We start from the raw sequence: 115,343 nt of genomic DNA on the forward strand, positions 1-115,343 counted from the left end.
ACCCCTGCCGAGGCGGCCGGAGAACGGAGAACCAGAGATGCGACTTGATCGCACAACACGCGTGCTCGCGGCGACGGGCATCGGCCTGGCCGTCGTCGCCGCGGTGAGCAGCCCTGTTTCCGCTCAGACGGCTTCGATCCAGAAGACCGCCGACCCTGTCGCGGGCAGCTACATCGTGGTGTTCAAGGACGGTGCCAGTGACGTTCCCACCACCAACGCCAAGGCGCTCGACCTCGCCCGCAAGCACGGCGGCAAGGTCAGCAACACCTACGTCGCGTCGGTGCGCGGCTTCGCGGTGAAGCTGGACGAGGCGGCGGCGCGCAGGCTCGCGGCCGACCCGGCGGTGGCCTACGTGCAGCAGGACGGCTGGGCGCGGATGTCCGACACCCAGACGAACCCGACGTGGGGCCTGGACCGGATCGACCAGGCGAACCTGCCCGTCGACGCGAAGTACACCTACCCGAACACCGCGCCGAACGTGACCGCGTACATCCTGGACACCGGGATCTACAAGGCGCACACCGAGTTCGAGGGCCGTGCCAAGGACGGTTACGACTTCATCGACAACGACGCGGACGCCTCGGACTGCCAGGGCCACGGCACGCACGTCGCCGGCACGGTCGGGTCGAAGACGTACGGCGTGGCCAAGAAGGTCGGCCTGGTCGCGGTCCGCGTGCTCGACTGCTCCGGCAACGGCCAGTACTCGCAGATCATCAAGGGCATCGACTGGGTGGCCCAGAACGCGACGAAGCCCGCGGTGGCGAACATGAGCCTCGGCGGCGGCGCGGACTCCACTGTGGACAACGCGGTGAAGCGCGCCATCGCGGCGGGCGTGACGTTCGGTCTGGCTGCGGGCAACAACAACGGCGACGCCTGCCAGACCTCCCCCGCCCGCGTGCCGGAGGCCATCACGGTGGCCGCCAGCGACTCGGCCGACAAGCGCTCGATCTACACCGGCGGGCAGGCGTCGAACTGGGGCTCCTGCGTCGACCTCTTCGGGCCCGGCTCGAACATCACGTCGACCAAGAACGGCGGCGGCACCACGTCGATGGGCGGCACCTCGATGGCCACCCCGCACGTCGTCGGCGCCGCCGCTCTGTACGCGTCCGCGAACCCGTCCGCAACCCCTGCCCAGGTTCGCGACGCACTGGTGAACAACGCCACCACCGGCAAGATCACCGACCTCCAGGGCTCGCCGAACAAGCTGCTCAACATCAGCTTCATCGGCGGCGGTGGCCCGGACCCCGAGCCGTGTGCCGCGGCCACCAACGGCGACGACGTGTCCATTCCGGACAACAACACGGCGGTGACGTCGTCGGTGAACGTGACCGGCTGCACCGGCAAGGCCTCGACCGCCACCAAGGTCAAGGTCGACATCAACCACCCCTACACCGCTGACCTGGCCATCGACCTGGTCGGTCCGTCGGGTGCGACCTACAGCCTCAAGAAGGCTCGCGGCGCGACCTCGTCCGCCGGTGTGCACGAGACCTTCACGGTCGACGCGTCCGCCGAGAACCGCAACGGCACGTGGAAGTTGCAGGTGACCGACGTCTGGACCTACGACGCCGGGAACATCGACACCTGGACCCTGACGTTCTGACGAGCACCGGAAGGACTTCCCATGCACCGCACCACCTGCGGGCTCGCCGTTCTCATCGTCGCCTCCGCCCTGCTGGCCACCCCGGCTCAGGCGGCTGAAGCGGACTTCGTCAAGGCCCGCAACCCCGCGGCCGGCGGCAGCTTCATCGTCTCGCTCAAGCCCGGCGCCGCCATCCAGTCGACGTCGAGCGCGCTCACCCAGAAGTACGGCGGCGACCTCGACGCCGTGTTCTCCCACGCCATGCGCGGCTTCCAGGTCAAGAACCTGACCGAGGCCGCCGCGCGGAAGCTGGCGGCCGACCCCGCCGTCAAGGCCGTCTACCAGGACGGCACCGCGAAGGCGTTGGACGTGCAGGACAACCCGACGTGGGGTCTGGACCGCGTGGACCAGGCCTCACTGCCGCTGGACAAGAAGTTCAACTACCCCAGCGGCGGCGCGTCGAACGTGACGGTCTACATCACCGACACCGGTGTGAAGACGTCGATCGCCGACTTCGAGGGCCGTGCGTCCGTGGGCGCCGACTTCATCGAGGACGGCCAGAACGGCCAGGACTGCTCCGGCCACGGCACGCACGTGGCCGGCACGGTCGGCTCGAAGACCTACGGCGTGGCGAAGAAGGCCAAGCTGGTCTCGGTCCGCATGCTCGGCACGAGCTGCACCGGCAACGGCCCCGACTCGGCCGGCGTCAAGGCCATCGAGTGGATCACGGCGAACGCCAAGAAACCCGCCGTGGTCAACGCTTCCTGGACCTTCGACACCGCCGACATCGGCAACGACGCCATCGCCGGTATGGTCGCCTCCGGCGTGCAGATGGCCGTCGCGTCGGGCAACAGCTCGACCGACGCCTGCTCCACCGGCCCCGCCAAGATCGCGTCGCTGATCACGGTGAACGCGACCTCGTCCAACGACGCGCGTGCCTCGTTCTCGAACTACGGCACCTGCACGGACATCTTCGCGCCGGGTGACAACATCACCTCGCTGGGACTGAACGGCGGCAGCACGAACATGTCCGGCACGTCCATGGCCACCCCGCACGTCGCGGGGGTCGCGGCCCTGTACCTGTCGGCCAACCCGTCCGCGAGCCCACAGGCCCTGCGCGACGCCCTGGTGAACAACGCCACCTCCGGCAAGGTCACCAACCCGGGTTCCGGTTCGCCGAACAAGCTGCTGTACAGCGGTTTCATCGGCGGCGGACCCGACCCGCAGTGCGGCCCCGGCACGAACGGCGACGACGTGTCCATTCCGGACACCGGCACCGCCGTCTCGTCGTCGGTCACGATCTCGGGCTGCACCGGCAACTCCACGGCCTCGGCAACCGTCAAGGTCGACATCAACCACACCTACACCGGCGACCTGGCCGTCGACCTGGTCAGCCCGTCCGGCAGGACCTACGTCCTCAAGAAGGCCGGCGGGGCTTCGTCGTCCGGCGGCATCCACGAGACCTACACCGTTGACCTGTCCTCCGAGGCGCGCAACGGCACGTGGAAGCTTCAGGTGAAGGACATCTACACCTACGACGTCGGCAACATCGACACCTGGACCCTAACGGTCTGACTCTCCCGCAACGGAAACGAGCCCCGGAGCCGATGTGGCTCCGGGGCTCTTCCCTGTTCCCCCAACGGGGTCTAGCGGGTGACGGTCAGCGTGAACGTCGTCGTGCCGGTCTTCCCGTCGGCCGAGGTGGCCTTGACGGTGATCGGGTAGGTGCCGGGCGGGGTGGAGAAGTTGGTGAAGATCCAGACGTTGCTGCTGCCGTTCTGACCGACCGTGGCCGGGTTGAACGACATCTGGGCGCCGGTGGGCACACCGGACGCGGTCAGCGTCAGGTTTCCGGTGCCACCACTGGCCTTCACCACGGTCTGGGCCAGCAGGCCCTGCTTGACGACGGCCGACGACGGCGACGCGGTCACCGTGACCTCACCGGTGGGCGGCTCGGTGCCCTCGACCGTCAGCGACACCGTTGTGGTGGCGGTCTTTCCGCCCGCGTCGGTGCCGGTCACCGTGATGCTGGAGGTACCGGCGGTCGCGGTGCCGGAGACGTCCAGCGTCAGCTTGGACGAGCTGCCCGCGCCGACCGAGGCCGGCTGGAACGTGGCCTTCACCCCGCTGGGCACACCGCTCGCCGACAGGGTGATCGTCTGACCGTCGCCGTTCGACGAGATCGTGGTGGAGACGTACTTCCCCTTGGCCGCCTTCACACTGCTCGGCGAGGCTCCCAGCGTGAAGTCACCCGGCTGCGGGTCGCCGCCACCGGTGACGGTCAGCGAGTACCTGCCGGACGCCGTCTTGCCGCTCGACGTCGTACCCGTGATCGAGACCTCGTAGGTGCCGTTCGGTGCCGAGGTGGCGGCGTCGAACGTGACCTTGGCCGAGTTGCCGGTGGTCACCGACGTCGGCTGGAAGACCGCCTTGACGCCGCTGGGCAGGCCGGACGCGGACAACGTGGCGTTCTCCGCACCGCCCGAACCGGCAGTGGTGGTGATGCCGGCCGAGATCGTCTTGCCGGCCGCGACCGAACCGCTGCCCGGCGCGACGGTCAGCCCGAAGTCACCGACCGGGGGCTGCTCGCCGACCTCGGTCTTCACCCAGTCGCCCATCTCGTTGTCGAGGCGGCCGTAGACCGAGTACCACTTGAAGTCCGACCGGCTCCACGACGCGACGCCGTAGATCTTGTCGTCGAAGATCAGCGGGCCGCCGCTGTCACCGGGCAGGATCGAGATCCGGCCGTCGGAGTACCCGGCACAGATCATGGTCGCCGACTTGAAGCCCGCGCCGACGCCCTGGCACACGCTGTCGCCGTTGACGACCGGCAGGCTCGCCTTGTCGAGCGTGACGTCCTGCGAGTTGTCGTTGAAGTCCTTCTTGCCGTAGCCGAAACCGAGGCCCGTCTTGCCCGGCGCGGCACCGCCGGAGTCGGCGGAGGTGGCGAACTTCGGGTACGCGGCGCCGCCCTTCAGGGCGATGTCGCGGTCCACGGTCACGACGGCGACGTCGTAGCCCTGGTCGAAGTTGACGTACTTCGGGTGCTTCTTGTAGCTGACGACGTTCACGGCGAAACCGGTGCCGGCGCCGCCCTTGTAGTCCTTGAGGTCGTCGAGCCCGTAGACGAACTTCTTCTCCCCCTGGGCATCCGCGCAGTGCGCCGCGATCAGGATCTTGCGCGGCGCCACGACCGTGCCGGAGCAGGTCTGTCCCTCCGGCCGGGTGCCACCGGCGCGGATGCCCGCGACGATGCCGGGGAACTCGCTCACGGTGGCGTTCTGCCCGCCGACGAACATGGGCGAGGCGTCACCGAGGTTCGCGGGGACGGTGTCCCCCAGGTAGTTGGCCGCAGGGGCGTTCGGTGGCGCGGCGTTCGCGATGCTGACGGGTGCCAGCACCGTGGCCGCGACCAGGGCCAGCAGGCCCCAGGACCGTGGTGTTCTCGTCACGTTGGTTCCTCTCGGATCAGGAACGCCCACCTCAGGGCAGGGGCGGCGGTCGTTCGCTGCGATCACTGTCGGAGGCGCGCACGTGCGGAACAATCAGGGTCCGCATCCGTAGGGGTACGGAACTTTCTCCCTATGCCCTGCGGAAGATCGTGATGGAGTGGCCCACGACGTCGATGGGCGCGCTCGTGTCGATCAACGCCCGGAGAAGGTCGTCGGCCTTCGCGATGGCCGTGTTGGACACGACCAGCAGCCCGTGCACCTGGTCCTCCGGCACCTTGCGCGGGTCGTCCGCGCGGATCCCGTAGTACTCGGGCACTCCCGCACCCTTGTAGACGAGCCACAGGCGTTCGCCGGGATAGCGCTTCAGGCGCTCGGCCAGCCGCCCCAGGTCCTGGCCCCAGTCGACGTTCGAGTCGTGCAGGTGCAGGTGGGTCTTCGACGGGCCGCCGAACACCTCGTTGGAGTACGGCAGGTAGTACGGGAACGTCCACAGTGAACTCGCGGCGACCAGTGCGACCGCGATCCTGGCCCAGCGCCGGTGTGCGACCACCGCGGCGGCGACCGCGAGGAACATCGGCACGAAGATCGCGTACCGGACGCCGAGGTCACGGCTGCCGGTCATGGCCACGGCCAGCAGCACGGCCGCGGGTGCCAGAACGTACGCCGCCGCAGGCCGTTTGATCAGGGCGACGACCGCGGCGGCCCAGAGGAGCAGTGCGCCCAGCGGTGTCTTCACCAGCAACGCGGCCGGCAGGTAGTACCAGTGCGAACCCTCGTAGTGCGTGCCGAAGAGATAGCCGCCCCACACCCGGTTCTCGAAGCCGGCCTGGACGCGCATCCCGTCGAGGTAGGGCTCGGGGAACGGCAGCCAGCCGACCGGCGCGGACGGCAGGTCCGGCGGGGACTCCCAGTGCAGCAACGGATCCACGGCGAGGTAGGACACCCACACGACCGCGAGCGCGAGCAGCGCTACGGCGAGCGCGGCTTTGGCGCGGGCCTGCCAGAACACCAGGAACAGCACCACCGGGACGGCGGCCAGGGTGTTCATCTTCGTCGCCAGTGCCGCGCCGAGGGCCAGTCCGGCGAGCGGCAGGTAGAGCGCGGGGTTGGCGCGCGCCCGCCACACCAGCCAGACCGACGTGAGCACGAACCCGGCGGCCGGAACGTCCAGCGTGGCCAGCGATCCGTGCGCGATGAGGTCGGGCGAGAACGCGTAGAGGGCCAGTGCGACGAGCCCGCCTGATCTGTTCGTGATGTCCGTGGCGAACAGGAACACGACCACGCCGAACAGCAGCGTGAGCACGATCATCGGCAGTCTGGCCGACAGCACCAGCTTCGCCGGGTCGTTGCCCGACTCGTAGAGCAGGTGCCGGCCGAGCTCCGTCTGATCGCCCTGGAAGTCCGGGTCCAGACGCACGTCGGCGAACGCCAGCCCGGTCGCCATGATCAGCTTGCCCAGCGGCGGGTGCTCCGGGTTGTACCGAAGGCTGTGCTGTTCCAGGTAGACGACCGCCGTGCCGATGTAGACCGGCTCGTCGATGGTCGGTGTCTGCCGGACCGCCGTGGTGATCATCGCGATGGCCATCTGGGCCAGGAGCACGGCCGCGGCGAGCCCGAACAGCCACCGCCGAGGTGCTCTCACCCGTGCGGGCGGCAGGGACACCTCGGTGGGGCGCTGGATCGTGGCGAGCGACAAGGCCGCGCGGTCCTTTCAGATGGGTGAACAACCCGACACTCTCCGAAACGGGATGCCCGCCGTTTAGGTTGCTCCACACTTACGCAACAGATTGTTGCGAAAGACCCTGTCGCATTTCAGCTACACCTTGTAGCTTTACTGGCCCCCGGACGAGGGAGACCAGCCGTGACCACGCTCAGATCGACCCGACCCGCGATGGCCGTCCTGGCGGCGTTGGCCGTCACGATCGGCGCCCTGGAAAGCATCCCGTTCCCCGCGCTCCCGCTGCTGCAACGCGAGCTCGGCCTCGACCCCGCCCAGGCCGGCCTGCTGTCCACGACGTTGATCATCACGTCGGCGATCACCATGCCGATCGTCGCGAAGATCGCGGACGACCGCGGCGGGCGCCGGACCCTGCTCGTGCTCACCTGGTGCATCGTGGCCGGGGCCGTGCTGTCGGCGTTCGCGACGACGTTCCCGGTGATCCTGCTCGGGCAGTTCCTGCAGGGCCTGGGCGGCGGAGTGCTGCCGGTGTCGTTCGTGCTGGCACGGCAGCTCTTCAAGGACACGCCAGTCGCGATCGGCGTGCTCACGGGCCTGTTCACGGTCGGCAGCGGACTGGGCGTGCTCGCCGCCGGGCCGCTCGCCGACGCGTTCTCGCGGCAGTGGATGTTCCTGCTGCCGGCTCTCGTCGTGGCCGCCGTGGCGATCGTCGCGCCGGTCGCGTTGCCGGGGCCCTGGCAGGTGAGACGAACCCGGCTGGACTGGCCGGGCGGAGTGTTGCTGGCACTCGCCCTCGCCACGCTCATGCTGGCGCTTTTCCTGGCCCCGCAAGAACCTCTCACCGCTCTGATGCTGCTCGCGCTGACCGTCGCGTTCGGACTCGGCTGGGTCGCGGTCGAGCGCCGCGCCGAACATCCGCTGGTCGATCTCGGTGTCCTGCGGTCGGTGTGGAGGGCGAGTCTCACGGCCGGGGCGCTCGGGGCGAGTTACTCGGCGACGTACTTCCTGGTGCCGCAACTGCTTTCCGGGTTCGGCGCGACGGCCAGCGAGATCAGCCTGTACCTCTTCCCCACCGTGCTGGTCGCCGTCGTGGTCGGGCCGTTGTCCGGGGTGTTCGCGCGGCGGGCGGGAACCAGGACCGCCATGGCCGCCGGTTTGACGCTCACCGCCGCGGGCACGTTGTTCGTCGCCGGATGGCACGAGGTGCCGTGGCAGATCGCGGTGGGAATGCTGGTGACGCTCGGGCTCGGCGTCGGGACCGCGTCCACGGCCACCTACACCGCCGCGATCTCCTCGGCCGGTGAGCGGGACACCGGCGTCGCGGCGGCCACGTGCGGGATCGCACGGGCGATCGGTGCGGCGCTGGGCGTCCAGGTCGCGGCGGCGTTGCTCACGGGAGGAGCGTCCTTCCGGCTCGGCTTCGTGCTGGCCGCGGTCGTGGCGGTGGCACCGCTGGCGTTGCTACGCGGGATCCGGTCACCGGAAAACCGTTTCGGCGCGACCTTGACGCAGGGCTAGCCTGCGCGAATGCCGTTGGGAGACATCGACAAGATCGCCGCGGACACCGGTTTCTCCGGCGTGGTGCAGATCGACCACGCCGGAGAGATCGAGTTCGCGAAGGCCTACGGGCTCGCCAACCGCGCGTACGGCGTGCCCAACACCGTGGACACCAGGTTCGGCATCGCCAGCGGCGGCAAGGGGTTCACCGCGCTGACCGTGCTCTCCCTGATCCGTGAAGGCGCGCTCACGCTCGACACCACCGCCCGCTCGTTGCTGGACGACGACCTTCCGCTGATCGCCGACGACGTGACGGTCGAACACCTGCTCACGCACACGTCCGGCATCGGCGACTACCTCGACGAGGAAGGCGACTGGGAGGCCAACGACTACGTGATCGGCGCCGTGCACCTGCTGACCTCGACCGAGGCGTTCCTGCCGTTGCTCGACGGGCATCCCACGAAGTTCAAGGCCGGTGAGCGGTTCGGTTACTGCAACGGCGGCTATGTCGTGCTCGCGCTGCTGGCCGAACGGGCCGGCGGGCAGGGTTACCACGACCTCGTCCGCGAACGCGTGCTCCGGCCCGCGGACATGACCAGGACGGGCTTCCTGCGTTCCGACGAACTGCCCGCCGACGCGGCCGTGGGCTATCTGGAGGGACTCGACCGCTCCAACGTCTTCCACCTGCCCGTGCTGGCGACCGGCGACGGCGGCATCCACACCACAGCAGGCGACATGTCGAAGTTCTGGAGGGCGTTGTTCGCCGGCGACCTCGCCGAGGAGGTGACGCGGCCCCGCCACGACGTTCCGGAGGAGTCCCTGCGCTACGGCCTCGGCTTCTGGCTGCACGAGACCAGCGACACCGTGATCCTCGCCGGGTACGACGCCGGCGAGTCCTTCAAGTCCACTCACGACCCGCACACCGGCACGACCATCACGGTGCTGTCGAACACCTCGCCCGGTGCCTGGCCGATCGCCCGTGCGCTCATGTCCTGACGACACTGTTCTGAACGGGTGACGGATGCGAACATGTGTTCGTGAGCACCCCGATCCTGCACGCCGACCTGGACGCCTTCTACGCGTCCGTCGAGCAACGGGACGATCCGAGCCTGCGCGGCCGCCCGGTGATCGTGGGCGGCGGGGTGGTGCTGGCCGCGAGTTACGAGGCCAGGGCGTTCGGCGTGCGCACGGCGATGGGCGGGGCAGCGGCGCGGAGACTGTGCCCGCACGCGATCGTCGTACCGCCGCGGATGTCGGCCTACTCCACCGCGAGCAAGGCGGTGTTCGAGGTGTTCCGCGACACGACACCGCTGGTCGAGGGCCTGTCGATCGACGAGGCGTTCCTCGACGTCGGTGGCCTGCACCGGATCGCCGGACCGCCCGAGGTGATCGCCGCACGACTGCGGGCGGTCGTGCTGGAGCAGGTCGGCCTGCCGATCACGGTCGGGGTGGCGCGCACGAAGTTCCTCGCCAAGGTCGCCAGCGGGGTCGCCAAGCCGGACGGGCTGCTGGTCGTACCCGCCGACCACGAACTGGAGTTCCTGCACCCGCTGCCGGTCGAACGACTCTGGGGCGTCGGCGAGGTGACGGCGGCCAAGTTGCACGGCCTGGGCCTGCGCACGGTCGGCGAGGTCGCCGCTCTGGGCGAGGTGGCACTGGTCTCGATGATCGGCCGGGCGGCGGGCAGGCACCTGTTCGCGCTGGCGCACAACCATGATCCCCGTCCGGTCCACACAGGACGACGCCGTCAGTCGATCGGCTCGCAGCGCGCGCTGGGCCGCCGCGAACGCACGCGTGACGACCTCGACGCCATCCTCGCCTCGCTGATCGACGGCATCTCGCGGCGGCTGCGCACGGCCCACCGCGCGTGCCGGACCGTGGTGCTGCGCCTGCGGTTCGCCGACTTCACCCGCGCGACCCGTTCCCACACGCTGAGGCATCCGACGACGGAGACCGAGGTGCTGCTGGCGTCGGCGAGGGAGTTGCTCGGCACCGCCATGCCGTTGATCGAAGGGCGTGGCATCACGTTGCTGGGCGTGTCCCTCACGAATCTCCAGAACGACGCGCCGATGCAGATGACGCTGCCGTTCGAGGAGCAGAAGCCAGCCGCCCTGGACGCCGCCCTGGACGACGTGCGCGACCGCTTCGGGTCCAGGTCGGTGACGCGGGCGGCGCTGCTGGGACGGGATCCGGGCATCTCCGTGCCGTTGCTGCCGGACTGATTACGCTCTGATCATGCGACTGCACGTTCACCGCTGGGGCCAGGGTCCGCGCGTGGTGCTGGTGCACGGCGGCGTGCTCGGCGGCCGGGAGTCCTGGCGGGCTCAGCGGCCGTTGACCGAACGATGGACGCTGCTCGCGCCGGACCGTCCTGGCCACGGCCAGTCACCGCCCGCGCGACAGGACTTCGAACCGGAGGCCGCGCTCGTCGCCGAGCAGCTGCTGGACGAGCCGAGCCACCTCGTCGGCCTCTCCTACGGCGGCATCGTCTCGATGTACGCGGCGGCGTCGCGACCGGAGAACGTGCGCTCGCTGACGGTCATCGAGCCACCGTGCAGCGGCGTGGCGCGCGGAGTTCCCGCCGTGGACGAGTACGCGGCCGCACTGCGCGACCTGATCGGCTCCCAGGTCGATCCGGCGACGGGGCTGCGGAGGTTCTTCCAGGTCACGGGCGTGCCGGTGGAGGTTCCCGACGAGCCGCACGAGACGTTGGTCAAGGGCATGCGGCAGTTGCTGGGCGCACGGCTGCCGGACGAGGCCGAGCCGCCGCTGAAAGCCCTGCGCGACGCCGGGTTCCCGATCCTGGTGGTCTCCGGCGGCCACAGCGAGGCGTACGAGGCCATCTGCGACACGATCGCGCAGGAGACCGGCGCCGAGCGGGCCGTGTGCGAGGGCCGAGGCCATCTCGTGCCGGAGGCGCCCGAGTTCAACGGGGTGCTGGAACGGTTCCTGAACAACACTGTGGAGTGAACGGCGACCGATCACTCCACAGTGGACTTGCCGAGCCCGGTCAGACGAGGCGCACGGAGCGGGCCTGCGGGCCCTTCTGGCCTTCGCCGACCTCGAACTCCACGGCCTGGTTGTCGGGAATGCCGTGGTGGTCGTAGCCCTGCACCTCGGACTGGTGCACGAACAGGTCCGGCCCGCCGCCCTCAGGCGCGATGAAGCCGAAACCCTTGCTGCCGTTGAACCACTTGACGGTTCCTCGAGTCACTTGCGTACCCCTTATGCGTGAAGTGCGGTGGAGGCCGGCAGGTTCGCCAGGCCGAGCATGGACAGCAGTTCACGGCAGTCGACCGCGTCGTGGGAACGTTCCGCCACTCGTTTGGCGGCCTGACGCTGGTGCAGGAGTTCGGTCGTCTCGGCGTGCAGACGCGCCTGCGCGAAGTCTTGAGCCGCGTGGCGGGTCGTGCCGATTCGAGGAGAAGAAGGGGAATGGCGTTCCGGCTGCAAGCCGGTGCTCCTGTCTCCGGCCGGAGAACGCCGGACCGGACGGGGATCGGGGACCGCAGTGGCTGGTTGCCGTCGGCTGGTACCCCAACGGGTCCCACACTAGCCCAATGACCTGGGGCGAGCACCACGCGCACCGCGTAGGGTCGCGCCATGCCCGAAGACGAAGGTGGCCCGGCACTGGCCCCCACGCTGGCCGAATGGCTCAAAGCCCGCGAGGAGACAGCCCGCCACCTGGCCGCCGGGGCCAAGCGAACGGTCGACGAGGCATGGGTGCAGCGGCTCGCCGACCTGCTCGCCACCGAGCGGTCGTGGCAGGACCAGTACACCGAACTGGTGGCGCTCGGGAGCCTCGACGGCCGGTTCCCGCCCTCGAACCGCTGACCTCGGATCAGGCGGATCGGCACGACGCCGCCTCCCGACACGACGCCGTCGTCGATGTCGCAGCACAGGAACGGTGAGGCGGAACCCGTTGTGGTGCGGCCGGTTCCGCCTCCCACGATGACCGAAAGACCGGTTCGTCAAATTCTTGCGTGATCCTGTCCACATCTTGCACTCTGGAGTCGAATCGCCGACAAAGGAGTTCGCGATGTCCCTGTCACGCCGAACACTGCTCAGCACTGCGCTCGCCACTCCGGCGCTGGGGCTCCTGCCCGCCCCCGCGCACGCGGCCAGCCCTCCCGGCGACGTCGTCGGGAAGATCACCGTCGGGTACCAGGGCTGGTTCGCCTGCCGGGGAGACGGCTCCCCCATCGACGGCTGGTGGCACTGGAACGACGACTGGAGCCAGCCGCCCGCGCCGCCCACCAGCTCGATCGTCGCGTGGCCGGACGTCCGCGACTACACGCGCACGTACCAGACCGCGTTCGCGAACCTCGGCGACGGACGGCCCGCCACGCTCTTCTCCCACTACGACCGGCAGACCGTCGACGTCCACTTCCAGTGGATGCGCGACAACAACATCGACACGGCGGCGTTGCAACGCTTCAACCCGACCGGCGGCGAGGGCCCGATCCGGGACGCCGTGACCGCGCACGTCCGGCCGGCGGCCGAGGCGACCGGGCGGAAGTTCTACATCATGTACGACGTCACGAACTGGACGAACATGCAGTCGGAGATCAAGACCGACTGGCTGGACAAGATGTCCGCGTACACCTCCTCCCCCGCCTACGCGCGGCAGAACGGCAAGCCCGTCGTCTGCGTCTGGGGTTTCGGTTTCAACGACCCCGGCCGTCCATTCGGGCCGGAGCCCTGCCAGGACGTGATCAACTGGTTCAAGGCCCGCGGCTGCTACGTGATCGGCGGCGTCCCGACCCACTGGCGGCTGGAGATCGAGGACTCGCGGCAGGGCTTCGCAGGCGTGTACCGGTCGTTCGACATGATCTCGCCGTGGATGGTCGGCCGGATCGGCACACCGGCGGACACGGATCGCTTCCACACCAACGTGAACAGCCCCGACCAGGCCGAGTGCGACGCGCGCGGGATCGACTACCAGCCGTGTGTGCTGCCGGGCGACGTGGGGTCGCGGCAACGGCTGCACGGCGACTTCATGTGGCGGCAGTTCTACAACATGGTCCGCCTTGGGGCACAGGGCATCTACATCTCGATGTTCGACGAGTTCAACGAGGGCAACCAGATCTGCAAGACCGCCGAGACGCTGGCCGACGTACCGGTCGACTCCGGCTACCTCGCACTGGACGAGGACGGCACCCGCTGCTCCGCCGACTACTACCTGAGGCTGACCGGCGACGGCGGCCGGATGCTCAAGGGCCAGATCGCGCTGACGGCCACCCGGCCCACCCAGCCGTGGATCGGCGGACCGCCCACCCCGGGCGTCGACCTGGCCGTCGGCCGCCCGACGGCCCAGAGCTCGCAGACCCAGCACTACGGCAGCGGGTTCGCGGTGGACAACGATCCGCACTCCTACTGGGAGAGCGCGAACAACGCCTTCCCGCAGTGGATCCAGGTCGACCTCGGCACGGCGGCGGCGCTGAGGCGCGCTGTGCTCGCGCTCCCACCGAACCCCGCCTGGGGAAGGCGAACCCAGACCGTGACGATCGAAGGCAGCACCAACGGCCAGACGTTCAGCCCGCTCGCCCAGTCGACCGGGTACGTGTTCGATCCCGCGACCGGGAACTCGGCCGCCGTGCCCTTGCCCGGCAACCAGGTCCGGCACGTCCGGCTCACGTTCACCGGAAACACGGGCTGGCCTGCGGGTCAGCTGTCCGGCCTGAAGCTCTACACCTGATCAAGGCGCACGTTTGTCGCCGGATGGGCACTGTACAACTAGAACGTGTTCTAGGTAATCTGCACCACATGATCGCCACAGTGGTGTGGGGTACGGGAAACGTCGGCCGTGCCGCCATTCGCGCCGTCGATGCCCATCCGGCGCTGAAACTGACGGCCGTGGTCGTCCACAACCCCGAGAAGGTCGGCCGCGACGCGGGCGATCTCGCCGGGCTGGACACCGAACTCGGGATCACGGCGACGAACGACATCGACGCGGTGCTCGCCGCGAGCCCGCGCGCCGTGGTGTACGCGGCGTCCGGTGACGTCCGCCCCGACGACGCGCTCGCCGACATCACCAAGGCGATCAGGGCGGGCGCCGTGGTCGTCACGCCGTCCCTCTACGCGCTCTACGACCCGCGCAGCGCACCTCCGGAGCTTCGAGAACCTGTTCTCAAAGCGATCGAGGAGGGCGGCGGTTCGCTGTTCGTCTCGGGCGTGGACCCTGGCTGGGGCAACGACGTGCTGCCGTTGATGATCAGCGGCCTGGGCAGCACCATCGACGCGGTCCGCTGCCAGGAGATCTTCGACTACTCCACCTACGACCAGCCCGACGCGGTGCGGTGGCTGATCGGGTTCGGGCAGCCGCTCGACTACCAGGCGCCGATGCTGATGCCGACGGTGCCGACCATGGTGTGGGGCGGGCAGATCCGGTTGCTGGCGCGGGCACTGGGCGTCGAGCTCGACGAGATCCGCGAGACCGTCGACCGGCGCGCGCTCGACGAGACCGTGACGACGCGGACCATGGGCGAGTTCGAGGCGGGCACGCAGGGCGCGATCCGGTTCGAGGTGCAGGGCATCGTCGGTGGTGAACCGTTGATCGTCATCGAGCACGTCACGCGCATCCACAACTCGTGCGCCACGGACTGGCCGATGCCGCCGTCCGGCGACGGCGCGCACAAGATGATCATCGAGGGCCGGCCGCGCATCGAGGTGTCGGTCGAGGCCGTCGACGAGGGCGAGAACCGGTCCGCGGGCGGCAACGCCACGGCGGTCGGCCGCATCGTCAACGCGATCGACTGGCTGGCCGGCGCGGATCCCGGTCTCTACGACGCGCTCGACGTCCCGCTGCGTCCCGTCGCCGGCAAGCTCGGAAGGAGCAGGCCATGAACATCGACATCCCGGAGGGCAAGGACCCCATCGGGTACGTGTGGGGCGAGCTGGTGCCCGGCATCGGCATCTCCGCCGCGAACCTCTCGCTCGCCGTGTACCAGCACACCACGCTGGGGCTGCGCGAGTTCGAGGCCGCGCGGCTGCGGATCGCCCAGATCAACGGCTGCATGTTCTGCCTCGACTGGCGGACCGAACGCGACGGCGTGAAGGTCGAGGACGACTTCATCGACGCGGTGACCCAGTGGCGCACCACCGACGCCTTCGACGACCGGGCGAGGCTGGCCGCGGAGTACGCCGAGCGGTACGCACTGGATCACCACGGTCTCGACGACGAGTTCTGGTCTCGCATGACCGCGCACTACAGCCAGGTCGAGATCGTGGAACTCACGATGAGCATCGGGGCCTGGCTCGTGTTCGGCAGGTTGAACCGGGTGTTCGGCCTCGACGCCCTGTGCGTGCTGCCGAAGTTCTGAGAAGTCCGAACAGGACTCCTCAGAGGTCGGTGGCGATGATCTTCTCGATGTTCCTCTCGGCCAGCGCCGTGATCGTGACGAACGGGTTCACCACGGTGCTGCCGGGAATCAACGACCCGTCGATGACGTACAGGCCCGGATAACCTTGCAGGCGACCGTAGTTGTCGGTGGCCTTGTTCAGGATCGCGCCGCCGAGCGGGTGGTACGTCAGGTGGTCGCCCCAGATCTTGTACACGCCGAAGAGGTCGGTCCGGTAGATCGTCCCCTCCTTTGAGTTGATCTTGTCGAAGATGGTCTTCGCGGCGTTGATCGAGACGCTCTTCCACGCGGTCTGCCAGTTCAGGTCGACCTTGCCCGCGGCGGCGTTCCAGGTGAACTGGGCGCGGTTGGGGGTCTTCGTGATCGACAGGTAGAACGACGCGTAGGTCTCGATGCCGGTCGGCAGTGGCGCCACCTCGGCGAACGCGCCGCCGGCCGCCCAGTTGTCGATGCCCAGGGTCGGGATGGACGACTGCAACGCGCCGGTCGGGTCCCACATGTGGTTGGCCCGGCCGCACATGACGTTGCCGTTGTCGCCCCAGCCCTTGCCGACCTCACCGTTCAGGTTCGGCAGCGCACCCGTGGCCTTGAGCTTGACCAGGAGCTTGCTCGTTCCGACGCTGCCCGCCGCGAAGAACACCTTCGCCGCGGTCACCTCCTTGACCGCGATCGGGTCGCCGTTGGTGTTGAGCTGCTCGATGGTGACCTTGTAGCCGCCCGTCGCGGGCACGACGTTGACGACCCGGTGCAGCGGCGAGATGGTGACGCGCCCGGTCGCCCTGACCTTGCTGAGATAGGTCTTCTGCAACGACTTCTTGCCGTAGTTGTTGCCGTAGAGGATCTCCCCCACCAACGCCGACTTCGGGACCGTCCCGGCAGCCTCCTGCTCCATGTAGTTCCAGTCGTACACGGTGGGCACGAACACGTACGGGAAGTTCGACCGCTGGGCGTGCTTCCGGCCGACCCGTGCGTACTGGTAGGCCTCGGTCGTGTCGAACCACGCCGGCCTGATCAGGTTGACCCCGAGCTCGGCGTTGGCGCGGGGGTAGTAGGTGTTGTACATCTCGTCGGGATTCACCATCGGCAGGACGTCACCGAAGTTCTCCCGTTTCGGCGTCACGGCCATGCCGCCGTTGACGAGCGAGCCACCACCGACGCCGCGTCCCTGGTAGACGGTGATGCCGGCGAACTCCTCGGCGTCGAGGACGCCGGTGTAGCGCGGGATCGCCTTGTCGATCGGGAAGCCCAGGAAGTTGCTCAGCGGTTGTTTCGTCCTGGTGCGCAACCAGAAGGACCGCTGATCCGGGGTCGTCGTGTTGGCGAAGATCTTCCCGTCCGCGCCGGGGGTGTCCCACGCCATGCCCATCTCGACCATGTGGACGTCGACACCGGCCTGGGCGAGACGCAGGGCCGCCACGCTTCCGCCGTAGCCGGTACCGATCACCAGGGCGGGTATGACGGCCGCGTCGGCGATCGACGCCGCCGCTCGTGCCACCGGAGTGACGCCCCCGAGAGCGACAGCTCCAAGAATAGAACCTGTTCCAGCTATGAACGAACGTCGTGAAGGACCCTCGAAACCGTTGTCACACGTCATTGTGTGGGTCATGTGATCTTCCTCACTGTGGGCGCATGAGAACAAGTTATACCGGCGGTTGTAGATCAAGTCACTACCTGGTAGTCCCGGTTCGCCCAGGTGCGCGCCGCAGGTGAGCGTCTTGACGACGAGATTCGAGGGCCACTCCCACAACCCGTACGGCCCAGTACGACCACACGATCCGGGAATGTTCGGCCACGCATGGCCGCCCGACAATCGAGCGATGCCCTCGGTATCTGAAGGTGGTGAGGACGCGAGAGCGAGCGTCCTGGTGGTGGGTGCGGGAGTGTCCGGTCTGGCCGCGGCGCGCGCGTTGCGCGACCTGGGCCATCCGGTCACCGTGCTGGAGGCGCGGGACCGGGTCGGCGGCCGGATCTGGACCGACGAGCACGGGGTCGACCTGGGCGCGCACTGGATCCACGGCACGGACGGCAACCCGATCACCGAACTGGTCGAGGACCTGGGGATCCCGTACAGCTACGTGGGCGGGGACAGCGCCTACACCGGCGGGTTCGACAGCCTCGACCTGTTCGGAGCGGACCGGCGGGCGGTGAACCACCGCTACAAGGTCCGCACCCTCGAACTCGCCGACGAGGTGCTGCACGAGCTGGAACACCGTGCCGCGGTGGCGCGCAAGGGAGATCATCCGGACGTCCCGCTGGGCGAGGCGATGCGGCAGATCCTCGCCGAACGCGGGCTGTCCCCTGAGGACGAGCAGGCTGTGCGGTACCACCTGAACGTGATCCTGCGCGAGGACGCGGCGGAGGATCCCGACAAGCTCTCGTTGAAGCACTGGGAAGACGGCTATCTCGTCTACGGCTACGGCGACAGCACGTTGCACCAGGGCTACCAGTCCGTTGTGGACGCTCTGGCCGACGGTCTCGACGTCCGACTGGGACACGTGGTCACGCGCGTCGAGGAAGGACGCGTGCTCACGACCCAGGGCGTGTTCGAGGCGGACAAGGTGCTCGTGACGTTGCCGCTGGGCGTGCTGAAGGCCGGCGCCGTGGAGTTCTGTCCGCCGTTGCCCGAGGCCAAGCGGTCCGCGATCGCCCGGCTCGGCTTCGGCACGCTGAACAAGATCGCGCTGCACTACTCCGAACCGTTCTGGCCCAGGGACCAGTACGTCTTCGGCTACCTGTGCCGGGACACCGATCGCTACCCCACGGTCGTCATCAGCATGTGGAAGTCCCACGGCAAAGCGATCCTGGTGATGCTGCTCGGTGCCTCGCTCGGCCGTGAGATGGAGACCTGGTCCTCGGAGGAGGTCTCGGCGTACGCGACCGAGGTCGTCCAGGACCTCTTCGGCACCGACGCGCCCGCTCCCGACCAGGTCTCGCGCACCACGTGGTCGTCAGATCCGTTCGCCCTCGGGTCCTACACCTGCATCGGTGTCGGATCGTCGTCCAAGGACATCGCGACGCTCGCCGAACCGGTCGGCGACAGGCTGTTCTTCGCCGGTGAGGGCACGAATCCCTACCACTGGGGCTGTGTGCACAGCGCCTACGAGTCCGGCCGCCGCGAGGCCGCGCGGATCAGCGGCAACTCGGACCTCTACACCCCGCCCAGCGCCGGGAAGTCCCGGGCCCAGTCGCGCAACACCGACCGGATGCTGCGGTTCGTGCGGATGCGGATGAACCACATCACCGCGTCCGAACTCACCGAGCGGGTGGCGTGCCTGCGCGACAGCGTCGACCCTCACGGCGTGCGGTTGTTCGCCGCGCTCGCGGACTCCGAACTGGAGACGCTCGGGTCGATGTTCGACGAGATCCCTTATACCGCAGGCGATGTGCTCTTCCACGAGGATGACGAGGCGCACGGCGTGTTCCTGGTCGCGGCCGGGCAGATCGAGATCGACTTCGGTGGCATCTACGAACGCGCGGTGCTCGGCTGTGGCGCGTTGCTCGGTCACTACGACATGTTCTTCAACGCCCGCACCACGTCGGTGACGGCGCTGACCGACGACGTCGTGGTGTTCTACCTCGATCACTACCGCTATCAGAGCTTCCTGTACGCCTTCCCCGACGTGATGATGCTGATGCTCTCGGACCTCGTGACGAGGTGGGAGCAGTTGGAGAGCGTGCTCGGCGCCGCGACCCTGCCGAAAATGAGTGGAGCGGTGCCGCTTCGGGTCGCTACCTTCCTGCCTGACTGAATCGTCGAGGCTGGGACGTGCCGTTGTACACCGTGTGAGACCTCCCCAAGCACTTGGTTTTCGTTGCGCGACGCGTTCTTGAGCGCCGCGCTCCTCTTGCTGCGGTCTTCTCACCGATCGGTGTACTGCTGTGCTCATCACCTGGGCTGTCGTGCCCACCTGTCTTCCCCTGGTCCGCCGTCGTTGTCACGTGTGCGCCGCCGATCGCTTCCGGGCGAGCGGCAAGTTCCGCGTCAACGCCAACCACAAGGTCCTCGACGCCTGGCTCCTCGTCCTCTGCACGGGGTGCGGGGACACGGCCAAGCTCACGATCTTCGAGCGGGCGCACGTCCGTTCCGTCCGGCCCGCGTTGCTGGATCGGCTGCACTCCAACGACCTGACTCTCGTGCCCGAACTGTTGCAGGATCCCGTTCTGCAGCACCGCAACCGCGTCTCCCTCGACTGGGAGGGGGCGTGGCGGCTCGACACCGGCGGGTCCGATCACCTCGAACAGGAGGTGATCGACGTGTCGGTGCGGTTCGCGGCACGGATTCCGCTGCGGCCGGTGCGGCTGATCGCGGACGCGTGCGGGCTGTCGCGGGCCGAGGTCGAGCGGCTGATCGTCGAGGGGAAGGTCGTGTCGGCGATCCGGTTGACCGGCAAGGTCTCCGGCGACTTCACCTTCACGCTCAAACGCTGAACGTCCGCGTCAGTGCGGCCAGTACGGCGGCCACGCCCGGAGGATCGGGCGGGTCGCCGTACGTCGCGGCGTGGATCTGGCGGTGGAAGCCTTTCAGCTCGGTGGCGTGCACGTCCGGCCGTCGATGAGCCTGCAAACCCAGTCCTGGCAGGATCGCGACGCCCGCTCCCGCTGCGACGAGGGCCTGGACGACCACCATGTCGTCGCTGTGCGACGAGACGCGGGGCGTGAAGCCCTCGCTGCGGCACACCGTTTCCAGCTCCTCCTGGCACGCGTCGCACCCACCGATCCACGCGGAGTGCCGGTGGTCCGCGAGGCTGTCGTCCGGCTGCCGGCTGATCAGGTGGATCGGGTCGTCACCGAGGTGCACGAACCGGAAGCCTTCCTCGACCGGGGTGTCCGCGTGCCGGAAGACGAGGGCGATCTCGATCTCGCCGTGCCGCAGCATCTGCAACGCCTCGACCGGATGCCGTTCGACCAGGCTGAGCTCGAGTCCGGGATGCTTCTCGGCCAGGGCGGCGGCGGCCTTCGGGACGATCGTCGCGGCGGCGGAGGCGTTGGCGGCCAGCCTGACCCGTCCCGACTGAAGGCCTACCTGCGCGGCCAGTTCGGTGGTGGCGGCATCGACGCGGCCCATGATCTCGGCCGCGCGGGCCGCCAGCAGTCGTCCTTCCGGCGTCAGGCGAATCCCGCGGCCGATCCGCTGCACGAGCTTCACGCCCGTCTCCGCCTCCAGCCTCGCCAGGTGATGGCTCACCGACGGCTGGGAGTAGTGCAGTTGCTTGGCCGCTTCGGTCACCGAGCCGTGCCGGGCCACCGCCGCCAGCACCTTGAGGTGCACCAGGCTGAGCATTCATCAAGGCTATCAATGAGAACGCCGGGCTTTTGGCATTGGACGTCATGGATAGGCCGGGCCACGCTGGGTTCATGACCAAGGTGACGTGTGATCTCTCGATCTCCCTCGACGGCTACGCGGCGGGACACGGCCAGACCGAGGACCGGCCGTTCGGCGAGGACGGCGGCGACGGCTGGGGCAGCGAGCTGCACGCGTGGATGGAGGATCCCGACGAGCGGACGTGGCAGATGGACCGTCTCGCCGAGACGAAGGCGTTCATCATGGGGCGCAACATGTTCGGCCCGGTCCGCGGTTCGTGGGACCGTGCGTGGAACGGCTGGTGGGGCGACAACCCGCCGTACCACGCGCCGGTCTTCGTGCTCACCCACCACGCGCGCGAGCCGCAGCCGATGGAGGGCGGCACGACGTTCCACTTCGTGACCGAGGGCATCGCGGCGGCGTTCAAGCTCGCCCGCGAGGTGGCGGGGAACGGCAACATCTCCATCCACGGCGGCGCCTCCACGATCAACCAGTACCTGACGGCGGGCCTGATCGACGAGCTGCGGCTGCGGATCGTGCCGATCACGCTCGGCGCCGGCACGCGGCTGTTCGACGGCGTTCCCGGGCTGAACCTGGAGCAGGTCGACTCCCGGGCGGGTGCCGCGTTCACGCATGTGACGTATCGGGTCGTGCGCTGATTGGCGTCTTGATCGCTCCACATCGCCAGGCCAAGGTGAGGAAGGTTCAGGTACCTGAACACCTCGGAAGCCGACGGCGTCAGACGAGGAGCACGAATGCGGAAACGCACGACGATCGTCCCTCTGCTTGCCCTGCTGAGCCTGGCCCTCCCCACTCCCGCGACCGCCCAGCCGAACGGCACGGTCACCTCGGGGCAGGCCAGGTTCCAGATCCTCTCCCCCACCCTGATCCGGTCCGAGTTCGCCGGGGACCGCCGCTTCGAAGACCAGGGCACTTACAACGTTGTAAATCGCACCTTCCCCCGCACGGCCTACTCCTCACGGGTCGCCGACGGCTGGCTCACCATCACCACCTCGGCCCTGACCGTGCGCTACCGCGTGGGCTCCGGGCCGTTCCGCGCGGACAACCTCGAGATCAAGACGGCCGGCACGACCGCGTCCCCGTGGCGGCGGGTGGTCTGTGCGACCGGGCAGCTGTGCGAGGCTGAGGACCAGCATCGCGAGGGCGTGCTGGTCGCGGCCGACCATCCCGGGTCCACCGGCGCCGGGTTCGCCGCCGGGTTCTCCTACACCAACAACGGGATCACGGCGACCGTCCGCGCTTCGAGTGCGGGCAGGCACCGGGTGGTCGTGAAGTACGCGAACGGGCGGGGTGGCGACGGCAAGCACGAGAACCGCACGCTCGGGCTCGGTGTCGACGGGCAGGCTCCCCGCCAGATCACGCTTCCGGCGACCGCGGACTGGAACGCCTGGCAGCAGGTCTCCACGGACGTCGACCTCTCGGCGGGCGAACACCGCATCTCGTTGACGCGAGGCGCCGCCGACTCGGGCAACGTCAACGTCGACAGCCTCGCGCTGCTCACCGCGGACCAGGCCTATCCCAGTGTGAGGGCCATCGACGACTGCCGGTTCGGCACGAGCTGCGAGGCCGAGAACGGCGTGGTGACCGGCGCGGCCAAGATCGCCGTCGAGCACGCCGGGTTCGCGGGTACCGGGTTCGTCGCCGAACTCGTCGGGGGCACGCGGCTGAGCCAGCGCGTCACCAGCGTGCCGGCGGCGGGCACGTATCCGGTGGTGCTGCGCTACGCCAACGGTGTCGGCGGCGACGGCAGGCACGAGCCGCGGACAGTGCTGCTCAACGGGCAGGCGATCACGTTGCCCGTCACGGCGAACTGGGCGACGTGGGCCACGGCGACGGCGCAGATCCCGTTGCCCGCGGGCACTTCCGACCTCACCGTCACGTGTCCCGACTCCGGCTGTCACGTCAACCTGGACACCATCGGGATCAACGCGTCGGCGCAGCACCTGGCGCTCGGCGGCTACCGGCGCTCGCTCGACGGGTACACCGGCACCAACGGCGATCCCCAGCTGACCCCGGGCCTGTTGTACCGCGACGGCTGGTACCTGCTGGACGACACGACCTCCGCCCTGCGCAACGGGACCCCGCGAGCGGATCGGGGTGCGCAGCCGTACCAGGACGGGTACGTGTTCGGTTACGGCCAGAACTACAAGACCGCGCTCGGTGATCTCACGGCGCTGACCGGTGGGCCGAAGTTGTTGCCGCGCTGGGCTTACGGCGTCTGGTACTCGGAGTACATCGACCGGACCGCCGCCGACTACCGCGACCGCATCCTGCCCGCGTTCCGGCAGCACGGGGTGCCGCTGGACGTCCTGGTGGTCGACACCGACTTCAAGGCCGGCAACACCTGGAACGGCTGGCAGATGGACCGGTCGAAGTTCCCCGACCCACAAGGGTTCCTGGACTGGGCACACGGCGAAGGCCTGCACAGCACGTTGAACATCCACCCGAGCATCCAGGGCAGCGATCCGGACTTCGCCCGCGCGCAGGCGACCGCGAAGGGCAAGCTGGCCAAGGGTTCCTGCACGGACTGCTACGTGTTCGACTGGGCCGACCCCGACCAGCTGCGTGCCTATCTCGAACTGCACCGGAGCATGCCGACCGACTTCTGGTGGCTCGACTGGTGCTGTGACGGATCGGGATCGTCGTTGCGCGGCGTCGCGCCGGACTCGTGGATCAACGAGCAGTACACGAAGATCGGCTCGTTCGCGTTCTCGCGCGGGTTCGGGTCGCTGCAGGCGGGCGGGTACAGCGGGTCCGGTCCGTTGCCGACCGGGCCGTGGGCGGAGAAGCGCACGACCCTGCACTTCACCGGCGACACCTCGTCGACGTGGGGCACGTTGAAGGGGACGATCGGCTACACGTCGGCCGAGGGTGTGTCGACCGGGATGTCGAACATCAGCCACGACATCGGCGGCCACAACGACACCACCGGCCTGCGCGGGTCGGAGACGTACCTGGACAACGGCCAGGTCCGTTACACCACCAAGATGCCGGACGACATGTATGCGCGGTGGGTGCAGCTGGGCGCGTTCCAGCCGATCACGCGACTGCACAGCAACCACGGCGACCGGTTGCCGTGGCAGTACGGTCCTGCCGCGCAGGCGTCGGCGACGAAGTTCCTGAACCTGCGCGAACGGCTCGTGCCGTACATCTACTCGGTGGCCGAGCAGGCTCAGCGAACGGGTGTTCCTCTGGTGCGTCCGGCCTACCTGGAGTATCCGGGCAGTCCGGAGGCGTACTCCACAGTGGACAGCCAGTTCCTGCTCGGGCCGGACGTGCTGGTCGCGCCGATCACCACGCCCGGTGACGTCGGCGAGACGCGGGTCTGGTTCCCGCCCGGCCAGTGGACCGACTACTTCACCGGAAAGGTCTATCAGGGCAACACCTGGGCCACTGTCAGCGCGGGCTGGGACATCATGCCGGTGTTCCTGCGCGCGGGCGGCATGCTGGTCGAACGCAGTGCTGACGTGGCGAACGACGTCCAGAACCCGTCCGGCCCGCTGACCGTGCACGTGACGGCCGGTGCGAAGGGCGAGTTCACGCTCTACGAAGACGGCGGACGCACGCGGATCATCCAGCACGGCGACACGATCGTCCTGCTGTCCGGCAAGGTGACCAAGCGGGACTGGAAGTTCGTCGTGCACAAGGCGGACGGGTCCAGCCACGTCGTGCAGGCGCGCAACTCGCCGGCCGTGGTCAGTCTTCGGGCACCCAGGTGAGCAGCCGGACCTTCGCGACGGTGCGCACGTGCTTGCGCATCGCCGCCGCGGCCTTCTTCGCGTCCCCCGCGGCGATGGCCTCGTAGATCGCCGTGTGCTGCGCCAGCGACCGGGACGGGCGCCCCGGCTGGCGCAGCGACTCGGTGCGGCTCTCGGTGATCTGCTCGGCGATGGTCTTCATGAACTCGGCGAGCAGCGAGCTGTGCGCGGCGGCGGTGACGGCGGCGTGGAAGCGGCGATCCCCTTCCACGCCGTTGTCGCCGTCAGCGATCTCGTCGCGCATGAAGTCCAGCGCCGCGCGGATGGTCTCCAGCTCGGCGTCGGTGCGGCGTTCGGCGGCGAGCTCTGCCAGCTTGGTCTCCAGCGCCTCGCGGGCCTCCAGCACCTCGGGGAGGCGCTTGCGGCGTTCGACGAGCTGCTCGACCGGCTCGACGTCGAGGGTGTCGCGCACCAGGTACGTGCCGCCGCCGTGCCGGGCCTCGACCAGGCCCTGGACCTCCAGGACCACGATCGCCTGCTTGACCGACGCGCGGCTCACGCCGAGGCTCGCGGCGAGGTCGCGTTCGGCGGGCAGCCTGTCCCCCGCGCTCAGCCCGGCCTCGATCACGTGCGCGCGCAGGCGTTCGAGCACCTGCTCGTACAGGCGGGACTTGACCATGGGCCGCAGTGCCTCGGACATCGGCCCAGGATAACCGGTCAAGTGGCTCATCCACTAGGCCACCTCTTGACAGCTGCTGGACAGTGGGCGGAAAGTGGCTGAACCACTCGGCCACTGAGCCAGCTCTGGCCGGCCACTCGGACAATCCCAACGACGGGAGCCCTGCATGTCCGCCGAACTGATCTCGATACTCGTGCTGGTCGTGGTGTTCGTCATCGCCACGACCAGGTCGATCAACATGGGTGCGCTCGCCTTCGCCGCGGCCTTCGGGGTCGGCACGCTGGTGGCGGACATGAAGACCGACGACATCTTCAAAGGCTTCCCCGGCTCGTTGTTCGTCGTGCTGGTCGGGGTGACGTTCCTGTTCGCCATCGCCCGCGCCAACGGCACCACGGACTGGCTGGTGCACATGGCGATCCGGCTGGTCGGCGGGCGGATCGCGTTGATGCCGTGGGTGATGTTCGCGATCACCGGCGTGCTGACGGCGATCGGCGCGGTGAGCCCGGCGGCGGTCGCGATCGTGGCGCCGATCGCGATGGGGTTCGCGGCCAAGTACCGGATCAGCCCACTCCTGATGGGCGTGATGGTGGTGCACGGCGCGCAGGCCGGCGGCTTCTCCCCCATCAGCATCTACGGCACGATCGTCAACGGCATCGTGGCCAAGGAAGGCCTGCCGGGCAACGAGATCGTGCTGTTCCTGGCCAGCCTCGTGGTGAACCTGCTGATCGCCGTCGTGGTGTTCGTGGTGCTGGGCGGCATGAAGCTGGCGCGGCACCCACTCGACGCGCCCGCGCTGGCCCGCGCCGGTGGTGGCGACGACAGTCTCGGCGGCGGAGTCGGCGACGACGGCGGCAGCGACGTGACCAGCGACGTGACCGATGAGGCCGCCGAGCGCGTCGCCCTGACCGCGCCCCGCATCGCCACCCTCGTCGGACTGGCCGCACTCGTCGTGGCGGCGCTGGTGTTCGACCTCGACGTCGGCCTCGCCGCGATCACGGTCGCCGTGCTGCTCAGCGTGGTGTGGCCGGAGACCTCGAAGCAGGCGATCACCCAGATCACGTGGCCGACCGTGCTGCTGATCTGCGGCATCCTCACCTACGTCGCCGTCCTGCAGACGATGGGCACGATCAAGTGGGCGGGCGACTCCGTCGCGAGCGTCGGCGCTCCCCTGCTCGCGGCCCTGCTGATCTGCTACATCGGCGCGATCGTGTCCGCGTTCGCGTCGTCGGTCGGCATCATGGGCGCGCTGATCCCGCTGGCCGTGCCGTTCCTGTTGCAGGGCGAGGTCAGCGCCATCGGCCTGATCGCGGCGCTGGCGGTGTCGGCGACCGTGGTCGACGTGAGTCCGTTCTCCACCAACGGTGCCCTGGTCCTCGCCGGCGCGCAGGACGTCGACCGCGACAAGTTCTTCAAGCAGCTGATGGTCTACGGCGGGATCATGGTCGCGGCAGCGCCGCCGCTGGTCTGGCTCGCCCTCGTCGTCCCGGGAATCTGGTGAGTCGATGTTCGCCTTGCAGTCAGACCGCGTCGCCCTCCGCTTCGGCGACCGCACCCTCACCCACACCGAACTGGCCGCCTGCGCCGGAGCGTTGGCGCGGCAACTGTCCGGCCTGCCTCGGGTGGCCGTGTGGGCGACGTCCTCGATGGAGACGTGCGTCGCGGTGGTCGCGGCTCTCCTCGCCGGGGTACCCGCCGTGCCGCTCAACCCGAAGGTCGGCGAACGCGAACTCGCCCACATCGTGGCGGACAGCGCGCCCGCTCAGGTGCTGGCGGCTCCCGGCACGCGGCTTCCCGCCGGACTGGACTCGGTGCCACGCCTCGACGTCACACTCGACGGCGGCTCCTCCGAGCCGTTCGCCGATCCCGGCGACGAGGCTCCGGCGCTGATCGTCTACACCTCGGGCACCACCGGCTCCCCCAAGGGCGTCGTGCTGCCGCGCCGGGCCATCGTGTCCACATTGGACGCGGTGGCGGAGGCCTGGGGGTGGTCGTCGGACGACGTGCTGGTGCACGCGCTGCCGTTGTTCCACGTGCACGGGCTGATCCTCGGCGTGCTGGGCCCGTTGCGGCGCGGCGGCACCCTGCACCACCTGGGCAAGTTCTCCACCGATGCCGTGGTGCGGGCGCTGGACGGCGACGGAACGATGATGTTCGGCGTTCCGACGATGTACCACCGCATCGCGGAGGAGGTCGGCGACGACCAGAAGCTCGCCGACGCGCTGGGCGGCGCCCGGCTGCTGGTGTCGGGCTCGGCGGCGTTGCCGGTGCGCGACCACGAGCGGATCGCCACCGCGACCGGGCAGCGGGTCGTCGAGCGGTACGGCATGACCGAGACGCTGATGAACACCAGCGTCCGCGCGGACGGCGACCGCAGGCCGGGCGCGGTCGGCGTGCCGTTGCCGGGCGTCGAGGTGCGGCTCGTGGACGACGCCGGACTGACGCTGGACGACGTCGGTGCGATCGGCGAGATCCAGGTGCGCGGCCCGAACCTGTTCGCCGAGTACCTGAACCGGCCCGACGCCACCGCCGAGGCGTTCGCGGACGGCTGGTTCCGCACCGGCGACGTGGGCACGCGCGACGAGGACGGCTACTTCCGCATCGTGGGCCGCAAGGCCACGGACATCATCAAGAGCGGCGGCTACAAGATCGGCGCGGGCGAGATCGAGAACGCCCTGCTGGAGCATCCCGGGGTGAAGGAGGTCGCGGTGACCGGCGAGCCCGACGACGACCTGGGCGAGCGGATCGTGGCCTGGGTCGTGTCCGCCGGGGCCGGTGCCTCGCCGGACGAGCTCGCCGACCACGTGGCGCGCCTGCTCACGCCGCACAAGCGGCCTCGGGTGGTGCGGTTCGTGGAGTCGTTGCCGCGCAACGACATGGGCAAGGTGATGAAACGTGCCCTGCGGACGTGAGTCTGCCCGTGCGGTGATCGGCCGGGTGGCGTCGTCGTTCGCCGAGCTGCCGGACGATCTCGGACTGTCCGGAGTGGACGATCCACGCTGGTGGCCCGGTGACGGCGATCAGGCGGACGGGCCGCTCCGGTGGCCCGGCTACGGCGACCAGCTCTCGCGGGCGGAAGCCTCCACCGGTGAGCGCGAGTCCGTCGTCTGCGGAGTCGCCGAGATCGGTGGCGTCACGACCGTGGTGGTGGCGTTCGAGTTCGGGTTCCTCGGCGGCTCGCTGGGCACGCGCACCGGCGCCCGCATCGAGCAGGCCTTCACGCACGCCCGCGAGCTCCGCCTTCCGGTGGTCTCGCTGGTCGCGACCGGGGGCAGCCGCATGCAGGAGGGCACGCTCGCGTTGACGCAGCTGCCCCGGATCGCCCGCCAGATCACGCTGACCCGCGAAGCAGGGCTGCCGCACGTCGCCGTCCTGCGCGATCCCACGACCGGTGGCGGCTGGGCCACGCTCGGGGCGGGCGCGGACGTCGTGCTGGGGCTGCGCGGGGCACAGGTCGGGTTCGCCGGGTCGCGGGTGCGTCCGCCGGGATACTCGGTGACGCAACAGTTCGCGGCCGGACTGGTCGACCAGCTCATACTGGCCGAGGAGTTGCGCGGGCGGCTGGAACGCTGGCTGCGGCTGCTCACCACGTCGGCGGACGGCCCCGCCCCTGTGCCGTCCGCGCTGGGCCAGGGGACGTTGCCGAAGACCGGTTGGGACGCGGTGGTGCGCGCTCGCACTCTGGGACGTCCACGTGCCAAGGCCTACCTCGCCGCGTACTTCGACTGGCACGAGCCGATCAACGGCGATCGCAGCGGCGGCGTCGATCCCGGTGTGCTGTGCGGGTTCGGGCACCGCGACGGCGAGACGATCGCGTACGCGGCGCAGTGCGGCACGGCGACACGGCCTGCCGGGTTTCGCACGGCGGCGCGTCTGGTGCGGCTGGCGGACCGGCTCGGCATCCCGGTGCTGACGCTCGTGGACACACCGGGTGCGGCCAACGACGCCGGCGCCGAGAAGGCCGGGGTGGGAGCGGCGATCGCCGACCTGTTCACCGCGATCGCGGCGGCGCGGGTGCCGGTGACGACACTGGTGATCGGCGAGGGCGGGTCCGGTGGCGCGCTGGCGTTCGCCGCACCGGACCGGATGTGGGTGACACCGGACAGCTACTTCGCGGTGATCTCACCCGAGCTGGCGACCGCGATCCTGAAGCGGGACCCAGGCCAGGCCCGGCAGACGGCGGACCAGCTGCGGTTGCGGCCACAGGACCTGGTCGAGCTGGGCGTGGCGCAGGGGATCGCCCAGCTCGACCAGACCACCGATCAGGCCACAGCCAGGTAGAGGAACGCCAGAAGCGAACTCGGGACGCAGATCGTCACGAGTCCGACCACGCCGTAGAACGGCTCTTTCTTCTGCACCATGGCGCCCAGCGCACCGACACCGATGAGCACGGACGCGACCAGCAACACCAACACGACATAAGACATGCGAGATCCTCAGGAGTCAGAGGTACGGAGAGTCGGGAGCCGCCGTACATGGCGGCGCCCGGCTCGACCACTGACCTGAGGTCGTTGCCTCAGCACTGGAAGCGCACCCGACAACCACTTGTGCTCTGACCGGCGGCGGGCACGGACCGGTCACCGCCCCGAGCAGTGCCCAGCAGGCGTCGGGGGACGCCGTCGTCTGCACCTGGACAGCCGAGACCGGAGCGTTCAGCCCCGATCCCGGCTGGTCGGAAGAGACCTCACGCGTGCTCGAGCCGACGAACGCCAGCAGCAGGGCCAGCAGGAGTGCCGGCCACCTCACTGAGCCGCTGCCCGCCTGCGGAGGAAGAACTCGCCGACCGGTTCCACGTACCGCGCCGCGATCGGGCCGATGATCGCCATCAGCAGCACGTACGCGGTGGCGAGCGCGGCGAGCTGGTCGCTCACGTGACCAGAGGCGACCGCCAGACCGGCGATGACGATGGAGAACTCGCCGCGCGCCACCAGAGCGGCGCCGGTTCGGGCGCGGCCCATCGGTCCGATGCCCTGGCGGCGAGCCGCCCACCAGCCCGTCGCGACCTTGGTCAGCGTGGTGATCACCGCCAGCAGCACCGCCATGCCCAGCACCGGCGGGATCGTGCGCGGGTCGGTGTTGAGGCCGAACACGACGAAGAACATCGCGGCGAACAGGTCCCGCAGGGGTTCCAGCAGACGGGTGGCGTTCTCGGCGGTGGAGCCGGAGATCGCGATGCCCAGCAGGAACGCGCCGACCGCGGCGGACACCTGGAGCTCCGAGGCGATGCCGGCGACGAGCAGCGCGGAGCCGAGGAGCTTGAGCAGGAACACCTCGTGGTCGGGACTGTCCACAACGGCCGAGATGACGCGGCCGTACTTCAACGCCACCACCAGGACCACGGTGATCGCGAGCAGCGAGATGCCGACCGACGTCAGTCCGCCGAGGAAGCTGACACCCGCGAGCACGGCGGTGAGCACCGGCAGGTAGACGGCCATCGCCAGGTCCTCGAACACCAGCACCGACAGGATCACCGGTGTCTCGCGGTTGCCGAGCCGGCCGAGGTCGCCGAGGACCTTGGCGATGATGCCGGACGACGAGATGTAGGTGACGCCCGCCATCGCCAGCGCGCCGACCGCGCCCCAGCCGAGCATCAGCGCGACGATCGCGCCGGGTGCGGCGTTGAGCACGATGTCGAGGACGCCGGCCATCCACGACTTCTTCAGGCCGGTGGTCAGCTCGGAGGCCGAGTACTCCAAGCCCAGTAACAACAACAGCAGCACCACGCCGATCTCGCTGGCGAGGTGCGTGAACTCCTCGATGCCGTGCAACGGGATCAGCCCGCCGGACCCGAACGCGAGACCGCCGACGAGGTAGAGCGGGATCGGCGAGATGCCGAATCTCCAGGCGAGGCGGCCGAGCAGGCCCAGTCCGAAGAAGACCGCACCCAGTTGGATCAGGGCGATCGTGGTGTCGTGCACTGGTTCAGCCGCCCGTCAGGATGTCCGCGGCGGTGCCGAGACCGTCCGCGGTGCCGACGACGACCGCGAGATCGCCGTTCTCGAACAGGAAGTCGGGTCCGGGCGACGGATGCGCGTTGCCCGCCCGCACCACGGCCACGATCGACGCGCCGGTGCGGGTGCGCAGCGCGGTGTCGCCGAGGGTGCGGGCGGCGAACGCGGTGACCGGCAGCTGACGGGTCGTGATCCCGGTGATGTCGGCGTGCTGCCTGGCCAGTTTCGAGACGAGCTGCGGCGCCCCGAGCAGCCCGGCGAGCGTGCCCGCCTCCTCCGGCGTGAGCGGGATCGAGGCGGCGGTCGTGTCTGGATCATCCTGTTTGGACATGATGAGCTCGAACTTGCCGTCGCGGTAGGAGATCACGCCGATCCGGCGGCCGGAGCGGATGGAGAAGTCCTGCCTGACCCCTATGCCGGGCAGGGGCGTCACTTCGACGTTCACTCGAGTTCCTAGGGTTCGATGAGCCCGGCGCGGATCGCGTACCGGGTGAGTTCGAGGCGGTCCCTGAGCCCGAGTTTCTGCAGGAGGTTGGCCCGGTGCCGCTCGACGGTCTTGACGCTGATCACGAGCATGTCCGCGATCTCCTTGGAGGAGTGGCCCTCCGCGACCAGCTTGAGGATCTCCTCCTCGCGGTCGGTGATCGCCTTGGCCGGGAAGCCGCCACCCTCCCTGGCGCGGTCCAGGTAGTTGCGGATCAGCGAGTTCACCGCGCCGGGATAGAGGAACGGCTCGCCGCGCATCGCGGAACGGCACGCCTCGACCAGGTCGCGGTCGGCGACGGACTTGAGCACGTACCCCGACGCGCCCGCCTTGAGCGCCTCGAAGAAGTACTGCTCGTTGTCGTACATCGTGAGGATCAGGATCCGCAGGTCCGGGAGGATTCTCGACAGCTCGCGCGCGGCTTGCAGCCCGGTGAGCCGCGGCATGGCGATGTCGAGGATCGCGAGATCCGGCTGGTCCTTGCGGGCCATGGCGATCGCCTCGGCACCATCACCCGCCTCGCCGACGACCTCAAGGTCCGGTTCGTTGTCCAGGATCAGCCGGACGCCGCGGCGGACGAGCGCGTGGTCGTCCGCGAGCAGGATGCGCACGGTCATTCGCTCTCCCCCTTCGCCTTGACGACCAGCCTGACCTCGGTGCCCTGGGATGTCGGTCCGACCGTGAGATCGGCGCCGACCAGCAGTGCGCGTTCCCGCATGCCCCGGATTCCGGCTCCTTCCTGACTGCTGCCGATCCCCCGGCCGTCGTCGCGCAGCCGTAGCTCCACTTCGGACGGACGGGCGGTCAGGCTGAGCTCGATCTCCTGGGCGTTCGCGTGGCGCACGGTGTTGGTGAGGCCTTCCTGCGCGACGCGGTAGACGACCAGCTCGGTCTCGGCGTCCAGCGCGGGCAGGTTCTTGTCGAACGACCGCCTGATCGTGAGCCCCGCCGGTTCGCCGATCTCCCGTGTGAGTGCTTTGAGCGCGCTGACCAGCCCCAGCTCCTCCAACACGCCCGGCCGCAACCGGCGGGCGATGCGGCGGATCTCGTCGAGCGTGCTGCGCGTGGTCTCCTGCACCTGAAGCAACTCCTCGCGGGTCTCCCGCGGCGACTGGTCCGCCACCCGCTTGAGGCCGAGCAGCACCGCCGTCAGCGACTGCCCGACCTCGTCGTGCAACTCCTGCGCCACCCGGCGGCGTTCCGACTCCTGCGCGGAGAGGGCGATCGCCGAGCTGTACCCGCGCTCGGCCTCCAGCCGGTCGATCATGCTGTTGAAGGTGGTGATCAGCTCGGCGATCTCGCCGTGCCCCCTCGCGTGCAGCCGCGGCCCAGGCTTGAGCAGGTCGATCGTGGTCATCGCGCGCGTGAGCCTGCCCAACGGCGCGAGCCCCACCCGGATGAGCACGGCGTTCGCGATCAGCATCACGACCAGCCCCGCCGCCAGCACCACCACCTCACGCAACGGCGCGGGCGTCGACACCGTCGCGGGCCCGAACACCAGCAAGGCCGCCGCCAGCACCAGAACCAGGGCGTTGAGCAGGAAGATCCGCCCGAACAACGACACGCGCGCCGCCTCTCCGTGATCACTTCCCGCCACGCCTGCGAGGCTGACGGGCGAGGGCGCCACGTGTCCATCCGTGGCAACACCCATGTTCACGGGGCGAGGGCAGGTGTGCCGGTCGGAGGGGTGGGGGCTGGGCGGAGGTGGGGATGGTCACGCCGGGTGGAGTGACGCGGGCCGCGCTCGGCGGGCGTGGGTCGCGCCGGGCGAAGTGACACGAGCCGCACCCGGCAGGCACGGGCAAGAGCCGTACTGAGCGAAGTGGCACGGGCCGCACTCGGCGGGCGAGGGTCGCACCGGACGAAGTCGCGCGAGCCGCACTCGGCGGGCATGGGCGAGGGCCGCGCCGAGCGAAGCCACACGAGCCGCACCCGGCAGGCACGGGCAAGAGCCGCGCGGGCCGCACCCGGCAGGCACGGGCGAAGGCCGCACCGAACCCGTGGCCGGGGCGGCGAAGATCGCGCCTGACGTGCAGACACCGCAGGCCAAGGGTCCGCACCGAACCCACCGCCAAAGGCGACCAAGGGTGGCGACACCCACGCCCGACGCCGATCCTCCGCCCAGCCCACAGCCAGCTTGAGTGCCGTGACGGATCGCCAGAACCCGCCTCACCAACGGATCGTGGGAACCCGACGCCCTCAACCCCCAGCTGGGAGGCGCCCGATGACCACTCGCCAGAAGACCTGGCCGGCGCACCTGATCGCGCTCGCGCTGGTCGCGGCAGGCCTGCTCGTGCCGCACGCGCTGCTCGTCGCAGCCGGACTCCTCCTGGCGGGCTCGGTCGCGCTCAGGCCAGGCGCGGAACGGTGAACACCCGCAGGAACGTGTCGAGCAGCTTGCGGCTGCCCTCCAGCTCCACCACGCCGTCGCGCAGCGCCGTGATGATCGCCCGGTAGGACGCCAGCTCGTCGTCGGCGAGCTTGGGCGTGATGATCAGGTCGGGCTTGACCGGCGACGGGCCGAGGCCGGCGGTGAGAACACCGTCGGTGATCACCGCGTGCGCCACTACGTCGCGGACGTGGATCTCCCAGGCCGCGGTCAGCCCTGCCGCTTGCGAGGGCTGGAACACGGCGCGGAGGTTCAGCACCACGCCCTCCGGTGAGACGACGTCTCCCGGCTGCGGATCGCCGAGCTGGGTCGCGCCCCAGCGGGCCAGCGACAGCAGGGCCGGCTCGAGCGACCTGCCGACCTCGGTGAGCGCGTAGACGACGCCTCGCGCGGGCGCGGGGGCGACCTGGCGTTCCACGATGCCGGTCTGTTCCAGCTCCTTGAGGCGGCTGGCCAGCACGTTCGTCGGGATTCCCGCCAGGCCCGTCTGCAGCTCCGAGTAGCGACGCGGCCGGACGATCAGGTTGCGCACGATCAGCAGCGCCCACCGCTCGCCCACCAACTCCAGCGCGCGGGCGAGGCCGCAGTACTGGCCGAAATCACGTCGCTTCACGCACTCACCGTAGCAAGCTTGCATCAGAGTAGCCAACTTCGTGATGCAAAGCGCACTTGCAAAAAGCAAGCGATCGGCCTTACTGTCGTCGGCACTACTCCCCGAACCTGAAGGAAGCGCGATGACCGCACTGCTCGATCGCACGGAAACGGCCTCGCGCCGGCCGTACCTGTCACGCGGCGTGGGCTTCGCGGGCATCTCGGCCGCGATGGTCGTGATCCTGGTGGCGGCCGGAGCGCCGACCCCGTTGCTGCCGGTCTACCAGCACCAATGGGGGTTCGCGCCGTGGGTGCTGACCCTCGCGTTCGGCGTCTACGCGTTCTCGCTGCTCGTCGCGATCCTGGTGATCGGGTCGCTGTCGGACCACATCGGACGGCGGCCGCTCATGATCGCCGCGCTGGGCATCGACCTCGTCGCGATGCTGATGTTCCTGGTCGCGCCGAGCATCGGCTGGGTCATCGCCGCACGGGTCGTGCAGGGTGTCGCGACCGGCGCGGCGTCGAGCGCGCTCAGCGCTGCCGTCGTCGAGCTCGCGCCTGAGCGGTTCAAGAAGCTGGGCGCCCAGATGACCAGCATGGCGCCGCTCGGCGGGCTCGCCATCGGCGCGCTCTTCGCGGGCGTGCTGGCCGAGTTCTCCTCGAACGCGGCCTTCGACGTGTGGTTCGTGCTCGCCGTGGTGATGGCGGCCGGGACGATCTTCGCGGTGTTCACGCCCGAGACCGCGACGCGCAAGCCGGGCGCCATCGCGTCGCTCAACCCCCGCATCTCACTGCCCGTCCAGGTGCGCAGGCTCTACTGGACGTCGATCCCCGGCATCGTCGGCGGGTTCATGACGATGACGGCGTTCATGGGACTCGTGCCCGCGCTGCTGGTCGCGGTGTTCGCGGTGAAGAGCCCCCTCATCGGTTCGCTGCTGGCCTTCGTGGCGCTCGGAGCGTCCACTGTGGCCTCGGCGTTCAGCAGTGGCATCCGGGCACCGAGGCTGCGGCTCGCCGGCATCAACGCGATGATCCTCGGCGCCGTCCTGTTCATCGCCAGCATCGGCACGACCTCGCTGCCCCTGCTCTGGGCGGCCGCGGTGGTGGGCGGCGCCGGGATCGGCGCCTCGTTCGCCGGTACGACCCGCGGGCTCGTGCCCGAGGTCGCGCCGCACGAGCGAGCCGGTCTGTTCACCGCGATCTTCTTCGTCGGCTACCTCGCGATGGGCAGTTCGGCGATCATCGCGGGCCTGTTCGTCGGCGTCGTCGGCGCGGCTTCCATGGCAATCGGATTCGGTGTGGTCGTCGCGATCGTGACGGTGATCGGCGCGGTCGCGACCGTCCGGCTCAACCGGAAGTGATCTTGTCGGCGTGCACGTGCGTGCGCACCCCCTGGGGGTCGAACAGGATCAGCAGTTCGACCGCGCCGCCGTCCGCGCTGCCCAGCCAGTGCGGCTTCGAGGTGTCGAACTCGGCGGCCTCACCGGGCGGCAGCGTCAGGTCGAGGTCGTCGAGCACCAGCCGCAACCGTCCATTCAGGACGTAGAGCCACTCGAACCCGTCGTGCGTCTGCAACGTGGGTTCGAGTGGTTCCGCAACGGCCGGGATGAGCATCTTGAACGACTGCACCCCACCGGGCCGTCGCGACAACGGCACGAACGTCATGCCGTACTTGTGGATCGGCTTGAGGTGGATGCGCGGGTCACCGGTGCGCGGGGCGCCGACGAGGTCGTCCAGCGGAACGTCGTAGGTGCGCGACAGCGGTAGCAGCAGTTCGAGGGTCGCCCGGCGCTGCCCGCTCTCCAGCCGCGACAGAGTGCTCTCCGAGATGCCGGTGGTCGTCGCGAGGTCGGCGAGGGTGATGCCGCGGTGCCGGCGCAGCGTCCGCAGTCGTGCGCCCACCCCGTCCAGAACGTCTTCGGTTTCGCGGTTCACGGGCGCCATCTTGCCATCATGGCAAGTTTTCGTGCCAGTTCCAGCAAAACCAGCCGAGGCTGGGCCCATGAAACGGCTCCTGCTCGCACTTCTGCTCACGATCACCGCCTGTTCCGCGCCGCCAGAAACACAGCCGCACGCTCAGGTCACCCAGAACGACCCGGCCTTCCAGAAGACCTTCCGGCACGAGTTCGCCGACGTCGACGGCCTCAAGATCCACTACGTGACGGGCGGCAGCGGCACCCCGGTCGTGCTGATCCACGGCTGGCCCCAGACCTGGTACGGCTGGTGGCCGATCATGCCCGCGCTCGCCGAACGCCACACCGTCTACGCGCTCGACCTGCCCGGCCTCGGCGACAGCACCGGCACGCCGAAGGGCTACGACAAGGCCACGCTCGCGCGGTACGTCCACGCGCTGACCAGCAAGCTCGGCCTCCGGAACGCCTCGATCGTCGGCCACGACCTCGGCGCCGCGGTCGCGTTCCAGTACGCCAGCCAGTTCCCCGACGACACCGCCCGCCTGGGCTACCTCGACCTGCCGCTACCGGGCCCGGCGATCGACGCGCGCACCTACCGGAGCTTGAGCTGGCACATCGCGTTCCACTCGCAGCGCGAGGTTCCCGAGGCCATCGTCCGGAACGACGTCCGCGACTACCTCAAGCTCTTCTACCCGCAGGTCGCCTACCAGGGCAGCGCTTTCGGTGGCACGTCGACGAAGTCCCCGTTCGCGGACGACGAGATCGACGAGTACGCGCGCACCTACGACAAGAGCCTGTCGAACGGCTTCGAGCTGTACCGCGCGCTGGACCAGGACGTCCGCGACACCGAAGCCGCCAAGCCGGCCCAGGCCCCGACCCTGGTCATGGCCGCCGAGGGCCAGGCCAAGGCGATCGCGGGCACGGCGGCCCCGCGGATGACGAACATCGTGCAGGCGCTCGAAGTCCCGCACGCGGGCCATTGGTTGGTCGAGGAGAACCCGGAGTTCGTCACCGCGGAACTGCTGCGGTTCCTCAGTTCATGACTGGAAAGCGATCGGCCCACGGCAACGCCTCTTCCAGCTGCGCCGCGAGCTTGATCAGCACCGACTCCCCCGCGAGCGGCGCGACGAACTGGACGCCGAGCGGCAGCCCGTCCGCCGTCCAGTGCAGCGGCAACGACAGCGCGGGCCTGCCGGTGATGTTCGCGAGCTGCGTGTAGGGCACCCACCCGAGGTTGTCCTTGATCATGTCGTCCACGATCGGCGTGTGCCGCAGGAACCGGGCGGTGCGGGTCTTGAGCAGCACGTCGGTGGCCCGTTGCAACGACACCGGCAGGTCGAACTGGCCGACCTTCGGCGGCGGGGTCGCCAGGGTCGGCGTCAGCAGGAGGTCGTAGGACTCGAAGTACGTGCTCAGGCGGCGGGTGTGCTCGTGCCGACGCTGCACGGCGTCCACGTAGTCGACGCTGCTCGTGGCCCGTCCCAGCGCGGCCATGAGCAGCGTGTCGCGTTCGAACGCGCTGTCCGGCGCCCCGGTCAGGCGCTTCGCGTCCGCGACCTTCCAGGCGAGGTTCACGAACCACGTCAGCAGGAAGTCCTTCGCGAGCGCGGCGTCGTCGAACGGCGCCTGCGGCAGTTCCTCGACGTGGTGGCCCAGCTCGGTGAGCACCCCGACGGCGGCCGCGACCGCCGCGACGGCCTCGGGGTGCGGATCCGGGTTGATCGCCGACGGCACGCGGACACCGATCCGCAACCTGCCAGGCGCCTGGCCGACGAACGAGGCGAACGACTCCGCGGGCAGCGCGGGCGAGTACGGGCCGGCGAGCTCGCCGCCGCAGATGACGTCGAGCATCGCGGCCGTGTCGCGGACCGTCCTCGACACCACGCCCTGCACCGCCGCGCCGTGCATCATCTCGGCGGTCTCCGGGCCGAACGGCGTGAGTCCGCGGCCCGGCTTCAGCCCGACCAGTCCGCAGCACGCCGCCGGGATCCGGGTCGAGCCGCCACCGTCGTTCGCGCCCGCGCACGGCACGATCCCGGCGGCGACCGCGGCTGCCGAACCGCCCGACGACCCGCCGGGAGTCCTTTCCAGATCCCACGGATTGCGCGCGGGACCCCAGACGGTCGACTCGCTGATCGCCTTCGCGCCGAACTCGGGCAGGTTGGTCTTGCCGAAGATCACCAGGCCGGCGTCGATCCAGCGCTGGACGACCGTCGAGTGCTCGGCGACCTTGTGCGCCGTCAGCGAGCGCGACCCGTTCGACGTGGGCAGGCCCGCGTAGTCCTGGCCGAGGTCCTTGATCAGGAACGGCACCCCGGCGAACGGACCGGTGAGGTCGTCCGAGGGTTCGGCGGGGACGTCCCGGACGATCGCGTTGAGCCGCGGGTTCACCTCGGCGGCGCGCTCCCGTGCCACCGCGAGGAGTTCTGCCGCGGAGACCTGCCTGTCCGCGACGAGCCGGGCCAGGCCGGTCGCGTCGTACTTCCGGTACTCGTCGAAGTCCACGCGCTCAAGGTAGCTGCTCGGCCACGCCGAAGATGGTTTCTCGCACGACCGCGGGAGATTCCTGCGGGATGAGGTGCCCCGCCTCCTCGACGACGATCATCTTGCCGCGCGGCGCGGCGTCCATCAGGCCGGCCGCGTGCTGGTTGAGCACCGGGCGCCACGTCGCCATCCCCCGCTCGACCAGTCCCGCCTGCAGGCAGACCGTCGGAACGTCCGGTGTGCCCGTTGCCTGCACCCGGCGCATGATCGGCAGGGCGGACCCGATCTGGGCCGCCTCCCGGCTGCCCGCCTTCATCGCCCGAGCGGTCGCGTAGTCGCGCGTCATGATCTCCACGTCGGCCGCGGAGATCTCCGGCGAGACGCCGTTGCGGAAGGTCTGCCGCTTGATCAGCCCCTTGCCGCCCAGGCGTGCCACGACCGCCATCATGCTGAAGAACCTCGCCGCGACCCTGGCGTTCCTCGTGGACATGATCTCGGCGAGCGTCGCGTCCACGAACACCATCCCGGCCACGCGTTCCGGATACCGGTCGGCGAACACCCGGATGATCGGACCGCCCCAGCTGTGCCCGACGAGCAGCACCGGCTCGGTCTCGGCGAGCGCGTCGAGCAGCGCGGTCAGGTCGTCCACGATCCGGTCGAGCGTGCGGTCGCGCGGGTCGACGTCGCTGCCGCCGTAGCCCGCGCGGTCGTAGGAAAGCGTGCGGTAGCGGGCGGTCACCTCGCGCTGGGTGTGGATCCACGACGAGCCGGGCGCGCTCATCCCGGCCTCGAAGACGATCAACGGTCCGGGGCCCGCGCCCGCCGTGACCGCGCGGAGCGCACGGCCGTCCGGCAGGGTGACGATCTTCTCCAGCATCGCGGGGCCTTTCACTCGTGCCAGCTCGGCGGGTGGAGTTCGTCCCACAGCGCCGCGCCTTCCAGCTGTGCGGCGAGGGCGAGCAGTTCGGAGTCACGGCGGTGGCGGCCCACGAGGTGCACGCCGTGCGGCAGTCCGTCATCGTCCACATGCGACGGAAGCGAGATCGCGGGAACTCCGGCGAGGTTGGCCCACGGCGTGTGGCAGGACCACTTCAGCATCAGGTCGGCCTCGTCGCCGGTGTAGTAGCCGATCGGGACCGGCGGGCCGTTCGTCGTGGGCGTCAGCACGACGTCGTGGTCGTCGACCGCGGCCAGGAACGTGCCGGCATAGCGGGCGAGCAGTGCCTGTGCCGTGACGATGTCGTTGGCGGACAACGTGTCGTTGATGGCGAGCAGGTGCCGGGTGTACGGCCGCAGCAGCGGGATTCGGTCCGGCGGCACCATCAGCTGGGTCACGGCCCCCACCTGATAGGCGAACCAGGCCAGGATCGCGCGGCCCACGCGCTCGTCCCAGCGGGCGGGCAGCGGGATCTCCTGGACGTCGTGACCGAGCTCCTTCAGCACGTCAGCGGTGCGCCGCACGGCCAGTTCCGCCTGCGGGTGGCCGTCCTCGCCCGTGCCGGTGTCCGTCCACAGGGCGATTTTGAGGCGATGCCGGAGCTTCAGGGCCGAGGCGAAGCTGCCCTCGTTGCGCCATCCGTACAGGTCGCCGGGTGCCGGTGACGCCATCACGTCCAGCAGCAGCGCGGCGTCCTCGACGGTGCGCGCCATCGGTCCCTCGGTGCTCGCGACGAGGAACGAGGCGGCCGGCGCCGGGCTCACCAGGCCTCGGCTCGGCTTCATCCCGACGAGGTGGCAGGTCGCCGCGGGCGTACGGATCGAACCGGCGCCGTCGCTGGCGTGCGCCACCGGCAGCAGTCCCGCCGCTACGGCCGTGGCCGCACCACCGCTGGAGCCGCTCGAGTAACGCGTTGGCGCGTAAGGGGTCACGGCCGGATTCGGCGTGATGTCGTTCTCCGTGTAGCAGGTCGCGCCGAACTCCGACGTGTTCGTCTTACCCAGCACGACCGCGCCTGCCTGGCGCAGCAGCCCGACCGTCCAGGAGTCCTCCGGCGGCACGAACTCGGCCAGCGCCGCCGATCCGAACGTCGTGCGGATACCGGCCGTCGCCGCGAGGTCCTTGATGCCGAGCGGCAGTCCGAGCAGTGGCGGGTGATCTCCCCTCGCCAGGCGCTCGTCCGCACGTGCGGCCTCGTCGAGCGCGCTCTCGTTGACCGTCACGAACGCGCCGAGTGCGGCACGCCGTTCGATGCGTCCCAGGTAGTGCTCGGTCAGCTCGCGGGAGCTGATCTCCTTCGCGCGCAAGGCCTTCAGCTGTTGCGCCGCCGTGAGTTCGTGCAGGCTCATGGCTTTACCGACGCTCCGGTGAGCAGGCGGTGCACCGACGACGTCACCACGTCGAGTTCCTCGGACGTCATCGGGTCTCCACCGAACATCCGCCGGTGCATCAGCGGGCCTTCGAGCAGGTTGCCGACGAACGGCAGCTCTGGCACCTCGGCGATCTCACCGCGCCGCACCGCCCGTGCGATCGCGTCGACGAGCGGCTGCGACCGGCGCACGACCAGCGCGCGGAACGTCCGCTCGGCCTCGGCGTCCCCGCGCAGGTCCGCCAGGAAGCCGACCAGGCCGTCGTTCCACGGCTCGTTCCAGGCCCCGGCCAGGTCCTCGGCGAACGCCCTGAGGTCGCCGTGCAACGTGCCGGTGTCGGGATCCGGCACCGGCGGCAGATAGGTGTCGAGCACGTCCGCCACCAGCCTCACCTTGCTGCGCCAGCGCCGGTAGACGTCGGTCCTGTGCGCCCCGGACTGGGCCGCGACCTGCGTCAACGTCAGCGCGTCGTAGCCGTTCGAGGTCAGCAGCGACCACGCCGTCGCCAGCAACCGCTGTTCGAGATCGGGATCCCGCGGACGCCCAGCCACCGGCAGCCCTCCAATTCGCAACAAGTTGTAGCGATACCGTAGGGCTCCCGGCTCCGAGTCACAAGTGGCCGTTGCCCAGGTGGCTCATCGCGGCCGCAACTCCGACGTCGAGGGCGTCCTGCATGACGCGCGGGCGTCGCTCGGTGCGGCCGATTGCCGCGCTGCCCACCGGCGGACGGATCTGGAGACAGTCCGGATGGGACGCGAGCAGGTCCTCGTCCTGCGCCCTGATCTCCTCGCGGCGCAACCAGCCCGCGACAACTCCCGGCGCGTGCCGGGCGAACCAGCGCGACAGCACGAGGCGTTCGCCACGCGACGGCGGTGTCCCCGCGAACTCGTCCTCGCGGCGGGTGCGCAGGGCGACGACGTGCGTGGCGCCCTGCGAGATCGCCGTCCTGACGGGGATCGTCTCGCTCAGTCCCGCGTCGACGTACGGGCGGCCGTCGATCATCACCGGATCCCCGGCGAGGAACGGCATGGCGGCCGACGCCCGCAGCGCGGTCTGCAGGCTCAGCGTGTCCCGTACGTACCCGTGCAGGTCGGCCGCCTCGCCGGTGAGCCCGTCCGTGGTCATCGGGTGGAACTCCACGGGGTTGTCGAGGATCTCCGCGAAACCCATCGGCACGACCTGCGTGTAGATCGTGTGGACGAGGTGATGGGTGTCCACGACCGGCCGCCGGGTGAACGCCCGCCTCGGGTTGATCGTCGTGCGCATGACGGCCGGATCCCACCACGCGTGCTTGCTCTGGTCCGCCCGGCCGCAGAGCAACCAGGCCGCGTTCAGCGACCCCGCCGAACTGCCGTAGACGGCGTCGAACAGCGGCAGCAGCCCGAGCCGTTCGATCGCGACGGTCATCCCGCTCGAGTAGACGCCGCGTGAGCTTCCGCCTTCGACCAGCAACACCAGCCGCGCGTCGTCCTTTCGTTGTCCTGGAAGGCTTTGCTGCCGCCTGCGCTCGTGCAGCAACTCGAGAACCGTCATGCCCGAAACCCTATCTGCGGGCCTTCCGCCACGCTGCTAATGTGGAAGTGAGATCAACCGCCCTCGATGAGGAGCTCGACGTGCTGGTGGGTGAAGACGACATCTCAGGGTGAGCCCTGGATGTGACAGGCCATCGACGACCGATGGCCGTTCAGTCGTCCCCTTTCCACACGCGCGGCCGTTCCGCGCGCAGCACAGTCCTGAGGTCTCACACCCATGTCCGACGCATTCATCGTCGTGTCGTCCCTGTCCTTCTCCTGGCCGGACGACACCCCCGTGTTCGACGGTCTGTCCGTCTCGGTGCCCGGCGGGCGCACCGGTCTCGTCGCCCCCAACGGCGCCGGGAAGTCGACGTTGCTCAAGCTCGTCGTGGGCGCGCTGACGCCGTCCGAGGGCAGCGTGTCCGTCGAGGGCGTGCTCGGCTACCTGCCGCAGGACCTGCCGCTCACCGCCGGGCTGACCGTGGCCGAGGTGCTCGGTGTCGCGGACGTGTTGCGCGCGATCGCGGCCGTCGAGTCCGGTGACGTCGGCGAGGAGCACTTCACCACCATCGGCACCGACTGGGACGTTGAGGAACGCACGCGCGCGCAGCTCGACCGGCTCGGGCTCGGTGACCTGGCGCTCGACCGGGTGCTCGGCACGCTGAGCGGCGGGCAGGTCATCTCGCTCGGGCTCGCGGCGCAGTTGCTGAAGCAGCCGGACGTGCTGCTGCTCGACGAACCCACCAACAACCTCGACCTGGACGCCCGGCACCGGCTCTACGACGTGCTGGACGACTGGCGCGGGTGTCTGCTCGTGGTGAGCCACGACCGGGCGTTGCTCGACCGGATGGACCGGATCGCGGAGCTCGACGGCGGCGAGGTCCGGTTCTACGGCGGGAACTTCAGCGCCTACGAGGAGGCGGTCACCGCCGAGCGCGAGGTGGCCGAGAAGAACATCCGCAGTGCCGAGCAGGAGGTCAAGCGCGAGAAGCGGGAGATGCAGCAGGCCCGCGAACGTGCCGCGCGTCGTGCGTCCAACGCGCAGCGCAACCTCGGCAACGCGGGGCTGCCGAGGATCTTCGCGGGCAACATGAAGCGCAACGCGGAGGTGTCGGCGGCCGAGGCGGACGGCACGCACGCCGCCCGCCTCGGTGCCGCCCGTTCCAAGCTCGACCAGGCCGAGCGAGCGGTGAAGGACGAGCAGAAGATCAGCCTGGAGCTGCCGCAGACCGCGGTTCCCGCCGGGCGCACGCTCTTCCTCGGCTCGGACATCCGGGTGCGGAACCTGTTCTCCGGCCTGGACTTCGCCATCCGGGGGCCAGAACGGATCGCGCTCGCCGCACCGAACGGGGCCGGCAAGTCGACGTTGCTGCGGGTGGTCCATGGTTCGCTCACGCCGGACAGCGGTGAGGTGAAGCGGGCCGACGGCCGGGTCGCGTACCTGTCGCAGCGGCTGGACCTGCTCGACGACTCCCGCACGGTGGCGGAGAACCTGGCCGCGTTCGCCCCGGCCATGCCGCCGGCGGAGCGGATGAACCTGTTGGCGCGCTTCCTGTTCCGCGGCACCCGTGCGCACCTCCCGGTCGGCGTGCTGTCCGGCGGCGAACGGCTGCGCGCCACGCTGGCGTGCGTCCTGTTCGCCGAGCCGGCGCCGCAGCTGCTGTTGCTCGACGAACCGACGAACAACCTCGATCTGGTCAGCGCCGGGCAGCTGGAGAGCGCGCTGAACGCGTACCGGGGCGCGTTCGTCGTCGTCAGCCACGACGAGCGGTTCCTGAGCGAGGTGAAGATCGACCGCCGGCTGCGCCTGGACGGCGGCAGGCTGCTGGAGGCCGCTCATGGCTGAGGCACTGGTCGCCACCGAACTGGTGCGCGGGTTCGGTGGCAGGCGGGTGCTCGACGGGGTGTCGCTGACCGCGGCACCCGGCCGGCGCATCGGGCTGATCGGCGAGAACGGCGCGGGCAAGTCGACGTTGCTGCGGTTGCTCGCGGGCGTCGACCAGCCCGACGGCGGTGTCGTGCGACGGCCGCCGGACCTGGGTCTCCTGCACCAGGAGATGTCGTTCCCGGACTCCGCCACCCTCGCCCAGGTCCTGGACGACGCGCTGGCCGCGGCTCGGGAGGACCTGGCCGAACTGGAGCGGCTGGGTGCGCTGCTCGCCACCTCGGACGTCGAGGCGGAGTACGCGGAACGGCTGGAACTGGCGCAGCGGCACGAAGCCTGGGACGCGGACCGTCGCGCCGGCATCGTCCTCAACGGACTCGGGCTCGGTGACGTGGGGCGTGACCGCACGCTCGGATCGTTGTCCGGCGGGCAGCGCCGCCGGCTGGATCTGGCCGCGCTGGTGATCCGGCGGCCGACCGCGTTGCTGCTGGACGAGCCGACGAACCACCTCGACGACGACGCGGCGGCGTTCCTGGAGGAGCAACTGCGAGCGCTCCCCGGCGTCGTCGTGCTGGCGAGCCACGACAGGGCGTTCCTCGACGCGGTGTGCACGGACCTGGTCGACCTCGACCCTGCGGTGGACGGGCCCGTCCGGTTCGGCGGCACCTACACCGAGTACCTGCACCAGAAACGCGCCGAACGCGAACGCTGGGAACGCCGTCATGCCGAGGAACAAGAGGAACTGGCAGCGGTGCGCGACTCGCTCGGCCTGATCGCCGGACGCGTTGCGTCGAACCGGGCCATGCGCGACAGCGACAAGATGGGCTACGGCGTGCGGGCGAACCGCGTGCAGAGCCAGATCTCCCGCCGCGTCCGCAACGCCACCCGGCGCCTCGAAGAACTCGAACGCGCTGCCGTGCCCGCTCCCCCGCGCCCACTGCGGTTCGAGCCCGACGCGGTGGCGTCGCAGGCCGAGGATCTGGTGTCGCTGCGGGAGATCCGGGTTCCCGGGCGACTCACGCTCGACTTCCTCGACGTGCGCGACGGCGAACGGCTGCTCGTGACCGGCCCGAACGGCGCGGGCAAGTCGACGCTGCTGCTCGTGCTGGCCGGGAAGCTCGACGTCCAGGGTGTCCGACGGCATCCCGATGTCCGCGTCGGGCTGCTCGACCAGGACACGTCGTTCGCCAACCCGCGCCTCACCGCACGGGGCACCTACGGCCGCGCGCTCGGTGCCGAACGGGTCGCGCAGACGCCACTGGAGTCGTTGGGACTGCTGCACAAGTGGGACCTCGGCAAGCCCGTCGGCACGTTGTCGGTGGGCCAGCAACGCCGCCTCGCGCTCGCACTGCTCGTCGCGCATCCGCCGCACCTGCTGCTGCTCGACGAGCCGACCAACCACCTGTCGCCGACGTTGTGCGACGAGTTGGAGGACGCGCTGGGTCCCGGTCCGGGTGCGATCGTGCTCGCGAGCCACGACCGCTGGTTGCGCAACCGTTGGCAGGGAGCCGAAATCGGGCTGTGAGAATTCGGTGGACGACCCCCGGATGATGGTTCGGGGGTGTTCCGATGGTGGTGTTCGAGTGCGTAGCGTGCGGTGCGGCGCTGACCGTTCCGCTCAGACAGGTCGACCGGCCCGACCACGGGGACCGTCAGGTCGGCAACGGCATCAGGAACATGCCGGCCCTGATGGAGCCAGGCACCTACGCCGCCGGCTCCGGACAGATCCTCCTCGCGCCCGGCGACGTCCGCGGCATGGTGTGGATCCCCGAGCAGTTCGACGGCTACTGCTGCGGGCTCGACGCCCACGCGGTTCCCAACCTGGCGTGCGAGTGCGGGCAGCAGGTCGCGACGCGCGTCGACGACTGCTCGCTGTGGCAGGTGGTGATGCTGCGGGCCGGAGCAGTACGACCGGCTGGCGATCCAGAGCCGGTGGCCGATTGGGAGGCGTTCGACTGGAGCCAGGCTCTGCGGGACGACACGGACCTGTGGTGGCACCATCGTCTGGCGGCCTCGGCCGAGGTGGCGCTCGCCCAGGTCGTCGCCGCGGCGGGCATGCCGCTCACAATGCCGGACGGACCCCTCGCGGACGTGTTCCGGCAGCCGCTCGGCGAACTGCTGCCTGATGGTCCGCGGGCCATGACCCTCGCGCTCGCGGGTCCCGGTCTCGCGGCCGGCGCGGACGTCCTGCTGGTGCCGAGACATCCCCAGACCGGTGAGGCGTGGGAGGTGGAGGGGACGGTCGTGCCGATCTCGGCCGAGCTGTGGCGCTGGCTGGCCTGTACGGACGAGCAGCCTGTCATCCCCGCGACGGGTGGCAGGTGGCCTTACCTCGATGAGGACCCACTACCGAGACGCCCGGAACGCCTCCTGCTCAACTCGTGGCTCCAGTGATGTCGAGACGGCGGGATCAGCTTCGACGTGGTTGTGCAAGGACACCCGCACAACCCACGGAGGACTGATCATGACCGGACTCCCGCCCGTCACCGACCTCGCCACCTGGCAGCAGGCCCGCGACGAGCTCCTGGTCCGCGAGAAGGCCCACACCCGCGAGGGCGACGCGATCGCGGCCGAACGCCGGAAGCTGCCGATGGTGGAGTTCGACGGCAAGGTCGAGGTCGTCGGTGCCGACGGACCCGTGCCGTTCGTGGAGCTGTTCCAAGGCCGCGACGAGCTCGTGGTCTACAAGCACATGTGGTGGGACGGCGCGCCGCACCAGGGGCAGTGCGAGGGCTGCACGCACATTCCGTGGCACTTCGGCGACGCCGCCTACCTCAACGCTCGCGGGGTCTCGTTCGCGATGCTGACCACGGGTGCGTGGGACGAGGTGGCCGCGTTCGTGCAGTTCATGGGCTACTCGCAGCCGTGGTACTCGGTGCGCGGTGTGGACGAACCCGTCGGCGGTGAGATGGGCTACCTGACCAGCTACTTGCGCGATGCCGACCGCACGTTCCTCACGTACTCCACGACAGGGCGCGGCACCGAGCGGGTCAACGGGTCGCTGGGGCTGCTCGACATGACCGTGCACGGCCGCGGCGAGTCGTGGGAGCGGCACCCGGACGGCTGGCCCGAGACCCAGCAGGCGGGCTGGTTCTGGCGCACGAACGCGGACGGAGACTCCAGCCGGGGCGAGGACAGCAGGCCTGTGCCGCAGTGGACCCGGCCGGGCGCGACGCCGGTGACGACCCTGGGGCGGCAGAGCCACTGCCACTGATCAGCGCGGTTTCGCCGCGGTGGCGAGGACGCGGCGCTTCCGGTCGAAGCCCGACAGGACGTGCCGCGCCTCCTGCTGCATCGAGACCATCGCGGCGTCGGGCTCCTCGACGTCGAGTGACTCCTCCCACATCCGCCTTTCGGCCGTCCTCCACTCCGGCCTGTCGACGACCTCGACGTCGGTGAACCCGGCCTCGGGCAGCTGGGTGGCCAGGTCGAGCTCGCGGATCCGCCGCCAGACGCGGTCGTCCCCGGGATCGACGGCCTGCCAGCAGGTGACGGCCAGCCGTCCGCCGGGGCGGAGCACGCGCAGGCACTCCCGCAGCGCGTCCGGCTTGGACTCCGCGAACTGCAGGGCGTCGATGACGATCACCGCGTCGACCGACGCCGTCCACAGTCCGGTGGCGGTCAGCGTTCCGACCCGGAAGTCACCGCCGCTGCGCTCCCTGGCCTGCTCGATCGCGACGGCCGAGAAGTCCACGCCGACCAGGCGACACCCGGTGCGGCGCGCGATCTCCAGGCCGTAGCCGCCACGACCGCACGCCAGGTCCAGCAGCACCCGGCCGGTCCCCAGCCCGAGGGCGGACGCGACCTCGTCGAGGCCCGCCCCGCCCAGCATGCTCGTCGACTCCAGGCCCGGTGGGAGGGCGAGCGTGCGCCGCACCAGCTCGTCGGCCAGCGGGGACGCGGCCCGGTCGGCGTACCAGCGGTCGAAGTCCTCAGCGCTCGTCACTCGCCCGACACTGCCAGAAACGCGGTGGTGCCCGGTGACCTGCACGCGCCGTGTGATCGGTCACGAAAGCTGACGCTCTGTTCCACTCCGAACGCCCTCCGCACTCGTCCGCACCGGTTGTGATCAATGTCTGGACCAAAGTATGACGGCGAGTTAGGCCCAGGTATGACGCACGCGAGCGGCTGCGTCGATATTGTCCGTTCCGACGGACATCATCAGCTCGTAACCCCCTTTCCGCCGAAGGGACAGCCGCGTCATGTGGGAAGTTCTTCAGTCAGCGACCGACGTCCGGTCGCGCGTGACCGAGTGGATGGGGAAGCGGTTCCTCGCGCACCTCAGCAAGACCGGGTTCGACCTCGAGTCGTCCTGGTTCGTGCCCTCGCGCGTGCTCGCACCGCTGCGGCGCAACGGGTTGGACCCGGTGCCGGAGCTGGCGCGGATGCAGGCCCACGGACCGATCACGCGACTGCCCCTCCCGGTGACGGTGTGGCTGGTGACGGGCTACGAGGCGTCCAAGCAGGTGCTCGTGGACTCCGAGGCGTTCAGCAACGACTTCGGCCACCTGCGGGAGCTCGGGCTCTTCTCGGACGAGGCGCCGGGCGGGCTCGGGTTCAGCGACCCGCCTGAGCACACGCGGCTGCGCAAGGCGCTGACGCCGGAGTTCACCATGCGGCGGCTCTCCCGGCTCGTGCCGCGGATCGAGCAGATCGTCGCGGACCAGCTCGACCTGATGTCCATGAAGGACGGTCCCGTCGACCTCGTCGAGCACTTCGCGATGACGGTGCCCGCGCTCACGATCTGCGAGCTGCTGGGCGTGCCCGCGAGTGAGCGCGAGGAGTTCCAGCGGCGCAGCGTCTCGCGGTTCGACCTCGGCGGCGCGGCCACGACGTCGTTGTCGGCCGTGTCCGAGTCGATCGTCTACTTCCGGGAACTGGTGCGCGCCCAGCGGCTGGCACCGACCGACGGGCTGCTCGGCGAGCTCGTCCGCAAGCACGGCGACGAACTGGAGGACGACGAGCTGGCCGGCCTCGCGGACGGGCTGCTCACCGGCGGGTTCGAGACGACGGCGAGCATGATCTCGCTCGGCACGCTCGCGATGCTGCGCGACCCCGCCCTGTGCGAGCAGGCGCTCGGCGACGACAAGGCGGTGAACGGGCTGGTCGACGAGCTGCTGCGGCACCTCAGCGTCGTCTCGGTGGCGTTCCTGCGGATCGCCCGCCACGACATCGAGATCGCCGGCACGAAGATCAAGGCGGGCGACATCGTGGCGTGCTCGCTGTCCCAGGCGAACCGCGACCCGAGCGTGTACGCCGGGCCGGACGAGATCTGCCCGGAACGTCCCGCGAGCCAGCACCTCGCGTTCGGCTACGGCGCGCACCGCTGCATCGGCGCCGAGCTCGCGAAGATGGAACTGCGGATCGCCTACCCGGCGCTCGTCCGGCGGTTCCCGGAGATGCGCCTCGCGATCGAGCCGAGCGAGCTGTCGTTCCGCAAGCTCTCGATCGTCTACGGGCTGCACTCGCTGCCGATCCACCTCGGCGCGCAGCCCAGCCCGATCCAGCAGGTCCTTTGACGGAGGGGAAGGCCACCTGAGTGGCCTTCCCCCGTTTCACTCGCGAGTGCCGATGGCGTCGATGGGTTTCGCACGCAACGACAACCGCGTGGACACCGCGATCGACACCACTCCGAGCAGCGCGGCCCCGGCGAGCGCGCCCAGGTAGACCCCGATCGGACCGGCGGGCAGCGGGCTGCCGATCAGGCCGATCGCGAGCACGCCCAACGGCACCGCCGCCACCAGCGACCCCAGCACCGCGGCCAGTCCGACCGTCAGCAACGCCTCGGTCCGCATCATCCGCACGATCTGGCGGCGTCCGGTGCCGACCAGGCGCAGCAGGGCGAACTCGCGGCGCCGTGCGGCCGTGGACATCACGAGCGTGTTCGACACGGAGATCGCGACGTAGCCGAGGATGACGCCGACCGCGACCAGGTTGAGCAGGAACTGGGTCCGCTCCTGGCTGCGGTCCTGCGCCGCCACCCGTTCGGTCACCCGCAGGCCTGGATAGCGCCCGGCCAGGGCGTCGAGGGCGGTGGTGTCCGCGGCCTTCACGAGCACAGCGCTGTCCATGCCGGCATTGGTGTGGGCGCGGGCGTCGGCGGCGGACAGCACGTAGTCGCCGAACGCGAGGTCGTGCCGGTAGGTCGCGACCACCTTCAGCTTCGCCCGCTGACCGTCCGCGTACCAGAACTCGACCTCGTCCCCGACCTTCTTGTCCTCCCAGGACGCGTGCGCGTCGCCCAGCGCCACCGTGCCCGGCTGGAGGTCCCCGATGCTGCCGGAGACGACGTCGAGGTCGACCATGCCGCCCGCGGTGGAGTCGAGGCCGTTCGCCGGACGGCTCTGCACCTCGACGGTGTCGCCGGTCTTGCTGGCGGTGATCACCTGAGTGCGCACCAGCGACGTGGCCGTGACGCCGGCGATCCCCTTCGCCGTGGTGGAAACCTCGGCGGGCACGCCGGCGATGCCGGTGATCACGTGGTCGGCGGTGATCGATTGCTCGGTCTGCTGCTGCACGGCGGCGGTGAGCGTCGTCTGGCTGTAGAAGTTCACCACCGCGAACCCGATGGCCAGCATCAACGGCGTCACCGCGGCCGCGAGCCGCCGCGAGTTCTTCAGCACGTTCGCCGCAGCCAGATACCCGCTCACCCCGGACGACCTGGCCAGCACGGGCGCGATGACCCGGACCGCCGCCCCGATCACCTTCGGTCCGGTGAGCGTGAGACCGATGATCAGCACGAGGGCCGCCATCACGGACATCGCCGCGCCGAGCTGTCCGCCGAGGAACAACGGCACCGCCGTCGCGCCCAGCCCGATCGCGATCAGCGCCCAGCCGATCGCCAGCCGGACCTTGCCGACGTCCCGCTTCTGCACCGCGGCCTCGCCCAGCGCCTCGACGGGGTTGATCGACGACGGCCTGCGCGACGCGCTCCAGGCCGCGACCCGGGCCGCCGCCACGCCGATCACCAGGGCCGCGACCAGCGGAATCGGGCTGATCGAGAGGGCGAAGTCGTCGGGCACGACACCGATCCGCGCGAACGCGTCGCGCAGGCCGTGGCCGACCAGGATGCCGAGCAGGCTGCCGATCACGCCCGCGACCACCGAGACGACCGTCGTCTCGACGCCGATCAGCTTGCGGATCTGCCGCGGCGTCGCGCCCACGGCCCGCAGGAGGGCGAACTCGCGGCGGCGTTGCTCGACGGTCAGGGCGAGGGTGCTGGCCACGACGAAGATGGCGACCAGGACCGCGTACCCGCCGAACGACCCGGCCAGGATCGCGAGGAGCGACTTGGTCTGGCTGACGTCGTCGAACTCGGCCGCGCTGCGGTCGGCGCCCGAGGACACCGTGACGTGGTCGCCGGCGAGCACGTTCTCGACCTTCCGGGCATCGGCACCCAGCACGCCGATGGCACTCACGCGGTCAGGACGTCCGGCGAGCTCGGCCGCCTTGGTCTCGTTGAAGAACAACGACGCCTGGCGCGCCCGGCCGGCGGCTTCGGCGATTCCCGCCACCCGATAGGTCTCGGGGACCGAGCGGGTCATGATCTTCACCTGCGCGCCCACGCCGGCCCCCGCTTCGGCAGCCAGGCCCGAGTCCAGGACCACCTCGTTCGCCTGCGGCGCGGTGCCCTCCTTCAGCGTGAACGGCGCCAGCACCGCGGACTCCCAGTTGTGCCCGAAGGACGGCTTGCTCGCGAGCGGCTGCCCGTCCTGCCCCACCACGACAGCGGGGAAGGTCTGCTCGGGAACAGCCCTCGCGCCCGGTACCGCCGCGATCTTGGCGGCCAGCGCGGCGGGGATGGACGGCTGCTCGGCGGCGTGCTCGAACGCCAGCACGTCACCACCGTCCGGCCGGACGATCCGATCACCGGTCACGACCACGTCGGCGGCCGCGTAACGCTGGGTCGGCACGCCGCCGCGGAAGCCGGACTCCATCAGGATCCCGCAGGCCGCGACGAGCGCGGTGCCGCACAGGATCGCGACGAACGCCCCGATGAACCCGCTGGTACGGGCCTTGACGGTCTGCCAGGCGAGACTCAGCACGCTCACCACTCCCCGAGGTGCGTCATGCGCTCGGCGACCCGCTCGGGCGTCGGCCCGGCCAGTTCGCCGGCCAGCCGTCCGTCCGCCAGGAACAGCACGCTGTGCGCGGCCGAGGCGGCCACCGGGTCGTGCGTGACCATCAGCACCGTCTGCCCCATCTCGTCCACAACGGACCGGAGCAGGGTCAGCACCTGGTGCGCGGTCCGGGAGTCCAGGGCGCCGGTCGGTTCGTCGGCCAGCACGACCTCGGGCCTGGCCACCAGCGCGCGGGCGATCGCCACGCGTTGCTGCTGACCACCGGACAGCTCGGACGGGAGCCGGTCCAGCCGCCCGTCCAGGCCGACCCTGCCGACGACCTCGCGCAGCCATCCCCGGTCCGCCGCGCGCCCGGCGAGGCGCAGCGGCAGCGTGATGTTCTGCTCGACGGTCAGCGACGGCAGCAGGTTGTAGGCCTGGAAGACGAACCCGATCCGGTCGCGCCGCACCTGGGTCAGCGCGGCCTCCTTCAGGCCACCGAGATCGGTGTCGCCGAGCAGCACGCGGCCGGACGTCGGCCGGTCCATGCCCGACGCGCAGTGCAGGAAGGTGCTCTTGCCCGAGCCGGACGGTCCCATCACGGCGGTGAACGTGCCCCGCCGGATGCCGACGGTCACCTCGTCCAGCGCGGTGACGGCACCACCTCCGGAGCCGTACACCTTCCGCACCGCCTGCAGCGACAGCGCGTCTGCCCTCATCACGTTTTCTCCTTGGCTCGCAACAGCTTCTGGCCAAGAACCTAATTTCGCGGGGTGCCGCGGGGCGATCACGCAGGCTGCCCGGCCCGAGGTGGAGCAGGCTCTACCCCGCAGCGGGTTCGTCCGCGCGGACAGATCGGGAAGGTCAGATTCGTCGGCTGCGACGAGGTGACCGCGAGGGCCCGAAACCTAGCGTTGCCGGTGACCGGAGTCACGTCGACGTGGGATGGGGCGCGGATGTCCAAGCTCAACGAGATCAACGAGTGGCTGCAGGAGAACCTGCCGCGACTGGCCGCCGAGCACGACGTGCCGGGGGCCGCGGTGGCCGTCACCGTCGGCGACGACGTGGCCGAGGCCGCGGCGGGCGTGCTCAACAAGAACACCGGCGTCGAGACGACGACGGACTCGCTGTTCCAGATCGGGTCGATCACCAAGGTCTGGACGACGACGCTCGCGATGCAGCTCGTCGACGAGGACCTGCTGGACCTCGACGCGCCCGTGCGCGACTACCTGCCCGAGTTCCACATCGCCGACGAGGACGCCGCCGCGCGGATCACGGTGCGGCAGTTGATGAACCACACCTCGGGCTTCGAGGGCGACCTCTTCACCGACACCGGCCGCGGTGACGACTGCGTGGAGAAGTACGTCGCCACGTTGCACGACACGCCCCAGCTCTTCGCGCCCGGCGAGATGTTCAGCTACAACAACGCCGGCTACTGCGTGCTCGGCCGGATCGTGGAGGTCATGCGCGGCAAGTCGTACGACGACTGCCTGCGCGAGCACCTGTTCGCCCCGCTCGGCCTGACCCACGCCGCCGCGGACGCCTACGAGGCGATCATGCACCGCGCCGCCGTCGGACACCTCACGCCCGACGAGGAGGCCGGGCCGCAGGTGGCGCCGGTCTGGGCTCTCGTGCGGTCGAACGCCCCGGCCGGCTCAATGCTCGCCATGAGCGCCCGCGACCTGCTGAAGTTCGCGCGGATGCACATGAACGAAGGTGCTTCCGTGCTGTCGCCCGCCGGTGTCGCGGCCATGCAACAGGTTCAGGTGCAGGTGCCGGACCTGGCGTTGATGGGCGACGCCTGGGGGCTGGGCTGGGAGCTGTTCCACTATCCACAAGCGACGGTCATCGGGCACGACGGCGGCACGATCGGGCAGAACGCGTTCCTGCGCCTGGTTCCCGAGCACGGCGTCGCCGTCGCGTTGCTGACCAACGGTGGCAAGACCATCGACCTGTACCAGGCGATCTTCCGGCACGTGCTGCGCGAGCTCACCGGCGTCGAGCTGCCGGAGATGCCCGAGCCCGCCGCGGAGCCCCCGCGCGTCGACGGCGAGCGGTTCACCGGCGTGTACGTGTCGGCGGTCGGCGAGCGCGTGGTCACCCAGGACGCGGACGGCCGGATCTGGATGGAGGTCATCCCGAAGGGGATCATGGCCGAGCTGAGCCCGGAGTCCGCGGGCAAGACCGAGCTGGTGCCGTGGCGGGACGACACACTCGTTGCGGCGGAACCAGTGCACGGCATCCACATGCCGCACGCGTTCGTCGGCGACGACGGCAACGGCCGGGCGCTGTTCCTGCACACCGGCCGCGCGGACCGCCGGGTGGCGCCGTGATCGCGGAGGTCTTCGCCGAAGCCGGTGTGGAGGGGTTCGTCCACGCCCGCGAGATCGGGGTGGACGGCCCGGAGTTCTGTCACGGCGCCGACGACCAGGTGGTGCTGGCGTCGGTGTTCAAGATCCCCGTCGCCGTCGCCTACGCGGCCGAGGTGGCGGCGGGACGGCTCGACGAGACCGAACGGACCCGCGTCACGTCCCGCTACCGCATCGGCGGGATCGGCACCGCGGGGTGTGCCGACGACGTCGAGATGAGCTGGCGCGACCTGGCGTTGTTCATGATGACGATGAGCGACAACGCCGCGACGGACGTCGTCTTCCACCGCGTCGGCCAGGCCACGGTCGACGCGGTGCTCGACAGGGCCGGCCTGGAGCGCACCCGGATCCTGGGGTGCTGCGAGGACCTGTTCACCTCGGTGGGCGCGGACCTGGGCACCGACGACGTCGAGAAGGCGCTCGCGAACCCGACGTGGGAGCTCGTCCGGAAGCTGTCCATTGTGGATCCAGAACGCACCACTTCCTCAACACCGAGGGAGATCACGACGCTGCTCGACGCCATCTGGACCGACCGGGTGGCGCGACCCGAGGCGTGCGAACGGGTCCGGGCGATCATGGCGCAGCAGATCTGGCCGCACCGGCTCTCCTCGGGCTTCCCCGCCGACGTCCAGGTCGCCGCCAAGACCGGCACGCTGCCCAGCGTCCGCAACGAGGCGGGCGTCGTCACCTACCCGGACGGCCACAGCTACGCCGTCGCGGTGTTCACCCGCTCCCAGTCTCTCGACCTGCGCGACCCCGCCGCCGACGCGGTGATCGGCCGCGCCGGACGCCTCGCCGTCGACCAGCTCCGGAGGACGTCATGAAGCGCGCGGTAGCCCTGCTCGGAGTCGTCGTCCTCGCCGGGTGCGGGACCGCGGCCACGTCCGGCAGCCAGGAACTGGCCGAGGGCAGGACCTTCACGATGTCGGTCGGCGCGGATCCGGGTTCGCTCGATCCCGCCCTGACGGTGCTGTCGGTGGCGCGGCAGGTCGGCCGGTTCCTCTACGGCAGGCTGATCGAGCGCACCTCGAACGGTGAGATCGTCGCGGGACTCGCCGAGAAGTGGGACGCCACCACCACGACCGCGACTTTCACACTGCGCCAAGGCATCACGTGCGCCGACGGAGCGCCGCTGACCGCCGCCGACGTCGCCGCGAACATCACGTTCGTCGGCGATCCGAAGAACAAGTCCGCGCTCGCGGGGCTTCAGGTCGCTCCCGGCACCACGGCCACGGCGGACGAGGCGACCCGCACCGTCACCGTCACCAGCGGCGCACCGGACGCGTTCCTGCTGACCAACGTGGGCACGTTGCCGATCGTGTGCGCCAAGGGAATGGCCGACCGCGCGTTGCTGGCCAAGGGCGAGCAGGGCACCGGCATGTTCACGATCTCCGAGATCGTGCCGAACGACCACTACACGCTGGTGCGGCGCAAGGACTTCGCGTGGGGACCCGGTGACTGGCAGAAGGACCAGCAGGGCCTGCCGGACAAGGTCGTGATCCGGGTGATCGCGAACGAGACGACCGCCGTGAACCTGCTGCTGTCCGGTCAGCTCAGCGCCGCGACCGTGGCGGGCCCCGACCAGGAGCGCCTGCTGGCCCAGAAGCTCGACCACGTCGACACCGCCACCCCGCTGGGCACGCTGTCGTTCAACCAGGCCGACGGGCGTCCCGGCCAGGATCCCGCCGTGCGCCGGGCACTCCTGCAGGCACTCGACCTCGCCCAGGTCGGCAAGGTGCTGACCACCGGCAAGGGCAGGCCGTCGAAGGGCTTCGTGACCGTCGAGCCCCGTCCCTGCACCGGTGACAACGTGACGCCCAACCTGCCCGCGTTCGACAAGGCGGCTGCCTCGAGCGCGCTCGACACCGCGGGATGGCGGGCGGGGCCGGACGGCACGCGGTCCAAGGACGGCAAGCCGTTGTCGCTCAAGCTGATCCAGCCGACCGTCCTCGGCCCGACGCTGACCGCGACCGCCGAGCTGATCCAGCAGGCGTGGCAGGCCATCGGCGTGAAGGTGGAGATCCAGCCCGCGGACGCCGCCGGCATCAACCAGGCGCTGTTCGGCACCGGCGCGTGGGACGCGGCGATGGTGCCGCTGACGTTGTCGCTGCCGAGCCAGCTGGTGTCGTTCGCGGCCGGCCCGGTGCCACCACAGGGGGTGAACTTCGCCCACGTCGCCAACGCCGAGTTCGCCGCGGAGTCGCAGAAGGCCGCGAACCTCGCCGGCACCGCGGGCTGCGAGCACTGGGACAAGGCCGAGGCCGCCCTGGTCCGCGACGCCGGCCTGGTGCCGTACTTCGACGCCGTCGTACCGACCTTCGTCAAGGGCGCGCGGTTCACGATCAGCGACAGCGTCGACCCGGCCTCGATCCGGATGCTGGCATCGTGACCGCTGCCGGCTGGGCACCGTTCGCGCGACGGCGGGCCCTGCGCTTCCTGACCTCGCTGTGGGTGCTGGTGACCGCGGCCTTCCTGATGATCCACCTGATCCCCGGCGACCCGGTCCGCGAGTCCCTGGGCCTGTCCGCACCACCGGACCTGGTCGCCGCCCGCCGCGCCGCACTGGGCCTCGACGACCCGTTGCCCGTGCAGTACTGGCACTACCTGGGCGGGCTGTTCCGCGGCGAGTTCGGCACCTCGCTGATCAGCGGCACACCGGTCGCGTCACTGATCGGCGACCGCCTGCCCGCGACCGTGCAGCTGGCGGTGCTCGCGTTCCTGGTCGTGGTCGTCGTGGCGGTGCCGGTGGGCGTCGTCATGGCGATCCTGACCAGGGGCGGCCGAAGGCGTGGTGGCGAGCTGGCGTTCACCTCGACCAGCGTGGTCCTCGCGGCGATCCCGGAGTTCCTGCTCGCGGTGGCGCTCGTGAGCCTCTTCGCCGTGCAGCTGGGCCTCTTCCCCGTGGCGGGCAACGACGCCGCCGGTTCGTGGGTGCTGCCGGTGCTCGCCCTGGCCATCGGCCCGGCCGCGGTGCTCGCCCGGATCGTGCGGGTGGAGCTGCTCTCCGTGCTGGGCAACGACTTCGTGCGAACAGCGCGGGCCAAACGGCTGCCGTCACGCCTGGTGTACGTGCGGCACGCACTGCCCAACGCCGTCACCGCGACCCTGACCCTGGGCGGCATGATGCTCGCCGCCCTGGTCGCGGGAACCGTGCTGGTGGAGAACGTGTTCGCGTGGCCGGGACTGGGGTCGACCATCGTCGGCTCGATCCAGCAGAAGGACTACCCGGCGGTGCAGGGAATCGTGCTGGTGTACGGGGCCGGGGTGCTGCTGGTGAACCTGGTCGTCGACGTGGCGCTGGCGTTGCTCGATCCGCGTTCGACGATCAGGGAGGCGTGATGCGCCCGCTCGCCCCGCCGCAGCCGTCCACCGGGACGCGGCACGCACTCGACGCGCCACGACCACGCAGCCGGGCCACCGCGCACGGCAGAGGCGACGCCGCACCCCGCCCGACACCAGCACCACCGACCTCCGGGGAGGCGTGATGCAACCGGTCCTCCACTCCCCCGCCCAGTCACAGCCGTCCACCGGGACGCGGCACGCACTCGCCGCGCCACGACCACGCAGCCGGGCCACCGCGCACGGCAGAAGCGACGCCGCACCCCGTCCGGCACCAGCACCACCGACCTCCGGGGAGGCAGCATGCGCCGCCTAGCCGTCCTCCGCTCCCCCGTCGGCGCCGCCTCCGCCGTCCTCCTCGTGTTCCTCCTGGCCCTGGCGATCTTCGCCCCGCTCCTGTGGGGCGACCGCGCCGGAGCCATCGACACCGACGCCATCCAGCAGGGCCCGTCCGCCGAGCACCTGCTCGGCACCGACCAGCTCGGCCGCGACATCTTCTTCCGAGTGCTGGTGGCGACCAGGCTCACCATCGGGCTGGCGCTGCTCGCGACGCTGATCGGCGTGGTCACCGGCCTGATCCTCGGCTCCGCGCCCTCGGTGCTCCCGCGGTGGGCGGCCAGGGTCGTCACGTCGGCGGTCAACATCGCCGTGGCGTTCCCCGGGCTGCTGCTGGCGCTGTTCTTCGCCGTCATCTTCGGCACCGGGACGATCGGCGCGGTGCTCGCCATCGCGTTCGCGATCACGCCGTCGTTCGCCCGGCTCACCCAGACGCTGACGGCCTCGGTGAGCGGACGCGACTTCATCAAGGCGGCGCGGGTGTGCGGGGTGGGCAGGTTCCGGCTGCTGACCCGGCACGTCCTTCCCAACATCGCCGAGCCCCTCGTCATCAACGCCACGCTCGCGGCGGGGTCGGCGCTGACCGCGTTCGCCGGGCTGTCGTTCCTCGGGATCGGCGTGCAGGCACCCTCCTACGACTGGGGCCGGCTGCTCGGCGAAGGCCTCAGCCGCATCTACATCTCCCCCGCGCCCGCGCTCGGGCCCGCGATCGCCGTGGTGCTCGCGGGTCTGGCGTTCAACCTGTTCGGCGAGGCCGCCGCGGCACGCCACCGGGACCAGCAGCCACGCGGCACCGCGGTCCGCGCGCCGCGGTCCACCGGCGGCACCGACGAAAGCGGGCTGCTGACCGTCCGGAACCTGCACGTCACGTTCCCCGGCGGGATCACGCCGGTGCGCGGTGTGTCGTTCACCGTCCACAACGGAGAGATGATCGGTGTGGTCGGCGAGTCCGGCTCCGGCAAGAGCCTCACCGCGCTGGCCGTGTCACGGCTCGTCGAACATCCCGGCGTGGTCACGGCCGACACGTTGCGGTTCAACGGAAAGCCCCTCGACCAGACTCCGGACCGCGAGCTGGGCACGCGGCTGGCGATGGTGTTCCAGGACCCGATGACGTCGTTCAACCCCACGCGACGCATCGGCGGGCAGGTCGCCGAGGTGTCCGAGGTGCACCAGGGGCTCGGCCGCAAAGCCGCGCTGCGCAAGGCGATCGGCCGCCTGGAGGCGGTGCGGATTCCGGAGGCCGAACGCCGGGCGAAGCAGTACCCGCACGAGTTCTCCGGCGGCATGCGGCAGCGGGCGATGATCGCGATGGGACTGATGGGCGAACCCCAGCTGGTGATCGCCGACGAACCCACCACCGCGCTCGACGTCACGGTGCAGCGCGAGGTCCTCAAACTCCTCGCCAGGATCAGACAGGAGCGCGGCGCCGCGGTCTTGCTGATCAGCCACGACATCACCGTCGTGGCGCAGACCTGCGATCGCGTGCTCGTGATGTACGCGGGCCGGATCGTCGAGGAGCTGCCGACGACCGAGCTGTTCACGGCCGCGCGGCACCCGTACACGACGGCGCTGCTCAAAGCGGTGCCCGACCTCGACACGGACCGGGACGCGCCGCTCGCGGTCATTCCCGGCCGGCCACCGGAGCCCGGCGAGATCGGCCGCGGGTGCCCGTTCGCACCGCGCTGCCCGCTCGCCGACGACCAGTGCCGGACCGAGGAACCCGAGCTCGAAGCCTTCGGCGACGGGCACCGGGTCGCGTGCTGGAAGTCCGAGAGCGAACTGGCAGGTGTGCGATGACCGACCTCGTCTTCAGCAACGTCACCGTCCGCTTCGGCCACCACACGGCGGTCGACGACGTCAGCCTCACCGTGCCGTCGGGCCAGGTCGTGGGCCTCGTCGGCGAGTCGGGCTCCGGCAAGTCCACCCTCGCCGCCACCGCGGTCCGCCTGGTCAGGCCCACCGAGGGCCGGGTGCACGCGGACGGCAAGGTCCAGATGGTCTTCCAGGACCCGTACTCGTCGCTCGACCCGAGGATGAGCATCGGCAACACGATCGCCGAGGCCATGCCGCGGGGCACGGACCGCAAGGCCGAGGTCGCGAGGCTGCTCGAACTGGTGAACCTCGACCCCGGCCGGGCCACCGCGCTGCCGGCGAGGCTCTCCGGCGGGCAACGGCAGCGGGTCGCGCTCGCCAGGGCGTTGGCGGGGCGGCCGAAGGTGATCATCGCGGACGAGATCACGTCCGCGCTCGACGTGTCCGTGCAGGGCGCGGTGCTGAACCTGGTCCGCGACCTGCAACGACAGTTCGGCCTGACCATGTTGTTCATCTCCCACAACCTCGCCGTCGTGCGGTACGTGAGCGACCGCGTCGCGGTGATGAAAGCGGGCAAGATCGTGGAGGAGGGACCGGCCGCTCAAGTGCTCGCCGATCCCCGCCACGAGTACACGCGCGAGCTGCTCGCGGCCGCGCCCAGGCGTGACACGAGGCTGGAGGCTTCATGATCGACGATCTGCACGGGCGCAGCGTCGTCGCGGACACCCACAACGACCTCCTGGACGCGCTCGTCCACCGCCCGGTCGAGCGGTGGGTACCGCACTTCCGCGACCGGTGGCTGCCGCAGTTGCAGGCGGGCGGGGTGAACCTGCAGGTCCTGCCGGTTTTCATCGACGACGTGTTCCGGCCGGAAGGCGCGCTGCGGCAGACGCTGCGGATGATCGAGGTCGCGCACCGCGTGGCCGCGGCGAGTCCGGAGACCAGGCTCTGCGTCACCGGCACCGAGATCGACGAGGCCCTCGACGACGACCGCATCGCGCTCGTGCTCGCGCTGGAGAGCGCGCCGGGCGTGGGCGAGGACGTCGAGCTGCTGGAGACGCTCTACCGGCTGGGCGTGCGGATCGCGTCCCTCGCGCACTTCGGCCGCACCGCGCTGGCCGACGGCAGCGGCGAGGACGCCACCGGCAGCAGGCTGACCAGGGCGGGCGTCGCCGCGCACGCCGAGATGGAACGTCTCGGCATGATCTTCGACGTCAGCCACCTGAGCGCGGCGGGCGTCGACCACGTGCTGGAGCTCTCGACCCGGCCGGTGATGGCGACGCACTCGTCGGCACGGGCGTTGCGCGACCACCACCGCAACCTGACCGACGCCCAGCTCAAGGGCATCGCGGACAACGGCGGCGTGGTGTGCGTGAACTTCTTCGCGCCGTTCCTGCACGAGTCCGACTTCACGATCGACCGCCTGGTCGACCACATCGAGCACATCGCGGGCGTCATGGGCGTCCGGCACGTCGGCCTCGGCCCGGACTTCGTCAAGGAGGTCCTGGAGGACGTCACGCCGCCGTGCTGCGAGGCCCAGTTCATCGAGGGCGTCCCGACCGACCGGTTCCTGCCGGGCCTGGAGGGACCGGCCGGGCTGCCGTTGGTGACCGAGGCACTGCAGAAGAGGGGATGGCCCGAGGACGACATCGTCCGCGTCCTGGGCCAGAACGTGCTCGACCTGTTCCGTTCCGAACTGAGGGGATCCGCATCGTGACCACCATCGAGGACCTGTACGGCTACGCGCTGCCGGAACAGCCCGCGATCTCGCCCGACGGAACCGAGATCGTCTACGTCCTGCGCACCACCGACCGCGAGAACGACCGCGACGAACGCGCGCTCTGGCGGGTGTCGGGCGGCAAGACGAAGCAGCTCACCAGGGGCAAGGCGGACACCTCACCGGCGTGGTCGCCGGACGGCAGGATCGCGTTCCTGCGCGCCCAGGACGGTCCGGCCCAGATCTGGCTGCTGGACGGCGAGCCCGAGCAGCTGACGACCCTGCCGCTCGGCGCCGGTGCCCCGGTGTGGAGCGAGGACGGCACGAAGCTCGCGTTCACGGCGCCCGTCGACATCGCGGACGCCTCCGCGCCGATCGTCACGAGCCGCCTCTTCCACAAGGCCGACGGGTCCGGCTACCTGCGCAGCATCCGCGCCCACGTGCACGTCCTCGACCTGGAGACCCGCGAGGTCCGGCAGCTGACCAGCGGCGACTGGCACGCGAGCGCACCCGCCTGGTCCCCGGACGGCGCGAAGCTCGCGTTCACGGCATCGCGCGACGAGGACTCCGACCTGACGTTCCGCTCGGCGGTGCACGTGGTCGAGGTCGACGGCCAGACGGAACCGCAGGTCGTCGGACTGGCCGACGGGCAGGCCGCGACGGTCACCTGGACCGGGGCCGGCCTGCTCGTCATCGGACGCACCACCACGAACACCGGTCACCTCGACCTCCTGCACCTGCCGCTGAACGGCGAGGTGCGCAACCTTTCCGCGTCCCTGGACCGCAACCTCATGCCCGGCATGTCGGGCTATCCCGGTGGTCTGCCGGCGCAGCACGGGAACACGGTGCTGTTCTGCGCCCGCGACCGGGGCTGCACCCAGCTCTACGCCGTCGACCTGGAGGACGGGGACGCGCCGCGCCTGGTCCTGGGCGGGGACTCCCGAGTCGTGGCAGGGCTCTCCGTCGCCGGCGACGTCGCCGCCGTCGTCCTGGGCACACCGTCCTCGTTCGGCGAGATCGCCACCGTCGACCTGACGACGGGCGAGACCACCGTCCACACCGGACACAACGAGGTCACGCCGTTCGTCCGCGAGGAACGCGAGTTCACGATCTCGGACGGCACGGTCGTGCACGGCTGGCTGGTCCGCGACCCCGAAACCACCGGCCCGGCGCCGCTGCTGCTCGACATCCACGGCGGCCCGCACAACGCGTGGAACGGCACCGCCGACCCGGTCCACCTCTACCACCAGGTGTTGGCACAGCAGGGCTGGGTGGTGCTCCTGCTCAACCCGCGCGGTAGCGACGGCTACGGCGAGGCCTTCTACCGGGCCGCGCTGGGCGCGTGGGGCAAGGCCGACGCGAAGGACTTCCTGGAACCGCTCGACGAGCTCGTCGCGGAGGGACTCGCTGATCCGGCCAGGCTCGCCGTCACCGGCTACAGCTACGGCGGCTACATGACCTGCTTCCTGACCAGCCGCGACACCAGGTTCGCCGCGGCCGTGGCGGGCGGCGTGGTCAGCGACCTGACCAGCATGGGCGGCACGTCCGACGGCGGGCACTACGTGACCGAGCTCGAACTGGGCGGCCAGGGCGGGCACCTCGCGGAACTCTCCCCGCTGACCCACGTCGGCGACGTCCGCACGCCCACCCTGATCTACCACGGCGCCGCCGACGACAGGTGCCCCGTGGGCCAGGCCGAGCAGTGGTTCACCGCGCTGCGCCAGAACGGTGTGCCCACCGAGCTGGTGCTCTACCCGGACGAGTCGCACCTGTTCATCCTGAACGGCAAGCCGTCGCACCGCGCGGACTTCAACCGACGCGTGGTCGACTGGGTGCGCGAGCACGCGGAGAACCGCAAGCCGCTCGACGCGAAGCACTGGCAGCGCAGGCTTTCCGCCCTCGCGAAGAAGCACGACCTGCCCGGCGCGGCGCTCGGCATCCTCTACAAGGGCGAGACTCTCCAGGCGCACCACGGCGTGCTGAACCTGACGACCGGCGTCGAGGTCACCGACGACACGATCTTCCAGATCGGTTCGATGGGCAAGGTGTGGACGACGACGGTCGTCATGCAGCTCGTCGACGAGGGCCTGCTCGACCTCGACGCGCCGATCGTCGACGTGCTGCCGGAGCTGAAGCTGTCCGACCCGGTGGTCGAGCAGAAGGTGACCATGCGGCACCTCCTCACGCACACCAGCGGCATCGACGGCGACAACTTCACCGACACCGGCCGCGGTGACAACTGTCTGGAGCTCTACACCGAACTGCTCGCCGACGCCGCCCAGAACCACCCGCTCGGCGCGACCTTCTCCTACAGCAACGCCGGTTTCGTCCTCGCCGGCCGGGTGATCGAGAAGCTCACCGGCAAGACGTGGGACGTGGCGATGCGCGAACGGCTCTACGTCCCGCTCGGCCTCACCCGCGCCGGCACGTTGCCCGAGGAGGCGCTGCTGCACCGCGCCGCCGTCGGTCACGTCACCAAGGACGAGAAGCTCCAAACGGTGCCGGTGTGGATGCTCCCGCGCTCGCTCGGCCCGGCCGGAACGATCTTCGCGAGCGCGGAGGACGTGCTGAAGTTCGCGCGAATGCACCTCAACGGCGGCGTTGCCGAGGACGGCACGCGAGTGCTGTCCGAGGCGTCCGCGGCCGCGATGACCGAGAAGCAGACCGACGTGCCCGACCCGGAGGCGCTGGGCGACTCGTGGGGCGTCGGCTGGATCCGGTTCGGCTGGGACGGGCAACGGCTGATCGGCCACGACGGCAACACCATCGGGCAGTCCGCGTTCCTGCGCATCCTGCCGGAGCACGACCTCGCGGTCACGTTGCTGACCAACGGCGACACGGCCCGTGAGGTGTATCTGGAGCTGTACAAGGAGATCTTCGCCGAACTGGCGGGCATCGCCATGCCGATGCCCCGGCAGCCGGCCGCCGAACCGCCCACTGTGGACAACGCGCTGTACCTCGGCACGTACGAGCGGGCCTCGATGAGGCTCGACATCGTCGAGGGCGAGCACGGGCTGCAACTGGACGTGACGCCCACCGGTCCGATGGCCGGCATGTTCCCCAAGCCACCGGCGGTCGATCTCGTCCCGGCCGGCGACGGGCGTTTCCTCTACCTGTGGCCGGACTCCAAGAGCTGGTCCTCTCTAGTCTTCTACGCGCTGCCGACCGGGGAGCAGTACGTGCACATGGGTGTCCGCGCCACGCCGAAGGTGTCCTGATGAACCTGATCGACGACATCGAGCGGCTCGTGTCCTGCGAGTCGCCGTCCACCGACCTGGAAGCGGTCGCCCGCAGCGCCGAGGTCACCGCCGCGGTGGGTGCCGCGCTGCTCGGCACGCAGCCGGAACGGATCGTGGTCGACGGCCGCACCCACCTGCGCTGGCGGCTGGGGTCGGGGCCGCGCAAGGTGTTGCTGCTCGGCCACCACGACACGGTGTGGCCGATCGGCACGCTGGAGCGGATTCCGTTCAGCGTGCTGGGCGGTGTGCTGCGCGGGCCCGGCTGCTTCGACATGAAGACCGGCGTCGCGATGATCTTCCACGCCGTCGCGGCGCTCGGTTCTCCCGACGGCGTCACGGTTCTCATCACCGGCGACGAGGAGATCGGCTCGCCGTCGTCGCGCGGCTTGATCGAGACCGAGGCCGTCGAGCACGCGGCCGTCCTGGTCTGCGAAGGCTCGGCGGACGGCGGCGCGCTGAAGACCGAGCGCAAGGGCACGTCCATGTACGAGGTGACGTTGCACGGCCGCGCCTCGCACGCCGGGCTCGAACCCGAACGCGGCGTGAACGCCACGATCGAGGCGGCACATCAGATCCTGGCGGTCTCACTGCTGGCGGACTCCGCCGCCGGGACCACCGTCGTGCCGACCGTGCTCTCGTCCGGTACGACGACGAACACCGTTCCCGCACAGGGGAAGTTCATGGTGGACGTCCGGGTGAGGAACCTCGAGGAGCAGCAACGGGTCGACGAGGACATGAAGGCGCTGCGGCCAGTGCTGGACGGCGCGAAGGTCGAGGTGGACGGAGGCCCGAACCGCCCGCCGCTGGAGCTGTCCGCGTCCGCCGCGTTGTTCGAGATGGCCTCCGGGCTCCTCCCCGGGATCGCCCAGGCGGCGGTCGGTGGTGCGTCGGACGGCAACTTCACCGCGGGCGTGGGAGTTCCGACGCTCGACGGACTCGGCGCCGTCGGCGGTGGCGCGCACGCCGAGAGCGAGCACGTGCTGGTGTCGGAGCTCGTTCCGCGCACCCAGCTGCTCGCGGCGCTCGTGAAGGAGCTGACATGACACTGGTGAAGCAGAACGTGGTGGTCCGTCAGCTCACGGACTACGAAGAACTCCTTGCCACGCAAAGGTTGTACGAGTCGATCTGGCGGCCGACCGTCAACGGCGGTACTCCCCCGGTCACCGCCGAGCTGCTGCGGGCGATGACGAAGGCGGGCAGCTACGTCGCGGGCGCGTTCGACGGCGACGTCCTGGTGGGTGCCTGCATCGGGTTCTGCTCGCCGCCCGCCGCGGGTGCGCTGCACAGCCACATCGCCGGCGTGGCGGCGGGGATGCGCGGGCGCAACGTCGGTTACGCGCTCAAGCTCGACCAACGGGCGTGGGCGCTCGAACGCGGGCTCACCGAGGTCACCTGGACGTTCGACCCGCTGGTGCGCCGCAACGCCTACTTCAACCTGGGCAAGCTCGGCGCCGACGCGACCGAGTACCTGCCCGACTTCTACGGCCACATGCACGACGACATCAACGGCGGCGGCGAGACCGACCGGCTGCTGGTCAGCTGGCGCATCGCCTCGCCCGCGGCCGTGGCGGCGTGCGAGGGCCGGCCGCGGACCGTCAGCGCGACAGGTGTGGTCGGGCTCGGGATCTCCGAGGACGGCCTGCCGGTGCCGGGAGTGTGTTCCGGCAGCACGGTTCTGGTCGCGGTGCCGCCGGACGTCGAGTCGCTGCGGGCCACGAACCCGGCTGCGGCCGACGAGTGGCGCCACGCCGTGCGGGAGGTGCTCGGCGGGCTGCTCGCGAGCGGTGCGCGCATAACCGGGTTCGACAGGTCCGGCTGGTACGTCGTCGAGAGGAGCACCGAGTCGTGAAGCTGACCGGGGTGGAGATCCGCTGGGTCGAGATGCCGCTGAAGTCGCCGTTCCGCACCTCGTTCGGCACGCAGACCGTGCGGCAGTTGCTGCTGCTGCGCGCGGTCACGGACGAGGGCGAGGGCTGGGGCGAGTGCGGTGCCCTGGTCGATCCGGTGTACTCGCCGGAGTACGTGGAGGGCTGCGCGGACGTGCTGCGGCGGTTCTTCGTCCCGGCGCTGACCGGACCGGTCGACGGCATCTCCGTCGCGCCTCGGCTGGCGAAGTTCCACGGTCATCGGATGGCCAAGGCGGCGTTGGAGATGGCCGTTCTGGACGCCGAACTGCGCGCTCGTGGGGTGTCGTTCGGCCGTGAGCTGGGCGCGGTTCGCGATCGCGTGCCGTGCGGGGTGTCGGTCGGGATCATGAACTCGATCCCCGAGCTGCTCGACGCCGTCGGCGGCTACCTCGACGAGGGCTACGAGCGGATCAAGCTGAAGATCGAGCCCGGCTGGGACGTCGAACCCGTGCGGGCCGTGCGCGAGCGGTTCGGCGACGACATGTTGTTGCAGGTCGACGCGAACACCGCGTACACGCTGGGCGACGCCCGGCACCTCGCGAAGCTCGACCCGTTCGACCTGCTGCTGATCGAGCAGCCGCTGGCCGAGGAGGAGCTGCTGGCCCACGCCAAGCTCGCCAAGGTCGTGCGGACGCCGATCTGCCTGGACGAGTCGATCACCTCCGCGTCGTCGGCGGCCGACGCGATCAGGCTCGGCGCCTGCCAGATCGTCAACATCAAGCCCGGCAGGGTCGGCGGCTATCTGGAGGCGCGGCGCATCCACGACGTCTGCGCGGCGAACAACATCGCGGTGTGGGTCGGCGGGATGCTCGAGACCGGCATCGGCAGGGCCGCGAACGTGGCGCTGGCGGCGTTGCCCGGCTGCACGCTGCCGGGCGACACTTCGGCGTCCGGCCGCTACTACCAGCTGGACGTCACCGAGCCGTTCGTGCTGGAGGACGGCCACCTGCCCGTTCCGACCGGGCCGGGGCTGGGTGTGACGCCGTTGCCCGACGTGCTGGAGTCGGTGACGGTGAAGACGGAGTGGATTCCTCTGTAGACGGTTGGCAGGGTGGTGGACATGAGTCCGCGAACAGGCCTCGCCCGCGTGCTGGACGACCTCGGCACCACGCTGATCGACCTCGTGCGTGGTGATCCGAGCCGTGCCAAGGACATCGGCGGGGTGGTGATCCACGACCCCGACGACGACCAGGCGCTGCCGCCGTCCGCGCTGGTGCTGGGCGTCGGCGTGCGGGACCCGGCGGAGATCCTCGGTCTGCTGGACGGGGCCGCGGCGCTGGTCGTGCGCGGCCCCGTCGTGGTCACCGACTCGCTGGCCGCGGCCGTGGACCGCTCGGGCGTGGTGCTGCTCGGCCTGGCGCCCGGCGCGTCGTGGACGCAGCTCGCGGCGATGCTGCGGTCGCTGCTGGCCGAGGGCGAGGTCGACCCGTCCGAAACGCTCGGCGGCGTGCCGGCCGGGGACCTGTTCGCCCTGGCCAACGCGGTGGCGTCGCTGATCAGCGCCCCGGTGACGATCGAGGACCGCAGCTCGCGCGTGCTCGCGTTCTCGGGGCGCCAGGACGAGGCCGACTCGTCACGCGTCGAGACGATCCTGGGCAGGAAGGTCCCGGCGCGCTACACGCGGATGCTGGAGGCGCGCGGGGTGTTCCAGCGGCTCTACCGCAGCGACCAGGCCGTCTACATCGAGGGCCTGCCCGCCGACGACGGCTCGCTGTGCCTGCCGCGCCTCGCCGTGGCGGTGCGCGCGGGCGACGAGTTCCTCGGCTCGATCTGGGCCGCCGTCCGCGGGCCGCTGTCCCCGGACAGTTCCGCCGCGTTCGGCGACGCGGCCAAGCTCGTGGCGTTGCACATGATGCGCCAGCGCGCGGGCGCCGATGTCGAACGCCGGTTGCGCGCTGACCTGGTCTCGACCGCCGTCGAGGGAGGTCAGGGCGCGGCGGAGGCGGTGCGCCGGCTCGGGCTGGCCGACCAGGCGTGCGTGGTGCTGGCGTTGGCGCTGGCCCACACGCACGGCGACGACCCGGCCGCGCACGCCCGGCTGCTGGCCGAACGCCAGCAGGTGGCCGACGCGCTCGCGATGCACCTGACGGCCGTGCACCCGCGCGCCGCGGCCGCGTTGATCGGCGACGTCGCCTACGCGATCCTGCCCGCCGAGTCGGAGGACCGGGCGCTGCGGATCGCCACGGACTTCCGCAACCGCATCGGGCACCAGGTGCTGGTGGGCGTCGGCGAGGTGTCCGACGGCCTCACGCTGTCCCGTTCCCGGGCCGGTGCCGACCTCGTGCTGCGGGTGCTGCGGGCCGGGCGCGCCTCGCTCGCGGTGGCGCGAGTGTCCGATGTGCACAGTGAGGGGTTGCTGCTGGAGCTGTCGGACCTGATCGCCGAACGCGGGGACACGCTGACCGGGCCGGTCGCGCGGTTGATCGCGTACGACCGCAAGCACAGCGGCAACCTCGTGGAGACGCTCGGCGCGTGGCTCGACGCCTTCGGTGACGTCGCCACCGCCTCGGCCGCTGTTTTCGTGCACCCCAACACGTTCCGGTATCGGCTGCGGCGGTTGTCGGAGGTCGGGGAGATCGACCTCAGCGATCCGGACGCGCGGTTCGCGGCGATGCTTCAGCTTCGGCTGTGGCGGCCAGATGGCGCCGCGCCAGTGCGATGAACTCCTCGGTCGACGGGTGCGCCGCCGGTGACGGCCACGCCAGGCGCACGGTGATCGGTTCGGCGTCGGCCAGCGGCAGGTAGGTGACGCCGGGATGCGGGTTGTGGTGGCTGCTGCCGGCCGCCGTGACCCCGACCGTCGCGCCGGTCGCGATCGACGTGAGCCACTCGACCACACCGGGCACGTCCACCGTGCGCGGGCGCGCTCCGGACGGCCAGAGATCGGCGCCGGTCGTCGCCGCCGTCTCGCACACCGCGACGCATTCGCCGGTCAGGTCGGCGAGCAGCAGGGCGTCCCGGGTGGCGAGCGGGTGGTCGTCCGCGACGGCCGCGACGCGGGGTTCCTCCAGCAACGCCACGTGGTCGATGTCCGCGTCGGCCGGTTCGGTGCGCAGGACGGCCACGTCCGCCTCGCCTCGCCGCAGCGCCGCCTCCGGGTCGTCGGAGCGGCGGATGTGCACGAGCACGTCCGGGTGCTCGGCGCGCCACTCCCGCAGGAACGGGATGGTGTACTCGCCGAGCGCGGCCCAGGCGAAGGTGAGCCTGAGCGGCTGGGGTCGCACGGCCTCGGCCAGCGCCGAGTCCAGCGAGGTGAGGATGCGGTGGCTGTGCTCCCACAGCCGTTGGCCGGGCTCGGTCAGTGCGACGTGACGGGTCGTGCGTTCCACCAGGCGCACGCCCAGACGCCGTTCGAACTGGTCGAGCGTGCGCGAGAGAGCGGGCTGCGTGACGTGCAACGCCTGCGCGGCGGCGGTGATCGAACGGTGGTCGCCGATCGCGGCGAGCGCTCGCAGGTGACGCAGCTCGACATTCATAACCACCGATCATAAGTGCTGCACGAACGGCATTTCACTCGCGCTCGGAGCGGCCCTAGCGTCGAGGGCATGAGGATTCTGCTCGTTGGAGCGACCGGCACCCTGGGTAGCGCGGTGCACCAGGTGCTCGTCGAACGCAAGCACGACGTCGTGACCGTCTCCCGCACCGGGGGCGACCTTCAGTACGACGTGACCGACCCGGCCCAGGTGGCCGATCTCTACCAGACCGTGGGGCAGGTGGACGCCGTCGCGTCGGCCGCCGGGCACGTGCCGTTCAAGCCGTTCGGCGAGCTGACGATCGAGGACTACCAGGCCGGGCTGACCGGCAAGGTGCTGTCCCAGGTCGCGCTGGTCCGCGAGGGGCTCGCGCACGTCACCGAGTCGTTCACGCTGATCACCGGCGTGCTGGCGCGCGAACCGATCGTCACGGGCGCGGCGGCCTCGCTGGTCAACGGCGCGGTGGAAGCGTTCGTGCGGGCCGCCGCCATCGAGATCGCGCCGCAGCGCATCAACGCCGTCAGCCCGACCGTCTTCACCGAGGCTCTCGACGCCTACGGCGACTACTTCCCCGGCATGAAGCCCGTGTCGGTGGCTGACGTGGCGCAGGCGTACGTCCGTTCGATCGAGGGACGGCAGACCGGGCAGGTCTACGTGCTCTGAACCGCAACGCGACCGAGCAGCCGGTCCACGAGTTCGGGCAGCCGCTGTTCGCCCGCGCCCTCCAGCCACAGCGCGATGCCGGTGCGGATCGTGGCGAGGAACGTCGCCGCCATCAGCCGGGCGATCTCCTCGTCCGGCTCACGAAGGACCAGAACGGCGGTCAGGTCGCGTTCGAGCGCGACCTGGTCGCCTGCTTGGCGTGCGATCAGTGACGGATGCCGGCGCAGCAGCCGCAGCTGGGCCATCCACTCGACGTCCGGGAGGGGCCGGTCGCGGTAGAGCTCCGCGGTCGACGCGCGCAGGGCCTGCCAGGCCCCCTCGTGCTCCGGCCTCGCCTCGACCAGCGAGACCAGCGCCCTGAACCGCTCGCGGTCAGAGTCGAGAACAGCCTCTTCCTTGCTGGCGAAGTAGTTGGAGAACGTCCTGCGCGAGACCCCCGCCGCGTCCGCGATGTCCTCGACCGTCACCCCGTCGAGGCCGTGCTCCATCGCCAGCCGCAACGCCGCCCCGGCCAGCGACCGTCTGGTCTCGGCCTTCTTGTGCTCGCGCCGCGTGGTGAGGGTCTCCATGGCGTTCAGCGTAGCGGGTGCAAGTTGCTCGTTGCGCAAATTTGCACAACGCGCAAGAATTACGGGGACGAAGGGGCGGGATGTGAAGATCGAGACTCAGGCGATGGGGCACCGGCAGGTGCTGGAGTCGCTGTCCGGACTGCTGCTCGCGCTGTTCGTGGCCATGGTCAGCTCCACGGTGGTGTCCACCGCGCTGCCGCGGATCATCGGCTCACTGAACGGCACGCAGACGCAGTACACCTGGGTGGTCACGGCCACCCTGCTCACGGCGACGGCCACCACCCCGCTCTGGGGCAGGCTCGCCGACCTGTTCAACAAGAAGACGCTGGTCCAGGCCGCGATCGTGATCTTCGTGGTCGGCTCGCTGCTCGCGGGCTTCGCCCAGGACACCGGCCAGCTCATCGCCGCCCGCGCGTTCCAGGGCCTCGGCGTCGGCGGCCTGCAGGCGCTGGTGCAGGTCGTGATCGCCGCGATCATCCCGCCACGCGAACGCGGCCGCTACAACGGCTACCTCGGCGCGGTCATGGCCGTTGCCACCGTCGGCGGCCCGCTGCTCGGCGGCCTGATCGTCGACGTGTCGTGGCTCGGCTGGCGCTGGTGCTTCTGGGTCGCCGTGCCGATCGCCGCGCTGGCGTTCGTCGTGCTCCAGGCGACGCTGAAGCTGGAGACCGTGCGCCGCGAGAACGTGAAGATCGACTACCTCGGCGCGACGCTGATCGCGGCGGGCGTGAGCGTGCTGCTGATCTGGGTCTCATTCGTCGGCAACTCGTTCGACTGGCTGTCGTGGCAGACCGGAGCCATGGTCGCCGCCGGCCTCGTGCTGCTCGGCGCGGCGGTCGCGGTCGAACTGCGCGTCGAGGAACCCGTTGTGCCACTGCACATCGTGGTCCAGCGCACCCCGGCCCTGGCGATCATCGCGAGCCTCTCGGTGGGCATGGCGATGTTCGGCGGCGCCGTGTTCCTCGGCCAGTACTTCCAGATCGGCCGCGGCTACTCGCCGACGGAGGCGGGCCTGCTGACCATCCCGCTGATGGCGGGCGTGCTGGTGTCGTCCACGATCTCCGGCCGCATGATCAGCCGCACCGGCAGGATCAAGCCCTACATCGTCTCGGGCACGATCATCCTGGTGCTGGGCTTCCTCGGCCTGGGCTTCGTCGACCACGCCACCGCACTGTGGATCGTCGGCATCGCGATGGCCGTCGTGGGCATCGGCGTCGGCATGACGATGCAGAACCTCGTGCTGGCAGTGCAGAACAGCGTCCCGCTGAGCGAACTGGGCGCCGCCAGCGCGTCCGTGACGTTCTTCCGCTCGCTGGGCGGCACCATCGGCGTCTCGGTGCTCGGCGCGGTCCTCGCCAACCGCGTGACCGCCGACCTCTCCGCCGCACTGCACGTGCCACCGGGCCAGTCGACCCGCAGCACCAGCGCGTTGAACCTCTCCGCGCTGCCGCCCGAGGTCCAGACGATCGTGCACACCGTCTACGGCGACGCGACGGCACACATCTTCCTGATCTCCGCCGCGGTAGGCGTCGTCGGCATCATCGCGGCACTGCTGCTCAAGCCGATCACGTTGCGCACGACGATCGATCTCGAGAAGAAGGAAGCAGACTCAGCGGTCGCGCGATAAGCCGAGGGGGAACCATGAGCGCCGGCCGGAACAACGCCTTCGAGTCCACAGTGGACTCCTTCGGACCCGCTCCCCTGCCGTCGTCCCGGACCATCCTGGTCGGCACAGACGGCTCCGACACCGCGATGCGCGCGACAGCGTCCGCGTTCGGCCTGGCCCGCCGCCAGGGAGCACGACTGGTCGTCACCTTTGTGGCGTGCCACTCCTCCCTGGCGGCACTGAGCCCCGCCGTCGCCTCGGTCTTCGAACACGAGGCGACGGCCCGGCTGCACGCCGAACTGAGCGACCAGGTCCGGTCGTCCGCCGAGGAGCTCGACGTGCCGGTGACGTTCGTCAAGGCGTTCGGCGACCCGTGCACGGTGCTGCGCGACTCGGCGGACCAGTGCCAGGCCGACATGGTGATCGTCGGGGCGTCGCGGCAGGCGGGGCACCGGTTCGCGGGGTCGGTGGCGACGCGGCTGATCAAGCTGGGGCACTGGCCGGTCCTCGTGGTGCCCTGATCAGGGCAGATCTCCCGGACAGCCGGCCGAGGAGTCACTGAAGCCGCCGGAACAGCTCCCGTACCGGGCCTCCGCCTTCAGGCTCAAGGCAGCGCCGAGCCCGTGACCGACGCGAGGAGCAGCCCTCCGCCAGTGCCACGACCTCGCCCGGCGGCCTCCGCCCAGCACCTTCACCCGATCTATCGGCAACACCGCGGCAACGTTGCGATGCACCGCGTGGGAGCGCATACCTCCGAGGACCTCGGCCACTTCGGACAGGTCCGCCACCAGATCGGCCACAGAAGGTTGCCATAGGTCGGAGCACTGCTACCGTACGTCCGGGCGCAGGGATTTCTAAACTTAATTTAGTATTTATTCTTGACGCGATCGGGTGACCGAAGCATGCTTTGGCCACTCGACGACGAGAGGTACGGGTATGCCGAGAACCCTGCTGTCCGTGGCCACCATCGCCCTGGCGCTGCTGGCACCCACAGCGGTTGCCGCCGCCGCACCGTCCACCCCGGTAGAACACGCGGGTGTCGACCAAGGCGCGCCCACCTACTACGACTCGGGCATCGCACGCACTCCGTACATGGGGTGGAACTCCTACTTCGCCGTTGGCGCGGCGTCGGAGGAGAAGGTGCTCGGGGTGGCTGACCACCTCGTCAGCAGCGGCCTCGCGAAGGCCGGCTACACCATCGTCTGGATCGACGGCGGGTGGAACGCGAGCCCGCCGCGGGACGGCAAGGGTGCGCTCGTGCCCGATCCCGCGCGGTTCCCGTCCGGGTTCACCAAGTTGGTGGACACGTTGCACGCCAAGGGTTTGAAGGCGGGCATCTACACCGACGCCGGGGCGTGGGACGGCAAGAACTGCGCCGCCGGCAGCGGTGGCGGGTACTACGAGGCGGACGCGAAACAGTTCGCCGGGTGGAAGTTCGACGCCGTCAAGATCGACTTCCTGTGCGGCATCGCGCAGAACATGGACCCGGCCGTCGCCTTCACGCAGTTCTCCGCGGCGGTGCAGAAGGCCGGGCGCAAGATGATCCTCAACCTCTGCAACCCCGTCACCGACGAGTGGGGCGTGCCGCACCGCTGGGACCAGACCGCGTACGTGGCCTACACGTACGGGCCGCGCGTCGGCGACTCGTGGCGCACCAGCACGGACGTCGCGTTCGGCACGCCGTACGAGGGCATCTGGCGGGACGTGCTGCGCAACATGGACCGCAACCTCTACCGGCCCGGCGCGCAGGGTCCCGGTCACTACAACGACCCGGACTACCTGATCCCGATGCGCAAGACGGAGCAGGGCACGTACGAGCTCAACGAGGAGGAGTCGACCTCGCAGCTCGTCATGTGGTCGGTGATGGCCTCGCCGCTGATCATCGGGTCGGACCCGCGCACGCTGCCGCCGTCGATGATCGAGACGCTGAAGAACCCCGAGATCATCGCGGTCGACCAGGACCCGCTGGCCATCCAGGGCGTCAGGATCGCTGGCTCGAACAACGTCGACGTCTACAGCAAGGTGTTGTCCGGCAAGGGTGAGCGGGCCGTCGCGGTGCTCAACCGCAACGACCAGGCCGCCGAGTTCACGGTCAACCTCGCCGACACCGGCCTCAAGGGCACCGTCGCCATCCGCGACCTGCGTGCCCGCTCCGACCGCGGCACGGCGACCGGCACCTACACCGTCACGGTTCCCGCGCACGGCACGGCGTTCCTGAAGCTGCGCGGCGAAACGGCCGTTCCCGGCACCGACGTTGGCGGGGAGACCTCGGCCAGCCCGGCGCTGATCCGCTGGGACGACAAGAACATGGCGACGTTCGCACGCGACAAGGCCGGCCGCCTCACGCAGCGCTCGATGGTCGATGGCGAGTGGCGCAACTGGGTCGTGATCGGTGGGCCGAAGAACGGCCAGGTCCTCGGCCAGCCGTCGGCGTTCGCGAGCCCGGACGGTCGCATCGACCTCTTCGTCCGCGGCACCGACAACGTCGCCTACCAACGGACTTTCGCGAACGGCAAGTGGGGCAACTGGACCTCGCTCGGCGGCACGCTGACCGACTCCGTGTCGGTGGCGTTCACCGGGCCGGACAGCTGGAGCCTGTTCGGTCGCGGCGCCGACGGTCGCGTGTGGACGCGCGACAGGAACAACAGCACCTGGAACTCGGTCGGTTCTCCTGGCAACCAGCAGATCTACGGCAGGCCTTCTGCCGCAACGGTCGCGGCCGGCACGTTCGTCACGGTCCGGCTGCAGGACGACTCCGCCTGGTACCGCAGGCGCACCGCGAACGGCTGGTCCGCGTGGACCTCGCTGGGTGGCGTGATCAGCGGCAGCCCGACGGCGGTCGCCAACGGTGATCGCGTCAACGTCTTCGTCCGCGGCAGCGACTACACGCTGTGGCAGCAGGACCTCGTCGGCGGCGCGGGCACCTGGTGGTTCAAGCGCGACCAGTTCGTCAGCAACGCGCTCACCGGCGCGGTCGGTGGAGCGCCCGGTGCGAACGGATCGACCTGGGTCGCCGTGCGCGGTCCGGACAACGCCGTGCACGTGTCCAGCCTGACGGCCCCCTGACCAGCCCCTCCCAGGAGCACACGATGAAGATTCGTCGCGCCTTCTCCAAGGCCACCGCGCACTTCCACGGAGCCCACCGATGACCTCACGCCGCAACTTCCTGAAGGCCACCGGCGCGTTGGGACTGGGCGCCATGATCCTGCCCACCTTCACCTCCCACGCCGCCCCCGAACGGCCGGCGGGCAACCCGCTCGCCGCCAACCCGACGACCCTCTGGTACCCCGCTCCCGCCGACGAGGCGAAGATCATCGAGCAGGGTCTGCCGATCGGCAACGGCCGCCTCGGCGCGCTCGTCGGCGGTGGCGTCGAGAAGGACTTCCTGTACCTGACCGACGTCACGCTGTGGACCGGCGAGCTCAACGACGCCCTCGAAGGCGACGGCCAACTTCCTTACGACTACACGCACTTCGGCACGTTCTCGATGCTGGCCAAGCTCTACGTCGAGATGCCGGGTCACGCGGGCGCCACCGGCTACCGCCGCGAGCTCGACCTGAGCAACGGCCTGGTCACCACGAAGTACACGCACGGCGGCAAGCAGTACCGGCGCGAGATCTTCTCCAGCCATCCGGACGACGTGGTGATCGTCCGGCTCGTCGGCCCGAACCAGTCCGGCACCGTCACGCTCACCGGCGCCCACGGCGAACCGACCGTCGGCGACGCGCCGCACACCGCGGCCGTCTTCACCGGCTCGTTGCCGAACAAGCTGGCGTACAGCGGTGTCGTGACGGCGTTCAGTCCTGATGGAACGGTCGAAGTGGACGGCGCGAACCTGTCGTTCACCGGCTGCTCGGACCTGGTGATCGTGTTCTCCGGTGGCACGAACTACGTCCCGGACGCGTCGCCCGGCTTCATGGACCCGCTGGTCGAACCCGCCAGGCTCGCGCTGGAGAAGGCGGCGGTACGCGCCAAGGCCGACGCCCTGCTGCGCACGCACGTCGCGGACTACCGCAGGAAGTACGACCGGCAGAAGGTCGACCTCGGCCGTTCCACCGACGCCCAGCGCGCGATGGACACGTGGACCCGTTTGCAGGCAAGGGCTTCGAGCGCCATGCCCGACCCGGAGCTGGAGGCGAGCTACCTCCAGTTCGGCCGCTACCTCGCCATCACGGGGTCACGCGACAACCTGCCGATCAACCTTCAGGGCCTGTGGCTGTCGAACAACAACCCCGACTGGTACAGCGACTACCACACCGACATCAACATCCAGATGAACTACTGGCTCGCGGACCGGGCCGCGTTGTCGGACACGTTCGACGCGCTCGCGAACTACTGCGTGGCACAGCTGCCGGCGTGGACGAACACCACGCAGTCGGTGTACCAGGACGAGCGCAACCGGTTCCGCAACACCAACAACCGCGTGGCCGGGTGGGCGGTCGCCTTCTCCACCAACATCTACGGCGGCAGCGGCTGGTGGTGGCACCCCGGTGGCAACGCGTGGCTGTGCATGTCGTTGTTCGAGCACTACGAGTACACGCTCGACCGCGACTACCTGGCCAAGATCTACCCGTTGCTCAAGGGCGCCTGCGAGTTCTGGGAAGCACGCCTGGTCGAGACGCCGCAGGGTCTGGTCGACGACCACGACTGGTCGCCCGAGCACGGTCCGCAGGACACCCGCGGCAACACCTACAACCAGGAACTGGTGCACCACCTGTTCGGCAAGTACCGCATCGCAACGGATGTGCTGCGCCGCGACCAGGCGTACGGCCGCAGGATGTCGGGGCTGCGGGACCGGCTGTACCTGCCGGTCGTCAGTCCGAAGACCGGCATGCTCCAGGAGTGGATGTCGCCGGACGACCTCGGCGAGACCACGCACCGGCACCTGTCGCCGCTCGTCGGTTTCTTCCCCGGTGACCGCATCAACCGCGACGACTCCCCCGCCGCGCTGATCGAGGGTGTGAAGCAGCACCTGATCACCCGCGGCATGGAGAGCTTCGGCTGGGGCCTCGCGTGGCGGGCGGCGTGCTGGGCGCGGCTCAAGGACGCGAACAGGGCGTACGAGCTGGTGCAGAAGGTGATCCGCCCGTCGATCGACTACGCGAACGGCACGGCGCCGAACTTCTTCGACATGTACAGCTTCGGCGATCGTTCGATCTTCCAGATCGACGCGAACCTCGGCGCCCCGGCGGCCATGCTGGAGATGCTGCTGTACGCGCGGCCGGGCGTGATCGAACTGCTCCCCGCGCTGCCGTCGGCGTGGAAGACCGGCTCGGTGACCGGAATCGGTGCCCGCGGCGGCTTCTCCGTCGACCTGGCGTGGAAGGACGGCAAGGTCACCAGCGTGACTGTCCGCAGCGTCGGCGGCACCGAGACCGAGGTGCGCTTCGGCACGTGGAAGAAGAGGATCAGCCTGCGCAAGGGGCAGTCGGTGACGCTTCGCCCTTGATACCGCAGGTTCGTGGTCACCAGCTGCCTGAGAGCGGCTGGTGACCACGAACCCCGGCGGTCGAGTCCCGCACCACCAGCGTGGTCGCCAGCTCTATGTGCAACGCCTCGGGTTCGTGCCCGTCCAGCATCCGCATCAGCTGCGTGACGGCGATGCTTCCCATCTCCTGCAACGGTTGCCGCACGGTCGTCAGCCGCGGGTCGGTCGCCTCGGCCAGGTCGATGTCGTCGAACCCGGCCACCGACAGGTCTTCCGGCACGCGCAGGCCCCGTTCCCGCGCGGCCTGCAACGTGCCGACGGCGACCTTGTCGTTGAAGCAGACGATCGCGGTGGGACGGGGCTCGAGCGAAAGCAACTCCGCCGCCGCGTGTTTGCCGTGCGCGGTGGTGGGTTCCACGTGCCGCAAGCGGTCCGGCGTGAGCAGCACGCCCGCCTTGGCGAGGGACGCGCGGTGGCCGGCCAGGCGCGCGTCGCCCGCGAGCCACTCCTCCGGCCCGGCGATCACGGCGATGTCGCGGTGCCCGAGCCCGATGAGGTGGTCCGCCACGGCCCGCGCGCCCGAGAAGTGGGCGGCCGACACGGAGGCGATGTCGGGCAGCGGCAGGACGCGCGGGTCGACCACGACGAACGGGTATCCGGCCTGGGACAACGCGACCAGTTCCTCGCCCTCCTCCGGGGGCAGGATGAGGATCGCGGCGTCGACGTCCGCCTGAGCGGTCAGACGGCGCAACGCGTCGGAACCCTGACCTGACTCCCCCGCGTCCAGCAGCATGCGCAGGCCGTGCAGCTTCAACGCATCCGCGATCGAGGAGACGATCAGGCCGAAGTAGTCGGTGAGCACGTACGGGCAGCGGACGTAGACCGTGCGAGTGCGGTGCGGGGTGACGTCCTGCTTGCGCCGTTCGACCGCCTGGAGGACCAGGTCACGGGTCCGCTGGGCCACGTTGACGTGGTCGTTGAGCACGCGGGAGACGGTCGCGATCGAGACGCCGGTCTCCGCCGCGATGTCCCGCAGGCTCGCGCGTTGTTTCACGTTCTCGATCTTGCGTTCCACCAGGTCACTGTACCGGAACTCGTCCAGACCATTGACGATGGCAACACCCCGGTGTTTCATCCTGGAAAGCCGGTGTTTCACAGTGATGAAGTCTTGTTACACGTCGTTAGGACGGCAATGAGAACAACTGCGATCGTGGCCCTGGTGGTCGGACTCACCGCCGTGCCGACCGCCGAAGCTTCCAGCGCACCACAGGTCCGGGTGTGGGTGACCACCCCCGACCGCGCGGAACTGATGCACGAACGGCCGCGCGTCACGTTCGGCACCAGCGAGTCGGCGCACCCGACGATCGTGGTCGACCCCGACCGCCGCTACCAGGAGATCGACGGCTTCGGGGCCTCGATCACCGACTCCTCCGCCGAGGTGCTCGCGGGCCTGACCCCTGCCGCCCGCGCCGACACCATGCGCAAGCTCTTCGACCCCACGAGCGGTATCGGCGTCAGCTTCCTGCGCCAGCCGGTCGGCTCGTCCGACTTCACGGCGGCGCGGGAGCACTACACCTACGACGACGTGCCAGCCGGACAGACCGACTTCCCGCTCAGGAACTTCAGCGTCCGGCACGACGAGGCGAAGATCCTTCCGTTGCTGCGCGAGGCGAAGCGACTCAACCCGCGCCTGAAGATCATGGCCACGCCGTGGAGCCCGCCGGCGTGGATGAAGGACAACGACTCGCTCGTCGGCGGCAAGCTCAAGGACGACCCGGAGGTCTACGACGCCTACGCGCGTTACCTCGTGAAGTTCGTGCAGGCGTACGCGAAGGCAGGTGTGCCGGTCGACTTCCTGTCCGTGCAGAACGAGCCGCAGAACCGCAAGCCGGACGCCTACCCCGGCACGGACATGCCGGTCGCGGCGCAGATCAAGGTGATCGAGGCGCTCGGCCCGAAGCTCAGGACGACCAGCCCGCGCACCAAGATCCTGGGCTACGACCACAACTGGGCCACGCACCCCAACGACGGCACGGCGGAGGCCGACTACCCGTACCAGATCCTGAACAGCAAGGCCGCGAAGTGGCTCGCGGGCACGGCGTACCACTGCTACTACGGTGACCCGAGCGCGCAGACGGCGTTGCGCAACGCCTTCCCGGACAAGGGGATCTGGTTCACCGAGTGCTCGGGTTCCAAGGGGGCCACCGATCCGCCCGCCAAGGTCTTCAGCGACACCCTGCGCTGGCACGCCCGCAACGTCGTCCTCGGCACCACCCGCAACTGGGCGCGCAGCGCCGTCAACTGGAACATCGCGCTGGACAGCACCGGCGGCCCGCACAACGGCGGCTGCGGCACCTGCACCGGTCTCGTCACCGTGCAGCCGGACGGTTCGGTGGTCACCGACGCCGAGTACTACACGATCGGCCACCTCTCGAAGTTCGTGAAACCCGGCGCGCGCAGGATCGCCAGCACGTCGTTCGGCACGACCGGCTGGAACGGCCAGATCATGGACGCCGCGTTCCGCAACCCGGACGGTTCCACGGCTCTGGTGGTGCACAACGAGAACGACGACCCGCGCTCGTTCGCGGTCAACGTCGGCGACCGGACCTTCGAGTACACCCTGCCCGGCGGCGCGCTGGCGACGTTCACCTGGACCAGCCGGCACCGCGGCAAGCTCGATCTCGTGCCGCTGACCGGCGCCACCGCGTCTCCTGACGGCGCGCTCGCGATCGACGACGACGCGTCGACCCGCTGGTCCAACGGCGGCGCCCAGGCTCCCGGCCACTTCCTCCAGGTCGATCTGGGACGCCGCAAGGACTTCCGCCGCGTCGCGGTCGACTCCGGCGGCAACCTCGGTGACTACGCCCGGAACTGGGAGCTCTCGGTCAGCAACGACGGCACGTCCTGGCGCAGGATCGCGTCCGGCGAGGGCGTCGGTCAGCTGACCAACATCGACGTCCGCCGCACGAGCGCGCGCTACCTCCGCATCACGTCCACCGGTGCCGCGGGCAACTGGTGGAGCATCGCCGATTTCCGTTTGTACAACTGAACAACTGCTGTCGGGCGCCCAAACCCTGCAAGGAGCGCTGAATGTCAAAGACGACAAAACGGTGGCGCGGCATGACGATCGCGGCCGCCGTGGTCACGGCGGGAAGCACGCTGGTCTCCCCCTCCGCCAGCGCGGCGACCAACGCGAGCGTGTGGCTGACCACCGGCGACAAGGCGAACGCACTGACCAAACAGGCGGACGTGACGTTCGGCTCGGGTGGCACCGGGTCGACGATCACCGTGAACCCGAACTCCACCTACCAGTCGATGGTGGGCTTCGGCGCGTCGTTCACGGACGCGGCGGCGTGGAACATCTTCAACTCGCCGCGCCGCAACGAGATCATGAACAACCTGTTCGACAAGAGCACCGGCATCGGCATGAGCTTCATCCGCCAGCCGATCGGCGCGTCCGACTTCTCGCGGAACTTCTACACCTACAACGACGGCGCGGCGGACCCGACGCTGTCGCGGTTCTCCACCGCACACGACAACGCCTACATCCTGCCGCTGCTGCAACAGGCCAAGCAGCTCAACCCGCAGGTCGCCGTGATGGCGACGCCGTGGAGCGCGCCGGCGTGGATGAAGAACAACAACAGCCTCATCCAGGGCCAGCTCAACGACAGCCGGATCGGTGTCTACGCCGACTACCTGGTCAAGTTCGCGCAGGCGTACAAGGCAGCGGGCATCCCGATCGACTACCTGAGCGTGCAGAACGAGCCGAACTTCGAACCGCCGGGCTACCCCGGCATGAGGATGTCGGCGCAGCAGCAGGTCAACGTCATCAACACCCTGGTGCCGAAGCTGCGCGCGGCCGGCGAACAGGCGCGTCTGCTCGGCTACGACCACAACTGGGACGACACGACCTACCCGCAGACCGTGAACAACGGCGCGGGCAACAACGTGATCGGCTCCGCGTGGCACTGCTACGGCGGCAGCCCGAGCGGCCAGTCCGTCGTGAAGAACAACCAGCCCGGCAAGGACATCTTCTTCACCGAGTGCTCCGGCACGAAGTCGGCGAACGACGCGGCGACGTTCCGCGACACGTTGCGCTGGCAGGGCATCAACCTGGCGATCGGCGCCACGCGCAACCACGCGCGCAGCGTCGCGATCTGGAACATGGCTCTGGACCAGAACAACGGCCCGGTGATCGGCAGCTGCACCAACTGCACCGGCGTCGTCACGACCAGCGGCGGCAACGTCACGTACAACGCCGAGTACTACGTTCTCGGTCACCTCTCGAAGTTCGTGCAGCCCGGCGCCGTCCGCATCGACTCGACCGGCTTCGGCGAAGGCGGCGTCCAGAACGTCGCGTTCCGCAACCCGAACGGCCAGATCGTACTCGTCGCGCTGAACTCGGGCGGCCAGCAGAACTTCCGCGTCTCCTACGCCGGCCAGACGTTCGGCTACACCCTCCCGGCCGGCGCGATGGCGACGTTCACCTGGCCCGGCACGCTCGACCCTGGCCAGCCCGGCGGCCGCACCGGCGCCATCACGGGCCTGGGCGGCAAGTGCCTCGACGTCACGAACGGCTCGACCACGAACGGCACCCTGCCGCAGCTGTGGTCCTGCTTCGGCGGCCCGAACCAGACGTGGACCCTGGGCACCGACGGCACGGTGCGCGGCCTGGGCAAGTGCCTGGACGTGACCGGCAACGGCACGGCGGACGGTGCCACAGTCCAGTTGTGGGACTGCTTCGCCGGACCGAACCAACGGTGGACCGCCTCCAACGGAACGCTGGTGAACGTCGGCAGCGGCAAGTGCCTCGACGTCATAGGCAACAACACGGCCGACGGCGCGAAGCTGCAGATCTGGTCCTGCACGGGTGGGGCGAACCAGCGGTGGACCGTGCCCGCGTAGGTGATCGAAAGGCCGGTGCCCGAAGACTGCGGACACCGGCCTTTCCTCGCCGCGGAACGCTTGAGGTCAGGACAGCAGGCAGCCGCGCTGCACCGGCACGAAGGCGGTGAAGTCGCGGTTGCCCCGCGTCTGTTCCCTGTGCGTCTGTTCCCTGTGCAGCAGGCCCTCCACCCAGCGGATCACCTCGGTGGGAGCGGGCCGCGGGCCGCCACCCAGCCGCGCGACCTCCACGAGTTCCCCCAGACGGTCCTCGGCCGCGACCGACCAGCCGCTCAGCTCGTTCCACACCAGGGCTACGTAGTGGCCGGGGAAGTCGGGCAGACGCCCGTCCAGCGCGACATAGGCACCGGTCAGCGGCTCCGCGTCGATGCACGAGCTGTCGCCGCGCAGTCCGAGGCCGGTGACGATCTCGCCGACGTAGCTCCGCACCTCGCGGGCCACCGCGTCATCGAAGTCGATGTCGAAGTCGATCTCGGACTCCATGGTCATGTCGCGCGGATACCCCGGCGGGGTGTCGGCGAAACCGGTCAGATCACGCCCGCCCGCATGGCGTACACCACAGCCTGCAGGCGGTTGCGGAGGTTGAGCCGGCTCATCACGCCCTGAATCACGTACTTCACCGTGCGTTCGGAGTAGCACAGCTCCGTCGTCCCAGGCCGTCGGCCTTCAACCGCAACACGTCCACCTCGCGTTGCGTCAGCCCCGCCCAGTTCGCCCCGAGCGGAGCGACCGCCTCGCGTTGCAACCGCTGCACGCGCTTGAGCAGGTCGCCGACCTGCACGTGTTCCCAAATCCATGGAACCACGGACCACGGTGGAGATACCGGAACGCGGGAAACCTGTTTCCAGGGTCTCGACCGGCGTTGCCGCAGAGACCCCGGAAACGGTCGGACAATCAGCTGCCGTATGGGTTTGCGGCCTTCTTGGTCGCGTAGGTCAGCATCGGCTTGACCTTCGCCCAGTGCCCGTCCTGACAGGAGTACTCGGGCAGGAACCCGGTGCACGAGCCCTCCCAGTTGCCGATCTCCCACGTGTAGTGGGGGACGCCGAGCTCGCCGTACACCCAGTCGTCGATCGACCCGCCCGCGGTGTAGAGCAGCTCACCGGGCTGGCCGTACTGCCAGTCGGGACCCGCGAGCTGGGCCATGTCCTTGGCCATCGCCCGCAGCGGACCGTCGTTCGGCGACGGCGTGGTGGTGTAGCCCCACGGCAGCAGCACGACGTTGAGGGCGGCGTGCATGGTGATCACCATGCCGCGCGTCTTCGGGTCCGCCGGGTCGTTGAGCCCGGGACCGCGCGTGTCCGGGAAGAGCGCGCGGAAGAGCTTCTCCAGCGCCTTCGTCTCGACCTCGGAGTCAGGAGCCGGGCCGCGGTAGACCTGGTGGCACGGGTCGGCCGACGTGCCGTTGTCGCCCCACTGCGCGTCGAAGTTCCGGTTGATGTCGACGCCGATCTGGGCGTACGGGTCCTCGGTCGTCGGGCATTCCCGGGGACCGTTGGTGTAGTTGCCGTTCTTGCGCTGCAACTTCGGCGAGTCGCCGCCGGACTGGACGATCTGCACGCCGTCCGGGTTCGCGATCGGCACGACCCAGACCTCTGTCGTGTCGAGCAGCGACGTGACCTCGGCGTCCTTGCCGTAGCCCTGCGTCAGGTGGTCGATCCAGCGCCACGCCATGTCACCGGTCGTGATCTCGCGGGCGTGGATCTGCGCCGAGACGAACATCCGCGGCTTGCGGGTGTTCGGCGTCAGCTTGCAGTCGCCGAGGTTCTTCCTGGTGATGCAGATGGCCTTGAGGTCGTACCCGCCGGCGCCCTGGGTCTTGCGCCACGAGTCGCCGTAGTCGACCACGGTCGCGAGGCCCGCGTACCTGAGCGCCACCCGGTCGAGGTGGGCGTGGTGCGCCTTGACCGTGCGATAGCCGCCGTAGTAGGTCTCGTTGACGCCGTGGCCCTGGGTCTTCTGCGTGGCGGACGGCGGGGCCATCACGGACTCGACCTCGCCGGTGAACCCGGCAGCGGTCAGCCTGGTGTGCGTGTCCTTCGACCCGAGCACGAACAGGTCGTCGCCGTCACGCTGTTCCAGCACGTCGAAACCCCGTGCGAGCAGGTCCTGCGCCTTCTGCCCGAGCGGGGCCGGAACGCGGTAGACGTACGTCGGGCCCTCCTGCACCGCGACCGGTGCCGGTGGTGCCGCCACCGAGGTGCCGACGAGGAAAGCCACGCTGGCGGCACCCGCCAGCGCGAGACTCAGCCTTCGCTGCTTCATTGTGTGAAAACCCCCTGTGAAGCCATAAGTAGTGCTGATCGCGAACATGGCGATCTACGCATCCACCGGAGAACGCTTCCACAGGCACGCTTGTTTGCCCACCATTTCAGCGTCTCAACAGCAATCATGGCCGGATGCGATTCGAGACCGTGGAACGGCGTCGCGTGCGGTTCGGCATGGCCGACGTCGAACAGGACCGCGACCGGCGCGAAGCATGGCTGATCAGCGTGGACGGCACCCCGCAGTCCTATGTGGACCTGCTGGACCCCGCCAGCCTGCCGTTCGACGTGATGCGCAGGGTCGCGGACGTGATCGACGCGCTGCCGCCGGGCCCGGTGAACGCGCTGCACATCGGCGGTGCCGCGTGCAGCCTGCCGCGCTACGTCCAGCACGTCCGCCGGGGCTCCGACCAGCTCGTCGTGGACTTCGACGGGGATCTGGTCGACCTGGTCAACGCCCACCTGCCACTCCCTGCCGGAATCTCCGTGCGGGTCGAGAACGGACTGGACACCATTCGTTCCGCGCGGGACCTCGACCTGATCGTCGTGGACGCGTTCGAAGGCGGTTCCATGCCGGAGGAGTTCGCGAGCACCGAGTTCCACCGGCACGTTTCCGAGGCGTTGACCGGCGACCGCACGTACATCGTGAACGTGCTCGACCAGCCCGGCCTGCGCACCACCACCAGGCTGATCGACGCCATCAGCGCCCAGTTCGGCGTCCCGCTGGTGATCGCCGACCTGGGCGTGCTGGCGGGAACGGGCACCGGCAACGTCGTCCTCGTGTCGACGAAGGCGACGCTGCCGGTCGCGGAGCTCGAAGCCAGGGCCCGCGAAGCCCGGTTCCCGGCTTCCGTCTCAGTTGGACTGTGAGAGACCGGTCAGCGCCACCAGGCCACCTTGGTCGGCTCACGGAACGCGTTGGTCCCGCAATGCACCTCGCCGCCTCCCCAGTGCAGGAAGTCCCAGTCCTCGAGCCACTTCACCTCGACGGGCGTGCTCGCGAGCGCCTGTTCGGTCCTTTGCTTGAACAGGTCGACGCCGTCGGCCCTCGGCCCGTGCGGATCCGGTGCGCCGAAGACGCCGCCGCCCAGTGAGATGCCGTTGGGGATGCCTGCGGTGTGAGCGACGAACACCGTGCTCGGCGCCTGACCGGACCGCATCCGGTCGCGCAGGTCGTTCACCTGTGCCCGAGTGACCCGCCCGGACGCGCCGAGCTCGTCGACCTCCTGCCAGCTGAACTCCTGGAACAGCACCGGAACCCGGACGAGGTCGCGCGCGGCCAGCCCGGTCTCCCTGGTCAGCACGGCGAGCTGGGTGTCGACGTGCCGGGCCGCGGCCTCGTTCCGCTCCACGAACTTCGGGTCGGCGAGCGCCTGGTCGACGGTCGGCTTCTCCTTCTCGCTGGTGCCCTCGAACAGCACCGCCGCGCCGTGACCGTCCTTTGTGGCCTTGCGCAGCACGTCGAGCGCGAGCCTCGGGTCGGCGACCATCAACGTCCAGCCGCGCGGGTTGCGGGCCGGGATCACGTGCACCGTCTCGTCGGAGTGACCGACCGCGAGCCATCCCGTGTCGATGATGACCGGTTCCGTGTACTGCGAGCCGATCAGCGTGGTGAACGACGGGTCGGGCATGCGCTCGGCCGTGCTGCCGTAGAGCGGCCGGCCGAGCTCGTGACCGCGATAGGGCGGCAGGCTCTCGAAGTTGCCGGTGGAGTTCAGGCTGTCGTCGACGGCCGGGCCGCGCTTGTCGGTGAACTGCTGCACAACACCGACGTCCGGGCCGCGCAACGCGCTGAACACCACTCGCCCGCCGGGCCGCAGAGCGGGCGGGTACGGCCTGCCCTCCGGCTCCGTGGCCGGCTGATAGTTGGCACTGCGCAGAAGCACGCGCATGACCTGCGGTTTTCCGCCCCGTCCCGGCATGCTGGCCGTGGTGGGTTCGAAGATGTCCTGGAACCACCGGTCGTCGTTGGGGATCGCGGCCAGCGCGTCCTCCGGCAGGTTCGCCGCCTTCATCGCGGCGCGCAGGCCGGCGGCGAACTCGTCGTAGCCCGCGCTCCACTCGGGACTCACCGGCTTCGAGGTGACGACCTTGCCGGGTGCCTTCAGGTCGTTCTGCAGGATCAACGGCGCCACGCGGAGCTGCACCGAGTCCGTGCCGCCGGCCTTCAGCGTGACGGTGACCGTGCCGTTCCAGACGGTCCTGTCCCTGATGACGTCCCGGCCCTCCAGGCCCAGCCTGGCGCCCTTGCGCAGCTCGGCGGCGGTCAGCGTGCCGCTCTCGCCCAGGGACGTCCAGGCGCCGTCGCGTTCGACCCAGAGGCGGGCGTACCTGCCCTCCCCCGCGCCGAGCGACACCGTGCCGTCCTTGCCGACTTTGCGCGGCATCGTCCGCAGTGGTGCGAAGTCCTGGGCGTCCTGCGGGCCGTTCACCACCTCGTCCTGGGCGTCGTTGCAGGCCGCGAGCCGTTCGTCGACCGCGACGGCGTGGTCCTTGAGGTCCTCCTCGGTGACCTTGCACCGCTGGGCGTCGTCGTCCAGGTTCGGCAGGAAGATCGCGCCCCTGGTCGAGGCCCACCTCCCCTTGCCCGCCTGGTCGGACCGGTCGACGGTGCCGTTTCTGTTGGTGTCGGCCAGGATCGTCGCTCCGGGTGCCGCCGTGGCCGGCACCCCCGTGAAGATCACACTCGCCAGCGCGACCACACCGGTGGTCGCCACAACGCGTTTCATCACAAGTTCCCCCTCGTGATCATGTGTTCTCCACGCTAGGGAACTTCCCAATACGGACGCATCCGACTACCGGCGACTACGCCTCCGTCTCAGGTTGTGGGCCGAACGGGTGACGCGTGCCCTCGGCTCTCGCATACGGTTCGTTTCATGGACGCGCTCACATCGACCTCGCTCCTGGGACGTGACGACGAGATCCGTTGCCTGTCCGGGATGCTCACCGCCGCTGCGGAAGGGCGCGGTGGCGCGCTGGTCCTGCGTGGTGAGGCGGGGCTCGGGAAGAGCGCGTTGCTCGGCCACCTGCGGGAGTCGGCTGCCGGTTTCCGGGTGCTGGAGGCGTCCGGGTCGGAGTTCGAGACCGAGCTGCCGTTCGCGGCGCTGCACCAGCTGTGCGCGCCGTTGATGGACTCGCTGTCCGGGCAGCACCGGGAGGCACTCGAGGTCGCGTTCGGACTGGCGAGCGGAAAACCGGACGTGCTGCGGATCGGCATGGCCACGCTCGACCTGCTCGCGGGCGGGGAGCCGGTGCTGTGCCTGCTCGACGACGCCCACTGGCTGGACGAGGCGTCCGCGCAGGTCTTCGCGTTCCTCGGACGGCGGCTGGCCTCCGAACCCGTGGTGCTCGTGCTCGCCGCGCGACGACCGTGGGCGCGGTCGCGGCTGGACGAGCTGCCCGGCCTGGAGCTGCGCGGACTGGCCGACGCCGAGGCCCGCGCGTTGCTGACGTCCGGGCCGGTCGCGGTCGTGGACGACAAGGTGCGCGAACGCCTGCTCGCCGAGGCGCGCGGCAACCCGTTGGCCCTGCTGGAGCTGCCCAAGGCAGGCGGGTTCGCGCTACCGGACGTGGCGTCGGTGCCGAGCCGGATCGAGCGCAGCTTCCAGGAACGAGCCGCGGGTCTGCCCGCCGACGCTCAACTGCTGCTGACCGTGGCGAGCGCTGATCCGACCGGTGAGCCCGGGCTGCTGTGGGCCGCGGCCGCCGAACTGGGCATCGACGTGGCTTCCGCGGGAGTGGAGGCCGAGGCGTCCGGGCTGGTCAGCATCTCCACGCGGGTGCGGTTCTGCCACCCGCTCGCCCGGTCGGCCGTCTACCTCGCCGCCGCGCCTTCCCAGCGCCAGGCGGTTCATCTGGCACTGGCGTCCGTCACCGATCCGCTGAGCGATCCGGATCGACGGGTGTGGCATCGCGCGCAGGCCGGCACCGGGCCCGACGACTCCCTGGCGGCCGAGCTGGAACGCTCCGCCGACCGTGCTCGCGCTCGTGGCGGAGTTGCCGCCGCGGCGGCGTTTCTCGAGCGTGCGGCGGCGTTGTCCGTGGAGCCGGGGTTGCGGGCCGAACGCACGCTGGCCGCGGCGCAGGCCAAGCTCGACGCGGGCGCGGTCGACGTCGCGGCCGAACTGCTCACGACGTTCTCCGCCGATGACGCGCGGGCCGATCTGCTGCGCGGCCGGATCGCGTTCGTGCGCGACAAGGAGAACGACGGGCCGGCGTACGTGCTGAGCGCCGCTCGCCGGATGACCGGCGCCGATGCCCGCGACGGTGTGCTGGACGCGTTGGAGATCGCGCTCGCCTTCGGCCGTCCCACCGGCGTGATGGACGCCGTGGTGCGCGAGGCTCGCGGGCTCGAGCGCGGCTCGGATGTGTTGGAGGCGTTGGTACTTCTCGCGGACGAGGGACACCGGACCGCCATTCCCCTGCTGCGGCAGGTGTTCTCCGGCGACGACCTGGCGTGGACGCGGCATCCCGCGCTGGCGACGATGCTCGCGGGTGAGTTGTGGGACACCGACGTGCATTCGGCGGTGACCGGGTGGCTGCTGAAGACCGGGCAGCAGGCCGGGTCACCGTTCGTGCTGCGGCTCGGGCTCGCCCAGCAGGCCGTCTCGGCGGTGATCACCGGTGAGTTCGGCAGAGCGATGTCCGCTATCGCGGAGGAGGAGGCCGTCGCCGATGCCGTCGGCATGCCTCCGCTCCGCTATCCGCGGTTGCACCTGGCCGCGTACCGCGGGCAGAAGCCGGAGGTGCTGGCCGAGATCGAGCACTCGCTGCGGGAGGCCGCTCGGCGGGCGGGGTGCCTGATCGCGAACACGCACTGGGCGTCCGCCTTGCTGCACAACGGTCTGGGCGACTACCCGGTGGCGCTGGCCGCCGCTCGTGAGGCGGTCGCGCCGGGCGATCTCTACCTCGCCGGGATGGCGCTGCCCGAGCTGATCGAGGCGGCGGTGCGCTGCGGTGAGTCCTCGCTCGCATCGGAAGCGTTGGAGAACCTCGTTTCCCGGACCTCGCCGTGCGAAACCGCCTGGGCGCACGGCATCGCGGCCTACTCTCGGGCCCTCGTCACGGGTGAGGAAGAGTCGTACGTCGCGGCGGTGCAGCAGCTGGAGTCCAGCGCGGCCCGGCCACATCTCGCGCGGGCCCACCTGGTGTATGGCGAGTGGTTGCGCCGCGCCGGCCGCCGTGTCGACGCCCGCGCGCAACTGCGCGCCGCGCACGATCTGTTGTCCTCCATGGGAATGGAGGCCTTCGCCGCCCGCGCCGCGCTGGAGCTGAAGGCCACCGGGGAGGTCGCCCGCAGCCGTTCCGCGCAGGCCACCGACGAGCTGACCATGCAGGAGACGCACATCGCCCGGCTGGTGGCGACCGGGGCGACGTCCAAGGAGGTCGCCGCCCGGCTGTTCCTGAGCCCTCGCACGGTCGATGCCCACCTGCGGAACATCTTCCGCAAGGTGGGCATCAACTCACGCCGTCAGCTGGGGGACGTGTTCAGCTCGGCCTCGGCATGATCCCGAGCTGCTGAGCGGCCCAGAGGCCGTCCGCGTTGAGCCAGTACTCGGCGATCCTGCCGTCCTCGACGCGGAGGATGTCCGTGCCGTGGAACGACACCGCACCGGCCTCGGCGAGCCAGCGGACCACGTGGAACGGCTCCTGCGAGATCGGCCCCACCTCGACCGTGAACTTGAGGCCGGGCATGTTCTGGTGGGAGCCGCGCACCCACTCGACGAGCCCTTCGCGTCCGGTGTGGTCCTGTGACGGTCCACCGGTCAGCGGGGCGACGTGCCAGCCGAAGTCCTCGTGGACGATCTTCTCGGCGAGGTCGAACTCGCCGTTCCAGAAGTCGAGCCAGCCCTGAACCAGGTCGTTCATCACTTGTCTCCGTGCTGGCCGGGGGCAGCGCTGCCCGTGTACTCGCCGAGGTCGGACACGAGCTGCGTGAGCTCGGGGTCGCTGTCGTACCGCTTCTGGTGCAGGGCCGCGATCTTCGCGCCCATCTCGGGGTCCTCGTCGTCGGTGATGTCGAACGAGGCGAACTTGTCCACGAGCGGCAGCCCGACCCGGTCGGTGTTGCGGTGCGCCGGGTGGATCAGGTACTCCCAGTAGCCGTCGAGGTCCTCGATGACGAAGGTGGCGCCCCACTCGTACTCGCCGCCGAAGTCGCGACCGACCACGAACGACTTGACGGACGGGATCACGCGGCCCTGGTTGCGCAGGCTCTCCAGCGCCTCCTCGATCTGCTCGGGCGAGGCGTCCTTGCGCAGGGTGAAGCGGTTGCCGTGGTAGATCATCAGTTCTTCTCCTTGTGTCCCAGGGCGAGGACCGCCCCTGCGATGGTGGTGACGACCCCGGTCCAGGTGAACGCGGACGCGATGCTCGTGGCGCCGACCAGGGGTGCGATGACGAGCGGTGACAGGAACTGCCCCAGGAAGATCCCCGCGACGAGCCCGCTCAGCACCCGGCCGCGTTGTTCGGGCCGGGCGAGGTTCGCGAGGCCGGTGTTGAGGTTCGGCACGACCAGGCCGACCCCGAACCCGCCGATCAGCAGGCCGGCGGTGACCAGCGCGACCCCGTTCGCGTAACCGATGACCAGCCAGCCGACGCCGAGCAGCACGACGCTGATCGCGGTGATGCGCGCCGTCTTGAGCTTCGGGAACACCAGGGCTCCCACGACGCTGGTGAGCGTGCTGCCCGCGATCACGAACCCGATGACCGCGGGGCTCGCGTTCAGGTCTCGCAGCAGGAACGGCAGCTGCGTCGGGGCCATGTAGAACACGAGGGTCGCGATGAGCGCCATCAGGTAGATCCCGATGGCCTTCCGGGGAAACGCCTGGCCACCGGCTGCTTGGGGTGGTGCCGGCCGTTCGCCGGTGAGGCCTGTCGCCGCGGCCAGGGCGATCACCGCCGCGACGCTGTAGAGCCAGAACGGCAGCCGCCAGTCGATGCCCGCCAGCACGCCCGCCAGCGGCAGGAAGACGACCCCGCCCAGGCTGGCCGCGGCCTGCTGGAAGCCCAGGAACCGGCCGCGCTCAGGGCCTTCGAACCAGTCGGTGATCAGGGCGCTGACCGCGGTCATGACGCCGCCGACCGCCAGGCCCAGCAGAGTTCTGGTGCCCAGGAGGACGGGCAGGCTGGTCACGAAGTACCCCGCCGTGCCGGCCACGGCGTAGAGGGCGAGGCTGGCCGTGAGCAGCGGTTTGCGGCCCGTTCGGTCGGCGACCAGGCCCGCCAGCGGCGCGCTCACCGCGATGGCCAGGGAGGTGATGGTGAGGGCGAGCCTGACCAGGACGCCCTCGCCGTACACCTCGCCCATCGCGGGCAGGCTCGGAGCGATGATCGCCGCGGCCATGATCGTGAGTGTGGCGGAGGCCAGGACCACCGCCCGGGCCGTTCGCGTTGGCGCAGTTCGTGTTGTCACGCCATAAGACTCGCGCCGGGGCGGGGTCGTTCGCGTCGGTAGGCGTTACGTAGATCGCGGGCTTACGTAGGTAGGTCCTACATCCGGTCGAGCAGGCGGGCCCGCGCGACCTCCAGGTGCGCGGTCATCGCCGCGCTGGCCCTCACCTCGTCCTGAGCGACCAGCGCGTCCACGATCGCACGGTGCTCGGTGATCGTCTGCACCCCGAACGGCTGCTGGAAGTTCAGCCGGAACAGGTGCAGGTGGCAGTGGGTCTTGGCGAAGGACTGCAGGACGGCCTCGTTGCCCGCGATCCGCAGGATCAGCTCGTGCAGCCGCTGGTCGTGCGCGGTGAGGTTCTTGTAGTCGTCGTAGGCGTCATCGGCGGGAGCCGACGGACAGGTCGCCAGCTCCTCCTCGATGAGGGCGACGAACTCGGCCGTCATGCGCCCTGCCGCCAGAGCCGCGGAAGGCGGCTCCAGCAGCAGGCGCAGGGCGTAGAGGTCGTCCACCTGCTTGCGGTTCAGCAGGTCCGTCACGCTGTAGCCGCGCAACGGGAGCCTGCTGACCAGTTCTTCGGATTCGAGTCGTGCCAGGGCTTCCCGGACGGGCGTTGGGGACACGTCGAGCTGACGCGCGAGCTCGTCTATGTTCACGCGGGCGCCGGGCGCGATGCCGTCGCTCATGATCAGCGCGCGGATCTGCTCGTAGACGTCATCCGCGAGCACGCGCCTGGCCGGTATCCGCAACACCACTCCTGAGACTCCCGTCAGTTCTTGGCCAGTATCTCCCGCGAGACGCGTTCCATCTCGGCGAACACGTCGTCGGAGCGCTGGCCTGCGAAGTACGCCTCGAAGAGGGGCTGTTCGGCGGACTGGACCGCCGAGCCGTTCGCGTAGGCGCTCGACGGGTAGAGGACGCCGTCCTTCACGTACTGGTTGAACACGGTGAGGTCGACGCCCTGCGACTTCATGGAGGTCACCGTGTTGTCCATGGCGGCGGGAATCGACGGGAAGAACGTACCGGTGGCACCCGCCCTGGTCTGGCACTCCTCGCTGCCCATGTAGCTGACCCACTTCCAGGTCAGGTCCGGGTTCTTGGTGCCGGCCCAGATGTTGTTGCCGTTCGAGTTGGACAGCACGGAACGCTTGCCGTCCGGGCCCAGCACGGTCGGGGCGATGCCGACCTTCACGCCCGGGATCTTGCCGAACGACGGCGCGGACCACGAGCCGCCCATGGTCATCGCGACCTTGCCGGAGCCGATCAGGTCGACGTCGGAGATCGTCGACTGGTTGCCGGTGGTGAAGGTGCCGAGCTTCGGGGAGAAACCGCGGTCGGTCAGCGACAGGACCCACTTCATCGTCTTGGTGAAGCGCGGGTCGGTGTAGTTGAACTTGGTGGGCCACTGGTCCTTGTCGCCCAGGCGCCAGCCGAGGGTGTTGACGAACGGCGCCCAGCTCGTCTCGCCGATGAAGCTGCGGCCCGCCATCGCACCGATGCCGTAGGTGGCGATCTGGGTCTTGTCGAAGCCCGCCTCGTCGCCGTGCTTGCCGTTCTTGTCGATGGTCAGCCGGGCGACGACCTTGTCGAACGTACCGCCGTCGTCCGGGTTCCAGGACAGCTTCTGCACGTCAGCCTCCGCCACACCGGCCTTGGCCAGCATGTCGGCGTTGTAGTAGAGGCCGGAGGCGGCCCAGTCCAGCGGCAGCGCGTACTGCTTGCCGTCGGTGAACTTCCAGGTGTCGACGCCGACCGAGAACTTCTTCAGGTCCACAGAGGACTTCGCGATCAGGTCGTCCAGCGGCATCAGCTGGTGCTGCGAGGCGTAGGCCTGCAGGAACTGCACGGAGTTCTGGAACGCGTCCGGAGCGGTGCCCGCGACGAAACCGGCGGTGAGCTTGGTGAAGTAGTCGTCCACGTTGTACCGGGTGATCTTCACGTCGGTGCCGGGGTTCGCGGCCTCGAACGCCTTCTCGCACTCGCCGTAGGCGACTGCCTGCTTGTCGTCCCAGGTCCACCAGTTCACGGTGTTGCCGGAGCCCGTGCCGGAACTCCCGCAACCCGCGACCACCAGGGCTGTTGCTGCGACCAGGGCAGCGGCGGCGATTTTCATGACAACTCCAAGAGACGGGTTCGGAAGGCGTCGAGTGCGATGTCGAGGTCGTCGGAGCCGCCCGCCTCGTGGGCGCTGTGCTCCCAGACGGCCATCTCCCTGGGGCCGGCGTAGGCGTGGTAGGCGCCGAACACGGTGGATGGCGGCACGATGTCGTCCATCAGGCCGACCGAGAACCACGCGGGGGCCGTCGCTCGGGCGGCGAACCCGACACCGTCGAAATAGGACAGTGTCGGGAAGACGTCGGAACGCCGGTTGTCGGCGATGTACTTGGTGAGCTCGGTGTAGGGCGGGTTGCCGCAGACGTTCAGCGCCCTGCGGAAGTCGCAGAGGAACGGCGCCTGCGAGTGGACGGCGGCCAGATCGGACACGAGACCGGCGACGGCCAACGCGATGCCGCCGCCCTGACTGTTGCCGATCACGGCGACGTCCGCGGAACCCAACGCGCGCACGGCATCGACCGCGCGCACCGCGTCCGTGAAGACGCGCCGGTAGAAGTAGGTGGAGCGATCGGCGATGCCTCGGGTCAGGAAGCCGCCACCACCGCGCTGCTCCCGCACCTCGACCTGGAGGTGCGCGAACCCGGCGCTGGCCCAGGTCAGGTTCTCGACCGCGCTGCCCCGGTTGCCGCCGTAGCCGTGGTACTGCACGACAGCGGGAAGCCCGGACTGTCCCTGGGGAGTCCGCAGCCAAGCGTGGATCCGGTCGCCGCCGAACCCCGCGAACGACACGTCGTAGACGTCGAGCGTCTTGAGCGGCGTGTCCACCGGCACGGCCTCGACGTCCAGATCGATCGCCCGCGCCTCGGCCAGCGTCGAGTCCCAGAACGAGTCGAAGTCGTCCGGCCGCGCATAGGAGCTGCGGTACTCCCACAGCTCGTCCAACCCGAGATCGGTCAGCAAGAAATCCTCCCGCGCACTTCGACGACGTCGCTCACGACGACCTCGGTGACCTCGCCACCGATGCTCACCGGCACGAACTCCGAGGCGTCACCGGACACCCGCCGCACCCGCACCGTCACATCGCCGTCGTGCCACGTGACGTCGACGGAAAGCCCGCCACGGCAACGAAGTCCGCGCGCCGAGCCGCGAGACCAACCGGAAGGCAGCGCGGACAGGACGTCGATCACGCCGGTGTGGCTCTGCACCACGACTTCCGCCAGTCCCGCGGTGAAGCCGTAGTTGCCGTCGATCTGGAACGGCGGGTGCGTGCTGAACAGGTTCGGCAGCAGGCCGCCCCACTCCGACCCGTCGACCGGCGCGTCGCGGTGCCGGTCGCCGGTGAAGGGCTGCGAGGCCTCGGACAGCAGTGACCGCACGGTCTCGCCGTCGCCCAGCCGGGCCCGCAGCGCCATCTTCCAGGCCCACGACCAGCCCATCGCGCCGTTGCCGCGCTGGTCCAGCACCTCGACGGCGGCGTCGCCCAGCTCCGTGCCGGCGACGATCCGGCCGAGCGGGTAGACCGACACCATGTGCGACATGTGCCGGTGCGTGGGGTCCTCCTCGGGCAGGTCGTAGGCCCACTCCCCCAGCCGGCCGTCGTCCAGCACCGGGACGGGCCGCAGCCGGGGCAGCGCCGCCGAGATCTCCGCGACCAACGGGTCGGCGCGGCCCGAAGCCAGCGCCAGCGCCAGAGTGCGTTCGAACACGGCGCGGACCAGCACCACGTCCATCGTCACGGACCAGGTCAACGCCTCTGGCTTGCCGTCGACGAGGAACCAGTTCTCCGGCGAAGTCGAAGGGCAGGTGTCGAGGTAGCCATCCGGGCCTTCGACCAGCCAGTCGAGGAGGAACTCGGCGCAGCCGCGCAGCAACGGCCATGCACGCTCCAAAGTGGACCAGGTGCGGGCGAAGTCGTAGTGGTCCCACGCGTGCTGGACCAGCCAGGCCCCACCCATCTGCCAGATCGCCCACGACACCGCGCCGTGGCCCATGCCGACCGGCAACGCCCAGCCCCACGCGTCGGTGTTGTGGTGCGCGACCCAGCCGCGCGCTCCGTACAGTTCCCGAGCCACCTCGCCGCCGGTCACCGCGAGTTTCTCGAGCAGTTCCAGCAACGGGTCGTGGCACTCGGCGAGCCCGGTGACCTCGGCGGCCCAGTAGTTCATCTGGGTGTTGATGTTGATCGTGTAGTTCGAGGACCAGGCCGGGCGCAGGTCGCCGTTCCAGATGCCCTGGAGGTTCGCGGGCGGCGCGCCGGGCCGTGACGACGAGACCAGCAGGTAGCGGCCGTACGCGAACAGCACGGACGCGATGAGCTGCTCGTCCTTGCCGGTCAACAGGTCCGGCACGTCGACGACCTCGGGCACGTCGCCGAACCGCACCTCGCACGCGTCCATCAGCGTCCTGTGGTTGCTGTGGCGCTTGCCGGTCCACCGCGACTCGGCAGTGGTGGAACTGGTGAGCGTGAGCAGCCAGCGTTCGCCCTCGGTCACCTCGACCGTCACCGTGCCACGTTCCCCTGAGCCGTAGACCGGCGCCTCGACCTGCGGTTCGTGGCGGGGCGCGGAGTCGACGGGGATCTCGATGACGATGTCGAGCCCGTCCCGCGAGACCTCGCGCAACGGCGTCGAGATCTCGACGCCGGTGGGCACCGCGCCGGCGATCTCCACGCACAGCGCGGTTTCCGAGGCCCACACGCGTCGCACGACGTCCAAGCCCCCGATGGTCAACCGTTCGGTGACCACACCCGTGCTCAGGTCGAGCGTCCGGCCGTGCGACTCGCCCTCGGGCAGCGTGATCCACAGGTCCACGTACGGCAGGAACGTCTGGCTGTACGGGCCTTCGAACGACATCAGCAGCTCGGTGGCCCGCTCCAGGTCACCACTGAAGATCGCCTCACGCACCTTCGCGAGCCGTTCCGGACCGGCTCCGGACGCCAGCACGTCCGCCAACGCCGCGGAGGGCCCGTCAGCGGTGCCCGACCACACGGTCGCGTCGTTGACCTGCACGCGGGACCGTCCCGCCCCGCCGAACACCATCGCGCCAAGGCGTCCGTTGCCCACGGGCAGCGCCTCGGTCCATTCCGCCGCAGCCGACGGCCAGTGCAGTCTCACTTGATCCCCGTGAAGCCGATGGAGTTGACCAGCCGCCGCCCGAAGACCACGAACAGCAGCAACATCGGCAGCGCCGCGACCAGCGTCGCCGCCATCAGGCCTGCCCAGTCCAGCGACGCCTGCGGTGAGGACTGCTTGAACACCGCGAGCGCGAGGGTGAGCGGGCGGACCGACTCGTCGTTCGTGACGAGCAACGGCCAGAAGTAGTCGTTCCAGGTGGTGATGAACGTCAGCAGCGTCAGGGTCGCCATCGGCGCGACGCTCATCGGCAGCACTATTCGGAAGCACACGCGCAACGGCCCGGCGCCGTCGATGATCGCGGCCTCCTCGACCTCGTTGGAGAGCCCGAGCATGAACTGCCGCAGGAAGAAGATGTTGAACGCGGAGAAGAACGCGCCCGGCAGGATCATGCCGCCGAAGCTGTTGAGCAGCCCCAGATCCTTCATCAGCACGAAGTTCGGCAGCAACGTGAACACCGACGGCACCATCAGCGCGGTCAGCAGCACACCGAAGACGACATCCCGGCCCTTCCAGTGCAGCCGGGCGAACGCGTACGCGGCCAGCGCCGAGAACACGACCGTGAAGAGCGTCAGAAGTCCCGCGTACACAATGGAGTTCCACAACGCGAGGGCCAGGTCGATGCTGGCACCCGAACCACCCTCGGCCGCCGCTTCGGCGGGAGTCGCGAGACCGAGAGCGCGCTTGAACGGACCCCACGTGAAGTCCACCGGCAGCAACGACGACGGGTCGGTCGACATCGCGAAGTTGTTGGACAGCGCGGTTCGCACGATCCAGTAGAACGGGAAGATCGTGACCAGCAGCACGACGACCAGGTAGCCCCAGGCGACGCCCCTGCCGAGCTTCATCGAGAGGTTCACCGGGCCTCCTCAGCTGGTGTCGGACTCGCCGGCACGGGCCATCCGCATCTGCGTGAAGGTCACCGTGACGAGCATCAGGAACAGGGAGAGCGACATGGTCGCGGCGTAACCGAAGTCGAACTGGCCGAAAGCCTTGTCGTAGATGTACATCTGGAGCACCAGCGACGCGTCCGCCGGACCGCCCTTGGTGCTGACCTGGACGATGTCGAAGACCTGGGTCGAGCCGATCACGTTGAGGATCACGACCATCACCAGGATCGGCCGCAGCAGCGGCAACGTCAGCGAGCGGAACATCTGCCACTCCGAGGCGCCGTCGATCCGGCCGGCCTCGTAGATCGTCGCGGGGATCGTCTGCAGGCCCGCGAAGATGAGAACGGCGTTGTAGCCCATGGACTTCCACACGTTCAGCGCGGCCAGCGACGGCACCGCCCAGCTGTCCGACCCGAAGAACATGATCGGCTCGCCGGTGACCCAGGTGATGAGCTGGTTCACGATGCCGAGCTGCGGGTCGAGCATCCACGTCCACACCAGCGCCGTGACGACGCCGGAGATGAGGAACGGCAGGATCATCAGCCCGCGGACCGTCGTGTTGACCCCCAGCCGGTGCAACACGACGGCGGTGACCAACGAGACGCCGACGCCCAGCACCACCGACAGCACGACGAAGTACGCCGTGACGCCGAGCGAGTGCCAGAACCGGCCGTCGTCGATCAGTTCCTGGATGTTCTCCAGGCCCGTCCACACCGGCGGGCTGAGGATGTGGAACTCGGTGAAGCTCAGGTAGACGCCGCGCAGCATCGGGTAGGCGAAGAACACGCCGAACCCGAGCAGGGCGGGCGCGACGAGCAGCCACGCGACCCACGTGTCGTTGCGGCGCGAGGCGGGGCCTTTGCGCCTGCGTTTGGGCGGAGGCGCCGTGGTGGCAGGTCCACGCACGACCTGGGCGCTTGAGTCCTGCAAGGTTGTCACCACGGCACCTCCTGGTCTTGGTGGTGTGGGCCGGAACGTTGCCGGGGGAACTCGCGGTCAGACGGGTGCGTCGTGGTGCCGTCCCCACGTCCTCGTACTGGTCGTACGGGGGCGGCGCCGCGAGGTGCCCTGCTGAGCGTGGATTACCTCGCCAAAGTTCCGGGTCGCGCTAAACGCGGATGCTGTCGACGTCGAACACGGAGTCGTCCGGGTTGCCGATCCGGATGGTGTTGTTGCCCTTCAACAGGTAGACGGGCACGGTGACCTTCTGCGGCGTGTTCCAGTCGTCGTCGTTCGACCCGGCGACGGGCAGCTTGAAGCTGGTGCCGTTCACCGTGACGATGCCGGTCCTGCTGGCGTCAGCGGAGATGTAGGCCAGTTCGACGAGGTAGGTGCCCTCGCGCGGTGCGACGACCGTCGGCATGGTGATGTTGCCGCTGCCGCCGATGTAACCGACCTTGCTGCCACCCGAGCACGCGCAGCCGTAGACGGTCGCGCCGCCGCCGGGGCTGCCCTTCTCCGCCTCGTACGTCACGCTCTCCTGCGGCGTCACGTAGCTGACAGGCTCCGACCGGGCGCCGTTCTGCACGACGGTGAACTCGTAGGAGGTCGCCGGGGTGAGGCCGGTGACGGTCGCCTTGGTGTCGGTGGTGGTGGCGACCTTCTTGTTGCCCGCGTAGACGTCGTAACGGACGCCGGACTTTCCGTACCACTTCAGCGAGACGCTGTTCGGCGTGGCCGCGGTGCCCTGCACGACACCGGGCGCGACCGAACCGCGCGGCGTGATCGTGAAGAGCTTCGAGCCGTGCACCGGCAGGTCTTCGGTGATGGAGCCGGACTTCTGGCCGACGTCCTTCCTGGCCCACACGTCGCGGACCTTCGCGTTGCCCTGGATGCCGAGCCGGCCGAAGTCGGCCGTCACCTTCGCGGGCGTGGAGCCGAGGTTGAACAGCGCCACCGTGTAGCTGCCGTCGCGGTTGCGCGCGTACCAGACCTGCTGGTCCGACGACTGGTCCACGGGCCGGGCGGGGACGCCGGCCTGGTTGATCGCGATGACCTCGTTGTTGGTCAACAGCCTGTAACCGTAGTCGTCGATCTTGGTGAGGTCGTCGCCGATGTAGAGCGGCGAGGACGAGATCGACCACAGCGTCATGTAGCTCTGCCGCTCGGCCTCGGTGAGGCCGTCCATCTGGCCGTTGCCGACGGCGAGGCTGTCGAGGTTGTTCCAGTGGCCGGGGCCGGCGTCGTCGATCCACTGCACGACGTCGTTCCACCGCTGCTTCACCGAGTTGTTCCAGGTGACGAGGGTGTCGCAGTAGCACTCGACGTCCGTGTCGACGCGCCAGCCGTTGGTGTTGGCCTTCCACACTTCGGCGTGGCGGTGGCTCAGCGCCCACGAGATGAGGAACTCGATCGGGCGGCCGGTGCTCTTGAGCGCGGAGTTCCACGCCTTCACGTCGGTCGTGTTGTCGTAGCGCTCACCGCCGCGGAAGCTGCCGGGGCCGACGCCGTCGAGCTTGAGGAAGTCGACGCCCCACCCGGCGAGCACCTGCGCGATCGAGTCGATGTACTTCTGCGAGCACGGGTTCGCGAAGTCCATCTTGTAGGCCATGTCCCACCCGTTGGTCTTGCGCAGGTCCGGGTAGACGATGTCCTTGGTGGTACAGCCGGGGGCGTTGAAGATCGGCGTCTTGCCGTCGTTGTACGCCTTGAGGTCCAGGCCGACCGCGAGGTACGAGCCGAACTTCAGGCCCTTGCCGTGCACGTAGTCGCCGAGCCATTTGAAGCCGCGCGGGAACTTCTTCGCGTCCAGCACCGGCCGCCCGTACTCGTCGAACGAGCCGAGCCAGCCCGCGTCGACGTTCACGTGGTCGTAGCCGGCCTTCTTGAACTTCGCCGCGAGCACGTCCGCCTGCGCCAACACGTTCTTCTCGTTGAGCCAGCTGGCGGGACCGTCCGGGTTCACGCCGGGGTAGTTGGTCGCCTGCAACGTCCAGCTGCTCCAGCCCATGTAGGGCTTCGCGGCCGGGGCTGCGGTCTGCTGTTGCACCTGGGGTGCTTGGGCTTGGGCTGCTGGGACCGCGATCAACGACGCGAGCAGGCCGGCAACGACACCTAACGCTCTCAAGACCACTCCTTTGTGATTTCCGGCGGTGACTTCAGGCGACCCGGAGGTCTTCCATTGCGTCGCGGTCCCAGTCGATCCCGAGACCTGGCGTGTCGGGGGCGAGCGCGTGTCCATTGCGGACGGTCATCTCGCTCTTGGTGATCCCGCGCAGCTGCGGGATGTGCTCGACGAACTTCCCGTTGGGCAACGCGGCCGCGAGGCTGACGTGCAGCTCCATCAGGAAGTGCGGGCAGACGTCGGCGTTGAAGGCTTCCGCGAGGTGCGCGACCTTCAGGAACGGCGTGATGCCACCGATCCGTGCGGCATCCACCTGGATGATCGAGGCGGCACCGCGTTCGAGGTATTCGCGGAACTGCGCCACGGAGTACATCGACTCCCCGACCGCGATCGGGATGCTCGTGCTCCGGGCGAGCCTCTCGTGCCCGCTCACGTCGTCCGCCGGCAGCGGTTCTTCGAGCCAGGTGAGGTTGACGTTCCGGAACGCGTCGGCCCGGCGGATGGCTTCGGCACTGGTCATCGACTGGTTGGCGTCGACCATGATCGCGAACCGTTCCCCGACCGCCGCCCGCACGGCCTCGAGTCGTTCGACGTCCTCGGTGAGATCGGGCTTGCCGACCTTCATCTTGATGCCCTGCCAGCCCTGCGCGGCCGTCTCCTTGGCGCCCGCGACGAGTTCCTCAGTGCTCAGATGCAGCCAGCCGCCCTCGGTGTCGTACAGGGGCACGGTGTGGCGGAACCCGCCTGCCATGCGCCACAAGGGTTCTTGAGCTCGCAGGCAACGCAGGTCCCACAGCGCGGTGTCCACGGCGGCCAACGCCAGCGAGGTGATCGCACCGACCGTGGTGGACCGGGTGCAGGCGAACAGGTCATGCCAGACGTGCTCGATCCGACGAGCGTCGACGCCTTCGAGGCGGGGCAGCAGGTGGTCCTTCAGGAGAGCGAGGACCGAGCTGCCACCCGTGCCGATCGTGTAGGCGTAGCCGAGGCCGGTGAGCCCGTCGTCGGTCTCGATCTCGACGAAAACGGTCTCCTGCTTGATGAACTGCTGGACCGCGTCGGTGCGCAGAGTCTCCACCGCAACGTCGACCTGGAACGCCTCGGCTCGTCGGACCTTTGCCACGCCAACTCCTCGGATCTCTGATCCTATAGGATATTTGACGGGGATTGAACGCTGGCGTTACGACGGTGTCAACGGTCGTTCGGCCACGTTCCCATGCTGATGAGAGCGTTTTCAACGGTCAGGCGCGACCGGATCTCGTTACGGTCCTCCGATGTCTGCAGCTCAACGCACTGATCAGTGCTGTTGAGGCATGTTGGAGTGTGAGTGAAGATGTGAGCGTTTCTGTCCGGTTGCAACCAAGAGGACAGGAACGATCAAGCAGACTCGGCGGTGCTCTTCAGGCGCAGCAACGTCGCCTCGATGTTGCGCTGGTTGGTCACAGCGCGGTCCTTCACCCCGGTCGCGAGCCGCGTGATCGGCACGTACCAGCCGGGCCTGCGGTCCCACGTCGACTCGGTGACCCGGCAGCCGTCGCCGGTCTCCTCGATGTCGTACTGCCAGCGCGACACCGCCATCCCCAGCGACTTCACCTCGAACGCGAACCTGGTCGCGGAGCAGTCGGTCACCGTGGAGGTCGTCGGCCACATCCGCCAGCCGCGCTTGTTGATGCCGCGGAACCGGGCACCGACGCGCGGACCAGCGGCGTTCAGCCACCTGCCGCCGGAGTACTCCTCGGCGCACGCACTGAGTCGGCGGAGGTCGCTGACCAGGTCGAACACTCGCTGCGGCGAGGCAGCGACGTCGATGTGCGCGGAGGCGTCCGGCGTCATGAGCCGAACTTACTACCAGTAGGTAACCTGCCGCTAGAGCTCCCGGATCGGTTCACCCGCGCGGAACGCGTGGATGTTCTCGACGGCCTCGGTGAAGTACGTGCGGTAGTTCGCCTCGGTGACGTAGCCGAGGTGCGGGGTCGCGAGAACGTTCGGCAACGTGCGCAGCTCGTCGGTCAACGGCAGCGGCTCGACCTCGAACACGTCGAGGCCCGCGCCGGCGATCCTCTTCTCCCGCAACACCTCCAGCAACGCCACGGGGTCCACGATGGCGGCGCGGGAGGTGTTGACCAGGAACGCCGAGGGCTTCAGGCACGCCAGCGCCGCCGCGTCGACCAGGCTGCGGGTGCGGTCGCTCAGCACCAGGTGGATGGACGCGAAGTCGCTCTGTGCCAGCAGATCGTGCAGTCCGGATGCGAGCCGGACTCCCTCGGGCTCGACGCGGTCGGCGGTCAGGTTCTGACTCCACGCCACGACGTCCATGCCGAACGCCCTGCCGACGCGCGCGACGGCCCTGCCCAGGTGGCCGAAGCCGAGCAGGCCGAGCGTGCGGCCGGCGAGGTCGGCGCCGACGGTGCTCTGCCACCGGCCGCCCTCGTGGAAGGCCGCGTTCTCGACGACCAGGTTGCGGGCGAGGCCGAGGATCAACGCCCAGGTCAGCTCGGTCGGCGGGGTCTTGGCGCTGCCGGTGCCGCAGACCGTCACACCGCGCGAACGGGCGGCGTCCAGGTCGATCGCGGCGTTGCGCATGCCGCTGGTGATCAGCAGCTTCAAGCGAGGCAGCCGGGCGAACAGGGCCGCGTCGAACGGGGTCCGCTCGCGCATGATCACGACGCACTCGGCCTCGGCCAGTTCCGCTGCCGGGTCGGACAGGTGGTCGCGCTGCACCGTCACGTCGAGGCCTGACCAGTCCGCGTTCGCGAGGGCCACGCCCTGGTAGTCGTCGAGCACCACACACCTCATGAGCCGATCATGTCAGAGTAGGCGCATGGGAGCCTTCCACCTGGCGCAGGCCAACATCACGACCGGGCGGTGGGCCTTCGACCACTGGAGGATGCGCGGGTTCGCGAGCCGGATCGACGCGATCAACGACCTGGCGCAGCAGGCTCCCGGCTTCGTGTGGCGGCCGACGTCCGAGCGGATGACGGACGACCTGAGCCGGTTGGGACGCGATCCGATGCTGGAGGCCTACAACCTCAGCGTGTGGGAGTCGATCGAGTCGTTGTGGGCCTTCGCGTTCAGCGGCGTGCACCTCGAAGCGGTCAAGCGCAGCAAGCAGTGGTTCGAACCGGAGAGCGCGCTCGACGTGATGTGGTGGATCCCCGCCGGGCATCGCCCCACGACCGAGGAGGGCCTCGCGAAGCTCGACCTCGTCCGGCAGAACGGGCCGACACCTGAGGGCTTCACGTTCCGGAAGCGGTTCCTGCCAGAGCACCTCGGACGATGATCTCGACCAGTGGCCGGGGATCGATCGCCTCGCCCCGCGCGAACTGCTGCAGGAACAGGCCCTGCACACAGGCCCCGAGCGTGTCCGAGGCCGCCACCGGGTCGCGCGCGCCGAGACCGGCGAGGGCCGGGACCAGCATCGACGCCATCGTGGCTCGGCCTCGCAACAACGCCTGCCGCACCTGGGGATTGGTCGCGGCCTCCACCCACAGCACCAGGCGGGCGGTGACCGTGACGGCGTTCGGGCCCGTCATGAACTCGTAGAGCCGGCACAACTCGTCGACCAGGTCCTCCGGTGACGCCGGCTTGAGCGTCGTCTCGATCTGCGGGACCTCCTTGCGCACCATCCAGTCCACGACGCCGTCGAGCAGCGCGGCCCGGCTGCGGAAGTAGTTCGACGTGGAGCCCTTCGGCAGGTCGGCGCGGTCGTCCACCCTGGCGTGGGTGAGGCCTCGCAGTCCTTCGGTGCCCAAGAGCTCGACGGCGGCGGCGAGAGCGCGGTCCCGGTTCGGCATCACAGCGACACTATAAACGTAGTGACTGGGCACTACGAACGTAGTACCGTCGATCCATGACCGCGACCATCGCCCTGATCGCCTGGATCGTCAACACCGCGATCGGCCTCGTACTGCTGCTGCGCCTGCTCCGAGCACGAAGACGGATACCGGCCCTCGCCTACTGGCACCTCGTCACCTCACTGGTCGGCCTCGGCGTCTGGATCGCCTTCGTGGCCACGGGTTCGGCGCTGCTGGCGTGGACCGGGTTCGCCGTGCTGACGCTGCACCTCACCCTCGGCGACACCCTGATGGTGAAGGGCTGGCGCAGGAGCAACCCCGACGCGCGGGGCATCGTCTACTTCCGGGCGACGATGTCCCTGCTGAAGAGGCCGCTCCCGCTGGTGCACTCGTGCCTCTCGCCACTGGCCTGGTTCCCGGCCTTCGCCGCCGCCGTGATCAGCAGTTAGGACGCGTCGACTTCCCGGCGAAGCGGTCACCGAGCCACAGCAACGCGTTCGAGCCCCACGCGCTGACGGCGGTGACGTGCCCGAGCAACGGCAGCGGCGTCCACTGCACGTCGGCGCCCATCGAGCACCACTGCGAACGAAGCTTCTGCCCGACGGCGAACGGGATCAGCTCGTCCAGCGTGCCGTGGTAGAGGTACACGGGCGCGGCGGGCTTGACCGAGCCGAGCGTGTTCTCCTTCAAGCGCTTCTGCCACAACGGGTTCTGGATGACGTCCGGCGTCGTCGTCAGCGAGTTGAGGCGCGTGAACGGTGCCACCAAAGCGATCTCGGCGACGCACGACTCACGGATCTTGTCGATGACCTGCGTGCCACGGGCGTTGAGCACCGACGACAACGGCAGTTCGGGATAGGCCGCGGCGTACCCCGCAGCCGCCGCGAACACCAGTCCCGAACCGGCGTTGCCGTCGTTGAACTTCGCTACCGCGTTGAGGTCGGCCGGCACACCGCCGGCGGCGACACCCACGACGTTCAGCGAAGGCGCATAGGACTTCCACTGCTCAGCGGCGGCCGACGCGGCCTGACCACCCTGGGAGTAACCGAAAACGCCGACCGGCGCGTCAGCGGAGAGCCCTGGGATCCCGCTCGCGGCACGGGCCACGTCGAGCAGCGCCCGCCCCTCCGAACGCGCCACCGCGTAGGTGTGATCCCCTGGCGTGCCAAGGCCTTCGTAGTCGGTCACCGCGACCGCCCAGCCGTTGAACATCGCCTGCGCGAGGAACGCGATCTCGACCTCGGTGCCGTTCTGCAACTGCCGCGACGGCGCGCACTGGTCCCCCATGCCCTGCGTGCCCATCGCGTACGCCACGATCGGCCGCGGACCGTTGTTCCACGGCAGCGGCGACACGAGCACCATGCCGGACACGACGGTGCCCTCGCCCGTCGCGGACGTGGAGCGGTACCGGATGTCGTAGGCCTTCACCGGCGCGGGCAGGAGCCTGAGCGGCTCCGGGTGCCACGCCACCTCCCGGCTGCTGACCAGTTCACCCGGTGCGGCCGCCGTCGCAGGCGTGACCAGGGCGAATAACAGGAGAACGGCGGCGAGCACGGCTCGGAGCTGCATCGTTGGACCCCTTTGTGGTAACCGGCGTTACCGCAATGTAGGGCCGAACGCCGCAACAGGACAATAGTCCGTTCGGCTTTATGGATTCACACGATCCCCTGGGCGAAGGAGAACACCCGGTCGGGGTCGTACCTCCGCGCCACCTCGCGAAGCCTCGTCAGCGACGCGCCGTAGTACGCGTTCGCCCAGTCCGGCATCTGCGGGTCGAGGTAGTTGACGTACCCGGTGGCACCGAACATCTTGCCGAGCTCGTCCCGCGCGACGCCCATCGCGCGCCGCGCGTTCGCCTCGCCGGCGGCCAGGGTCAGCTCGACCTGGATGCTCGCGAGCGCGGTCCGGTGCGGGAACGCCGTCGCCGGGCCACGACCGACAGCGCCGCCGAGAGCGTCGATCATGTTGTACGAGTTCGGGGTGTTCTTGAAGATGTCGGCGAGCTTCTGCGGGTCGGTGATCGGCTTCGCCAGCATCCGCGACGTCGCGACGTAGCTGCCGCGCGACTGCGAGCCGCCACCTCCGTTCCAGCTCGGGCGGCACGAGCCGTCGTTGACCCGGCACCACGCGAACCGTTCCATCGCGGCGAGGAAGCTCTGCTCCTGCTCACGTCGTGAGGTCGGCTGCGTCCCGACGCGGCGCACGAGGTCGTCCAGCAGCGGCTTCAAGTTCACCGGCGCACCGACGAAACAACCGCCGACCTCGACGTACGGGTTCGAGCCGCTGCCCACGCCCACCGTCGAGGTCAAGGCATCCGGCGCCTTTCCCTGCCAGTCCGGCCAGACACTGAGCAGCGTGGCCAACGACGCCGAGGGGAACGCGAGGGTGAACGTCGTCAGGTTGCGCGCGGGTTCGGTGCGGAACACGAACGACGTGACGATGCCGAAGTTGCCGCCACCACCGCCGCGCAACGCCCAGAACAGGTCGGAGTGTTCGGTGGCCGAGACCGTGCGGTGCACGCCGTCGGGCGTCACGATCCGCGCGCTGACCAGGCGGTCGCAGGTGAGACCGAACTGCCGGGCGGTCACGCCGATCCCGCCGCCGAGCGTCAGCCCGGAGATGCCGACGGTCGCACACGTACCGGCCGGCATCATCCGTCCGGCGTTCGCCAGCGCGATGTACAGGTCCATCAGCAACACGCCCGCGCCGACCTCGACCGTGCCATCGGGCCGGACGTCGATCCGACCGAGGCCACGCACGTCGACGATCAACGCACCGTCCGCCGTGGAGTAACCCGGATAGCTGTGGCCACCGCAGCGTGCGGTGATCCGGGTGCGCTCAGCGCGTGCGATCTCAATGCAGCGCTGGACATCCGCCGGTGACACGACACGTGCGATCGCGCTGGGACGTTGAGCGTCGTACTGCGTGAAGTAGCCGAGCTTCGCGTCTCTGTAGGCGGCGTCGCCGGGCCTGATCAGCTGGACGTCCATTGTGGACTTGCCGGCCAATGCCGACACAGCTCCGAGCGCGGCCGATTGCAGAAGTGCCCTGCGACGCAACATTCCACGAAAGTAGGAGTCGGGCAAACCAGGGCACAACGGATCAACGGACCGGGACTGATCCCGGCGCTACGGGTTCACAGCCAGGAACAGGAACGCCGCCAGGAGAACCAGGTGCACGCCACCCTGAAGTCGGGTCGCGCGGCCTGGCACGACGGTCAGGACGCTGACCAGAACCGTGAGCAGCAGCAGGATCATCTGCGTCGAGCCGAGGCCCAGCATCAACGGCCCGTCCAGCCAGATGGTCGCGAGCGCGATGGTCGGGATCGTCAGGCCGATGCTCGCGATCGCCGAGCCGTAGCCGAGGTTGATGCTGGTCTGGATCCTGTCGCGCAACGCGGCGCGCGCGGCGGCGATCGTCTCGGGCAGCAGCACCAGCAGGGCGATGACGACACCGACGAACGTCTGCGGGAACCCGGCGGCCCGCACGCCCGCCTCGATCGCGGGCGACTCGATCTTCGCGAGGCCGACCACGGCGACCAGCGCGACGAGCAGGAAGCCGAGCGAGATCAGCGCGGCCTTGCCGGACGGGGCCTCGGCGTGTTCGTCGGCCTCGATGACGCCGTCCTCGTCGACGGGGAGGAAGAAGTCGCGGTGCCGGACGGTCTGGGTGAAGACGAACATCGCGTAGAGGCCGAGGGAGGCGAACGCGGCGAACGCGAGCTGCGGGCCGGAGAACTCGGGGCCGGGCGTCGTCGTGGTGAACGTCGGCAGCACCAGCGTGAGCGTGGCGAGCGTCATCACCGTGGCGAGCGCGCCACCGCTGCCTTCGGCGTTGAACAGGATCGTGTGGTGCTTCATCGCCCCGAGCAGCAACGCGATGCCGATGATGCCGTTCGTGGTGATCATGACCGCGGCGAACACCGTGTCGCGCGCCAGCGACGACGCCTCGGGCCCGCCGGACACCATCAGCGTGACGATCAGGGCCACCTCGATGATCGTCACCGCCACCGCGAGGACCAGCGAACCGAACGGCTCCCCCACCCGCAGAGCGACGACCTCGGCGTGGTGCACGGCGGCGAGCACGGTCGCGGCGAGGACCAGGGCGACGAGCGCCACGAGCACGCCCCCGAGGTCACGGCCCCAGGTCACGGCGAGCAGGAGCAAGCCGAGCAGGGGGGTGATGGTCGTCCAGTGCAGCAACGGGAAGCGCGGAGCGGCGGCCATGATCCAACCCTCGCATACCGGCAGGGCCGTCCGCCATTCGGCGCAGCACCCATTTCAGCCACGACAAATGTGGAGCGGAGCGCCCCTGCCGCGCCCCGCTCCACATTTGTTCTGGTGCCGTGTTCGATCCCTAGAAATCGAAGAGGGCACCCGTGTGCGCCAGCATGACGCACGAGTTCGGGTAGGTGTGAACCTCGTTCACCGGCTCACCGCGCCAGAAACCGAACATCGAGACCTCGACAGGCGCGTAGTGGAACGTGCACGCCCTGTCGTCCGCCCGCATGGTTCCCAGGTTCGTACCGGCGGAGGCGAGCGTCGCGCAGGCGAGGGCCCTGCGCGGGTGCTGGTCACCTCGTTCGCAGGTCAGGACAGTCGCCTTGAAGGCGTTGCCGTCGAACTCCGAGTACTGGACGGACAGGATCAACGCCGTCGCCCTGTGCGGGGCGGGTGCGGCCTGCGCGGTGCCGGTAAAGGCGAAAAGTGACGCGAACAGAGCAACGATCGCAAAAATGCGGCCGGACATGAAAGCGGTCCTCCTGAGACCTCATTAAAACGGGCCGGTTCTCGGCCGACGCAGATGTTGCCATCATGTTTCGTCGCCGCGAAAGGGGCCAGCGACTGTTCACCGATCACATTTGCGCGCTCCGCCAAAAGCGTGGTTGGGCCGAACGGATGTGGCGCTCGCCACGCTCACCGGCACACAGCTGCCGACGGACTGTTACGGGTTGCTGACAGACGCGGTTGCGCTCGGACGTATTATTCGAATCATGTCCAAGACCTCCAGACGCGTCGTGTTCGGCGTGCTCCTGATCGTCACACTCGTGGTTTCCACCGGCGGCGCGCTGGGTTACCTGGGCAGATTGACGCTCGTGTTCGACCGTCACCCTGGAAAGCCGCTCGCGATTGTCGAGGAAGTGCCGGGACCACCGGACGGGCCGAAGTGCTCGATCGACGCCCGCTACTTCGACGAGGAGCCGGAAGGCCTGCGTCCCGAGGTGTTGAAGGCGTGGCTGGCACTGCGCGCCAAGGCCTCTGAGCAGGGCATCAAGCTCTGCCTGAACGACGGCAAGCGCAGCCGCGGGCAACAGCAGGCGGAGTTCGACGAGGCCGTCGAGAAGTTCGGGAACGCGGAACTCGCGTCGAAGTACGTGCTGAACCCGCCGGACCGTTCGATGCACGTGATCGGATTCGCCGTCGACATTCAGCCGATCGAATCCGCGAAATGGGTCGAGAAAAACGGCAGCGCCCTTGGCTGGTGCCGCCGTTACGAAAACGAGCAGTGGCATTTCGAGTACAACGCCGGCTACCCCACCGGGGGTTGCCCCGCCCTGATCCCCAGCGCGACGGGCAGCTGACCCCCGCGCAAAGGTCTAGACGCCTGGGGTGCGCGGAAGGTTGCGCCGACGTAATCTGACAAGCCCAGTTACCAGATTGGAGCACCTCCGGTGGCCCGTGCCTACGGCGGCATTTCACCCGAGCAGCGCAAGGCGGAGCGCCGGGCGAAGCTGCTGCAGGCAGGTCTCCAGCTGTTCACCAGCACGGGCTTCGCGGGAACCAAGATCTCCGAGCTGTGCACCGAGGCCGGTGTCTCCACGCGCAACTTCTACGAGGAGTTCGCCTCGAAGGAGGACCTGCTGCGCGACCTGCACGACCTGATCAACGCCACGGCGTTCGCCCAGGTCCGCACGACGCTGAGCGAACTGGAGACCGACGACGTGGCCGTCCGGATCACGACGCTGCTGGACGTGTTCGTGCGCAGCGTCACGGCCGATCCCCGTGCGCCGCGCCTCAACTACGTCGAGGCCGTGGGCGTGAACGCGGAGATCGAGCGGCAGCACGTGCGCTGGGTGAGCACGTGGGCGGAGTTCATCGAGTCCGAGGCACTGCGGGCGGCGGCCACGGGGGTGGCGCCGCAACGGTCGTACCGGCTCACCGCGATCGCGCTGGTGGGGGCGATCACGGGGTTGCTGCGGGAGTGGCAGGCGCACCAGCCGCCGCTCGCGGTCGACGAGATCGCCGTGGAGATCCGTGAGCTGATGCTGGCGGCCATCACCCGCCCGTAAGTGTGTTCCACCACGAAACCGCCCGCACGCTCGGCGCCGTGCTCGTACGGTGCCCGCATGGTCGAGCTTCCGGCACCGCTGGCACAACTCGCGGCCGAACGCGGCCTCGGGCCGTGCGACCACCGGTTCCGCCGGCGGGTCACGCTCTTCACCGTGCTGGGCCTGGTCGCGGCGGCCGCGGTCGTCTTCCTGCTGCTGACGCTCACCGCGGCACCGCTGATCATCCTCTCGTTGCCGGTCCTGATCGCCCTGCTGTTGCTGCACCGGCGGCGCGGCGCCGGCCTGTACCTGTTCGACGGCGGGCTCGTCGTGGTGAGCGGCTGGACGGCACCGCGGGTCGTGACGTGGGAAGAGGCCCAGGACTCCGCGGTCAGGCTGAACGGCACCTACGAGGACTTCCAGCGGGCGGCGACCATCATCCGGTCGCGCGCGAGTTCCCGAGACTGACCAGCAGCTCCCGCAGGATCGCCAGCTCACCGGGCGTGAGCTGCGCTTCGGCCGTGCGGGCCAGCAGCACCAGCAGGTGGTTCGCGGCGGCCGCCAGGTCCGACTCGGCCTTCGACGTCACCAGGATCGAGCTGAGCACCGCCTCCCGCGTCCGTTCGGACAGCCGGTCCATGCCCGGCCCGGTGGGGTTCGCGATCAGCAGGATCGTGGTGCCGACGGTGGCCGCGTGGACGGTCTGCACGGCGTCGTCCACCGGCATGGTCAGCAGCCCGGCCTCGTCGATCCGCGTCATCCTTTGCTGCAGGATGCGCTGCCCCTGTGCCATGGACGGGTGGGGTTTGGTGCGGCCGCCGTACATCAGGCCGTAGATCGCGGGGTTGCGCAGGCCGAACTCCACGTGGCCGTCCCAGCCGCGGCGCAGGTCCTCGACCGGATCGGAGGACGGGGCCAGGTCGCGCTTCTCGGCTAGGTACCGCTCGAACCCGGCGGCGGCGACGGCGTCGAGCAGCCCGTTCTTGTCGCCGAAGTAGTGGTACACGGTCGGCGGCGTTACTCCCGCCGCCGCGCACACGTCACGAATCGACGCGCCCACGCCCAGCTCGGTGGCCGCGGCGAGGATGCGGTCCCGGACCTGGGATTGCTCGCTCATGTGGCCGAACTATCGCGTTGTAACTGCGATACACAGCAGCTTGCCACTGTTACAGAGCAAGCCGCGGTGAACCGGTGGGGCACCTCTGTCCGTAACCACCCGTGTGAGCCGATTCGCCGTTCTCGCGCTACTGGTGTGCCTTGGTGCCTGTTCCGCGCCGTCGGAGCAGGAGACCGCCTCGCTGGACGAACTGGAGGCCGCTGCCGGTCCGGTCGCGGGGCCCACCCAGGTGTTGCCGGGAGACATCGCGAGACTGCAGGTCGAGGAGTCGCCCGCGGTCGGCGCCATCGTCGCCGACCGCGAGCACAACACCCTCTACTTCAACGTCCAGGACGGCCCGTCGAAGTCGACCTGCCTCGAACCCGAGTGCACGCTCGTGTGGCCGCCGCTGCTGGCCGCGGGCGGCAGGATCGAGGCGCCCGGCCTCGACCAGGCGTTGCTCGGCACCACGAAGCGCCCGGACGGCCTGGAGCAGGTCACGTTCGCCGGCAAGCCGGTGTACCGCTACGTCGACGACGAAGGCGCCGGCGACGCGACCGGACACGGCGTGGACGACCGCTGGTTCGCGATCTCCCCGAGCGGGGCCAAGGCCTCTCGCTGACGAGGGCGAAAATTCGGCGTGGCAGCGCGACAGCGCGGCGTGACGCCTAGGCCACACACTGGAACCGGCTGCTCTGCCGAGTAGCCGGTTTGTCGCGTTCGTGTTACTCAAACGATTCGTTTGTACCGGAAATCCCGAAACCGGTTTCGCGCGGAACCGGTTTCAGGTATCAACTGTGAGAGCGCTCCCATAGACGCTGCCGCCGCACGAGCCCTCTCGGAGACCACATGGATCGCGACGACGTGCCCTACCTCGACGCCACGCTGCCCACCGCAGAGCGGGTGGCCGACCTCCTGGGCCGCATGACGCTGGCCGAGAAGGTCGGCCAGATGATGCAGCTGGACTCGAGGGAGGACCTGGACGACCACGTGCTGCGCAAGCACGTCGGTTCGATCCTGCACACCTCGCCCGAACGAGTGCTGCGCGCGCATGACCTCACCACGCAGACACGGCTGCGTGTCCCGTTGCTCATCGCCGAGGACTGCATCCACGGCCACTCGTTCTACGAGGGCGCCACGATCTTCCCCACCCAGCTCGGCATGGCCGCGAGCTGGGACCCCG

99 protein-coding genes and 2 pseudogenes (1 of these 101 only partly in view) are annotated in these 115,343 nt (G+C 69.6%); 53 read left to right on the forward strand and 48 right to left on the reverse strand.

The window, feature by feature from the left end; translation table 11 throughout:
- The first annotated feature begins 37 nt into the window (after positions 1–37).
- Entirely contained in the window at positions 38–1,600 is a 1,563-nt protein-coding gene (locus BM417_RS30910) for a S8 family peptidase (RefSeq protein WP_093601833.1), read from the forward strand.
- Between the two features lie 21 nt (positions 1,601–1,621).
- Positions 1,622–3,154, forward strand: coding sequence for a S8 family serine peptidase (locus tag BM417_RS30915; protein ID WP_093601835.1), 1,533 nt, complete (start codon positions 1,622–1,624; stop codon positions 3,152–3,154).
- Between the two features lie 71 nt (positions 3,155–3,225).
- On the opposite strand, the gene BM417_RS30920 is transcribed toward BM417_RS30915, so the two are convergent.
- Complete coding sequence (locus tag BM417_RS30920) at positions 3,226–5,031, reverse strand: trypsin-like serine protease (RefSeq protein WP_093601837.1); 1,806 nt, start codon at positions 5,029–5,031, stop codon at positions 3,226–3,228.
- A 130-nt stretch (positions 5,032–5,161) separates the two neighbouring features.
- Positions 5,162–6,727, reverse strand: coding sequence for an ArnT family glycosyltransferase (locus BM417_RS30925; protein ID WP_245822267.1), 1,566 nt, complete (start codon positions 6,725–6,727; stop codon positions 5,162–5,164).
- A 165-nt stretch (positions 6,728–6,892) separates the two neighbouring features.
- Between BM417_RS30925 and BM417_RS30930 the strand changes: the two genes are divergently transcribed.
- Genes BM417_RS30930 through BM417_RS30945 form a run of 4 tightly spaced genes read left to right on the forward strand, consistent with a single transcriptional unit; the run spans position 6,893 to position 11,176 of the window.
- Positions 6,893–8,227, forward strand: coding sequence for an MFS transporter (locus BM417_RS30930; RefSeq protein WP_143138868.1), 1,335 nt, complete (start codon positions 6,893–6,895; stop codon positions 8,225–8,227).
- A gap of 9 nt (positions 8,228–8,236) precedes the next feature.
- A complete protein-coding gene (locus tag BM417_RS30935) occupies positions 8,237–9,202 on the forward strand; it encodes a serine hydrolase domain-containing protein (RefSeq protein ID WP_177320689.1) in 966 nt (321 codons plus the stop codon).
- Between the two features lie 35 nt (positions 9,203–9,237).
- On the forward strand, positions 9,238–10,428 hold the full coding sequence (dinB, locus tag BM417_RS30940; RefSeq protein ID WP_093601840.1) for a DNA polymerase IV: 1,191 nt from the start codon (positions 9,238–9,240) through the stop codon (positions 10,426–10,428).
- 13 nt (positions 10,429–10,441) lie between these two features.
- Positions 10,442–11,176, forward strand: coding sequence for an alpha/beta fold hydrolase (locus tag BM417_RS30945; RefSeq protein ID WP_093601842.1), 735 nt, complete (start codon positions 10,442–10,444; stop codon positions 11,174–11,176).
- A 40-nt stretch (positions 11,177–11,216) separates the two neighbouring features.
- Here the strand turns inward: BM417_RS30945 and BM417_RS30950 are convergent, their stop codons facing one another.
- The gene (locus BM417_RS30950) at positions 11,217–11,420 is read right to left on the reverse strand and encodes a cold-shock protein (protein WP_093601844.1); all 204 of its coding nucleotides are present in this window, start codon (positions 11,418–11,420) and stop codon (positions 11,217–11,219) included.
- Between the two features lie 11 nt (positions 11,421–11,431).
- A complete protein-coding gene (locus BM417_RS47060) occupies positions 11,432–11,659 on the reverse strand; it encodes a hypothetical protein (RefSeq protein WP_143138869.1) in 228 nt (75 codons plus the stop codon).
- A gap of 150 nt (positions 11,660–11,809) precedes the next feature.
- On the opposite strand from BM417_RS47060, the gene BM417_RS30955 reads away from it, so the two are divergent.
- From BM417_RS30955 to BM417_RS30970, 4 genes are all read left to right on the forward strand, one after another.
- Complete coding sequence (locus BM417_RS30955; RefSeq protein WP_093601846.1) at positions 11,810–12,040, forward strand: hypothetical protein; 231 nt, start codon at positions 11,810–11,812, stop codon at positions 12,038–12,040.
- Between the two features lie 205 nt (positions 12,041–12,245).
- Positions 12,246–13,904, forward strand: coding sequence for a discoidin domain-containing protein (locus BM417_RS30960; protein ID WP_093601848.1), 1,659 nt, complete (start codon positions 12,246–12,248; stop codon positions 13,902–13,904).
- 68 nt (positions 13,905–13,972) lie between these two features.
- On the forward strand, positions 13,973–15,052 hold the full coding sequence (locus tag BM417_RS30965; protein ID WP_093601850.1) for an NAD(P)H-dependent amine dehydrogenase family protein: 1,080 nt from the start codon (positions 13,973–13,975) through the stop codon (positions 15,050–15,052).
- The gene (locus BM417_RS30970; protein WP_093601852.1) at positions 15,049–15,528 is read left to right on the forward strand and encodes a carboxymuconolactone decarboxylase family protein; all 480 of its coding nucleotides are present in this window, start codon (positions 15,049–15,051) and stop codon (positions 15,526–15,528) included. Before BM417_RS30965 ends, BM417_RS30970 begins: the two co-directional genes overlap by 4 nt.
- Positions 15,529–15,547: 19 nt before the next feature.
- Here BM417_RS30970 and BM417_RS30975 read toward each other — a convergent pair whose 3' ends face one another.
- Positions 15,548–17,062 carry a GMC family oxidoreductase gene (locus tag BM417_RS30975; RefSeq protein WP_456085515.1) on the reverse strand — a complete coding sequence of 505 codons (1,515 nt, stop codon included), beginning with the start codon at positions 17,060–17,062 and terminating at the stop codon, positions 15,548–15,550.
- Positions 17,063–17,384: 322 nt separating this feature from the next.
- Between BM417_RS30975 and BM417_RS30980 the strand changes: the two genes are divergently transcribed.
- Positions 17,385–19,316 carry an FAD-dependent oxidoreductase gene (locus BM417_RS30980; RefSeq protein ID WP_093601856.1) on the forward strand — a complete coding sequence of 644 codons (1,932 nt, stop codon included), beginning with the start codon at positions 17,385–17,387 and terminating at the stop codon, positions 19,314–19,316.
- Between the two features lie 190 nt (positions 19,317–19,506).
- A complete protein-coding gene (locus tag BM417_RS30985) occupies positions 19,507–19,995 on the forward strand; it encodes a DUF1062 domain-containing protein (RefSeq protein ID WP_245822268.1) in 489 nt (162 codons plus the stop codon).
- Here BM417_RS30985 and BM417_RS30990 read toward each other — a convergent pair.
- On the reverse strand, positions 19,985–20,848 hold the full coding sequence (locus BM417_RS30990; protein WP_093601859.1) for a LysR family transcriptional regulator: 864 nt from the start codon (positions 20,846–20,848) through the stop codon (positions 19,985–19,987). The two genes, BM417_RS30985 and BM417_RS30990, sit on opposite strands and share 11 nt — an antisense overlap.
- 74 nt (positions 20,849–20,922) lie before the next feature.
- Between BM417_RS30990 and BM417_RS30995 the strand changes: the two genes are divergently transcribed.
- Together BM417_RS30995 and BM417_RS31000 are read left to right on the forward strand one after the other, a co-directional pair.
- Positions 20,923–21,528, forward strand: a complete 606-nt coding sequence (locus BM417_RS30995; RefSeq protein ID WP_093601861.1) for a dihydrofolate reductase family protein — start codon at positions 20,923–20,925, stop codon at positions 21,526–21,528.
- A 96-nt stretch (positions 21,529–21,624) separates the two neighbouring features.
- A complete protein-coding gene (locus BM417_RS31000; RefSeq protein ID WP_093601863.1) occupies positions 21,625–24,609 on the forward strand; it encodes a TIM-barrel domain-containing protein in 2,985 nt (994 codons plus the stop codon).
- On the opposite strand, the gene BM417_RS31005 is transcribed toward BM417_RS31000, so the two are convergent.
- The gene (locus BM417_RS31005) at positions 24,587–25,288 is read right to left on the reverse strand and encodes a FadR/GntR family transcriptional regulator (protein ID WP_093601865.1); all 702 of its coding nucleotides are present in this window, start codon (positions 25,286–25,288) and stop codon (positions 24,587–24,589) included. The two genes, BM417_RS31000 and BM417_RS31005, sit on opposite strands and share 23 nt — an antisense overlap.
- A 145-nt stretch (positions 25,289–25,433) precedes the next feature.
- Here BM417_RS31005 and BM417_RS31010 point away from each other — a divergent pair, with 145 nt between their 5' ends.
- From BM417_RS31010 to BM417_RS31020, 3 genes are read left to right on the forward strand one after another with little or no spacing between them, the layout of a single operon-like run.
- Positions 25,434–26,765 (forward strand): SLC13 family permease, encoded by a 1,332-nt coding sequence (locus BM417_RS31010; protein ID WP_093601867.1) that lies wholly within the window; start codon positions 25,434–25,436, stop codon positions 26,763–26,765.
- Between the two features lie 4 nt (positions 26,766–26,769).
- On the forward strand, positions 26,770–28,176 hold the full coding sequence (locus tag BM417_RS31015; RefSeq protein WP_093601869.1) for an acyl-CoA synthetase: 1,407 nt from the start codon (positions 26,770–26,772) through the stop codon (positions 28,174–28,176).
- Positions 28,160–29,545 carry a carboxyl transferase domain-containing protein gene (locus tag BM417_RS31020; protein WP_177320691.1) on the forward strand — a complete coding sequence of 462 codons (1,386 nt, stop codon included), beginning with the start codon at positions 28,160–28,162 and terminating at the stop codon, positions 29,543–29,545. The genes BM417_RS31015 and BM417_RS31020 overlap by 17 nt, the downstream gene beginning before the upstream one ends.
- Here BM417_RS31020 and BM417_RS48055 read toward each other — a convergent pair.
- The 5 genes from BM417_RS48055 to BM417_RS31040 form a co-directional block, all read right to left on the reverse strand.
- Entirely contained in the window at positions 29,527–29,691 is a 165-nt protein-coding gene (locus BM417_RS48055) for a hypothetical protein (protein WP_177320692.1), read from the reverse strand. The genes BM417_RS31020 and BM417_RS48055 overlap by 19 nt on opposite strands.
- A gap of 315 nt (positions 29,692–30,006) precedes the next feature.
- Entirely contained in the window at positions 30,007–31,182 is a 1,176-nt protein-coding gene (locus tag BM417_RS31025) for a cation:proton antiporter (protein ID WP_093601871.1), read from the reverse strand.
- A 4-nt stretch (positions 31,183–31,186) separates the two neighbouring features.
- Positions 31,187–31,660, reverse strand: coding sequence for a cation:proton antiporter regulatory subunit (locus BM417_RS31030; protein WP_093601873.1), 474 nt, complete (start codon positions 31,658–31,660; stop codon positions 31,187–31,189).
- Positions 31,661–31,668: 8 nt separating this feature from the next.
- Positions 31,669–32,316 (reverse strand): response regulator, encoded by a 648-nt coding sequence (locus BM417_RS31035; RefSeq protein WP_093601875.1) that lies wholly within the window; start codon positions 32,314–32,316, stop codon positions 31,669–31,671.
- Positions 32,313–33,296: a HAMP domain-containing sensor histidine kinase gene (locus BM417_RS31040; RefSeq protein WP_245822269.1), complete on the reverse strand. Its 984-nt coding sequence runs from the start codon at positions 33,294–33,296 to the stop codon at positions 32,313–32,315. The genes BM417_RS31035 and BM417_RS31040 overlap by 4 nt, the downstream gene beginning before the upstream one ends.
- Positions 33,297–33,923: 627 nt before the next feature.
- Between BM417_RS31040 and BM417_RS48060 the strand changes: the two genes are divergently transcribed.
- Positions 33,924–34,070 (forward strand): hypothetical protein, encoded by a 147-nt coding sequence (locus tag BM417_RS48060; RefSeq protein WP_177320693.1) that lies wholly within the window; start codon positions 33,924–33,926, stop codon positions 34,068–34,070.
- On the opposite strand, the gene BM417_RS31045 is transcribed toward BM417_RS48060, so the two are convergent.
- A complete protein-coding gene (locus BM417_RS31045; protein ID WP_177320694.1) occupies positions 34,048–34,701 on the reverse strand; it encodes a winged helix-turn-helix transcriptional regulator in 654 nt (217 codons plus the stop codon). The genes BM417_RS48060 and BM417_RS31045 overlap by 23 nt on opposite strands.
- A gap of 121 nt (positions 34,702–34,822) precedes the next feature.
- Between BM417_RS31045 and BM417_RS31050 the strand changes: the two genes are divergently transcribed.
- Positions 34,823–36,040, forward strand: a complete 1,218-nt coding sequence (locus BM417_RS31050) for an MFS transporter (RefSeq protein WP_177320695.1) — start codon at positions 34,823–34,825, stop codon at positions 36,038–36,040.
- On the opposite strand, the gene BM417_RS31055 is transcribed toward BM417_RS31050, so the two are convergent.
- Positions 36,027–36,614 (reverse strand): XRE family transcriptional regulator, encoded by a 588-nt coding sequence (locus tag BM417_RS31055; protein ID WP_093602107.1) that lies wholly within the window; start codon positions 36,612–36,614, stop codon positions 36,027–36,029. The two genes, BM417_RS31050 and BM417_RS31055, sit on opposite strands and share 14 nt — an antisense overlap.
- 67 nt (positions 36,615–36,681) lie before the next feature.
- On the opposite strand from BM417_RS31055, the gene BM417_RS31060 reads away from it, so the two are divergent.
- Positions 36,682–37,635 (forward strand): alpha/beta fold hydrolase, encoded by a 954-nt coding sequence (locus BM417_RS31060; protein ID WP_093601881.1) that lies wholly within the window; start codon positions 36,682–36,684, stop codon positions 37,633–37,635.
- Here BM417_RS31060 and BM417_RS31065 read toward each other — a convergent pair.
- The 5 genes from BM417_RS31065 to BM417_RS31085 are packed head-to-tail and all read right to left on the reverse strand — an operon-like array spanning position 37,625 to position 42,916.
- Complete coding sequence (locus BM417_RS31065) at positions 37,625–39,097, reverse strand: amidase (protein ID WP_093601883.1); 1,473 nt, start codon at positions 39,095–39,097, stop codon at positions 37,625–37,627. The two genes, BM417_RS31060 and BM417_RS31065, sit on opposite strands and share 11 nt — an antisense overlap.
- Before the next feature lie 4 nt (positions 39,098–39,101).
- The gene (locus BM417_RS31070; RefSeq protein WP_143138870.1) at positions 39,102–39,968 is read right to left on the reverse strand and encodes an alpha/beta fold hydrolase; all 867 of its coding nucleotides are present in this window, start codon (positions 39,966–39,968) and stop codon (positions 39,102–39,104) included.
- On the reverse strand, positions 39,965–41,362 hold the full coding sequence (locus tag BM417_RS31075) for an amidase (RefSeq protein ID WP_093601887.1): 1,398 nt from the start codon (positions 41,360–41,362) through the stop codon (positions 39,965–39,967). The genes BM417_RS31070 and BM417_RS31075 overlap by 4 nt, the downstream gene beginning before the upstream one ends.
- Positions 41,359–41,934, reverse strand: coding sequence for a TetR/AcrR family transcriptional regulator (locus BM417_RS31080; protein WP_177320696.1), 576 nt, complete (start codon positions 41,932–41,934; stop codon positions 41,359–41,361). Before BM417_RS31080 ends, BM417_RS31075 begins: the two co-directional genes overlap by 4 nt.
- Positions 41,935–41,992: 58 nt before the next feature.
- Positions 41,993–42,916, reverse strand: coding sequence for a patatin-like phospholipase family protein (locus tag BM417_RS31085; RefSeq protein WP_093601890.1), 924 nt, complete (start codon positions 42,914–42,916; stop codon positions 41,993–41,995).
- A 216-nt stretch (positions 42,917–43,132) separates the two neighbouring features.
- Here BM417_RS31085 and BM417_RS31090 point away from each other — a divergent pair, with 216 nt between their 5' ends.
- The 4 genes from BM417_RS31090 to BM417_RS31105 all read left to right on the forward strand — a co-directional run bounded on the left by BM417_RS31090 (position 43,133) and on the right by BM417_RS31105 (position 47,996).
- A complete protein-coding gene (locus BM417_RS31090; protein ID WP_093601892.1) occupies positions 43,133–44,743 on the forward strand; it encodes an ABC-F family ATP-binding cassette domain-containing protein in 1,611 nt (536 codons plus the stop codon).
- Positions 44,736–46,307, forward strand: coding sequence for an ABC-F family ATP-binding cassette domain-containing protein (locus BM417_RS31095; protein WP_093601894.1), 1,572 nt, complete (start codon positions 44,736–44,738; stop codon positions 46,305–46,307). Before BM417_RS31090 ends, BM417_RS31095 begins: the two co-directional genes overlap by 8 nt.
- A gap of 44 nt (positions 46,308–46,351) precedes the next feature.
- Complete coding sequence (locus BM417_RS31100) at positions 46,352–47,176, forward strand: hypothetical protein (protein ID WP_093601896.1); 825 nt, start codon at positions 46,352–46,354, stop codon at positions 47,174–47,176.
- Positions 47,177–47,246: 70 nt separating this feature from the next.
- Positions 47,247–47,996, forward strand: coding sequence for a DUF899 family protein (locus BM417_RS31105; RefSeq protein ID WP_093601897.1), 750 nt, complete (start codon positions 47,247–47,249; stop codon positions 47,994–47,996).
- Here BM417_RS31105 and BM417_RS31110 read toward each other — a convergent pair whose 3' ends face one another.
- Positions 47,997–48,728 (reverse strand): class I SAM-dependent methyltransferase, encoded by a 732-nt coding sequence (locus BM417_RS31110; RefSeq protein WP_218164613.1) that lies wholly within the window; start codon positions 48,726–48,728, stop codon positions 47,997–47,999. It lies immediately after the preceding gene.
- A gap of 256 nt (positions 48,729–48,984) precedes the next feature.
- Between BM417_RS31110 and BM417_RS31115 the strand changes: the two genes are divergently transcribed.
- Entirely contained in the window at positions 48,985–50,301 is a 1,317-nt protein-coding gene (locus BM417_RS31115) for a cytochrome P450 (RefSeq protein ID WP_093601899.1), read from the forward strand.
- Between the two features lie 36 nt (positions 50,302–50,337).
- On the opposite strand, the gene BM417_RS31120 is transcribed toward BM417_RS31115, so the two are convergent.
- A complete protein-coding gene (locus tag BM417_RS31120; protein ID WP_322789001.1) occupies positions 50,338–52,833 on the reverse strand; it encodes an ABC transporter permease in 2,496 nt (831 codons plus the stop codon).
- Entirely contained in the window at positions 52,830–53,561 is a 732-nt protein-coding gene (locus BM417_RS31125; protein ID WP_093601901.1) for an ABC transporter ATP-binding protein, read from the reverse strand. The genes BM417_RS31120 and BM417_RS31125 overlap by 4 nt, the downstream gene beginning before the upstream one ends.
- Before the next feature lie 237 nt (positions 53,562–53,798).
- Between BM417_RS31125 and BM417_RS31130 the strand changes: the two genes are divergently transcribed.
- The 12 genes and pseudogenes from BM417_RS31130 to BM417_RS31185 all read left to right on the forward strand — a co-directional run bounded on the left by BM417_RS31130 (position 53,799) and on the right by BM417_RS31185 (position 70,223).
- Positions 53,799–55,175, forward strand: a complete 1,377-nt coding sequence (locus BM417_RS31130) for a serine hydrolase domain-containing protein (protein WP_093601903.1) — start codon at positions 53,799–53,801, stop codon at positions 55,173–55,175.
- A complete protein-coding gene (locus tag BM417_RS31135) occupies positions 55,172–56,035 on the forward strand; it encodes a serine hydrolase (RefSeq protein WP_093601905.1) in 864 nt (287 codons plus the stop codon). Before BM417_RS31130 ends, BM417_RS31135 begins: the two co-directional genes overlap by 4 nt.
- Complete coding sequence (locus BM417_RS31140) at positions 56,032–57,600, forward strand: ABC transporter substrate-binding protein (protein ID WP_093601907.1); 1,569 nt, start codon at positions 56,032–56,034, stop codon at positions 57,598–57,600. The genes BM417_RS31135 and BM417_RS31140 overlap by 4 nt, the downstream gene beginning before the upstream one ends.
- Positions 57,597–58,550, forward strand: a complete 954-nt coding sequence (locus tag BM417_RS31145) for an ABC transporter permease (protein WP_245822270.1) — start codon at positions 57,597–57,599, stop codon at positions 58,548–58,550. The genes BM417_RS31140 and BM417_RS31145 overlap by 4 nt, the downstream gene beginning before the upstream one ends.
- Positions 58,551–58,853: 303 nt before the next feature.
- Entirely contained in the window at positions 58,854–60,683 is a 1,830-nt protein-coding gene (locus BM417_RS31150) for a dipeptide/oligopeptide/nickel ABC transporter permease/ATP-binding protein (protein ID WP_093601909.1), read from the forward strand.
- A pseudogene (locus BM417_RS31155) lies at positions 60,680–61,375 on the forward strand (ABC transporter ATP-binding protein); the annotation flags it as partial. The gene BM417_RS31150 and the pseudogene BM417_RS31155, both read left to right, overlap by 4 nt.
- A gap of 8 nt (positions 61,376–61,383) precedes the next feature.
- A complete protein-coding gene (locus tag BM417_RS31160; RefSeq protein WP_093601913.1) occupies positions 61,384–62,415 on the forward strand; it encodes a dipeptidase in 1,032 nt (343 codons plus the stop codon).
- Positions 62,412–65,633, forward strand: a complete 3,222-nt coding sequence (locus BM417_RS31165; protein ID WP_245822271.1) for a serine hydrolase — start codon at positions 62,412–62,414, stop codon at positions 65,631–65,633. The genes BM417_RS31160 and BM417_RS31165 overlap by 4 nt, the downstream gene beginning before the upstream one ends.
- Positions 65,633–66,697, forward strand: a complete 1,065-nt coding sequence (locus tag BM417_RS31170; protein ID WP_177320697.1) for a M20 family metallopeptidase — start codon at positions 65,633–65,635, stop codon at positions 66,695–66,697. The genes BM417_RS31165 and BM417_RS31170 overlap by 1 nt, the downstream gene beginning before the upstream one ends.
- Positions 66,694–67,503 carry a GNAT family N-acetyltransferase gene (locus BM417_RS31175; protein ID WP_093601917.1) on the forward strand — a complete coding sequence of 270 codons (810 nt, stop codon included), beginning with the start codon at positions 66,694–66,696 and terminating at the stop codon, positions 67,501–67,503. The genes BM417_RS31170 and BM417_RS31175 overlap by 4 nt, the downstream gene beginning before the upstream one ends.
- Entirely contained in the window at positions 67,500–68,600 is a 1,101-nt protein-coding gene (gene menC / locus BM417_RS31180; protein ID WP_093601919.1) for an o-succinylbenzoate synthase, read from the forward strand. The genes BM417_RS31175 and menC overlap by 4 nt, the downstream gene beginning before the upstream one ends.
- Positions 68,601–68,621: 21 nt before the next feature.
- On the forward strand, positions 68,622–70,223 hold the full coding sequence (locus tag BM417_RS31185) for a PucR family transcriptional regulator (protein ID WP_093602117.1): 1,602 nt from the start codon (positions 68,622–68,624) through the stop codon (positions 70,221–70,223).
- Here the strand turns inward: BM417_RS31185 and BM417_RS31190 are convergent.
- Positions 70,144–71,037, reverse strand: a complete 894-nt coding sequence (locus tag BM417_RS31190) for a LysR family transcriptional regulator (RefSeq protein WP_093601921.1) — start codon at positions 71,035–71,037, stop codon at positions 70,144–70,146. The genes BM417_RS31185 and BM417_RS31190 overlap by 80 nt on opposite strands.
- A gap of 69 nt (positions 71,038–71,106) precedes the next feature.
- On the opposite strand from BM417_RS31190, the gene BM417_RS31195 reads away from it, so the two are divergent.
- The gene (locus BM417_RS31195) at positions 71,107–71,697 is read left to right on the forward strand and encodes a short chain dehydrogenase (RefSeq protein ID WP_093601923.1); all 591 of its coding nucleotides are present in this window, start codon (positions 71,107–71,109) and stop codon (positions 71,695–71,697) included.
- Here the strand turns inward: BM417_RS31195 and BM417_RS31200 are convergent.
- On the reverse strand, positions 71,685–72,266 hold the full coding sequence (locus tag BM417_RS31200; RefSeq protein WP_093601924.1) for a TetR/AcrR family transcriptional regulator: 582 nt from the start codon (positions 72,264–72,266) through the stop codon (positions 71,685–71,687). The two genes, BM417_RS31195 and BM417_RS31200, sit on opposite strands and share 13 nt — an antisense overlap.
- A 103-nt stretch (positions 72,267–72,369) precedes the next feature.
- On the opposite strand from BM417_RS31200, the gene BM417_RS31205 reads away from it, so the two are divergent.
- The 4 genes from BM417_RS31205 (at position 72,370) to BM417_RS31220 (ending at position 79,321) form a co-directional block, all read left to right on the forward strand.
- Positions 72,370–73,893 carry an MDR family MFS transporter gene (locus tag BM417_RS31205; RefSeq protein WP_093602119.1) on the forward strand — a complete coding sequence of 508 codons (1,524 nt, stop codon included), beginning with the start codon at positions 72,370–72,372 and terminating at the stop codon, positions 73,891–73,893.
- A gap of 14 nt (positions 73,894–73,907) precedes the next feature.
- Positions 73,908–74,393 (forward strand): universal stress protein, encoded by a 486-nt coding sequence (locus tag BM417_RS31210; protein WP_093601926.1) that lies wholly within the window; start codon positions 73,908–73,910, stop codon positions 74,391–74,393.
- A 415-nt stretch (positions 74,394–74,808) separates the two neighbouring features.
- Positions 74,809–76,938: a glycoside hydrolase family 27 protein gene (locus BM417_RS31215; RefSeq protein WP_093601928.1), complete on the forward strand. Its 2,130-nt coding sequence runs from the start codon at positions 74,809–74,811 to the stop codon at positions 76,936–76,938.
- A gap of 79 nt (positions 76,939–77,017) precedes the next feature.
- Positions 77,018–79,321, forward strand: coding sequence for a glycoside hydrolase family 95 protein (locus BM417_RS31220; RefSeq protein WP_093601930.1), 2,304 nt, complete (start codon positions 77,018–77,020; stop codon positions 79,319–79,321).
- A 16-nt stretch (positions 79,322–79,337) separates the two neighbouring features.
- Here the strand turns inward: BM417_RS31220 and BM417_RS31225 are convergent, their stop codons facing one another.
- Positions 79,338–80,375 carry a LacI family DNA-binding transcriptional regulator gene (locus BM417_RS31225; RefSeq protein ID WP_218164614.1) on the reverse strand — a complete coding sequence of 346 codons (1,038 nt, stop codon included), beginning with the start codon at positions 80,373–80,375 and terminating at the stop codon, positions 79,338–79,340.
- A gap of 117 nt (positions 80,376–80,492) precedes the next feature.
- Here BM417_RS31225 and BM417_RS31230 point away from each other — a divergent pair, with 117 nt between their 5' ends.
- Both BM417_RS31230 and BM417_RS31235 read left to right on the forward strand, forming a co-directional pair.
- The gene (locus tag BM417_RS31230; RefSeq protein WP_093601934.1) at positions 80,493–82,349 is read left to right on the forward strand and encodes a discoidin domain-containing protein; all 1,857 of its coding nucleotides are present in this window, start codon (positions 80,493–80,495) and stop codon (positions 82,347–82,349) included.
- Positions 82,350–82,390: 41 nt separating this feature from the next.
- Positions 82,391–84,205, forward strand: a complete 1,815-nt coding sequence (locus tag BM417_RS31235) for a ricin-type beta-trefoil lectin domain protein (RefSeq protein ID WP_245822272.1) — start codon at positions 82,391–82,393, stop codon at positions 84,203–84,205.
- A gap of 66 nt (positions 84,206–84,271) precedes the next feature.
- On the opposite strand, the gene BM417_RS31240 is transcribed toward BM417_RS31235, so the two are convergent.
- From BM417_RS31240 to BM417_RS31245, 3 genes and pseudogenes are all read right to left on the reverse strand, one after another.
- Entirely contained in the window at positions 84,272–84,694 is a 423-nt protein-coding gene (locus BM417_RS31240) for a DUF6292 family protein (protein WP_143138871.1), read from the reverse strand.
- A gap of 38 nt (positions 84,695–84,732) precedes the next feature.
- Positions 84,733–84,980, reverse strand: a pseudogene (locus tag BM417_RS49375) (response regulator transcription factor); the annotation flags it as partial.
- Between the two features lie 119 nt (positions 84,981–85,099).
- Positions 85,100–86,470 (reverse strand): M14 family zinc carboxypeptidase, encoded by a 1,371-nt coding sequence (locus BM417_RS31245; RefSeq protein ID WP_093601940.1) that lies wholly within the window; start codon positions 86,468–86,470, stop codon positions 85,100–85,102.
- A gap of 134 nt (positions 86,471–86,604) precedes the next feature.
- Here BM417_RS31245 and BM417_RS31250 point away from each other — a divergent pair, with 134 nt between their 5' ends.
- Entirely contained in the window at positions 86,605–87,339 is a 735-nt protein-coding gene (locus BM417_RS31250) for a spermidine synthase (protein ID WP_093601942.1), read from the forward strand.
- Positions 87,340–87,347: 8 nt separating this feature from the next.
- On the opposite strand, the gene BM417_RS31255 is transcribed toward BM417_RS31250, so the two are convergent.
- A complete protein-coding gene (locus BM417_RS31255) occupies positions 87,348–89,198 on the reverse strand; it encodes a protein-arginine deiminase family protein (protein WP_093601944.1) in 1,851 nt (616 codons plus the stop codon).
- Between the two features lie 147 nt (positions 89,199–89,345).
- Between BM417_RS31255 and BM417_RS31260 the strand changes: the two genes are divergently transcribed.
- Positions 89,346–91,976: a helix-turn-helix transcriptional regulator gene (locus tag BM417_RS31260; RefSeq protein ID WP_093601946.1), complete on the forward strand. Its 2,631-nt coding sequence runs from the start codon at positions 89,346–89,348 to the stop codon at positions 91,974–91,976.
- Here BM417_RS31260 and BM417_RS31265 read toward each other — a convergent pair.
- The 13 genes from BM417_RS31265 to BM417_RS31325 all read right to left on the reverse strand — a co-directional run bounded on the left by BM417_RS31265 (position 91,957) and on the right by BM417_RS31325 (position 105,798).
- Entirely contained in the window at positions 91,957–92,337 is a 381-nt protein-coding gene (locus BM417_RS31265; RefSeq protein ID WP_093601948.1) for an ester cyclase, read from the reverse strand. The two genes, BM417_RS31260 and BM417_RS31265, sit on opposite strands and share 20 nt — an antisense overlap.
- Positions 92,337–92,756, reverse strand: a complete 420-nt coding sequence (locus BM417_RS31270) for a Dabb family protein (protein WP_093601950.1) — start codon at positions 92,754–92,756, stop codon at positions 92,337–92,339. Before BM417_RS31270 ends, BM417_RS31265 begins: the two co-directional genes overlap by 1 nt.
- The gene (locus BM417_RS31275) at positions 92,756–93,883 is read right to left on the reverse strand and encodes an MFS transporter (RefSeq protein ID WP_093601952.1); all 1,128 of its coding nucleotides are present in this window, start codon (positions 93,881–93,883) and stop codon (positions 92,756–92,758) included. The genes BM417_RS31270 and BM417_RS31275 overlap by 1 nt, the downstream gene beginning before the upstream one ends.
- Before the next feature lie 77 nt (positions 93,884–93,960).
- Positions 93,961–94,611: a GntR family transcriptional regulator gene (locus tag BM417_RS31280; RefSeq protein ID WP_218164615.1), complete on the reverse strand. Its 651-nt coding sequence runs from the start codon at positions 94,609–94,611 to the stop codon at positions 93,961–93,963.
- 20 nt (positions 94,612–94,631) lie between these two features.
- Positions 94,632–95,975 (reverse strand): ABC transporter substrate-binding protein, encoded by a 1,344-nt coding sequence (locus BM417_RS31285; RefSeq protein WP_093601956.1) that lies wholly within the window; start codon positions 95,973–95,975, stop codon positions 94,632–94,634.
- Positions 95,972–96,877, reverse strand: coding sequence for an acetylxylan esterase (locus BM417_RS31290; RefSeq protein ID WP_093601958.1), 906 nt, complete (start codon positions 96,875–96,877; stop codon positions 95,972–95,974). Before BM417_RS31290 ends, BM417_RS31285 begins: the two co-directional genes overlap by 4 nt.
- The gene (locus BM417_RS31295) at positions 96,871–99,030 is read right to left on the reverse strand and encodes a glycosyl hydrolase family 95 catalytic domain-containing protein (protein ID WP_218164616.1); all 2,160 of its coding nucleotides are present in this window, start codon (positions 99,028–99,030) and stop codon (positions 96,871–96,873) included. Before BM417_RS31295 ends, BM417_RS31290 begins: the two co-directional genes overlap by 7 nt.
- Positions 99,027–99,908 (reverse strand): carbohydrate ABC transporter permease, encoded by an 882-nt coding sequence (locus BM417_RS31300; protein ID WP_218164617.1) that lies wholly within the window; start codon positions 99,906–99,908, stop codon positions 99,027–99,029. The genes BM417_RS31295 and BM417_RS31300 overlap by 4 nt, the downstream gene beginning before the upstream one ends.
- Positions 99,909–99,917: 9 nt before the next feature.
- Positions 99,918–100,877 (reverse strand): carbohydrate ABC transporter permease, encoded by a 960-nt coding sequence (locus BM417_RS31305; protein ID WP_218164618.1) that lies wholly within the window; start codon positions 100,875–100,877, stop codon positions 99,918–99,920.
- A gap of 169 nt (positions 100,878–101,046) precedes the next feature.
- A complete protein-coding gene (locus tag BM417_RS31310; protein ID WP_218164619.1) occupies positions 101,047–103,005 on the reverse strand; it encodes an alpha-galactosidase D in 1,959 nt (652 codons plus the stop codon).
- Positions 103,006–103,036: 31 nt separating this feature from the next.
- Complete coding sequence (locus BM417_RS31315; protein WP_093601962.1) at positions 103,037–104,125, reverse strand: mandelate racemase/muconate lactonizing enzyme family protein; 1,089 nt, start codon at positions 104,123–104,125, stop codon at positions 103,037–103,039.
- A 254-nt stretch (positions 104,126–104,379) separates the two neighbouring features.
- Positions 104,380–104,835, reverse strand: coding sequence for an SRPBCC family protein (locus BM417_RS31320; protein ID WP_093601964.1), 456 nt, complete (start codon positions 104,833–104,835; stop codon positions 104,380–104,382).
- 33 nt (positions 104,836–104,868) lie between these two features.
- A complete protein-coding gene (locus BM417_RS31325; RefSeq protein WP_177320699.1) occupies positions 104,869–105,798 on the reverse strand; it encodes a D-2-hydroxyacid dehydrogenase family protein in 930 nt (309 codons plus the stop codon).
- Positions 105,799–105,823: 25 nt separating this feature from the next.
- Here BM417_RS31325 and BM417_RS31330 point away from each other — a divergent pair, with 25 nt between their 5' ends.
- On the forward strand, positions 105,824–106,282 hold the full coding sequence (locus tag BM417_RS31330) for a DUF3291 domain-containing protein (RefSeq protein ID WP_177320700.1): 459 nt from the start codon (positions 105,824–105,826) through the stop codon (positions 106,280–106,282).
- On the opposite strand, the gene BM417_RS31335 is transcribed toward BM417_RS31330, so the two are convergent.
- A complete protein-coding gene (locus BM417_RS31335) occupies positions 106,239–106,796 on the reverse strand; it encodes a TetR/AcrR family transcriptional regulator (RefSeq protein ID WP_218164620.1) in 558 nt (185 codons plus the stop codon). The two genes, BM417_RS31330 and BM417_RS31335, sit on opposite strands and share 44 nt — an antisense overlap.
- A 56-nt stretch (positions 106,797–106,852) precedes the next feature.
- On the opposite strand from BM417_RS31335, the gene BM417_RS31340 reads away from it, so the two are divergent.
- Complete coding sequence (locus tag BM417_RS31340; RefSeq protein WP_093601970.1) at positions 106,853–107,245, forward strand: hypothetical protein; 393 nt, start codon at positions 106,853–106,855, stop codon at positions 107,243–107,245.
- Here BM417_RS31340 and BM417_RS31345 read toward each other — a convergent pair.
- From BM417_RS31345 to BM417_RS31360, 4 genes are all read right to left on the reverse strand, one after another.
- A complete protein-coding gene (locus tag BM417_RS31345) occupies positions 107,235–108,365 on the reverse strand; it encodes a lipase family protein (RefSeq protein WP_093601972.1) in 1,131 nt (376 codons plus the stop codon). The genes BM417_RS31340 and BM417_RS31345 overlap by 11 nt on opposite strands.
- 86 nt (positions 108,366–108,451) lie before the next feature.
- Complete coding sequence (locus BM417_RS31350; RefSeq protein WP_093601974.1) at positions 108,452–109,858, reverse strand: FAD-binding oxidoreductase; 1,407 nt, start codon at positions 109,856–109,858, stop codon at positions 108,452–108,454.
- 66 nt (positions 109,859–109,924) lie between these two features.
- Entirely contained in the window at positions 109,925–111,022 is a 1,098-nt protein-coding gene (locus tag BM417_RS31355) for a calcium:proton antiporter (protein WP_093601976.1), read from the reverse strand.
- Positions 111,023–111,152: 130 nt separating this feature from the next.
- Positions 111,153–111,545 carry an SSI family serine proteinase inhibitor gene (locus BM417_RS31360; RefSeq protein ID WP_093601978.1) on the reverse strand — a complete coding sequence of 131 codons (393 nt, stop codon included), beginning with the start codon at positions 111,543–111,545 and terminating at the stop codon, positions 111,153–111,155.
- A 244-nt stretch (positions 111,546–111,789) separates the two neighbouring features.
- On the opposite strand from BM417_RS31360, the gene BM417_RS31365 reads away from it, so the two are divergent.
- From BM417_RS31365 to BM417_RS31375, 3 genes are all read left to right on the forward strand, one after another.
- Positions 111,790–112,377 carry a D-alanyl-D-alanine carboxypeptidase family protein gene (locus BM417_RS31365; RefSeq protein WP_177320701.1) on the forward strand — a complete coding sequence of 196 codons (588 nt, stop codon included), beginning with the start codon at positions 111,790–111,792 and terminating at the stop codon, positions 112,375–112,377.
- Positions 112,378–112,467: 90 nt separating this feature from the next.
- Positions 112,468–113,085 (forward strand): TetR/AcrR family transcriptional regulator, encoded by a 618-nt coding sequence (locus BM417_RS31370; protein ID WP_093601979.1) that lies wholly within the window; start codon positions 112,468–112,470, stop codon positions 113,083–113,085.
- 57 nt (positions 113,086–113,142) lie between these two features.
- Positions 113,143–113,532, forward strand: coding sequence for a hypothetical protein (locus BM417_RS31375; protein ID WP_143138873.1), 390 nt, complete (start codon positions 113,143–113,145; stop codon positions 113,530–113,532).
- On the opposite strand, the gene BM417_RS31380 is transcribed toward BM417_RS31375, so the two are convergent.
- A complete protein-coding gene (locus BM417_RS31380) occupies positions 113,501–114,181 on the reverse strand; it encodes a TetR/AcrR family transcriptional regulator (RefSeq protein ID WP_093601983.1) in 681 nt (226 codons plus the stop codon). The genes BM417_RS31375 and BM417_RS31380 overlap by 32 nt on opposite strands.
- Before the next feature lie 103 nt (positions 114,182–114,284).
- Here BM417_RS31380 and BM417_RS31385 point away from each other — a divergent pair, with 103 nt between their 5' ends.
- Both BM417_RS31385 and BM417_RS31390 read left to right on the forward strand, forming a co-directional pair.
- On the forward strand, positions 114,285–114,782 hold the full coding sequence (locus BM417_RS31385; protein WP_177320702.1) for a COG4315 family predicted lipoprotein: 498 nt from the start codon (positions 114,285–114,287) through the stop codon (positions 114,780–114,782).
- A 227-nt stretch (positions 114,783–115,009) separates the two neighbouring features.
- On the forward strand, positions 115,010–115,343 hold the beginning of the coding sequence (locus tag BM417_RS31390; RefSeq protein ID WP_093601987.1) for an exo-beta-d-1,3/1,6-glucosidase. It continues 1,907 nt past the right edge of the window; only the first 334 of its 2,241 coding nucleotides appear in the window; the start codon lies at positions 115,010–115,012; its stop codon lies beyond the right edge, outside the window.

This window comes from Lentzea waywayandensis, from assembly GCF_900115955.1.
In the GTDB taxonomy this organism is placed as follows: Bacteria; Actinomycetota; Actinomycetes; order Mycobacteriales; family Pseudonocardiaceae; genus Lentzea; species Lentzea waywayandensis.

Coding starts and splice junctions, on each gene's coding strand:
- BM417_RS30910 (WP_093601833.1), top strand. CDS start 38: ATGCGACTTGATCGCACAACACGCGTGCTCGCGGCGACGGGCATCGGC.
- BM417_RS30915 (WP_093601835.1), top strand. CDS start 1,622: ATGCACCGCACCACCTGCGGGCTCGCCGTTCTCATCGTCGCCTCCGCC.
- BM417_RS30935 (WP_177320689.1), top strand. CDS start 8,237: ATGCCGTTGGGAGACATCGACAAGATCGCCGCGGACACCGGTTTCTCC.
- BM417_RS30945 (WP_093601842.1), top strand. CDS start 10,442: ATGCGACTGCACGTTCACCGCTGGGGCCAGGGTCCGCGCGTGGTGCTG.
- BM417_RS30955 (WP_093601846.1), top strand. CDS start 11,810: ATGCCCGAAGACGAAGGTGGCCCGGCACTGGCCCCCACGCTGGCCGAA.
- BM417_RS30960 (WP_093601848.1), top strand. CDS start 12,246: ATGTCCCTGTCACGCCGAACACTGCTCAGCACTGCGCTCGCCACTCCG.
- BM417_RS30965 (WP_093601850.1), top strand. CDS start 13,973: ATGATCGCCACAGTGGTGTGGGGTACGGGAAACGTCGGCCGTGCCGCC.
- BM417_RS30970 (WP_093601852.1), top strand. CDS start 15,049: ATGAACATCGACATCCCGGAGGGCAAGGACCCCATCGGGTACGTGTGG.
- BM417_RS30980 (WP_093601856.1), top strand. CDS start 17,385: ATGCCCTCGGTATCTGAAGGTGGTGAGGACGCGAGAGCGAGCGTCCTG.
- BM417_RS30990 (WP_093601859.1), bottom strand. CDS start 20,848: ATGCTCAGCCTGGTGCACCTCAAGGTGCTGGCGGCGGTGGCCCGGCAC.
- BM417_RS30995 (WP_093601861.1), top strand. CDS start 20,923: ATGACCAAGGTGACGTGTGATCTCTCGATCTCCCTCGACGGCTACGCG.
- BM417_RS31000 (WP_093601863.1), top strand. CDS start 21,625: ATGCGGAAACGCACGACGATCGTCCCTCTGCTTGCCCTGCTGAGCCTG.
- BM417_RS31005 (WP_093601865.1), bottom strand. CDS start 25,288: ATGTCCGAGGCACTGCGGCCCATGGTCAAGTCCCGCCTGTACGAGCAG.
- BM417_RS31010 (WP_093601867.1), top strand. CDS start 25,434: ATGTCCGCCGAACTGATCTCGATACTCGTGCTGGTCGTGGTGTTCGTC.
- BM417_RS31015 (WP_093601869.1), top strand. CDS start 26,770: ATGTTCGCCTTGCAGTCAGACCGCGTCGCCCTCCGCTTCGGCGACCGC.
- BM417_RS48055 (WP_177320692.1), bottom strand. CDS start 29,691: ATGTCTTATGTCGTGTTGGTGTTGCTGGTCGCGTCCGTGCTCATCGGT.
- BM417_RS31035 (WP_093601875.1), bottom strand. CDS start 32,316: ATGACCGTGCGCATCCTGCTCGCGGACGACCACGCGCTCGTCCGCCGC.
- BM417_RS48060 (WP_177320693.1), top strand. CDS start 33,924: ATGACCACTCGCCAGAAGACCTGGCCGGCGCACCTGATCGCGCTCGCG.
- BM417_RS31050 (WP_177320695.1), top strand. CDS start 34,823: ATGACCGCACTGCTCGATCGCACGGAAACGGCCTCGCGCCGGCCGTAC.
- BM417_RS31060 (WP_093601881.1), top strand. CDS start 36,682: ATGAAACGGCTCCTGCTCGCACTTCTGCTCACGATCACCGCCTGTTCC.
- BM417_RS31075 (WP_093601887.1), bottom strand. CDS start 41,362: ATGAGCCTGCACGAACTCACGGCGGCGCAACAGCTGAAGGCCTTGCGC.
- BM417_RS31085 (WP_093601890.1), bottom strand. CDS start 42,916: ATGACGGTTCTCGAGTTGCTGCACGAGCGCAGGCGGCAGCAAAGCCTT.
- BM417_RS31090 (WP_093601892.1), top strand. CDS start 43,133: ATGTCCGACGCATTCATCGTCGTGTCGTCCCTGTCCTTCTCCTGGCCG.
- BM417_RS31095 (WP_093601894.1), top strand. CDS start 44,736: ATGGCTGAGGCACTGGTCGCCACCGAACTGGTGCGCGGGTTCGGTGGC.
- BM417_RS31100 (WP_093601896.1), top strand. CDS start 46,352: ATGGTGGTGTTCGAGTGCGTAGCGTGCGGTGCGGCGCTGACCGTTCCG.
- BM417_RS31105 (WP_093601897.1), top strand. CDS start 47,247: ATGACCGGACTCCCGCCCGTCACCGACCTCGCCACCTGGCAGCAGGCC.
- BM417_RS31115 (WP_093601899.1), top strand. CDS start 48,985: ATGTGGGAAGTTCTTCAGTCAGCGACCGACGTCCGGTCGCGCGTGACC.
- BM417_RS31125 (WP_093601901.1), bottom strand. CDS start 53,561: ATGAGGGCAGACGCGCTGTCGCTGCAGGCGGTGCGGAAGGTGTACGGC.
- BM417_RS31130 (WP_093601903.1), top strand. CDS start 53,799: ATGTCCAAGCTCAACGAGATCAACGAGTGGCTGCAGGAGAACCTGCCG.
- BM417_RS31140 (WP_093601907.1), top strand. CDS start 56,032: ATGAAGCGCGCGGTAGCCCTGCTCGGAGTCGTCGTCCTCGCCGGGTGC.
- BM417_RS31150 (WP_093601909.1), top strand. CDS start 58,854: ATGCGCCGCCTAGCCGTCCTCCGCTCCCCCGTCGGCGCCGCCTCCGCC.
- BM417_RS31160 (WP_093601913.1), top strand. CDS start 61,384: ATGATCGACGATCTGCACGGGCGCAGCGTCGTCGCGGACACCCACAAC.
- BM417_RS31170 (WP_177320697.1), top strand. CDS start 65,633: ATGAACCTGATCGACGACATCGAGCGGCTCGTGTCCTGCGAGTCGCCG.
- BM417_RS31175 (WP_093601917.1), top strand. CDS start 66,694: ATGACACTGGTGAAGCAGAACGTGGTGGTCCGTCAGCTCACGGACTAC.
- BM417_RS31185 (WP_093602117.1), top strand. CDS start 68,622: ATGAGTCCGCGAACAGGCCTCGCCCGCGTGCTGGACGACCTCGGCACC.
- BM417_RS31190 (WP_093601921.1), bottom strand. CDS start 71,037: ATGAATGTCGAGCTGCGTCACCTGCGAGCGCTCGCCGCGATCGGCGAC.
- BM417_RS31195 (WP_093601923.1), top strand. CDS start 71,107: ATGAGGATTCTGCTCGTTGGAGCGACCGGCACCCTGGGTAGCGCGGTG.
- BM417_RS31200 (WP_093601924.1), bottom strand. CDS start 72,266: ATGGAGACCCTCACCACGCGGCGCGAGCACAAGAAGGCCGAGACCAGA.
- BM417_RS31205 (WP_093602119.1), top strand. CDS start 72,370: ATGGGGCACCGGCAGGTGCTGGAGTCGCTGTCCGGACTGCTGCTCGCG.
- BM417_RS31210 (WP_093601926.1), top strand. CDS start 73,908: ATGAGCGCCGGCCGGAACAACGCCTTCGAGTCCACAGTGGACTCCTTC.
- BM417_RS31215 (WP_093601928.1), top strand. CDS start 74,809: ATGCCGAGAACCCTGCTGTCCGTGGCCACCATCGCCCTGGCGCTGCTG.
- BM417_RS31220 (WP_093601930.1), top strand. CDS start 77,018: ATGACCTCACGCCGCAACTTCCTGAAGGCCACCGGCGCGTTGGGACTG.
- BM417_RS31230 (WP_093601934.1), top strand. CDS start 80,493: ATGAGAACAACTGCGATCGTGGCCCTGGTGGTCGGACTCACCGCCGTG.
- BM417_RS31235 (WP_245822272.1), top strand. CDS start 82,391: ATGTCAAAGACGACAAAACGGTGGCGCGGCATGACGATCGCGGCCGCC.
- BM417_RS31240 (WP_143138871.1), bottom strand. CDS start 84,694: ATGACCATGGAGTCCGAGATCGACTTCGACATCGACTTCGATGACGCG.
- BM417_RS31245 (WP_093601940.1), bottom strand. CDS start 86,470: ATGAAGCAGCGAAGGCTGAGTCTCGCGCTGGCGGGTGCCGCCAGCGTG.
- BM417_RS31250 (WP_093601942.1), top strand. CDS start 86,605: ATGCGATTCGAGACCGTGGAACGGCGTCGCGTGCGGTTCGGCATGGCC.
- BM417_RS31255 (WP_093601944.1), bottom strand. CDS start 89,198: ATGAAACGCGTTGTGGCGACCACCGGTGTGGTCGCGCTGGCGAGTGTG.
- BM417_RS31260 (WP_093601946.1), top strand. CDS start 89,346: ATGGACGCGCTCACATCGACCTCGCTCCTGGGACGTGACGACGAGATC.
- BM417_RS31265 (WP_093601948.1), bottom strand. CDS start 92,337: ATGAACGACCTGGTTCAGGGCTGGCTCGACTTCTGGAACGGCGAGTTC.
- BM417_RS31270 (WP_093601950.1), bottom strand. CDS start 92,756: ATGATCTACCACGGCAACCGCTTCACCCTGCGCAAGGACGCCTCGCCC.
- BM417_RS31285 (WP_093601956.1), bottom strand. CDS start 95,975: ATGAAAATCGCCGCCGCTGCCCTGGTCGCAGCAACAGCCCTGGTGGTC.
- BM417_RS31320 (WP_093601964.1), bottom strand. CDS start 104,835: ATGACGCCGGACGCCTCCGCGCACATCGACGTCGCTGCCTCGCCGCAG.
- BM417_RS31325 (WP_177320699.1), bottom strand. CDS start 105,798: ATGAGGTGTGTGGTGCTCGACGACTACCAGGGCGTGGCCCTCGCGAAC.
- BM417_RS31330 (WP_177320700.1), top strand. CDS start 105,824: ATGGGAGCCTTCCACCTGGCGCAGGCCAACATCACGACCGGGCGGTGG.
- BM417_RS31335 (WP_218164620.1), bottom strand. CDS start 106,796: ATGCCGAACCGGGACCGCGCTCTCGCCGCCGCCGTCGAGCTCTTGGGC.
- BM417_RS31340 (WP_093601970.1), top strand. CDS start 106,853: ATGACCGCGACCATCGCCCTGATCGCCTGGATCGTCAACACCGCGATC.
- BM417_RS31345 (WP_093601972.1), bottom strand. CDS start 108,365: ATGCAGCTCCGAGCCGTGCTCGCCGCCGTTCTCCTGTTATTCGCCCTG.
- BM417_RS31350 (WP_093601974.1), bottom strand. CDS start 109,858: ATGTTGCGTCGCAGGGCACTTCTGCAATCGGCCGCGCTCGGAGCTGTG.
- BM417_RS31355 (WP_093601976.1), bottom strand. CDS start 111,022: ATGGCCGCCGCTCCGCGCTTCCCGTTGCTGCACTGGACGACCATCACC.
- BM417_RS31360 (WP_093601978.1), bottom strand. CDS start 111,545: ATGTCCGGCCGCATTTTTGCGATCGTTGCTCTGTTCGCGTCACTTTTC.
- BM417_RS31365 (WP_177320701.1), top strand. CDS start 111,790: ATGTCCAAGACCTCCAGACGCGTCGTGTTCGGCGTGCTCCTGATCGTC.
- BM417_RS31375 (WP_143138873.1), top strand. CDS start 113,143: ATGGTCGAGCTTCCGGCACCGCTGGCACAACTCGCGGCCGAACGCGGC.
- BM417_RS31380 (WP_093601983.1), bottom strand. CDS start 114,181: ATGAGCGAGCAATCCCAGGTCCGGGACCGCATCCTCGCCGCGGCCACC.